Source organism: Methylibium sp. Root1272 (assembly GCF_001425905.1).
Lineage (GTDB): Bacteria > Pseudomonadota > Gammaproteobacteria > Burkholderiales > Burkholderiaceae_C > Methylibium.
Genome location: NZ_LMDY01000014.1, coordinates 1 through 110464 on the forward strand (window position 1 = coordinate 1; position 110464 = coordinate 110464).

The following is a 110464-nucleotide window of genomic DNA, read 5'->3' on the forward strand; positions in this document are numbered from 1 at the left end:
CATCGACATGATCACCATCGGGCAGTACCTGGCGCCCAGCGGGCACCACCTGCCGGTGCGGCGCTACGTGACGCCGGAGGCCTTCAAGCGCTTCGAGGCCGAGGCCTATGCAATGGGCTTCAGCCACGCCGCCGTGGGCGCCATGGTGCGCTCGAGCTACCACGCCGACCAGCAGGCGCACGCCGCGGGTGTGGGCGGCGTCGTGGGCTGATCTCGCCACCGCGGAGTAACACCATGCCGCTCGGTGAGTTCGAGCTGATCGACCGCTACTTCAAGCGGCCGGCCCGGCGCGCCGCGCTCGGCGTCGGCGACGACTGCGCGCTGCTGCGCGTGAAACCCGGCATGTCGCTCGCGATCTCCAGCGACATGCTGGTCGAGGGCCGCCACTTCCTGTCGACGGTGCGGCCCGAGCGACTGGGCCACAAGGCGCTCGCGGTGAATCTGTCCGACCTGGCCGCCTGCGGCGCACGGCCGCTGGCCTTCACGCTGGCGCTCTCGCTGCCCAGCGCCGACCCCGACTTCCTGGCCGATTTCTCGACCGGCCTGTTCCGCCTGGCCGACGAGCACGACTGCGAACTGATCGGCGGCGACACCACCGCCGGCCCGCTGAACATCTGCATCACGGTGTTCGGCGAGGTGCCCGTCGGAGCGGCGCTGTTGCGCTCGGGCGCCCTGCCCGGCGACGATCTCTACGTCAGCGGCCAGCCCGGCCACGCACGCATCGCGCTCGAGGTGTTCCGCGGCACGCTGCAGGCCGACGGCGAGGTGTTCGAGACGGCCCGGATGGCGATGGAGATGCCGACGCCGCGCGTCGAGCTCGGCCTCGCGCTGCGCGGCATCGCGACCAGCGCGGTCGACGTGTCCGACGGCTTGATCGGCGACCTGGGCCACATCCTCGACAGCTCGGCGGTCGGCGCCACGCTGGACGTCGACGCGCTACCCGAGTCGGCGCTGCTGATGCAGCTGCCGCCGACATTGCGCCGACAGTTTTCGCTGGCCGGCGGCGACGATTACGAGCTGCTGTTCACGGCCCGGCGCGGCGATCGGCAGGCGGTGGTCGACGCCGCCTGGGCGGCGCAGACGCCGGTGACGCGCATCGGCACCATCCAGGCCTCGGCGGGATTGCGACTGGTCGACGGACGGGGCTGCCCGGAGCGCGACATCTACGCCCGCTTCGACCACTTCAGAACCTGAACGCAGCGCCTCTCACTGCGACGGTGGCTGCTTCGACAGGAACTGGATGTAGGCCACCAGCTCCCAGATCTGTTCCGGCGTGAAGGCATTGCCCCATGGCGGCATGATGTCCGAGCCGCGGCGCCCTTCGCTGATGGTCTTGTAGGCATCGGCTGCCACGAAATTCTTGTTGCCCTTGAACGGCGGCGTCTTGCCGCCCTCGCCCTCTGCGCCGTGGCAGTAGGCGGAGCAAGTGGAGTTGAAGCGCTTCTTGCCGACCTCGATGCGCGCGGCGTCGCCCAGGTCGAAACTCGGGGCGGCAGCGCTGCTGGCAGACGCTGCCTCGTCGGCAGGCTTGGGCGGCGGCGTGCCGATCGCCGGACCGACGGCACACACCAGTACGGCGGCGAGGGTCACGAGGCGGGGGCTCAGCGGGCTCTTCATCGGAAAGACTTCCTTCTCGTTTCACAAGGTCGAGGGGGAGGACGGCCACTAACCGTCCTCCCCGTCACGGCGCAGCGAGCGCCGTCATCAGAACATCACGCGGCCAGTATCAGTCGACGGTGAACACCAGCAGCGCGGCGCCGCCCGGCAGGTTGCGGATCTGCGGGAAGGCCCCGGTCAGGAAGCCCGGCGCGTGCGAGCCGAGCCCGGTCGGGATCGCGATGTACTGCTTGCCGTTGACCGCATAGCTGATCGGGCCGCCGCGCGCTCCGGAGCCGGCGGCGAACTTCCACAGTTCCTTGCCGTTGTCGGCGTCGAAGGCGTAGAGGTTGCCGTACATGTCGCCGGTGAACACCAGGCCGCCGGCCGTGGCCAGCGCCGAGCTGAGCGGCGGCATGTCGAAGCGCACCTTCCAGGCCTGCTTGCCGGTCAGCGGATCGAAGGCGCCGAGCCAGCCGTCGGCCTTCTTGCCCGGAGGATCGGTCAGCTTGATGTCCGACAGCCCGAGCGACAGCCCGCCGATGCCGGGCACCGGGCCCTGCTTGGCGCTGGTCACGAAGTTGCAGACCTCCATGCCGTGCGAATACCACAGCTTGGTGTTCGGGTTGTAGGCCCCGTGGTTCCAGCTGCGCGCGCCCAGCAGGTTGGGGCAGTGCAGCTTCTGCTTGTCGGTCTCGGGGTAGACCGGATCGATCGGCAGGCCGGTCTTCGGGTCCACGCCCTTGGCCCAGTTCATGTTCTCGGTGTACTGCCAGGCATTGCGCATGGCACCACTGTCCTTGTCCATGACGTAGACGAAGCCGTTCTTGTTCAGGTGAACGAGCACGTTCTTGCCCTTGCCGTCCGGCACGAGCAGCGCCTCGTAGGCCGAGTCGAAGTCCCAGGTGTCCTGCGGCACTTCCTGGCGGTGCCACTTGATCTTGCCGGTCTTGGGCTCGAGCGCGAGCAGCGTCGCGGTGTAGAGGTTGTCGCCCTTGCGGTCGTCGTGGTTGAAGTCGGGCGCGGCGTTGCTGGTACCGATGTAGATCGTGTCGGTCGTCGGGTCGTAGGTGCCCGGCAGCCACGCCGAGCCGCCACCGACCTTGCGGCTGTCGCCGGGCCAGCTCTTCGGATCGTCCTTCGGCACCTCGAAGGTCCAGGTGCGCGCGCCGGTGTCGGCATTGACGGCGAAGATCTTGCCGATGATCGGCTGGTCACCCCCGGTGGTGCCGCCGAACAGCGTGTCGCCGGCGAGTTGCGGCGGCGACGAGAACAGCGCGCCGTAGTCCTTCTTCATGTCGGTGAGCTGGGTCGACCACAGCTCCTTGCCGGTCTTCTGGTCGAGCGCGACGAAGCGGCCGTCCAGCGTGCCGATGAACACCTTGCCGCGGCCCACGGTGACACCGCGGCTGGCAGAGCCGTAGAACACTTCCTTGACGATCGGGTCGAGCTTGGCGGTGTAGCGCCAGAGGATCTTGCCGGTGGCGGCGTCGAGCGCGAACACGTTGTTGTCCGGCGCGATCGAGTACATCACGCCGTCGATCACGATCGGCGTCGCCTGCAAGCCGTGGGTGATGGTGCCCGGCTGGTGCATCCACGCCATGCGCAGCTTCTTGACGTTGCTCTTGTTGATCTGCTCGAGCGGGCTGAAGCGCCACGCGTTGTAGCTGCGGTGGTACTGGGGCCAGTTGTTGGGGTCGTCGAAGCCGGGGCCACTGCCCGCTGCGCCCGCGGGTGCCGCAGCGAACAGGCCGACGGTCAGGGCCGCGGCGAGCGCCGCCAGCTGTTTCTTGTTGCCGCTGGGAAAGTGATTCATCTCATCGTCTCCATGGTGGTTTTTTAGGTGCTTCTCGTGCGCCGACACACGGTATCGCAGGAGCCCCGGGCACCACAAAGGCAGTTTCCATGCCACGCGCCGCGGCGGCATCTCAACCGCACCGGACCGCGGTGCGCTGCAGATGTCGCGACGCGACGATCGGCGCGACAGGTGTCGCAGCGACGGCGGCACCGAGTGTGCGCATCGGCGTCGCAGCGAGCGCGTGAGCAGCGATCGCGAGCTCGCTCCACACGGTGACCTCGCCGATTTCTCGCATTTCTCTAGCGGGGGATTCACGCCGCGAATACGGGAATTCGTCCCGACATATCGCACGCGGGAAGTTATCCCGGGTTATGCCGGGTCGGGAGTTAATCCCTGCAGAAATGGCATGTGTCCTGCAGCCCGGGGCTGCGCAGGCAGTTTGTCGCTATCCCGCAAATTGCCCGCCGGACCGGTCGGCCGCGTGCCTGCCGAATATATGGAGACAAGGGACAGGCGCCGCGCGTCGTCCCATCACGAGGAGCAAGACAATGTCGATCAGAACCACGGCGCTGCTGACGGCGACGGCCGCTGCATGCATCGCTGCGAGTGCCGCCGAGACCGGCAACTGGCGCGAGTACAACGGCGACAAGGCGGGGTCCCGCTTCGAGCCGGGTGTCAACGTCACGCTGCAGAGCGTGAAGTCGATGAAGGTGGCCTGGCGCGTGCCGCTGCCCGGCAATCAGTTGCCCATCGACAACCCGGAGCTGCGCACCTGGGTCAACCAGTCCACGCCGCTGGCCATCAACGGCGTCCTCTACTCCAGTTCGCCGCTGGGCATCGTGACCGCGCTCGACGGCGCCACCGGCAAGACGCTGTGGACCTGGGACGGCGGTGGCTACGTCGACGGCACGCCGCCGAACCTGGGCTTCATCAGCCGCGGTGTGACCTACTGGGAAAAGGGTAACGACCAGCGGCTCTTCGTCGGCACCCCCGACGCCTACCTGGTGGCGCTGAACGCGAAGACCGGCAAGCCGATCGAGAGCTGGGGCGACCAGGGCCGCATCGACCTGACCAAGGGCCTGCGCCGGCCGGTCGATCGCTCGCTGGTGAGCCCGACCACACCGCCGATCATCTGCGGCGGCCAGGTCATTCCCAGCCTCGCCGTCCTCGACTCCTTCGCGATCGGCCGCGATCCGCTGAAGAACCACCCGCCCGGCGACGTGCGCGGCTTCGATCTCATGACCGGCAAGCAGAACTGGGTCTTCCATGCGCCGCCGCAGAAGGGCGAGCCCGGCAACGAGACCTGGGAAGGCGACTCGGCGCTGTCGACCGGCGGCATGAACCTGTGGACGCGCGCGAGCTGCGACGACGAGCTGGGCGTCGTCTACCTGCCGCTGTCGACGCCGGCCAACGACTTCTACGGCGGCCAGCGCAAGGGCGACGGCCTGTTCGGTGAATCGCTGGTGGCGCTGAATGCCAAGACCGGCAAGATCGCCTGGTACTACCAGATCGTGCACCACGGCATCTGGGACTACGACCTGCCCGCCGCGCCCAACCTGATGGACCTCACCGTCGACGGCCGCAAGATCAAGGCCGCGGTGCAGGTGACCAAGCAGGGCTTCGTGTTCGCCTTCGACCGCGTCAACGGCAAGCCGATCTGGCCGATCGAGGAAAAGGCGGTGCCGCAATCCACCGTGCCCGGCGAGAAGTCTTCGCCGACGCAGCCCTTCCCCAGCAAGCCGGCACCTTTCGTGCAGCAGGGCGTGACCGAGGACGACCTGATCGACCTGACACCCAAGCTGAAGGAAGAAGCGAAGAAGATCCTGGCACGCTACAACTACGGCCCGCTGTACTTCCCGCCGACGCTCGACAAGGCCGGCACCCTGGAAGTGCCGGGCGTGCTGGGCGGCGCAAGCTGGGTGGGTGCGGCGCACAACCCGAAGTCCAACGTGCTCTACGTGCCCTCGTTCACGATCCCCTTCGGCATCAAGCTGAAGAAGGGCACGACGGGCGTGTACGACTACACCGGCACCTGGGCCGGTGTCGGCGGTCCGGACGGCCTGCCGCTGTTCAAGCCGCCGTTCAGCACCGTCACCGCGATCGACATGAACACCGGCAAGCACCTGTGGCGCATTCCGGCAGGCCGCGGCCCGGTCGATCATCCGGCGTTGAAGGACCTGAAGCTCGACCGAGTGGGCGTGCCGCGCCAGAGCCATATCGCGCTGACCGAGAACGTGCTGTTCCTGGCACCGGAAGGCACCAACAGCGTCATCGGCCTGTCGGCGCGCGGCAATGCGCTGATCACGCAGGCCACGAAGGAGGAGCCCGAGCCCTTCCTCTACGCGCATGACGCGAAGACCGGTGCGCTGGTCGGCGAGGTCCGTCTGCCCGGGGGCGTGTTCGGCAATCTGATGACCTACACGGCCGGCGGCAAGCAGTTCGTCGTGGCGCCGATCGGCGGTGCCGGCCTCCCGGCCGAACTGGTTGCCGTGCAGGTGAACTGAGGCTGCGTGATGCCGGCGAGCACGCTCGCTGGCATCACGCGAGGCGCGGATCAGCCACCGCGGCCCGCGCCTCGTCGAACCCTGCCCCAAGACCACGACCTCGAAGCTTCCGCATGAGACCTTCCGTTCTGACCCTCACCTTCGTCGCCGGCGTCGCGCTGCTGATCGCACGCGCCCTGGCCGGCGGCTCACCGCCGCCAGATCCTGCGGTCGGCGCCGGCCCAGGCGGTGCACCGACGATCGACTTGAGCGATCCCGCGCGCATCCGTGCCGGCAAGAGCCGCTTCGACTCGACCTGCGCGGCGTTCTGCCACGGCCATGCGCCACCGCTGTTCGTGGGCCGCCAGGATCTGCTGCCCGAATACGCCTTCCGAATGATTTCCGACGGCGGCGGCAGCGCCACGCCGATGCCGCCCTGGGGCGATGTATTCACCACCGAAGAGATCTGGGAACTGGTGGCATATCTGAAATTCCTGGGCACGCAGAAGCCGGAGTGATATTCGCCGGCTGTCGGCCCGGGTTATATCTGCGCGCGGTGACCTGCGCGCCGAACCCGCTTATCAGCCCGCGGGTCGATATATCCGCGGGCAACGTCCGCGGTTCATGACATCGCTCGTCCGTGGCGGGCGGGCGCAGCCTGGCGCGTACCCGAGCGCGGCGCGATGACCACGATACGGCGCGCGACGTCTGTCGCCGACGCCTCGCCGACCGCGACTCGAACACCGACGATGCGCGGAAGACGCGCTCGCTCGATGCATCGCAGCAAAGCACCGCGCGCAGCGACACGTGTCCTGCATCAACTGTCGCTGAGTGACAGGGGCAAACCCTGGGGATGCGTCCGCCGATGCGAGACGCACCGCGCATCTCGCGCGCGCTGCGCACACCGCCATCTCCACCCACGCGAGCTGCCATTCGTGTCGCACGAGCGACATCTGTGATGCGGCAGATGCGCCATCGAAACACCGCGCGCACCCGGCTTTCCCCTTGCGTACGAGGGTACGCCCCCGTGAAGAGGCGCATCGCGACGCATGGCATGGATGCTGCAGAAGAGGCCGCACGGCGACACGGCAGGAAGTCGACCGTTCATGACAGGCGAGCCCCGCAATCAACGAAGCGGGGACTGCCCTTACCTAACAAAACCAGGAGACACAATGGACAAGAAAGCCACCGGCATCTCGGCACAGCAGCGACGCCTCGCCGCCACTGCAGCAGTCCTTTCACTCGCCTCCGGCTGGGCCGCAGCCGCCGACGCCTCGTCGGTCCAGATCTTCGGCATCATCGACGCCGGCATCCTGACCCAATCGAAGTCCGCCGCCGGCGGCCGCCTCACGCGGCTCGAGACCAGCGGCCTGCGCCAGAGCGTGTGGGGCCTCAAGGGCACCGAGGATCTGGGCGGCGGTCTGAAGGCCTTCTTCAACCTCGAGTCGCACTTCGACACCGACACCGGCGGCCTGCACGGCACCGGCGACAACGGCACGCCCGCTGTCGGCACGGTGCTCTTCCGTCGTCAGGCCAACGTGGGCCTGTCCGGCGACTGGGGCACGCTGATCCTGGGCCGCCAGTACGGCCCCGCGCTGCTGGCGCACCTCGGCACCGAGCCGCGCGCCTTCAAGGAGCAGTTCTCGAGCCTCTACACCTGGGCCTACAACCAGCTCGAGCCGATCGCCGGCGCGGGCAGCGCCAACAGCAACAACGACGTCGGGATCTTCTTCAAGAACTCGATCCAGTACCGCAACACCTTCGGTCCGGTCACGGCCGGGGTGCTGTACTCGCTGGGCGAACAGGCGGGCAGCACCTCCAACAACTCCGTCCTCGCGCTGGGCTTGAGCTATAGCGGCCCGGTGACGCTGTCGTTCTCGCACGAGTTCATGAAGGACCAGATCACCGGCGAGAAGGTCGTCAAGCACACCGGCGTGGGCGCGGCCGTGCCGTTCGGCGACTTCACGTTCAAGGCCAACTTCCTGCGCGGCGAGAACAACAACGCCGACGGCACCACCAGCTCCAAGGTCGACGGCTTCGGCGCTGGCGTCGACTGGAAGTGGCACCCGATGAACAACGCCACCGTCGCCTACTACGACAACAAGGACAAGGAAAACAAGTCCAACCACACGAAGAACCTCGTCATCAGCAACGACTACTTCATCTCCAAGCGCACCACGATCTACGCGCAGGCCGCGTTCGTGGACGCCGACGCCGGCGCCACCGGTGCCGCCGCACTGAAGACCAGCATCGTGGCCGACGGCAGCTTCAAGCCGGACGCGAAGACGACGTTCATCAACGTCGGCATCAACCACAACTTCTGATCTTCCGAAGAACACTTTCGTCAGTGTCTTGAGGCCCGCGTTCACACACCGCTCCGGCTGTGTGGGAGCCCGGGCCATTTTTTCGAGACGAACAACACGACGTACCGATCCGCACGCGTACGCGACCAGGAGACCCCACGATGATCCGCTTCAACCTCTCCCGCACGGCAGGGCTGCGCCCGCTCGCCGCCTGCCTGGGCTTGCTCGCCCTCACCTCGATAGGCCAGGCGCAGGACGCCGAACCGCCGCTCGGCGTCAACGTGCTCGAGGCCACCTTCAAGTGGCGCCCCAACTACGTCAGCAACGACATGCTGCTCCATGCCGACAAGGACGCCAACAACTGGCTGCACTACGGCAAGGACTACCAGAACACGCGCTTCAGCACGCTGACGCAGATCACCACCGAGAACGTGAAGAAGCTGGTCCCGAAGTGGAACCTCTCCTTCGGCGTCAACGAGGCGCAGGACAGCCAGACCACCGTGGTCAACGGCCGCGTCTACGTGACCGCCAGCCAGAACAAGGTGTTCTCGCTCGACGGCGTGACCGGCAAGATGCTGTGGAAGTACGAGCGCTCGCTGCCCGGCGACCTGGGCCCCAAGCTGTGCTGCGACGCGGTGAACCGCGGCGTGGCCGTCTACAAGGACATGGTCTTCATGGCCACGCTCGACACCCACGTCGTCGCGCTGAACAACACCACCGGCGCGGTCGTGTGGGAAAAGAAGATGGGCGACTACAAGACCGGCGAGATCTACACCTCGATGCCGCTGGTCGCCAAGGGCATGGTGATCGTCGGCAACTCGGGCGGTGACGTCGGGGCCAACGTCGGCCGCATCACGGCGCTCGACCCGGCCACCGGCAACGTGATCTGGGAGTTCAAGACGCGCCCCACCAGCGCCGACCATCCGCAGGCCAAGACCTGGGCCAACGATTCGTGGAAGACCGGCGGCGGCTCGGCCTGGCTGACCGGCACCTACGACGCGAAGACCAACACGGTGCTGTGGGGCGTGGGCAATCCGGCGCCCGACTTCGATCCGAGCGTGCGCAAGGGCGACAACCTGTACACCAACTCGACGGTGGCGCTCGACGCCGACACCGGCAAGATCAAGTACCACTTCCAGTACACGCCGAACGACGCCTGGGACTACGACGGCAACAACGAGATGATCCTGGTCGATGACGACAAGGGTCGCAAGGTCTGGTTGCACGGCGACCGCAACGGCCACCTGTATTCGATCGACCGCACCAACGGCAAGTGCAACTGGGTGGTGCCGATCGCGCGGGTGAACTGGGTCACCGGCTTCGGCGAGAACTGCCGCCCGATCGTGAACCCCGACAAGGTGCCGGGCTACGACCGCATCGCGACCGACATCGCGCCGATCCTCGATGGCGGCAAGGAATGGCACCCGGCCGCCTACAGCCTGCGGACCAAGCTGCTCTATGTGCCCTTCATCGACAGCTCGATGGACGTGCAGGCGAAGAAGTCCGAGTGGAAGAAGGGCGAGTGGTTCCTGTCGTCGAAGGTGCTGAAGGCCAACCCGTACACCGGCGGCGTGAAGGCCTTCAACGCCACCACCGGCGAACAGGTCTGGACGCGCCCGCAAAGCACCCCGGCCACCAGCGGCCTGCTCGCCACCGCGGGCAAGCTGGTGTTCACCGGCGACGCCGAGGGCTGGTTCAGCGCGCTGAAGGACGACACCGGCGAGGAGCTGTGGCGCTTCAACGTCGGCACCGGCATCCACGGCAACCCGACCACCTTCACGGCCGACGGCAAGCAGTACGTCGCGATCGTCTACGGCCCGGGCGGCGGCAGCCTGTGGCCGCTGGTCTACGACGAGCTGTTCAAGCGCAACAACCGCGGCGGCGGGATGATGGTGTTCGGTCTGACCGACTGATGAGCGTGCGGGGCGCGGCGCGCGCCCTGCACCGCCCGCCCCACGACACCATGAAACGCTTTTCGAGTTTCCTTCTCGCCGCGGCCCTGCTGGCCGCGGCCTTCCCGGGCCGCGCCGCCGACAACGCGCCGCCCGCCTACCTCAAGGTCTGCGTCGACAGCGACGATGCGCCGTTCTCGCTGGAAGCGAACCCGGAGCGCGGCATCGACGTCGAGGTCGCCCAGGCGCTGGCGCAGCAGCTCGGCCGGCCGCTGAAGCTGGTGTGGGTGCAGGTGCCCAGCCGCGGCGGCCTCGGCAAGGCGCTGCGGCAGACCATTGCCGCCGGGCAATGCGATGCCTACCTCGGCATTCCGCAAGGACCCGACATGGGTCGCGAGCTGGCCGAACGCCAGCTCGTGGCGACCGGCCCCTACCTGACGCTCGGCTACGTGCTGGTCGGCAAGCCCGGCAGTGCGCCGCCGACAGCCGCCACGCTGCGGCGTGCGAAGAAGGTCGGCGCCACCTCTGCGACGCCGGCCGACCTCTATCTGCACCGCATGCAACTCGCTCGCGCGCCCTACGCCGGCAGCGCGGCGTTGATCGCGGCACTGAAGGCCGGCGAGATCGAGCTCGCGCTGGTGTGGTCGCCCGCGCTCGCCGATGAAGCGGCCGCGACCCTGGTCCGGGCCACGGAATCGCTGGACGATGCCGACCTCTACACCGGCCTGACCGTCGCGACGCGCAACGCCGACGCGGCGCTGACCAAGGAGATCGCCATGGCGGTCGATGCACTGCGCTCGGAGGGCCGCTTCGATGCGATCGCGCAGCGCTACGGGCTGCCGCGAATCGCCCGCCGATGAACAGCCTTTTCTCCATTCCTTTTCGATCTCAGACGATGCGCTCCCCCACGACCTTCCACCGCACGATCGCCGCCGCACTGTTCGCGGCGGCGCTGCCTGGCCTGACACTGGCCTTCGGCCCGGCACCGACGCCGGGCGCCGCCACGCCCACGACCCACGTCGCCGCAGCACCGGCCAGCGGCCCGGTGTCCGCCGGTGACGATCTCGAGCGCCAGGGCGGCGAACTGTTCGGCCGCAACTGCCAGCTCTGCCACAACTCGCGCGGCAAGGGCGGCAAGGGGCCGCAACTCGTCAAGGGCGCCTGGGGCCCCGGCGGCGCCAACAGCGACGACTACATGTTCGGCATCATCAAGAACGGCCGCCCCAACACGCAGATGGGCGGCTTCGGCGGCGCGCTCGGCGATGCGGAGATCCGCGTGATCATCGCCTTCCTGCGGGCCGAGTCGGTGCGCGTGAAGGCCGCCGAGCGCAAGTCGGCCGACGCCGACAGCGTGCCCTGGTAGCCGCCGGATCGTTCAGGACCGGCCGTCGAGCCGGTACGGATCTGCGAGGTGAGGCCGCATCGCGCCGCCCCAACCCGCATCGATCAGCCGAGCGTCACTTCAACAGGTCCTTGATCGCGTCGAGACCGGCCTTCGCGCACTGCTCGTCCTCCTCGGGCGAACCGCCGCTCGCGCCGATGCCGCCGATGTGCGTGCCGCCGGCCATGATCGGCAGCCCGCCACCGTAGGTCACCACGCCGGGTGTCCAGGCGAAGCCCGGCACCACGCCCGGCCTGCCGTCCTTGCCATGGCTCAGTTCGGCCGCGGTGCTGGTGGGGAAAGGGAAATTGGCCGAGGTCTTGGCCTTGCGCACCGCGATGTCGGAGCTGCCGAGGAAGCTGCGGTCCATGCGCTCGAACAGCACGGTGTTGGCGCCGGCATCGGCGATCGCGATCGCCATGCGCCAGTTCTTCCGCACGGCCAGCCCGCGGCAGGCCGCGGCGGCCTTCTGCGCCACGTCGAGCGAGAGCACCGGCGCCTTCTCGAGCGCCTGGCCCGAGGCACCGCACAGCAGGAGGCCGCTTGTCAGGACGGCCAGGGTGGTGATTCGAATTTTCATTGTGGGAACCGTGATTGAGGTTTGTCTCCTGTGGCGGACCGTCGCACGCCTCGCGCGTTGCGACACCGCCCCACCCTCACAGTGCAATGACCGTGCCGCACGGCATCGACCGACCGCGGCCTCCGAGCCCTGGTGCCGGAAGCCGCACGAACAAAGGCCTGGCGGCCCGCGATGGCCCGACAAGGGCGGCACGGCCATCGCCCGACGCGTGTCGCACCGGGCGCGCCGATGCAACACCTGTGGCGCGGCGCGGCGCAACACCTGCCCCCTTCATCAAAGCTTAAGAAACGCCCCGTAGCCTACGCCGCAGGCGAGCCGCGGTCCCCGCGTTTCGCCGGTGACCGCGCGCGTGCTCCCGCACGCACCCCGCTCTCCCGACAGGCCACGCCGATGAAGACCACGACACTCGATGCCACTGCACCGCCGCCATTGACCCTGCCACTGCGCAGGCCTGCGCGCCTGCGCAGCGTGGTCGAGTGCCTGGTGTCTGCGGCAGTCGCCTGTTTCGGCGTCTACCTGATGCTCGACTAGCCGTCCCAGGGCGGCGCGGGCGTCGCCTGCAGGTCTCTTGTCGCCCTTTCGACGGATCGGCGATGCGCGAGCGCACCCGGGCGTGGTCACGAACGTGTCATCATATTCTTCCAGAATAATGGAAACGTTCGCAATCTCGATCCCCGAAGGAAGCTCTGCACATGAAAGTCGGCATCAATGGCATGGGCCGTATCGGACGTCTGGCGCTGCGAGCGGCCCTGGGGGCTGCCGACCGGCCGACCGATGATCCTCGCGCTCACCATCGCCTCGATGTCGTCTACCTCAACGAGCTGAAGGGCGGCGCGGCGGCAACCGCCCACCTCCTGGCGTTCGACAGCGTGCAGGGTCGCTGGCGTGCCGACATCGAAGCAGAGGGTGAGCGCGCGGTCCATATCGACGGCCGCGAACTGCGCTACTCCGCCCACGCCAGCCCGGCCGACATCCCCTGGGGCGACCACGGCGTGGACGTGGTGCTCGAGTGCACGGGCAAGTTCCTGACGCCCGAGACTCTGCAGGGTCACCTCGACCGCGGCGCCAAGCGGGTGATCGTGGCCGCCCCGGTGAAGGTGGGTGGCGTGCTGAACGTGGTGGTGGGTGTCAACCACCACTTGTACGACCCGGCGCGGCACCGCATCGTCACCGCCGCGTCCTGCACCACCAACTGCCTGGCCCCGGTCGTCAAGGTCGTGCACGAGAGCCTCGGCATCCGCCACGGCCAGATCACCACGATCCACGACCCAACCAACACCAACCTCATGGTCGACGCGCCGCACAAGGATCTGCGCCGCGCGCGCAGCGCCATGCTCAGCCTCGCGCCCACCACCACCGGCAGCGCCACGGCCATCGCGCTGATCTATCCCGAACTCAAGGGCAAGCTCAACGGCCATGCGGTGCGTGCACCGGTGCTCAATGCCTCGCTCACCGACTGCGTGTTCGAGCTGAAGCGCGAGACCACCGCGGAGGAAGTGAACCGCCTGTTCGCCGAGGCGGCGCGTGGCCCGCTCGCCGGCATCCTGGGCTACGAGGAGCGCCCGCTGGTCAGCGCCGATTACGCGCGCGACACCCGCAGTTCGATCGTCGACGCGTTGTCCACGATGGTCACCGACGCCACGATGCTGAAGGTCTACGCCTGGTACGACAACGAGATGGGTTACGCCTGCCGCATGGTGGATCTGGCCTGCCACCTGAACGCCGAGGGGCTGTGACCGGCATGGACACCCGCACCCCGATGCCCGCGAACCCGGCCGTGCCTCCGATGGCCCCGACCAGCGGCGCGCGCCACTACGCCATCGTCACTGCGGCCTACTGGGGCTTCACTCTCACCGACGGCGCATTGCGCATGCTGGTGCTGCTGCATTTCTACCGTCTGGGCTATTCGCCCTTCACGCTGGCCTTCCTGTTCCTGCTGTACGAGGCGATGGGCGTGGTGGCCAACCTCGTGGGCGGCTGGCTGGCCACGCGCTACGGCATCCAGCGCATGCTGATCGTGGGGCTGTGCACGCAGATCCTGGGGTTCCTGCTGCTGTCGCAGCTGTCGCCCGACTGGACGGTGACGATGTCGGTCGCCTGGGTCGTGCTGTCGCAGGGCGTGTGCGGCGTCGCCAAGGACCTGACCAAGACCGCCAGCAAGTCGGCCATCAAGCTGACCGCGAGCACCGCCTCGGGCCAGCTGTTCAAGTGGGTCGCGTGGTTCACCGGAAGCAAGAACGCGATGAAGGGCGTGGGCTTCTTCCTCGGCGGGCTGTTGCTCGACCGGCTCGGCTTCCAGGCCTCGCTGTGGGCGATGGCGGGGCTGCTGTCGCTCGTGTTGGTCGGTGTGGCGGGCTTCGTGCCCCCGCTGATGGGCAAGGCCAAGGCCTCCAAGTCGGCGAAGGAGCTGTTCGCGAAGAACCGCGCCATCAACCTGCTGGCCGCGGCGCGCGTTGCCTTGTTCGGTGCGCGCGACGTGTGGTTCGTCGTCGGTGTGCCGGTGTTCCTCTACGCGTCGGGCTGGACCTTCACGATGGTCGGTGGCTTCCTTGCCGCGTGGACCATCGGCTACGGGCTCGTGCAGGCCCTGGCGCCCGCGCTGGTGAAGCGCAGCGACGACGGGCTGAGCACCGAGGTCCCCGCGGCACGCTGGTGGTCGGCGCTTCTGGCCGTCGTGCCCATGGGCCTGGCCGTCGCGGTGGCGATGGAGCTCCCGAACCTGGAGTGGGTGGTGGTGGGCGGCCTGGGGCTGTTCGGCTTCGCGTTCGCCGTCAACTCGTCGGTGCACTCCTACCTGATCCTGGCCTATGCCGGTTCCGAGAAGGCGGCCGAGGACGTGGGCTTCTACTACGCAGCCAATGCACTGGGTCGCTTCTTCGGCACGCTGCTGTCGGGGCTGCTGTATCAGTGGGGTGGCCTGCTGTTCTCGCTGAGCGGCTCCGCGGCGATGTTGACGGCTTGCTGGCTGATCACGCTCGCCTTGCCCGCCCAACGGGCCGCCGTGTCGCCTTCGCAGGCGCTCCCCGAGCCACCCCTCGCCCGAAGGACTGACTGATGGAAGAGAAGACTGCCGTGACATCGCTCGCCGCGCTGGCCCAGCCGATGCGCCTGCGCATCTTCCGGGCCCTCGTGGGTGCGGGGCCGCAGGGCATGACGCCGGGGGCGCTGTCGGCCACGCTCGACGTGCCGGCCTCCACGCTGTCCTTCCACCTGAAGGGGCTGTTGGTTTCGGGCCTGGTCTCGCAGGAGCGGGATGGCCGCCACCTGATCTACCGGCCCGAACTGGCCCACATGAACGAGTTGCTCACCTACCTGACCGCTCACTGCTGCCAGGGCGAAGCCTGCGTGCTCGTGCCGGCCACCGGCTGCACGACCTGCTGAGACTTGCGTGAACTCCCACCCCCTCGACCAGGACTCGAACATGACCGACAAGATCTACAACGTGCTCTTCGTCTGCACGCACAACTCCGCCCGCTCGATCCTGGCCGAAGGCCTGCTCAACAGCGCCGGAGGTCGACGCTTCAAGGCCTACTCCGCCGGCAGTCACCCCGCGGGCACGGTGAACCCGCTCGCGCTGCACACGCTGGGCAAGATGCGCATCCCCTCGGACGGCTACCGCAGCAAGGACTGGTCGGAGTACGGCCGGCCCGGCGCACCGGAGATGGACTTCGTGTTCACCGTCTGCGACAACGCCGCGGGCGAGGTGTGCCCGGTATGGCCCGGTCAGCCGATGACGGCCCACTGGGGGGTGCCGGACCCTTCGGCGGTGCAAGGAACCGATGAAGAGAAGGAACGTGCCTTCTGGGATACGGCGGTCATCCTCAAGCGGCGCATCGACCTGATGCTGGCCCTGCCGATGGCCTCGCTGGACCGGCTAGCGATCCAGCGCGAGATCAAGGACATCGGTACGCGCTGATCGATGTCCACCGCCACCCTGCCCGCGCCGGCGACGCCGCCCGCGCCGATGAGCGTCTTCGAGCGCTACCTCAGCGTCTGGGTCTTCCTCTGCATCGTGGTCGGCATCGCGCTCGGGCAGTGGCTGCCGGCGCCGTTCCAGGCCATCGGGCGCATGGAAGTGGCGCAGGTCAATCTGCCGGTGGGCCTGCTGATCTGGGTGATGATCATTCCGATGCTGCTGAAGGTGGACTTCGGCGCACTGGCCGAGGTTCGGCGGCATTGGCGCGGCATCGGCGTCACGCTGTTCGTCAACTGGGCTGTCAAGCCGTTCTCGATGGCGTTGCTCGCATGGGTGTTCATCCGCCACGTGTTCGCGCCCTACCTGCCCGCCGATCAGACCGACAGCTACGTGGCCGGCCTGATCCTGCTGGCCGCCGCGCCCTGCACGGCGATGGTGTTCGTATGGAGCCGGCTCACCGGCGGGCACGCGCTCTTCACGTTGTCGCAGGTGGCACTGAACGACGCCATCATGGTGTTCGCCTTCGCGCCGCTGGTGGCGCTGCTGCTGGGTCTGTCGGCCATCAGCGTGCCGTGGGACACGCTGATCACGTCGGTCGTGCTCTACATCGTGATGCCGGTCGTGCTGGCGCAGCTGTGGCGCCGCGCGCTGCTGCGGCGCGGTGCGGGCGCGCTCGACGCCCTGCTGGCCCGCATCGGCCCGTGGTCGATCACCGCGCTGCTCGCGACCCTGGTGCTGTTGTTCGCCTTTCAGGGCCGTGCCATCCTGCAGCAGCCGCTGGTGATCGCGATGCTGGCGGTGCCGATCCTGATCCAGGTGTTCTTCAACGCCGGCCTCGCCTACTGGCTGAACCGGCGGCTCGGTGAATCCCATGCCGTCGCCTGCCCGTCGGCGCTGATCGGTGCCAGCAATTTCTTCGAGCTCGCCGTGGCCGCGGCGATCAGCCTGTTCGGCTTCGAATCGGGCGCGGCGCTGGCCACCGTGGTGGGCGTGCTGATCGAGGTGCCGGTGATGCTGCTGGTGGTGCGCTGGGTCAACGCCAGCAAGGGCTGGTACGAGGACGGACAGAAGCCATGACGACAATCCACACCTTGATGAGAGAGGCTGCCGTGTCACTCCCCGACCTGACCCTGCCCAACGTCGACGCGACGCTGTTCGATACGCCCACCGGCGCCCACCTGAACGGTGCCGGCACGTCGAGCCATGCCCCGCGTTTCCTGCTCCTCTATGGCTCGTTGCGCGAGCGCTCGTACAGCAAGCTGCTGACGCTCGAAGCCGCGCGCCTGCTGATCGCCATGGGCGGCGACGTGCGGGTGTTCGATCCCGCCGGCCTGCCCCTGCCCGATGGCGCACCGGAGAGCCACCCCAAGGTCCAGGAGCTGCGCGAGGCCGCCGCCTGGGCCGAAGGCATGGTCTGGACCTCTCCCGAACGCCACGGCGCCATGACCGCCATCATGAAGGCGCAGATCGACTGGATCCCGCTGAGCGTGGGCGCGGTGCGTCCGACGCAGGGCAAGACCCTCGCGGTGATGCAGGTATCGGGCGGCTCGCAGTCCTTCAATGCGGTGAACCAGCTGCGCGTGCTGGGGCGCTGGATGCGCATGATCACGATCCCGAACCAGTCTTCGGTCGCGAAGGCCTACCTCGAGTTCGACGACGCGGGCCGGATGAAGCCCTCGGCCTACTACGAGCGCGTGGTCGATGTGATGGAAGAGCTGATGAAGTTCACGCTGCTGACGCGCGACGTGGCGCCCTACCTGGCAGACCGCTACAGCGAGCGCAAGGAGAGCGCGGACGCGCTGTCCTTGCGCGTCAGCCAGCGCGCGATCTGAGGCGCGATCCGCGACTTTGCGGGTCGCACTGTAAGTTTGATCCTCCGGAAGCGACAACGCATTCAAGCGTTGCCGAAGGCCCGATGCGGGCGGCCGGCGCGTTGCGTCCCAACCCCTCTTCTCGCCTCAGGAGCTACTTCCATGACCCAGCTGGTTCTCTCCGCCGTGGCCGCGGCCTCCGCCCTGTTGACCTCGAGCGCATTCGCGCAATCGCCCGCAGCGCCGGTCGACCCGAACACCTTCCTGAACCAGTTCGAGTCCACCTTCGGCAAGTTCGAGGGTTTTCGCCGCTCCGGCGCCAAGGGCATCTGCGCGACGGGCGAATTCGTCGGCTCGGCGGATGCACGCGCGCTGTCCACGGCCTCGGCTTTCAGCGGCAGCCCGGTGCCGGTGGTGGCGCGCTTCTCGGTGGGCGGCGCCAACCCGAAGGCACCGGACAACGCAAGGTCACAGCGCAACCTGGCCCTGCAGTTCAACCTGCCCAACGGCGAGCAATGGCAGATGGGCAACATCTCGGCGCCGGTGTTCGGTGCGTCGTCGCCGCAGCAGTTCTTCGGCCGCCTGGCTTCGCTGCAACCCGACCCGGCCACCAAGATGCCGGACGCGGCCAAGGTCAAGGCCTTCGCCGAGGCCAACCCCGAAGTGCTGCTGCAGGGCAAGTACTTCGCGTCGCAGCCGGTGCCGGCCAGCTTCGGCACGGTCAACTACTGGGGCGTGCACGCCTTCGGCTTCGTCAACGCCGGCGGAACCCGGCAGTTCGGGAAATGGATCTTCGAACCCGTCGGTGGGCTCCAGGGCCTGACGGACGACGAAGCCAAGGCCAAGGGGCCTGCCTTCCTGTTCGACGACCTGCGCCAACGCGTGAAGGACGGCAAGGTCGCATTCAACTTCAACCTCGAGCTGGCCCAGGGCGACGACAAGATCGACAGCGCCACCGTGCCGCTGCCGGAAGGCCGCAAGAAGGTGAATCTGGGCTTGCTGAAGATCACCTCCGTGGCGGAAGACGGCGGCGGCGAATGCCTGACGATCACCTACAACCCGATGGTGCTGCCCAAGGGCGTGGAGCCGTCCGGCGACCCGATGCTCGCGGCCCGTGCCGCCCCGTACGCGGTCGGGCTGGGTCGGCGCCTGACGGAGGGGGCGAAGCAGCAGTAGTGCGCATCGAGGCCCCGCCGTCGCAGGCCATACCCCCAAGAAAAAAGCACCTGGCGTCTCTGCCAGGTGCTTGTTCTTCCTACCGGATTTGGTAGGCGCGATTGGACTCGAACCAACGACCCCCACCATGTCAAGGTGGGAAAGCGGGACTTTCCGGGATCTCCGGAGATGCAACTTTTATAGGAGAAAGTGACATCGGAGGTCCCGCGAGGTCTCCTAAAATCCACCCCAGTTTTTGGTACTTTTTTGGTACCTTGCCATCAGGGGTAGGTATGGCCGTCCGCATAGACACAGTCGCGTCGCGCGAGAAGCTGAAGCCTCGGCGAGGTCCTTACTGGCACCGGGTGCTGAAGGGTTGCCACGTTGGCTACCGGAAGATGTCCGCCACCGGACACGGATCCTGGCTCGCTCGGGCACGCGACGAAGAGGCTTCCGTGCAGCACTTGTACAAGCCCCTCGGCGAGTTTCTCGAGCTCGCTGACCACTTGCGCTTCGACGCTGCCGCGAAGGCCGCCCAGGCTTGGTTCGAGCATCTGGGGCGAGGCGGGAACACCAATGGTTCGACAGTGGCGGATGCGTGCTCCCGGTACGTGAAGCACCTTCGCGCCCACAAGACCGACCGCGCGGCCGACGATGTCGACGCGCGCTTCAAAAACTACGTGCTGAACAACCGCAGGTTGGCATCGACTGAGCTGACGAAGTTGACACCATCTCAGCTGGAGGCCTGGCGCAAGGCCCTGAGGGAGTTGCCGACGCGCAGCGGCGGCCGTCGTGGCGAACTGAGGTCGGAGAGCACCCTGAATCGCGACATGACCTGCTTCCGTGCCGCGTTGAACCTAGCATTTCTGGACGGCCTCGTCACCAGCGACTTTGCATGGCGCAGCAAGCTCCGACCGATCAAGAACGCCGACAGGCGGCGTGAGCTGTACCTCGACCGATCCCAGCGGCTCATGTTCATCGAGAAGGCCCCCGCGGACCTCGCCGCTTTCCTGCGCGGCCTATGCCAGTTGCCTCTTCGGCCAGGGGCGCTGGCTAAGCTGACCGCAGGCGACTACGACAAGCGCCTCAAGGTCCTCAAGGTCGGCCAGGACAAGGCGGGCAAGGATCGGCGGATCAAGATGCCCGATGTCACCGCGGCCTTTTTCGAGGATGCCTGCAAGGACAAGCTGCCATCGGCCCCGCTGCTTGCGCGTGCCGATGGCAAGGCCTGGAACAAGGATGCCTGGAAAGGTCCGGTCAAAGAAGCTGTGGTGGCTGCCAAGCTCCCCGAGGGGACAACTGCCTACACCCTGCGTCATAGCGTCATCAGCGATCTGGTGCACGACGGACTCGACCTGCTAACCGTGGCGCAAATCTCGGGGACCAGCGTCGCCATGATCGAACGCCACTACGGGCACCTGCGAAGCGAAGTCGCGGCAAGCGCTTTGGCCAAGCTTGCTTTGTAAGTCGCCCGCTCGCCTCTACGTTGTGGGCGTCATCACAGCAGTTGGTGCGAGCTTACGGGGGCGCAGCGTCCAACGTAGGGTCAAGGCGAGTGCACCGACATTCGGGAAAGAGTAAAGACCCGTGCCGCCGCTGTTCATGCGTCTCGTCACCAAGACGACAACGGCAGAGAGATCACCGGTTCCAGCGCCTGCAGATCAATGTGCGACTGAAGAATCTGGTCGTACAGGTCAGCGTGCCGCGGCGCGCGCAAGGTCAACACCAATGCGTAGCGAATGCGATCGGCGCCAGACGTCGGAGCGCCTGCATCACGTGCGTTGTAGTGGACGTCGAAGACCGACTGCTTCAGGCTCGATGCCAGGAACCGCTTCGAGGCGTGCAAGACCGTTTCCCACTTGTGCAGGTCGGCGCGTTGCTCTTCCTCAGTCCGCCACTGATTCGCCGGAAAAAACGTCGCGCTGGTCGCGTTCTGGCTGTCCGGCTTGCGTTTGTCGACATTCGGTCGGAAAGTGATGCCCAAACCTGCCTTGGTGTACGCACTCGCGTCCTGGGGGTCCACCGCGCTGGCATAGCAGAACGTTGCGGTCAACTCGACCCTGCCCTGCATGGCCGCAATTGGCAACGGCACAGGTGCCCTCAAAAACTTTCCCGGACGCAATTCACCTTGATAAATGATCCGCGCCACGCCCTCACCGCAGGTGATGAGGCTGTCCAAGTCGGCAGGCACCCTGCCCCAGCCCACGTGTGCCGCATCTTCAAGCTCGTGCGTCTCGCAGCCATGAACCAACAACGCCTTGATCGCAAGCGGTGAGACCTCGTTGCCCAAGATCGCGCGGATGCCAACGGCTGATCGCAGGGCGAGCGGCGCGGCGAAGCTCGTTCCTTGAGCGCCCGCCAAGGCCAGCTGGAGACCTGGTGCGGCGATGTGAAACAGTTCGCGTGGTGAGCCCCCGAACGCGAGCAGATCAGGCTTGCGACGGCCAGGGCTGCGTCCGGGGCCGATCGCGCTATACGCTGCCTTGGACCAGCCATCGCTTGAGCGATCGGCTGCCCCGACCGACAGCGCATTCACGCTGTCTGCGGGCACTTGAATCCGGTTCAGTCCTTCAGTCGCATCACCTTGTCCGTTGTTGCCCACGGCCACCGTCATCAAGGTCTCGCCGTCGCTCAAGATGTTGTCAATGACGGCAGTCCAAGCATGGACGTCGCTGTCCTCGACGCATAGCTCGGGACCCAGACTGAGGTTGATGAACTGGTAGGACCGCGACAGCAGCACCGCCTCGACATGGCCCAAGGTCCTGTACAGGTCGTAGGCGCTTTCTCCATCCGACAGCGTGTCGAGCACGCGGTGATGGTCGACGGGCGCATAGGCTCGCTCGGCCCTGCCGCCAGGCTCGATCGCGCCGAAGAGCAGCGCCGAGGTCACGCCGAGACCGTGGGCGGCATAGTCCGCCACGGGCGCGGCATCAGGGTCTGACTCGTGATACCGGCGCAGGTGATCGCCAAGCAGATGGTCTTCGGGCAACCCACCATCGAGCACCGCGACCTTGGGTTCGCGCGACAGAGGCGGCGCATCCGGCATCCGAAAACCTTGCGGCACAGCCACGGCCCGCGTCATCGGCCTTGCAGAACGCAACTTGGGCATGTCTCTCACGACACGCATCATCGAAAACTGTGCCAAACGGCGAAGGTTTGTGCGTTCTCCTTCGACCGGCAGGAAGAGCAGCCGACCGGCTTCGAACTCGAACGATGCGTTGACCTCGAACTCGCACATCGATGCAAACTCATCAAACTGAGCCCGAAGGCGACGTGTGCTCGCGTCCATGGGGACATGCAGACCCACCTCAAACACCGTTGCGCCACGGCTCGCCGCAGGCCGAATGCGATCGCTGGCATCCATGGCGCTGAACGATTCAATCTGCGCGAATTGCATCGCCGGTTTGGACCCTTCTTCCAACTCACGCGCAAGCACGGCAAAGCGAGCCAGAGCCGCGCGCTTGCCCGCAACCAGCAGCTGCGTGGTGTCCGCCTCTGCGGCAGCGCTCGCAACGGCCAGGCCGCGCGGTCGCACGCGCTGGGTCCGACTACCCACCGTCTCGAGCTCCACGGTGCGCAGAAGCTCCCGAGGGAAGTAGCTCTTGGCCAAGTACGCTGGATGCAAGGTGAACTTGGCCACTGCCATGTCTTCGTAGCACGCCGAAGCGGGCAGCGCTTCGAAGTTGCGGCTTGCCGCCTCGATCTGCGGAATCAGCACCGCCTGGTTCGATGCCAAGTCATAGGGATGGGCTTTGGTGCCAGGCTCACGGCGAGGCGCCTCAATCGGATAGGTAAGCCGTTCGCCTTTGCCGATCAAGTACCTGGTCGCCATTTACTTCATCCCTCTGCCGCGCCGCGGCGATGGACCGGCGTGCTTGCGGATGGTGTCCCGCGCGACGCCGGTCAGTCTGCTAATTTCTTGGTGGGTGTGCTTACCCGCTTTGGCCATTTCCACGGCCAGAGTCAAACGCTCAACCTTGGACTTCATGCCAAGGTCTGCCCCGACCATCGCGCTCACCAGCTCCTCGTCGGGCGCGTGCCGCAGCGCATGGCCCCGGCGCAACGTAGTCACCGCGCGCTCCACGTCCGACAGTGAGCGGCCCTTCAGACTGGTGGCAATCGTGTCGATCCACTGCCCGAGCGCTTCCGTGTCCGGGCCTAGAAAGCGGCGCACTGCCTGCACCGTCAGTTCGGTGTCGGGTGCGCTGAAGCGCAGCTCCGCGTCGAACCGACGCCAGAGCGCCGGGTCGATCAACTCCGGATGGTTGGTGGCTGCCAAGAGCAGGCCTGTGTCCGGCCAGTGGTCGACCTCCTGCAGAATCACGGTGACCAGCCGCTTTAGCTCGCCAATGTCTGATTCATCGCTTCGCCGCTTGGCAATCGAGTCGATCTCATCAAGAAGCAAGATTGCGGAGTGCCGCTTGGCATAGTCCAGCGCGGCTCGCAAGTTCGCCCCGGTCTTGCCGAGCATGCTGCTCATCACCGTGGTGAGGTCGAGGACCCACAGGGGCTTGCCTAGCCGGCTAGCGATCCAGCGGGCCGACATCGTTTTTCCGAGGCCCGGGGGGCCCACAAGGATCGCCGATCGCGTAGGCGCCAAGCCCCTCGCCAGCAGGGTCTCCCTCGCCTGCCGCTCTTGAATGATGGACTCGACCTGGCGCAGCAGGCCCGACGGAAGTAGCGGGACGCTCATCCCGCCGCGGTCGTCGAATTCCTTGAGCAACTCCAAGCGGGAGTCACGGTCCAGCGGAACGCCGGCGCCTGGTGCTTGCTCGGACAGCGACTCGCGCCGAAGCGCGCCTGACCCCGAGCGCGTCTGGATGGATTTAAGACTCAGGTTTAGCTGCTCGGCCAGCTCTGGGTGCCGCTGGCGATACTTACGCACCAAGCGCCCAAGCAGCAGGCGCACATCCTCCTCCGACTGCTGAACCGCCAGCTTCGCCAGAGTGGCAAAATCACTCTCGAATTCCTTCAGATCGTCAGACACAGGCTCGTAAGAGAAGAATCACTCTGGTAAGCGCCAGACCGCCAATATGGCGAAGTTTATGACGAAAAATCAAGTCTCGTCAGATTTGTTTTTGACTCGCGGACTTCAGCGTGCCCGCGCTGTCCCGCCCGGCTCCCCAAAAGCAGATGGCCCATGACCCCGGGGCACTAAGTCGCCATCGAGCCAGGCTCCAAGCTGGTGACCGCCTTCGACCACCTGACCGGCGAAAGTCCCAGGATCAACTGAGGGCAGACAACTGGGTTGCCGATCCGCTGCAAGGCCAGACGCCGCTCGCGCAGGCGATCGACGGCGCCAAAGGAGTTGGAAACAACCTCTTCCACGACGGTGGTCGGACTATTACTCCCCGCAAGCCGGCCGGCCCGTCGCTGAGCCCAGCGGCCTACGCTTGGCGGGTCTCACGCCTGCACAGCGCTCAACTTCGCCACCCGGCGAGATTTGCAAGCAAATCAAGCAGCCCAGAGAGTGGCTCGTCCGCCTACAGTGCGTTTACCGACTAGCCGAGGGACACCCATGGAGCGCTCACTGCAAGCGACCGCCGACCTCGACGACAACTCGCCGTCGCTCTTGCTTCGACTGCCTGCAGTCATGAAGTTGACAGGACTCGGCAGGTCCACGATCTACCGCATGGTTTCGGAGCGACGCTTCCCCTGCCCGGTACGCATTACGAAGCGCGCTGTCGCCTGGAGACGTGTGGACCTGGATCAGTGGAGCGACACCCGCCCGGCAGCTACGCACTGAGGAATGCCGCCAGCTTCAATGCGTAGCCGAACGCGAGCGCGAGCAGGATCCAGCGCCCCCAGCGCCAGGTGGTGAAGTGGTAGCGGTGGTTCTCGCCCACGGCTCGAACTGCACGGCGCACCGCGGCGACGCCGCACCACGCCAACGCGCACTGGCCCGCCAGCCCGAGCGGCACCGACAGAACAAGCAGCCAGGCCGCCCACACCGCGGGCCAGGCGACAGCATCGACGAGCGCAAGCGCCCGACGCCCCGGCCAGACGTGGACGTCGGGTGGTGGCGCCCGCGCAAAGATCACCCACATCATCGTCCCCTCTTGCGGGCAGGCGATGGACCTCGCCTGCCCGGGTTCGCCTGCTACGTGCAGGTAACTGCCTTCAGCGGCTCCGGCAACCACCCCTTGCCCGCCAGCTTCGTCGCCGCCAGGGTGGCGAGTTCACCCTTCTTCATGCCGGTCGTGGCCGATGCTTCCGACCCGGCACCGCCCTCCCGCAGCGCCTGCGCGATTTGCACTTTCGACACGTGGTTCAGGAAGGCCTCCGGCGTCGGCTCCCACCATTGCCGCATGTCGAGGCCGGCCAGGCGTTCCAGCCCGCTGGCCGCACTCGCCGGTCCGGTCGGTACCAGCGCAAGGCTGGCCGAACAAAGGCCGAGCAGGTCGAGCAGCTCCGGCTGAGGAAGCGCTGCAAGCCACTCCAGCCATTCGCTCTCGGCCTGCGGAAGCCGGCCAAGCCACACGGCGCGACGGGCCTCCAGGTCGGCCCAAGCCCGACCGGCGGGCAGGTCGTCCGCGGCGCGCAGCAGCTCATGCCGCGGCGGGCGAGCCGTGATCTGCAACGCAGACCGCGCCTCCAGGCCGAAGCGGTCGAACACCTGCAGCGCCAACGCGTGTGTCAGCGCCACCAGGGGCGCATGGGTGCCCCGCGCCAGCACGGCCTGCAGCGCCGCGGTGCGATGCGCGGCAAGTCGGCGCAGCAGCGTCTCGCTGAACGGCGCGCGCGGCTCGGCAGACTCGGTCGTTGCCGGTTCGTGGCTTCCCGACTCGGCGGCCTGCTCCCGGGCGGTCCGGCTTCGCGCCTCCGCCTTCGTCGCCTGCCGGTCCTCCGGGCGGAGCAGCCCACGGATCATCTCGGTAGAGCCATCGCGACCCACGGTGACGATCACACCGGCGCGGGCCTTGTCCTGGTCACGCCAGACCTGGCGCGCCACCTGGATGGCCTTGCGCCGCGCCTCGATGTCCTGCTCTTCCAGGTCGATGCGCTCGCCATCGCTGGGCGTCCAGGTGTCGTTGTCGTCGAGGGCCTGTTGCTCGGCGTCCAGTTCCTTCGAGCGCTGATCGAGTTCGGCCAAGGCCTTCTTCTGCTCGGCGCTCGGCGCGCGCACGCCCGGCTCGCACCGCGAGAACTCACGCAGCGCGGCCGAATCCAGTTCGATGCGGGCCTCCACCCAGGCCCAGCCCTCGCCGCGCACCGCCTGCGCCTCGGCATCCAGCTTCTCGCCAGCCAGGCGCCGCAGCAGCTCCGGATCGCAGATCCAGCACGACTGGTCGCTGTCGAACAGGTCGCGGCGCACGGCCCCGCCTGCTGCCTCGTACGCCTCGATCCCGACGAAGCGTGCCAGCGCGCTCTGGTGGGCCAGCAACTCGCCTTCCGTCAGGCGCTTGCGCAGCGCCGCAGGCGTCCGGTCCCAGGGCTGCGCCTCGAACCAGGCGCGCTCCTGCGCCGCGTGATCGCTGCTCAGGCACAGCGCCATCAGCTGGTCGAGGTTGACGCCGTCCTCGCGGTACAGCGCGAGCAGCTTCGGGGACAGCGCCGCCAGTTTGAGCCGGCGCTGCACGACCACCGGCGACACGCCAAAGCGCGCCGCCACGTCCTCGATGCCCCGTCCCTGCTGGACGAGCGCATGGAACGCGTCGAACTCGTCGGCCGGGTGCATCGCCTCGCGCCCGCTGTTCTCTGCGAGGCTGATCTCGACTGCGTGGTCGGCGCTGACCAGCTCGCACAGCACCACGTGCCCTGCGGCCAGCGCCTTGCGCTCCAGCAGCAGCACCAGCGCGCGTCGCCGCCGCTCGCCGGCCACGACGCCGAACTTGGTCTGCTGGCGCTTGCCGCGGCCGACCACCTGCTCGGTGACGATCAGGTTCTGCAGCAGCCCCTGCGAGGCGATCAGCGCCGCAAGTTCCTCGACCTGGCCGGCCGAGTAGCGACGCACGTTGTACGGCGAGGGCACCAAGTCCTCGACCTTGATCAACAGGATTTCCTTCGTGTGCTTCATAACGGACTCCATGAGTGGTTGAGACGATCCGGGACGGCTCGCCCGCCTCACGGCGGTACGCCCGCATGCCAGCAGCCGCCATGTCTGGCCCGCATGGCAACTTTCCGTAATCGCCCAGGTGCTCGCACTGCGTTCCCCTTCGCTCCGCGTGACGGCGGTGTCAGACCTGCCTTCCAGCCCCCTGCCCTAAGTTCCGAGGGAGCCGATCGTGGCTGTTGGTCCCTCGGAGAAAGCCAGGCTGTCGAGCTGGTGCCTGCCCCGCATTCGTCGGTCGCCGTGCGGCACCGAGAGCGCCGCAAGCAAGCGCGGCTGCAAGGGGACCGGGGCGTTAATGGAGGGGACCCGCGCCAGCGGGGCGCAGGCCGTTCATGCCGCGCACGCCCCTTGTGGCCGTGCGTGCGGCGCTACGGTCCGCAATGAAGGCGAGCGGCGAGGCGGGCCGCCGGCATTCGCAAGCGATCGAGGGACACGGGCAAGCGCAGGCCAAATGGCCGGAGCGAAGACCGCCAGTCCCGCGCGTGCGAACGCGCGCTGATCAGCCTGCATTCACGATTTGTCACGTAACGCCTGTGGACAACTCGACCGCTGCAGCGCATCAATAGCGACTTGCACGAAGCCGCCGCCGAAGCGGTCCAACGAGCACCCGCAGTCCGATGTGTCTCGCTTGGAAAAACCGGCTCTGCGCCTCCTCAGCGACGACGAAGGTCGTTCTGTCCTGACGGTGCAGCACCGGCATCGACGCAGATCGTCTCCAGCGCCCACGGCACCGGGATCACCGTTCCTCCGGCCGCGACCGGGTATCCGTCTCGCGCGCCGCCCGACAGGAGATCGCGCCATGCTGGACCGAGATCAACTGGAGACTTTTGCCACCGTTGCCGAGCAGCAGAGCTTCGAGCGCGCGGCGGCGGTACTCAACGTGACCCGCGGTGCCGTGTCACAGCGGATCAAGGCGCTGGAGGAGTCGCTGGCGACCATCCTGCTGCTGCGAGACAAGCCGGTCACACCGACGCCCGCCGGCGAATCACTGCTACGCCACGTGAAGGCACTGCGGCTGCTCGAGGCTTCGTCGCTCCGCGAACTGTCCACCGGGACGGATCACGATGGTCCCGTTCCCCTGTCCATCGCCGTGAACGCCGATTCGCTGGCCACCTGGTTCCCGCCGCTCCTGCGCGAGCTCTTCGCCAGGCGCCTGGTCGCGCTCGAGGTCGTCACCGATGACCAGGACCACACCTCCAGCCGCCTGCTGCGGGGCGAGGTGGTCGGCTGCATCTCGACCGATGCCAAGGCTGCCGCGGGCTTCCTCGCCAAGCCGCTCGGAGCGATGGAGTACCGCTGCTACGCCACTCCCGGCTTCATCGCGGAGTTTCTGGCCGACGGCCTGATCGTCCGCAACATCCTTCGCGCACCGGCGGTCCTCTTCAACCGCAAGGATGCGCTGCACGACGAGTTCCTGCAACGGCGGTTCGGCATGCGGATCGACCGCTATCCGCGCCACTACCTGCCCTCGCCCTCCGCCCTCCTCGAAGGCATCGCCATGGGCGCGGGTTACGGACTGGTGCCGACGACGCAGGCGCAGGGGCTGCTCCAGGAGGGCGTGCTGCAGGAACTGGCGCCCGACGACCCTGTGCAGGTTGACCTGTATTGGCATCACTGGGAGATGGAGCCGCCCATCGCGCGCGAGATCACCGAGCTGATCGTCAGCCGCGCCGAAAAGTGCCTCATCCAGCCGCGTAAACCCGCCCGGAAGGTGTCGCGTCAGCGGGCGCTGGCCCTGCTACCTTCGCACCGTCCGGTACCCGGGCTCTCCGTGACGTCGATGTAGTACCACCCGCGTCACGGTCGCCGACGCCAAGCCGACGAGGAGCGCGATCAGTTCGACGTTCGGGATGGACCACCCTGCCCACGTCGGGAGGAAGGCGGCGACGGCACCGGCGAATCCCGCCGCAATCGACCAGGTCTCGTCCACTGGGTCGCCGTCCTTGCCGCGCAGCAGGCCGAAGAGGCTGACGCCGACGCTCGCGATGTAGACGACGTTCACCGACACCATCGTGTCGACGATGGGTAGCCCGGTGGCCGTCAGCGCCGCGGCCACGGCCATTGGGATGGCGGCCAGGACGATCGGTGACGTCGACGCGCTGCGCGGCCGGGCCGCCTCAAGCGCTGACACCATCGCGCGGAGCACCGCGGCACCCGAGCCAAGCGCCGCCATGCCTAGGACTGCGAACATCACCGGGCCCGCAACTGCCGCGAACTCCGCCGCAGCCAGCGACAGCGCCTGCGGCACGACCTGCTTGGCATCGGCGACCCCGGGCCACGACGGCTGGGCGACCGCCGACAGCACGACCGCCGGCGGCAGGAACGCCAGCAGCAGCAGGCCAGCGCCGGCCAGCAGGCATCCGCGGATGGCAGCGCCAGGCCCACGGGCCGCGAGCACGAACTGGTGATAGTCCGCGCCCGTGCAGACGAGCAGCCCGACGCCGATGGCGATCGTGAACGCCTGGGTCACGCCGAGCGACGGCAAGGCGTGAGCGAACGCAGGCAGCGAAGCGGCGTAGAGCTCGACGCCTCCGCTGCGCACGAGCGCGTAGAGCAGGACGACCGCGCTCGCCGCGAGGCACCCGGCGAAGGCCAGGGACGCTGCACGCAGCTCGAACCGCGATGCCGCGAAGATGAGGGCGATGGCGACGGCATGGGCCGCCACCGGGCCCGCACCGAGCAGCCTCACCACCGCCACGGCGCCGTGGATCTGCGCGGCCAGCACACCTGCCATCCAGACGATCGACAGCAGCGCAACCAGCCGTCGCACGCGATCGCCGGACCGGTCTCCGAGCAGGTCCCACACGGCGCGACCGGCCAGCCACAGCCTGCCGGCGAAAACCGCCATCGCGATCATCCCCAGCCCGGTGGCGACACCGTAGATCGCACCGGCCATGCCGTAGCGCAGGGCGTACTCCCCCGACCCGAACAGGAACCCGATGCCGTAGCTGGCAGAGACGAGCAGCGCTGCCACCTGCAGCGCCCCGAGCGTCCGGGTGGTCACCGGGCCAGGCTCCGCTGCCACGAACCTACCGCGGGCCCCGGCTCTGCGAAGTATGCCTCGCAGACCTGGGCGCGTTCCTGGTACTCCGGCAGCGTCGAAAAGAGGCGCTGCGCCTCGGGCAGCCGGTAGTAGGGAACGGCCGGCAGCAGATGGTGGGTCAGGTGGTAGGCGTTGTTCCGGGGATGGAACAGCACCGACCAGAGTCCAGCCGCCTTGATGTCGCGCGTGAAGCAGAACACGCCGCCGGGGGACAGCCCGTGGTGGTCGCACATTTCCCGGAACGTCGTGATCACGTGGAATGCCGTGGCACGCGCGGCCAGCCATAGGGCGAGCATCGCAGCGGCTTCGCCAATGCCGGCCGTCAAGCCAAGCACGGCGACAGGGACGGTCCACCACCCGAGGATGTACAACCGTGCTCCCAGCGGAACGGAGCGGTCGACCAGGTGCCCGAAGGTGGACCCGAGGACGGCACGCAGCGACAGCGTGTTCGCGGCCACGGCCGCAATCCAGGACTTCGCCTTCGCTGCCGGGATCGGGATCAGATCGGGATCGGCGTCCTGCGCGCCGAGGTCCAAATGATGGCGGAAGTGCAGTTCGCGATAGTGCGACAGGCTCGCGAAGAGAAGCGGAGCGATCAGCGCCCGGGTCACCAGATCGTTCAGCAGGCGGTTGCGCGTCAGGTTGCGGTGCGCAGCGTCATGCAGGATGTTGCCCAGCGCCCGCTGTCGGTTGCCGAGGACCAGCAGCGCGATCGGTGCGGCCCAGGGCGCCTGGAGGGCCAGCAGGAGCGCCGCAACGATGGCAGTGATATCCACGGTGACGTCCCAGGCGGGACGCCACCCTTGCAGCTTCAGCAGGGGCAGGTGTGGATTGCCGACGCGCCGCAGCGACTGCCTGAGCAGAGCGATGTCGGAAAGCACTTGCGAGCGGGTGGCCATGGCAGACTTCCTTGCACGCGGCTGTCGGGCTGGATGGTCCCGGCCCGTCCTCGACACGATCGTCCCAGCCGCGCTCTCAAGGTACCAAGTGACCGCGACGGATGCTCGCGGTTTAGCAACTTTCGCCGCGCGTCAGCAGCGCTAAACCTGCCGGTTCATGCCCCGACGGCCCGCTCGGATCAGGGTGCCCGCAACGGTCCGGGATGCCCATAATCTTCGGCGAGGTGGAGCAAGGCAGATTGGAGGGGATGGGGATGACCGGCGTTCGTGACCTGCACGACCTGTGCCGACAGATGACACCGAGCATCGCGGACGGGGTCTTCGTCTACTGCACCTTCAGCGACTTCCGCCTACCGCGTGGGCTTGAACCGATCTGCACCTTCCGCGAGTCCGAAGGACTGACGGCCATCGTCGGCAAGTCCCAGGCCGAAGCGGCCGGCGTTCCCTACACCTTCCCCTGTCGCCTCATCACTCTCGCAGTGCATTCGTCGCTCGATGCGGTCGGGTTCCTGGCCTGCATCACCGACCGGCTCGCTCAGGCGGGCATCGCTTGCAATGCCGTGGCGGCCTTCCACCACGACCACCTCTTTGTGCCCGAGGCTCGCGCGGCAGAGACCTTGAACCTACTCCACCGCCTGGCCGCTGAGGCCCGCTTCGTCTGACATCCACAAGGTCGTGCAACGGTCCGAACGAACGTCGTTTAGCGGCGCTGACGCTGCCGCAAATTTGCGCAACTTGGCGCCAATGCGTTGACAGCAGCGGCAGCAGTTTTTTAGGCTGAACTCCCGGTAGCTCTCGGAGCGTCTAACCCGTGATCGGGAAGACGCCCAGGTGGCCGGAGCCAACGGGAGTGTCGCCATGATCACGCCGCAACCGCCACGCCTCGGGCCGCTGACCGATCGCCCTGCCCTCGACCACGATGGGCGCCGCCGCCGAGCTAAATCTTCGGCGCCATCCCGCCGCGCGAGGGTCGCCCCGGTCCTGCCGGCCCGCCCGATGGTCTCGTCGATCACGCGGGATGTCGAACAGCTATGTGCATCCTGGACCTCGGAACACGCTTGCTTCGAGCTTGTTGTGCGCTCTCACTCGACAGGCCTGCAGGTAAAGCTGTGCAGCTGGCTGAACTCAGGGCCCGCCTTGGAGGAGCGCTTCGTCATTCACACACTGGCGGAGTTCGAACAGTGGGTCGCGAAGGCGCCGACGAAGTTCGACCACCCGGTCGCTCACGAAGAGATCAAGAGGTTCGCCCATGGAACCTTTGCTCGATGAGCCCGATTGCCCTGGCGACTCGCCGAGGCCCTCACCTCAAGCTGCAGCCTTCGAGCTCTGCCAACTGGTCAGGTCGCTCGTGGTCGCCGATGAAGCGAGCGCCATAGCCGCGCTGGAACTGGCCGCACGAGCGGGTGGCGCCGACGCAGCCTTGTTCGTGTGGGTGATCCCCGACGACGATCGTTGCTGGTACCGATCGATCGCCGCACTGGATCCCGAATGGAGTGCGAGCGCCCTGCGGCGATTGCACAGCGGCCCCTGCACTTGGCTGGCCCATGCCGCGCGCTCGAGCGAGCCGCTGCTTGTCTGTCCGAGCCTCGACAAGGGCGAAGAGGGAATCGAACGGGACGACGCCTTGGACCCTCCGCGCGCGATCTGGTTGATTCCGGCCCCGCCGCCGCGCGGTTCCGATGTGCTCGGAATCCTGATGCTCGCGGGCAAGGATGAGCAGCAACTCGACGCCACCAGCCGATTGATGCCGGTCTACCGTGCGCTGGCCCTGGGGCTGACCGACTGGTTCCAGCGTCAAGGTCGGAACGAACTCGTGCAGCGCGCCCACCTGACCGACCGGGATCTCGATCTGCTTCGGTACGAGTCCCTCGGGCACGGCTCGAAGCGAATTGCCTCTGCGCTCAACGCCGAGCCGAAAACCATCGACTGCCGATTCCATCGTCTCAACGTGCGCCTCGGCGTCGCGAATCGCCGAGATGCCGTGAGGCTGTGCCAGCGCTATGGACTGCTCTGACACGCGGCCGCAGCGCACATGCAAGAAAGTCGCGCAATTGAAGCAGTCGTGGTCGCCCCTGCCGCTCCTAGAGTGAACTCACTGCAAGGCCCCGGGTATCCCGAGACGTCCTCGCGACATCGGAAGGAGCAGCGACATGACGACCGAACTGGCGAACCGTCTTCCCTCACAGATGTGCGCGAGCCGGCGCCCGCGCCGGGCTGCGATCGCCCTGGCGATCGTTGTAACAATGACCAGCGCTTTGCTCCCCAGGGCGGCACAGGCCGTGGACGGCTGCCTGGTGCTGCTCTGCTTCGCCGCCCCGAGCTGGCGCTCCATCCCGCAGTGCGTGCCGCCGATCAAGCAAGTGCTGCGTGACCTGGCGCGCGGCAAGGCGTTCCCAACCTGCAGCATGGCCGGCGGCGGCAACTCCGCCAACCACGCCTGGGCCAGCGCGCCCAGCTACTGCCCGCCGCAGTACACCCGGGTGTTCGACGGCGAGAGCGGGCCGATCTACTCCTGCGACTACACAGGCGCCGTCTCCGTCTCGATCAACGGTGCGCCCTTCGCCCGCACGTGGTGGACGATGGACGGCGACACAGTCACCGAGTTCAGTCCAGCGGCAAAAGCGCAGCTCGGCACGTGGGACACGCGCTTCGACGACGACTACGCCGCATGGCTTGCGTCGCTGCCGCCTCCGGCTCCGGTCGCCGAGTCCGGCTACTGAGGCAGCGCACCATGGATGCGTCCGTCTTCCTCGCGCTGGTGCTGGCCTGTGCGCCCCAGGTGCACGCCGACACGGCACGGGCCCTGGTCAGTGTCGAGAGCGCCTTCAACCCGTGGGCGATCGGCGTGGTCGGCGGTGTGCTCGTGCGCCAGCCGCGGCACCGGGCCGAGGCCCTGGCCACAGCCCGGGCGCTGCGGGATGCCGGCTGGAATTTCAGCGTCGGCCTCGGGCAGATCAACGTTGGCAACTTCGATCGGCTCGGTCTGACCGTGGAGTCCGCCTTCGAGCCCTGCGCCAACCTGGCCGCCATGCAGACGGTGCTCGCCGAGTGCTTCGACCGTGCGAGCGCATCAACGTCGAGTGCCGCAGATCAGATGGCCCTGCGACAGGCCCTGTCCTGCTACTACAGCGGCAACTTCGCCACAGGCTTCCGCCACGGCTACGTGCGCAAGGTCGTGACCGCTGCGCGCCTCGTTCCCACCGACCAACCGAAGGAGAAGACATGAGACCGATCGCATCGATCCGCCGCGCGGCGCCGGCCCTGGCCGCCATCGTCCCGGCCCTGCTGTCGCAGGCAGCGCTCGCCCAGGGCTTCGACAAGATCAACACCACGGTCACGAACGTCAACACCATCCTGGTGACGATCTCGATCGCGGTGGTCACGATCGCGATCATCTGGGCCGGCTTCAAGATGATCTTCCAGGGTGCCCGCCTGGCCGATGTCGCCAACGTGCTGATCGGTGGCACCCTGGTCGGCGGCGCAGCGGCTTTCGCCAGCTACATCGTCACCTGATCGGCGAGCGCAACCATGCAAGGCGAAGCCATCTACAAGGGCGCCACGCGCCCGGCCATGAAGCTGGGCATCCCGCTCGTGCCCCTGGTGGTGCTGTTCGGCACTGGCATGCTGCTGATCATGTGGGGCGGCACCCTGGTGAGCTGGTGGCTCGCCCTCGGCGTGGTCGTGGCCTTCGTGCCCGCGCTGCTGTGGATGCGCTTCGTGACCTCCAAGGACGACCAGCGCTTCCGCCAGATGTTCGTTGCCCTGAAGCTGCGCCTGCACGACCGCAACCGCCGCTTCTGGCATGCGCGCAGCTACGCGCCCACCCTCTACCGGGGAGCCCGCGATGCTTGGCATGTCTAGGGGCAACGGCGCCGACACACGACCGGGCCGCAACAGCATCAGGCCTCGGCACTGGGCGCAGGCCCAGGCGGAGAACCCGCTGGCGCGTTTCGTCCCGTTCTCTTCGCTGGTCAGCCCGCACGACGTGATCACCCGCGGCGGCGACTACCTGCGCGTCTGGCGGCTCGACGGCGTGGCCTTCGAATGCGCTGACGAGCACCAGATCGGTGAGCGGCACGAGGCGCTTTGCAGCCTGCTGCGCAACCTGGCTGGCGGCCAGTGGGCGGTGTGGACTCACCGCATCCACCGCGTGGTCAGCGACAGCCTGCAGGACCCGGTGCAACCAGGCTTCGCGCGCGACCTGTCCCAGGCCTACCAGGCGAAGCTCAGCGAGCGCCGGATGATGAGCAACGAGCTCTACTTGACGCTCGTCTACCGGCCCAACGTATCCCGCGTGGGCCGTGCCCTGCAATCGACGCAGCGCACCCGTGCCGCCATCGCAGAAGCTCAGGCCGAGGCCCTGCGCGTCATGCAAGAGCGCTCGGCCCTCGTCGGCCGGGTGCTGCGCGGCTTTGGCCCCGAGTTGCTCGGCACGCGCGAGCAGCGCGGCAGGACCTACTCCGAACTGGCAGAGTTCCTCGGCTACCTGATCAACGGCTGCTGGCGGCCGATCCCGATGACCGCCGGCCCGCTGTACCGGACGCTGCCGACCGCGCGCCTGTCCTTCGGCGGCGACAAGCTCGAACTGCGCCACGGCGATCACCGTCGCTACGCAGCGCTGGTCGACATCAAGGAGTACGCCGACGCGGTCGAGCCTGGCATCCTGAACGCGCTGCTCTACGAAGCCAGCGAATTCATCGAAACGCAGAGCTTCTCGATCCTGCCGCGTCGAGAGGCGATGCGGGCCCTCGAACTTCAGCGCGACCAGCTGATCGCCAGCGACGACGTGGTGGCCAGCCAGGTCGCCGAGATGGACGTTGCGTTGAACGAACTCGGCGACGGCCAGTTCTGCATGGGCGAGTACCACTACAGCCTCGTCGTCTTCGGCGAGGACGTGGCCGATGCCGGACGCCGTGCGGCGCAGGCCATCGGCGCCGTCGGCGAGGCCTCCAGCCTGCAGATGTCCCCGGTGGACCTCGTGGCCGATGCGGCGTGGTTTGCGCAGATGCCGGGCAACTGGCAGTGGCGGCCCAGGGATGCCAAGCTCAGCTCGCGCGCCTTCGCGGCGCTGTCGAGCGGCCACAACTTCGCTCGCGGCAAGCGCGACGGCAACCCCTGGGGCGAAGCGCTGGCCCTCCTGCGCACGCCATCGGGCCAGCCCTTCTACCTAAACCTGCACAGCAGCCCCGAAGGTGAAGACTCCGCCGACAAGAAGCTGCCGGGCAACACGCTCATCATCGGATCGACAGGCGTCGGCAAGACAACGCTGGAGATGTTCCTGCTGACGCTCACGCGCAAGTGGGACCCGGCGCCGCGCCTGGTGCTCTTCGACCTGGACCGCGGCTGCGAGATCGCGATCCGTGCGCTCGGTGGCCGGTACTTCACGCTCGAAGCTGGCAAGCCCACGGGCTGCAACCCGCTGCAGCGCGAGCCGACACCGGCACGCATCCAGTTTTGGGAGCAGTTGATCCGCACCTGCATCGCCACGCCGGCCATGCCGCTGCTGCCGGCCGACGAGCGTGCCATCGCCGATGCGGTCAAGGCTGTGGCGATGATGCCGGCGCCACTGCGCCGCTTCTCGACCGTGCGGCAGAACCTACCCAAGGCGGGCGAGAACAGCCTCTTCGAGCGACTCGGCCGCTGGTGCCAGGGCGGCGCGCTCGGCTGGGTCTTCGATCAGGCTGACGACCGCCTGCTCGATCTGCACGCGGCCAACGTCATCGGCTTCGACACTACCGAGTTCCTCGACCTGCCCGAGGTCCGCACGCCGGTCATGATGTACCTGCTGCAAGTGATGGAAGAGCTCGTCAACGGCGAGCGGCTGATCTACGTGATCTCGGAGTTCTGGAAGGCGCTCGACCACGAGATCTTCAGCGACTTTGCCAAGCAGAAGCAGAAAACGATCCGCAAGCAGAATGGGCTCGGCATCTTCGACACTCAGAGCCCGTCCGACGTGCTGCGCCACCCAATCGGCCGCACGATGATCGAGCAGAGCGTGACCAAGATCTTCTTGGCCAACCCGGAGGCGGTGCGCGAGGAGTACGTCGACGGTTTCGGCCTGACGCAGGCCGAGTTCGACATCGTGCGCAGCCTGGGTGTGCAGGGCGGCCGGCGCTTCCTGGTCAAGCAGGGCCACGCCAGCGCGATCTGCGAACTGGACCTCGCCGGACTCGAGGACTTCATCACCGTGCTCTCGGCGACCACCGACAACGTGGCCCTGCTCGACGCCGTGCGCGAACGGCATGGCAACGATCCGTTTCAATGGCTTCCGGTTCTCCTTAGTGAGGTTCACGATCGCAGGTTTCGTACCTCCAGGAGAGCCGCATGAGAGCTGTTCGTCATCTCCTCGCGCTGGGCGCGCTGGCACTCGCAGCCACTACCGCCAGCGCGCAGTTCGTCAAGGGCAACGAAGCCGTCAAGGTGATGCCCGATGGGACCAAGAAGGTCGAGACGCCTCCGCTGCCGACCGCATCACTCGGTGCACCGTGCCCGGCAGCGAAGTCAGGTTGTGCTGGCGGTGGCTGGAAGATGCTGGAGAGTCAGTCCGGTCTGGTCGAGTGCACGGAAGTCTTCGCCCGGCCAGGAACCTGTCGCGAATCGACCTACGGCACCGAGAAGCGCTCGCGGGTATGGATCGTCAAGGTCAAGGGTGAGTGGACGCAGTGCGAGCGACCGGACATCTCCGGCAAGTGCATCAGCCTCAAGGGCTTCCCGATCAGCGCCGTTCAGTAGAAGGGGGAGTAGCGATGTTCGCCTGGGTCGGTTCTCAGTTCGATGCGGTCCTAAACACCTATGTGCTCGGTGTCGTGACCGCACTGATGGCGGGTATCGCTCCCATTGCGCTGACCGCGATGACGCTCTGGGTCACGCTGTACGGCTGGGCCGTCTTGCGCAACGAAGTCTCCGAGACCGTGCCGACCTTCCTCTGGAAGGTGTTCAAGATTGGACTGGTCCTCGCGTTCGCACTGCAATCCGGCTTCTACATCTCCAACGTGTCCGACTCGGCCAACGCACTGGCAACTGGTGTTGCAACCACGTTCCTGCCCGCGGCAGCGGACCCGATGGCGATCACCTCGCCCTACGTGTTGCTAGACAACTTCAACGACGAGGCCAGCAAGCTGGTGCTCGACCTCTTGAAGGACGCCGGAATCATGCGTCTTGATCTGCTGTTTGCGGCGGTGGTCTGCTCCATCGGGAACGTCGTGTTCTTGTGCATTGCGCTGTTCGTCGTGACGCTGGCCAAGCTCTTCCTGACCTTTGTGATCGCCATCGGTCCGCTGTTCGTACTGTGTCTCGCGTGGCGTCCGACAGCCCGGTTCTTCGATAGTTGGCTCTCGATGGTCCTGAACGCTGTCGTGCTGACCTGGTTTGCATTCTTTGCACTTGGCCTGAGCGCGTTCATGGGTGACGCGCTCGTGCAGGCCATCCAAGTCAACGGCGGCTTCCTGGGCCCGACCTTCAACGTCGTCGGCGAGAGCCTGAAGTACTGCGTCGTCATGATCCTCATGGCGATCATCTGCTTCCAGGCCCCCAGCCTTGCCTCTGCACTCACGGGCGGCGCCGCAGTCCAGCAGGGCATCCAGATGATCCAGAACGCCATGATGGTCTCGGGCCTGCGCTCGGCATCCTCCGCACGGGGCGCCGGAGCCGCAGGCGCAGCCGGCGGTGTCGTTCGTGCCGGCGCCGGTCTGCCCTATGCGGCGGGCCAGGCCACGGGCGCCGCGGCTGTTGCGACCGGCCGGGCCGCAGGAACCGTGGCCGCCGGTGCCGGCGCCGTGGTCCGCCAGGGATACGGCGCGGTGCGAACCGCTGCCTACAAGCTCGCCGCGTTGCGCGGTCGGGCATGAACTTCAACCAGCGTCAACCAGCACAGGAGCGAAACCATGCACACACGTCTCAAGGTCGCTGCCGCCGTCCTCATCGCCATCGGCGCCAGTGGCGCCCGCGCACAGGGCATCCCGGTCATCGATGTTGCCAACCTGGTCCAGACGATTCAGCAGGTGCTCGATGGCATCACGCAGATCAACAACCAGGTCCAGCAGATCAACCAGCTGCAGAGCCAGATCAACAGCATCAACGGCATCCGTAATCTGGGCAACGTGTTCAACAACCCGCTGCTGAAGAACTACGTGCCCGCCGAGGCCTACACCTACGTCAACGCGATCAATACCTCGGGCTACTCTGGCCTGAACGCCACGGCCAAGGCGCTGCGCGACGTGGGCATGGTCTACAACTGCATGGACCTCGCCGGTGACGCGCGCACCAGCTGCCAGGCAGCCCTGGCGCAGCCGTACCAGCAGAAGGGCCTGCTGCAGGACGCGATGAAGTCCGCCGCTGGTCGCCTGTCGCAGATCCAGTCGCTGATGGGCCAAATCAACGCCACCACCGACCAGAAGGCGGTGCAGGAAGTCCAGGCCCGCATCGGCGCCGAGAACGCGCTGCTGGCGCATGAGATGTCCCAGGTGCAGATGCTGCAGGGCATGGCCGACAGCGAGGAGCGCATTGCCCGGTCGCGCGAGCGGGAGCGCCAGTACCAAATGCTCACGCGCACCGGGAAGGTGGCCGACTACCTCCCCTGATGCCTGATCACTGAACCGCTGCGTCCGGTGCGGCCCGAAGGCCGCGCGCAGCCCAACCGAGGTCTCCCCATGAGTGCCGTCCTGACGCCAGGAAGAGCCGCTGCATTGCCTGATCGCTCCCGCGACCATCGCCAGGCCGCTGCCGAGACGACGACGATCGACGCCAATCGCGCGTGGGAAGTCGACCGTGCGTTGATGTTGGAACGTTCGGAGCGCCGCGCCTGGTGGGTGGCCATCGCCGGCCTCGTGCTGGGCCTCATCGGCATCGCAGCGGTCTTCGTCCAGGGCCCGCTGCGCCGTGTGGTCGAGATCCCCATCGTCGTCGACCGCGTCACCGGCGAGGCGACCATCCAGCAGCGTCTGGCCGTCGAGACGATCCCGCCGATGGAGGCGCTGGACAAGCACAACCTCGCGACCTTCGTCCGTGCACGCGAGGGCTACAGCTGGATGTTCCTGCAGCGCGACTTCGACCAGGTGGCGCGCATGGCGGTGCCGGCGGTCTTCGCCGACTACAACCGCCAGTTTGAGGGCGACGCAGCCCTGCAGAAGAAGATCGGCGCCGCGGAAGACTGGCGCATCAACGTCATCGGCGTGCGCCTGGCGGCGTCCGGCCGCGCCGGCAACAAGGGCGAGGCCACGGTCACCTACGACAGGGTGGTACGCCTGACGGACCGCAACCTGCCCGAGGTCATCACCCGGCACGTGGCCAGCGTCGTCTACCAGTACCAGCCCAAGGTGCTGGCCAAGGAGCGCGACCGGCTCGAGAACCCGTTCGGCTTCGTCGTCACCGCCTATCGGTCCGATCCCGAGATCAACACCGCCGCACCGGGGGCCAAGCCATGAAGCCGCTGGCCTGGCTGGCCGCCCTGGGCTGCGTCGCGGTATACGGCTCCACGATGGCCGCGGCGGAGCCTACGGACCCGCGGCTCCGCGAGGTGGTCTACGACCCGCGCACCGTCGTCACCGTCCCGGTCAAGCGCGGCGTCGTGACGCTGGTCGTGCTCGATGCCGACGAGGCGATCACCGAGGTAGCCGCCGGTCTGGGTGGCGACTGCACGAAGGCCGATGCCGCATGGTGCGTCGCAGCCCAGCCCGGAGGCCGGAACCTGTTCGTCAAGGCCAAGAGCTCGGCCAGCGCCGCGAACACCTTGGCCGTGGTCACCGACCGCCGCACGCATAGCTTCCGCTTCGTCGTGCTGGCAGACGGCGACCCGAAGCCGCCGGTCTACCGCCTCGTAGTCAAGGCACCGGACCGGATGGCCCCCCCGGCGCGTCTCGCGCTGCGCGACGCGGCGCCACTGATGGCGTTGCCGGTGGTGCCCCCACCCCCGTCACCGCATCAGGTCGTCGCCGAGCGCCTCCAGGCCAAGCCGCAGGTGATGAATACCCAGTACTCGATCGCCGAGGGCGCCGGCTCTCAGGACATCGTTCCGACGCTGGTCTACGACGACGGGCGCTTCACCTACCTGCGCTTCCCCGGCAACCGCGAGGTACCGGCCGTGTTCCATGTCCTGGGTGACGGCAGCGAGACGCTCGTCAACGCCCGCATGGAGGACGACCTGCTCGTGGTGGACCGCGTCAGCCGGCGGCTGATGCTGCGGGCCGGCTCCGCCGTCGTCGGTCTATGGAACGAAGCCTTCGATCTGGACGGCAGGCCCCCGGGCGACGGCACGACGGTGCCCGGCGTGCAGCGCGTGCTGAGGGCCGATGTCAGTGGCAACAACGCGCCCTCCGACGACCGCAAGGGAGCGACACCATGACGCACGACCAGAACGATCCGCGCGACCGCGATCCAAACTTGGGCGCTGACCGCGAACCCGACGGCAACGCCATCTCGCCGCTGCCCGGCGAGCCGGGCATCCCCAACGTCGCCGCCCGACAGCGTGTTTCGATGTCGAAGAAGGGGCTGCTGGCGGTGGCACTGCTCGTCGGCTCCCTGGTCGCGGTGGCGGCCGTCACCATCCAGCGCTTCTCGTCCAGCGGCCAGAAGGCCGAGGACGCGGAGTCGAAGCTAGTGCGCGACAAGCCAGCCGCCGCCACGGCCGAACCACGCAGGCTTGAGATGCCGCCCGCGCCAACCGCGAGTGCCGCGGTGGCGACAGCTCCCCGCATCCCCGCCCTGACACCCACGGCCGACGAACTGGCCGAGCCCATCGGAGTTCGCCGCACCGGATCGGGTGCACCGACATCGGGTGCCCCGAAGGTGGCCCCGCCCGAGGATGCCCCCGTCCTGCTGGTGACCACCCGGCCGGGGGCACTCCCGGCGCCGGGGGCCGCCACCCGAAGGGCGGATGCCTCAGCACCCCCGATCGAGGGAACAGCCGCACCAGAGGCTGCCGATCCGAACGATCCGATTGCGGCGACGTCGCGCAACCTCCAGGGATACCAGCGCCAGTTGCAGGGCCTGCTCGACAACCTCACGAAGACTGCGGCGCTGGCCACGGGCCAGGCCACCGGGCAGATGCCCTCGGGGGCCCTCCTCGGCGGGCCCCCGATGGCGGGCCCCGCACCCATCGGGGCATCCCCTGCAGGGAGTGGCCTGTTCGGGGGCCAGCTCCAGGGCTCCGCCACTCTGAAGGTGGCTGCCTCGATGCTGGGCAATCGCAGCCTGACGCTGCCCAGGGGCACGGCCTTCACCTGTGCACTCAAGACCAAGGTGATCAGCGCCACCTCGGGCCTCGTAGGCTGCCAGGTACAGCGCAACGTCTTCAGCGACGACGGCCGCGTGCTGCTCATCGAACGCGGGTCCCACCTTGACGGCGAATACCGCATTGCCTCGGTGAGGCCCGGCACCGTCCGCATCCCCGTACTCTGGACCCGCATCCGCACGCCGCTGGGCGTCACGGTGGACATCGACTCCCCCGGCACCGGCCAAGTCGGCGAGTCCGGCATCGACGGCTACGTCGACAACCGCTGGGGCGAGCGTATCGGCGCAGCCATGCTGCTGTCGCTGATCGACGACTCGGTGAAGCTGGTCATCCAGAACCAGGCCAGCGACCGGCAGGCCGACACCATCGTGCTGCCATCGACCACGGCCAACACCAGCAAGCTGGCCGAGAAGGTGCTGGACAGCACCATCAACATCCCGCCGCTGATCTACCAGAACCAGGGCGGCATCGTCGGCATCTACGTCGCCCGCGACGTGGACTTCTCGTCGGTGTACGAGTTGAAGCCCACGGCTGCCGCACCGGCTGGCGAGGTCAGGCCATGAACCAGCACACCTGTGAGCGCGAGGGCCTGGTGAACCTGGATGCGGGCTGGTGCGGCGATGCCACGTCGGTCGTCGAGTTCCTGCGACCTCTGCGCGAGCAACTCGATGCGCCCGGCGTGCTGGAGGTCTGCGTGAACCGACCTGGCGAACTGCTCGTTGAGACGGTGCGCGGCTGGCAGACCGTGCCGGCGCCGGAGATGACGCAGGAGCGCTGCCTATCACTGGCCACCGCGGTGGCCACCTTCTGCGACCAGCAGGTCAACCAGGAACGGCCGCTGCTGTCCGCCACGCTGCCCAGCGGCGAGCGCATCCAGTTCGTCATCCCTCCAGCCGTGCCGCGCGGCACCGTGTCGATCACGGTGCGCAAGCCGTCGCACCTGATCAAGCGGCTCGATGACTTCGAGCGCGAAGGCCTATTCGAGCGCACGGCCACCGTGACGCGCACTCCGAACGCGGAACTGCTTCCCTTCGAGCGCGAACTGGTCGAGCTGAAGGACGCCGGCCGCTATGCCGAGTTCCTGCGCCTGGCGGTGCGCAAGCACCAGACCATCGTGGTCAGCGGCAAGACCGGCTCGGGCAAGACCACCTTCATGAAGGGCCTCGTTGAAGAGGTGCCCAAGCACGAGCGCCTGATCACGATCCAGGACACGGCCGAGCTGACGTTGCCGAACCACCCGAACGTCGTGCACCTGTTCTACAGCAAGGATGCACAGGGGACAGCAAAGGTCACGGCCAAATCGCTGCTCGAAGCCTGCCTGCGCATGAAGCCCGACCGCATCTTTCTGGCTGAGGTGCGCGGCGACGAGTGCTTCTACTTCGTGCGCCTGGCGGCCTCGGGTCACCCGGGCAGCATCACGAGCGTGCACGCGGGCAGCTGCGCGCTCGCCTTCGAACAGATGTCGCTGATGATCCGAGAGACCGGCGCCGGCGGCGGCCTGCGCATGGACGAGATCAAGTGGCTGCTGAGCGTGGTGGTCGACGTGATCGTGCAGTTCGATCGCGACGAGCGCGGGCGCTTCATCTCCGAGATCCTCTACGAGCCCCGACGCCAGCGGCTCGGCCGATGGGATCAGCAGGCCGCGGCATGAGCAGCGTCGCAACCCTGCCGTTCTCGGCCTGGCCCACGGGCCGCAAGGTCGCGGCGGGCGCTTTCGCCGTCATCGGCTACGCGGCGTTGGCCTGCGCGGCGGTCTACCTGGCCGGCGTGCTGTTCCTGGTGCTGAACAAGGCGAACCCGAAGCAGGCCCAGTTCGCCAGCATCGTTCACTACTGGAACCTCTACGCGGACGATGCCCAGCTGCGCAAGAAGCTGCATCTCGCGATCGGCGCCTCGGGGATCGGCCTGTTGATCCTGCTGCCAGCAGGTCTGGTTGCCGCTGCCCGACCACGCCGCGCACTGCACGGCGATGCCCGGTTCGCCAGCCCGGCCGAGGTCGATCACGCGGGGCTCACCGGCAGCGACGGGCAGCCGGGCATCCTGATCGGCCGGCACCGGGGCAAGTTCTTGACGCTGCCCGGCCAGCTCTCCGTGATGCTGTCGGCGCCCACCCGCAGCGGCAAGGGCGTCGGGGTCGTCATTCCCAACCTGCTGAACTGGCCCGACTCGGTCGTGGTGCTCGACATCAAGGGCGAGAACTACGACATCACGGCCGGCTACCGCGCCGCACACGGCCAGGCGGTCTACGCCTTCTCGCCCTTCGACGAGGACGCGCGCAGCCACCGCTGGAACCCGCTGACCGCCGTGCGCCCCAGCCCGCTGCACCGCGTAGGCGACCTGCTCACCATCGGCCAGGTCTTCTTCCCCAACGATGGCGGCGGCACCTCGTCGGAAGCCTTCTTCAACGACCAGGCGCGCAACCTGTTCCTCGGCCTGGGCCTCGTCCTCCTCGAAACCCCCTCGCTCCCGCGCACCATCGGCGAGATGCTGCGCCAGTCCTCGGGCAAGGGTCGGTCCCTCAAGGACCACCTGAGCGGACTGATTACACAACGCCGCGAGGAAGGTAACCCTCTGTCGGACGAGTGCGCCGATGCCCTGCAGCGCCTGCTGTCGAACTCGGAGAACACGCTGTCCAGCGTGGTCGCCACCTTCAACGCGCCCCTGACGATCTTCGCGGACGCGGTGGTCGACGCAGCCACCAGCGCCGACGACTTCAAGCTCGACGATGTTCGTCGCCGCCGCATGTCGGTCTACGTGCGCATCCCGCCGAACCGGCTGGCCAACGCCCGGCCACTGCTGAACCTGTTCTTCTCGCAACTCGTCAGCCTGAATACTCAGCACCTCCCTGAGCAGGACCCGACGCTGATAGTTCAGTGCCTGCTGGTCAACGACGAGTTCACGGCGATGGGCCGGGTGGGCGTCATCACCACTGCCGCCGCCTTCCTCGCGGGCTACAACCTGCGGCTGCTGACGGTGGTGCAGGCCATGTCGCAGCTCGATGCGGTCTACGGCGACAAGGAAGCCCGCACCTTCGCCACCAACCACGGCCTGCAGATCCTGTACGCCCCGCGCGAGCAGCGCGATGCCGACGAGTACAGCGCCATGCTTGGCCACTTCACCGAGCGCGCCACCTCCCGCGGGCGCAGCCGGTCATTCGGCGGCCATGGGAGCAGCACCGTCAGCCGTAATGAGAGCGAGCAGCGCCGCGCGCTGCTGCTGCCGCAGGAGTTCAAGGAACTGGGCAGCGAACGGCTGGTGGTGATCTTCGAGAACTGCAAGCCGATCCTCGGCGAGAAGATTCGGTACTACCGCGACCGGGCCTTCACGTCGCGCCTGCTGCCGGCACCTTCGGTGCCGCGCATGAACATGGACCTGCACCTGGCCCGCGTGCAGGAGCGCTGGCGCTACGCCGACGATGAGCTGAGCCCGGGCGATGGCTTGGACTATGAGCAACTGGCCTATGACATGAGCCGGCTGCCCGAACTCGCCGACGCAGAGCCCGGCCAGGTCGCCGAAGGCATCCTCGATTTCATGGTCGGCCCTCGGCCGGGCGGATCCTCGATCGGCGGCGCGATCGAAGCCGTCGCCGACGAGGACGGCGTCCTACTCAGCGAAGACAGCGGAGTGGTCATCGCCGAACTGTCAGCCATCGAACGCGCCGATATCACCTAGACCCGGGAGCAACGCCATGCGAACCCGCATCGCCCTCACACCCTTCGTGCCCTGGCTCTTCGCGCTGGCCTCGTGCAGTTCCCCGCCGAAGCCGCCGACGGTCGACGAGTCGCAGAAGCGGCCAGTGAACTCCCAGGTGGCCGTCGAGCTGCAGGTCTGCAAGAACGACCTGCAGAACACCCGCCTGCTCGCCACCGAGGCCAGCCGCATCGCGGAGACCACCTCGGCCACGTTGGCGAACATGGCGGCGCGCCAGCAACTTCTGGCCGCCATGCAGGCTCCAGCCGCCCAGCAAGTCAAGGCCAACAGTGTCTTCACAGTGCGGTTCGACTTCGGCAGCACGCGCGTGGCCATCCCGCCCGATGTCACCGCGGCCCTTGTCGAAGATGCGAAGGCGTCTCCGATGGTCCTGCTGCGAGGGCGCACCGATGGCACCACCGACGCGCCGGCCGAAAGCCGTATTGCCCGGGAGCGGGCGGCGGCGGTGCGTGACTACCTCGTGGCCGCGGGCGTGGACCCGGCCCGCATCCGCGCTACCTATCAGCCGGCTGGCGACCACGTCGCCGACAACGCCAGCGCCGGAGGCCGCAGCCTGAACCGCCGTGTCGAGATCGAGCTGTACCGGGCGCTGCCGGTAGCGCTGAGCGCGACAGCCGTCGCCCAGCCCTGAGCCCCCACCTCACTCAACACCCCGAGGTCACCATGGACGCAGACAACTCCCCAGCCCGCCAGGGCGTGCCGACCCAGGGCGGTACCGTCGAGCCCGCGAACCGTGCACCGGTGGCCATCGCGAAGTTCCAGACGCCGGAGCCGGAACCTGGCGAACGCTACGAGTTGCGAGACCCCTTCGCCGAGGTGACCTACCGCGCCAACACCTTCCCCGAGATGGTCGCCAAGGCGGACCAGCTGGGCAGCACACGCTTCGTCGCCGTGGCCGAGGACGGTAAGCGCACAACGATGCAGAAGGTCGACGGCGGGTGGCAACGCGGTGAGCAGCGTCCTGCGCGGCCCGAGCGGCCGCTGGACCCGGGTCCGGCGCGCGACGAGGTTCCAGAGGCCGCAAGCTCGGCCGCAGCACCTGGCGCCAGCAAGGCCACGGCGCCGCCGGAACAGGACGTTGCCAAGTCCGTGGCGAAGATCGACACCCAGGCCGAACGCGCGGCGCTCCTCGCGCGCCTCGAAGCCGCGCTGACGGAGCGCTACATCATCAAGCGGGCTCCGGTGACGATGGGCGACGTGACCATCGGCCGCACCGAATACCGCTTTCGCGGCGACACCTCCCGCGTGGCCTTCACCGAGTCGACGTTTCGCCTCGCCACCGACACCAACAGCCCCTCGGTCGCTCGGTCGATGGTCGATGTGGCCGAGGCGCGCAACTGGAAGGCGCTGCGAGTGTCCGGCAACGAGGACTTCAAGCGCATGGTCTGGCTCGAGGCATCCGTGCGCGGCGTGAAGACCCTGGGCTACGAGCCGAACCCCAGTGACCTGGAAGTGCTGAAGCGCGAGCGCGAGGCGCGCCAAGTCAACCGCATCGAACCGGCCCGGGATGCGAGTGGCGGTGCAGCGGCAGCGCCGGCCGAGAAGGCATCCGCCCGCGGCGGCGGTGGTCGCAAGGCAGTGCTCGCCGCCATCGAGGCGGTGCTGGTTGCCAAGAAGGTGCCCGAGAAGCAGCGCGCCGCCGTGATCGCCGCCGCGACCGAAAAACTGGCCCAGCGCATCCGCGACGGCCAAGTGCCCAAGGTGAAGGTCTACGACAAGGCCGCGCCGTCGCAGCGACCCGTCGTCGTCCCCGCGCCTGAGATGCAGCGCTCGCGCGACCGCGCCGCGCCGGCACCGGCGCGGTAAGGCCACGCCCGTGGAGACTTCGGCCCGTGGCATCGCGGCACCTGCCGCGTTGTACGAGATCGCCGGCCGGCGCTTCGAGATCGGGTCGCGAGGGTTCGCAGATGCCGTCGCCGACGCCCACGCGGCCCACCAGCGCCCACGTTGCTTGTGCCAGGTCGAAGGCGTCGAGATGTACGTGGCGCGCTTTGGCGAGGGCTACATCGTCAAGCGCATGCCCGACACGGGCAGCCACCACGCCCCCGACTGCCCGTCCTACGAGCCGCCGACCGAGTTCTCCGGCCTGGGGCAGGTGCTGGGCAGCGCGATCACCGAAGACCCGGCAACCGGGGAGACGACGCTCAGGCTCGACTTCCCGCTGACCAAGATGCCGGGACGATCGCAGATGCCACCCAGCGGTAGCGACAGCGACAGCGTCGTCAGCGACGGCACCAGGCTCTCATTGCGCGGCCTGCTGCACTACCTGTGGGACCAGGCTGAACTGACACGCTGGCATCCAGGCTTCGCTGGAAAGAGGACCTGGGCCACAGTGCGAAGGCACCTTCTCCAGGCGGCCGAACGCAAGCTCGCTCGCGGTAGCCCATTGCGCACCCGTCTCTACGTGCCGGAGCCGTTCGCGCCAGACCAACGCGATGCAATCAACGCCCGGCGCCTGGCGCATTGGCAGCCTGCCGTGGCAGCGCCCGGGAGACTCCAGCAGCTGATGCTTCTGATCGGGGAGGTGAAGGAAATCGTCCCGGCGCGATACGGGTTCAAGGCGGTGGTGAAGCACCTCCCAGACCAGGCCTTCGCGATCGACGAGCATCTGTACCGACGGCTCGGACGCCGCTTCGAGTCTGAACTGGCGCTTTGGGGGGCCGCGGACGACATCCACATGATGATGGTCGCGACCTTCAGCGTTGCCGCGACGGGCGTCCCCACCATCGCGGAACTGTCGTTGATGCCGGCAACGCGGCATTGGCTGCCTGTCGAAGACGGATTCGAGAAGCAGCTCATTGAGCAACTGGTCGCTCAAGGGCGATCCTTCGTGAAGGGACTGCGCTACAACCTGGGCAAGGTCAGCGCGCTGGCGTGCGCAGCGCTCACCGACTGCGAGGGCTCAACACCCTCGCTGTACATCGTTGACGCTGGCAGCCAGGACCGTGAACAGCACCGTCAGGCCCCCTCGCCTTCGGGTTCAGTGTGGCTGTGGAATCCATCTTTCGAGGCGATGCCATCGTTCCCGCCAAGGCACCCAAGTCAGCCGAGAGCAGCTGAGACCGCCGTCGAATGCCGGTAGACATGCGGTTGTCGGCAACCGAACCGGGATGGTATAAATCATCGGACGCTTACTTCGTTCGACCTAGGATTCATAACATGCCCGCCCCGACCGCTTCAACCCAGCGCAGCCAGGCGCTGGCGCTGCTCAAGCGACGGGGGCTGCTCCGGCTGGCAGAGTTTGGCGAGGCGGGCATCACCGCCACGACCGTCAGCCGCATGGAGCGCGCCGGCGAGGTCGTGCGCCTCGCCCGCGGCCTGTACCAACTCGCCGACGCCGCGCTTGATCCGCAGCAGTCGCTGGCTGAGGCGGCGCGGCTCGTACCTAGAGGCGTCATCTGCCTGGCGTCTGCACTGGCGTTCCACGGCCTGACCGACCAGATGCCGCCGAAGGTCTGGATCGCCATCGGGCGCAAGGACTGGCGGCCTCGGGTCACCTATCCACCGATCCGAATCGCCCGGTTCTCTGACGAGCTGCTTCAACGCAGCGTTGAACACAAGAAGATCGCCGGCACGCCCGTGCCTGTCTTCGGCGTAGCCAAGACCGTGGCCGACCTGTTCCGCTACCGCCGAACAGTGGGCGATGCCCTCGCTGTCGAGGGCCTGCGCCAAGCGCTGCGGCAGCGCAAGGCCACGCCAGCAGAAATCGCCCGCGAAGCCAACGCAGCGGGCGTCTGGGCCACGATGGAGCCCTACGTGATGGCGCTGACCAGCGATGCCTGATCACCCGCGCAACATGGGCGCCTCGGTGCGCCAGCGGCTGCTCAACCTGGCGCATGCACGCGGCCAGCGGCATCGTCAATGACGCCAACGACTGGGCAGTCGAAACCGTGGGCAACCCGCGTTACCCGCTCGAACTGCTGCTGCGCGTGATCACGGTGAGCGTCGAGACGATGAAGATCGTGCGTGCGCTGCCGCCGCTGGTGATCTGACGCGGCCCGGCCGATCAGGCCATGGCGAAGAGGTTCACCACCTTGGTGTCGGTTGGATCCTCTTCGTCACCGAGCAGATTGCGCAGCAGCTTCGGCTGCACGCACATCTTGCGGGCGACGGCGGCGAGCGGCACGCCCATCTCGTCGGTCATCATGCGCAGGCCGTCCTTCACCATCTCGGGCTGCTCCACCGGCATGAATTCGTCTTCGCGCTCCTCGATGGCCTCGCCATGGCGCTTGAGCGAGATGTAGCCGGCGCGCACCTGGTCGTCGGAGAACACGCCGAGTTGACGGCCGCGGTACAGCAGCGCTGACTTGGACACGCCCCAGCGTTGCTTCAGCTGGCTCATGTAGTCCCAATTGATCCTCGATCCGCGCAGCGCGCGATGGCTTTCGGCCAGGAACGACGCACGCGGCAGCAAGAACGAGCTCGCGAAGCGGTTGGCCTGGGTCTCGGTCAGACGGTCACCAGTAAGCACGCCGATGTGCAGCGCGAAATGCCCCAGCTCATGGGCGATACCAAAGCGCGCGCGGCACGCCGACCGCCCGGAGCCGTTCAGCGCAATCACAGGACGCCGCGTTGCGAACGACACGGCGTCGACTTCATTGGCCAGGCCGTTCACACGCATGACAACCGCGCCGGCGTTCTCGGCCACGCGAGTGATGTTGCTGATCGGCCCCCAGCCGAGGCCCCAGGCACTTCGGCACTGCTCGGCACCACGCTCGATCGATTCTTCGGAGGTCGGATCCGCCTCGGCGATGCGGTAGCCGGGCATGTCGAGGTGCTCTTCGAGCACGCACACCAGTCGCTTGAGCATCTCGCCGCGCGCACGGGCGTACTGACGCAGGGCCACCTTGGTGGTCAGCTGCTTGCGGAAGTGACACTGCTCTTCGGTGAGCGGCATCGGGTCTACGTGCCGCAGGAACTCGGGATGGATGCCCAGGTGCTCAACGAGCGCCTGCTCCAGAGAAGCAGAGACCGGCTCGGCGCCGGTCTCCACACGACTCAGATACTGCTTGGACTTGTCGAGCCGCTCGCCCAGGTCGGTGAGGGACAAGCCATTGAACAGCCGCGCGAGACGGATATTCGAGTAGATGATCTGGCTCATGGCCCTGCAGATGCGACTGCCTCGTCATCGTCGTCACGGCGGCGCTTCGGCGCGATGACCGGCTTCGGAACCTCGACGGCTGCCGGCAGCGAAGGGGTGGCTTCGCCGATGCGGCGCACACCGCCAGAGATCCAGCGGCAAACCACTTGGTCGGCGTTGGAGAACCCAAGCAGCTCGACGCGAGGGTCACTGGACTCATCGGCCCCGCAGTCGATGACGAAGACAAATCGCGCAGCTTCGCCGGGCTCGGCTTCATCCAACAACGGCATTTGGAACAGGTGGGTTTCCAGGACCGCGCGCTTCTTCGGCGCATCGGCATCGTCGTTGCTGAACCGGCATGGGATGCCGTTGATCGCGAACACGATGTCGAGGCCACCGTTCATGACCTTCAGCCACGGGTGCCGGCCAGACAGGTACTCGAGCATGATGCGTTGCTTCTGTCGGCCGAAGCGCGCAGTGCCGCGGGTGTAGGGTGTGTCAGTGTCCCGGACCAGATCGTCTTCCGTGGCTCGCCACTCCTCGAGCAGCCAAGAGGCGACGAGCTGCAGGCACTCCTCCTTGAGTTCGGAGGGAAGGCGACCGTCAGAGGGTTTCAAGACCAACATGGTTTGTGCAATCCAGGAAGAACGTCAACGCATTATGTGCGTTTTCATCGATCCGTCAACCTCACGCCCTTCCAGGGGCTGCTGCACCTCAGCGATCGGCACGACTCGTTGTCCGTTCACCCATACGTCGCCACCAGCAACCTCGATCAGCATGGCGCCGAACGCGCTCTGCCATAGGTAGCGCAGCACTCCCGCTGTCGCCAGATCGAGCGTCGATTGGTCTGCGGGTTGGACCCCGAGCAAGACCTCGGGCAGCATGGGCGCGTTCATGGCGGTGAGGCGACAACAGAGGCACAGGCAAATACTGTACATCTATCCAGTATCTTTGCCCTCGTCCGATCCCGAAACTGCGCCCGTATCTCCCGTCAGCGTGATCGACCATGGGATCCCAAAGGTCGCGTCAGCGGATCAAGCCCAACATCACCGCGCGTCAGCAGGCCCGTGCGCTCCATGCCGTTCGCATAGCTGTTGATCGCTGCCGCAAGTTGCCGATCGCCCGCATCGCCAGACTTGGCCAGCGCTGTGGCAATCACCTGCCAGGCCCTCTGCGCCTCAGCCAGCGTGGCTTCCGCGCGAGCGCCACTCTTCGCGGCAGGTCTCGTGGTCCGCAGCCGTCCATCCTCGCGCGCCTTCATCCGCCACAAGGGGTCGTAGTTCCGACTCCTACCGCGAGTAGCCTGTCGCGTCGCCTCAGCCTCGATGCCGTATCCACGCAGCTTCTCAACAAAGGTCTCGCGCCACCGGTGCAGGTCGGCCTTGCGCGGGTTCAGGCGCTTGCCGGACTTGGACTCTGCGCGCACGCTGATGTGCACGTGCGGATTGGCCTGGTGATCGTGCAGGACCATCACGTACTTGTGGTCCGCCAGCTCGGCTTGGGCGAACTCGCGCGCCGCGCGATGCACGGTCAGCGGGTCCGTCCCACGGGGCATCGACAGCATGATGTTGTAGGCCTCGCGCCGGTGACCAGGTTCGGCGTCGTCGGGGATCAGTGAGCCACCGAAGCGCCATTCATCGGCCAGGTCGCGCAAGGTGTCCTTGCCGCGTATCGTCTCGCCTCGCTGGTCCTCGATTTCCAGCCGGCCGTTCTTGCTGATGTAGCGGAAGTGCGCGGCGATGGCCCTCATGCCGCGCCCGCCACCCGTCACCTTCACCATCACCTGCGGCGCACGTCGAACCACCGTCGCCTCGATGCGCTTGCGGATGGCTGCAGCGCGAAGGCGTGCCGCGTCCCCGCTCAGCCTGGGTTGCGGTTTCACCCTGACGACCCGGTTGCCGGGGTAGAACAGGCGATCGCCCCAGGTGATCAGGATGCCGTCGATGTTGGGGGCTTGAGCCATGGGGAACTCCTTTCGTCACGAGGCTGATCGAGCCGTGGGCCGAGTGCTGCGGCTCTGTGGCTGCAGGTCGGCCAAGACACGGGCAGCCAGCTCGAGGTGCCGGCGCACGTCACCGGCCAGCGTGTCCAACATCTCCCGATAGGGCCTTGCGGGTTCCACGTTGGCCTGGCGCAGCAGCGCCGTCAGGCGGTGGACGTTGCGGCTGAGGGTCGACAGTTCGGCGCAGGACGCCATCAACGTGGCAATGTGCTCGGTCCGGCCTCCACCAGCGGACAGCACGGGCACATTGGCGATGAGACCGGCCAGGTAAGCGCCGCGCGAGAGGCCTGCGGCACGTGCGCCAGCAGCGAGCTGACGAGCCTCATCGGCGGTCATCCGAATCGACAGCTTGACGCTGGCGGCACTTGCAGGGCCTGCGGTGAGCGCATCCATGCGGCTGGCTTCGCCATCCGCCGCGAGCCCGAGATCGCGCATCACTGCGGTGCGAACCAGCACCGACACGCTCACCCGCTGCGCCTGCGCGCGAGCCACCAGCGCGGCCTTCAAGCCGCGCATCTCGACCGTGACGAAGTCATGGGCAGTGGTGTTCATGAGCCGACGAAAGGAGGGTCGCGAAGCGCTTGTGAAACTGGCGGCAGGCCGCCTATCTCTGCACTCACCTTGAAGACCAGTATTGGCTTGGATCGAGGCAGCTTGCCTGCGAGATTCGGGCCGAAATGCTGCGCGGTCGCGGCCTGTGGCTACTCCTACGATGGACTCTGCGTAGCCGATGCCTAGGCGATGCGTACGCAGTGGTTAGGCGATGAGTAAACGATGCACAAGACTGACCAATTGGTGGTCAGCCGTTGCACAAACAGCGCAGCGCTTGCACAGCTACTGCATAGCGACTGACTCGGAGAGGAGCCGATGAACCTGGTCCCCGTCCGCCCTCCGGGCCCGAACGCGCGCAAGGCTCGATCGTTCTCTTCCGAGATCCTTCAACTCAGGGCGCAGGGCTACACCTTCGAGGCGATCCGCGAAGCGCTGGGGGCCGCCGGCGTGTGCGTGAGCAACAGCACGGTCCAACGGGAGGCGGCCAGGGCTGCAGGGCATCCGCCGGCAGCCGCGTCGGCGGCCGAAGCTGGAGGACATCGACGCGCGTCGCAGCCAGCTCCCGCGCCAGGTGCGTCGGCCCATGCCTCGGAACCTGCCTCTTCATCAGGCCCCGCATCACCCGCCATTAGGCGCGACGCCCGTACCAGCACATCGGCCGACCGCATCAGCGGCAAGGAAAGCGCCGAAGCCTTCTTCAACGCCCACCCGAGCAACCCCCTCTTCGCTGCCAAGGAGTCCCCATGAAACTAGCCGTCATCAACTTCTCGGGCAACGTAGGAAAGACGACAGTAGCCCGTCACCTGCTCGCCCCGCGCATTCCCGGCTGTCAGGTCGTCGCGGTGGAGAGCATCAACGCCGACGACGGTCAGCCGGTCACGATCCGCGGGCGTCAGTTCGCCCAGCTTCAGGAGTTCCTGCAGAGCGTCGACGACGTGGTTGTCGATGTCGGCGCGAGCAACGTCGAGGAGCTGCTCAGGCTGATGCGGCGCTACCAGGACAGCCAGGAGGACTTCGACGGCTTTGTCGTTCCCACCGTGCCGGCGCGCAAGCAGCAGCAGGACACGGCCGCCACGCTGGCGGAACTGTCACGCATCGGCGTGCCGCCGGAGCGCCTTCGGGTAGTCTTCAACCAGGTCGACGACGACAGTCCGATCGAGCGCACCTTCGAAACGCTTCTCGCTTACTGCGCCTCGACCGGCGTAGCCCAGACCTGCGCGGCAGCGTGCATCTCGTTCAACGAGGTGTACGCGCTCGTCCGCGGCAGCGGCCAGTCGCTCGCCGAGCTTGCGGCCGACGGCACCGATTACAAGGCCGCGATTGCCAATGCCGCTGCACAGCCGGACAAGCTGGCGCTGGCGCAGCGTCTGGCAACCCGCCGCCTGGCCCGGGGCGTCATCCCCGAACTCGACGCGTGCTTCGCAGCGCTGGAGCTGCATCGCCTCCCGTCGTGCCAGCAGGCGACACCGACGGCATGACGCATCCCAGCACGACGCGGGAGGCGCTCATTGCCGAGGCCCTCGATGACGCGGCCAAGCTGCTGCGACAGGTCGAGGCACTGGCACCGGCGCTGGATCAGTCGCGCCAGGCGCTCGCCGATGCGCACAGCGGACTCGCGGGGCAGCTGGCCGCGTTTGAAGCCCAGGTGACGGCGCTCACCGAACGGGCCAAGGTCCAGGCAGTCAAGCACGTCCTCGTACGCACTGACGAGGCGGCGAGGCGCTCGGTCGAGCTGCAGGCGCGGGCGATGGCCGACGCCGCGCGCGTGGCGCTCGGTGCGGAGCTCGGCGCCACGCTGCAGCGGCTCCAGTCGGCTGCGCAGCCACGGGCGGAGTCGCCGCGACGGCGCTGGGAGCCATGGCTGACGCATGCGGCGGCTGCGGCGACCGCTTCCGCCGTCACCTGGACGGTGGCCGTCATGATGTGGGCGCGTTGAGCGCGCTTGACCCGCCAGGCGGGACACATCGGACAAAGGGAACCGGCCCCATGGCGAACCGCCGCACCGCTGTTGGCGTCAGTGGTAATCGTCCTCGAGCTGGTGACGCACGGCCAGGACAGTCACCGTCGCTGCATCCTCGATCTCGAAGAGCGTCACGTAGCCGCTGCTTCCAAAGGGGATGAGCAGTTCGCGCAGGAAAGGGTCTTCGTCGGCCTTGCGGTAGATGAACGGCGAGCGCCTCAGGCTCTCGACCGCGCCGGTGATCGCCCCTAGGGCCCGCTCGGCGAGATCGAGGTCCTCGACCGACGTGGCGCGATCGAGCAGGTACTCGTAGAGCCGCGTCAGGTCATGCCGGGCCGACGCGCTGTACCGGACGACAAAGCTCACGCACGGGCCTTCTTCTGCAGCCTCGTTCGGGCCTGGGCCAGCTTCTTGGCAAGCTCGGCGTGAACCACGTCGGCGTCGATGTACACACCCGTGCGCTTGGCCTCCTCGCGCGAGGCCAGGCCACGCGCGATGAACTCGGCACGGACGCGGCGTCGCTGGATCGTCTCCCTCACCGATGCCTCGATGAATCCCGACAGCGTCTCGCCTTCCTGGAGCACGCTCTCGGCGGCTTCGCGCAGTTCGGGCTCCACGCGCAGCGACGGCAGGGTGGCGGATTTCATGGTGGGCAGTCAGTGCGTTGCAGTTGCGATGCATTCTACGCGGACCGTCTGCCCACCGCCAGATGGGGGCAGCAGCGTCGACGCAGCGCAGGCTCCCGGTTGCCTGGCGTGCACCCCTCGACGGGGTGCCGCCGGGCCACGCGAGCCGGCCGACACGCAGTGGAGGCCGGCGAGCGGCCGTACAGCTCGTCTCGCGGCGAAGCGCGCGTGGCGGTCGATGCTGGGGCGATAGGCCGCCGCGCAATCAAGATCCTTCCGGCCAGCGCAGGCCCCAGCCCTCGATGACGGCGCGCACGCGGGCGTCCCCATCGGGAATGAGCGTGTGCAGGTCGGCCCGGCCCCAGCGCAGCGCGTCGAGGCAGCACAGCATGTCGTCGCTGATGGCGATGTCGACGGCGCGCAGCTCGAACAGGTCGAACTTGAAGGCCCGGCCGTTGTAGGTCGCGGCCAGGAAGCGCGCGACGCGCGGAATCTGGCCGGAGTCGCGCTCCTCGGCCAGCTTGAGCAGGCGCGCGAACGCCTGCGCTCCTGCCTGGGTCGCCTGGCGCGACCGGGTGTCGAATTCCGTGAGCGCGGCTTCGATCGCATCGGGACTCATCGGCGCCTCCTCGGACCGTGTGGGAAGACCAGCCCGATGGTCGGGCCGGTGCGGCACGGACAGCGCGCCAGATTCGAGGCCGAATCTGGCGCGCTCGGCCTGCGTTCAGCCCTTCAGCTTGCGCATCTCCTCGGCCAGCATCCACAGCGCACGGTTCAGGCTCACGCCCCGGTCGATGCTGCCGACCGGCCGGGTCTGCAGCCGGCGCCCCTGAGCGCTGCGGCCAGGCTGCCCGCCGCGGATCACGTTCTCCTGCACGCGCTGGAAGGTGGTCCACAGGCTGTGGCCGATGTCCTCGGGCCGGCGCGCCTCGATCAGCTGCTCGGCCGTGACGGGCGCGGGCTTGTGGCCGCCCGTCTCCTCCACGCCGCGCTCGCCGAAGCGGAGCGCCAGGGCGGCCGTCGCGAAGGCGATCTCCTCGGGCGGCTGGAGCTGCAGCGCCTTCATCGCCTCGGTGTGCTCGTTCACCGCCTCGAACTCGTCGAGCACCCGGAACGCGCCTTCGATCACTTCGCCCTGGATGTTGCCCTTGTGCGGGATGCGGATGTCCTCCACCACTTCGCCCACCACCAGGCCGTTGCAGCAGACAAAGCGGAACATGCCTGCCAGCATCTGGTACGAGCTGGCGCCGTCGTGGCTGTTGATCAGGATGATCTCGTTCGCTTCGGGCCGGGTCTGCACCTGCCTGGCGTGGCGCATGCGGATCATGTGCTTGGTGAACTCCGCCTTGCCTTCGACGCGGCTGGCGCCCTGGGCGACCATGAAGGGCTCGAAGCCCTCCTTGCGCAGGCCGCGCAGGACATCGATGGTGGGGATGTAGGTGTAGCGCTCGGAGCGGCTCGCGTGCTTGCCCTCTGCGAAGATGGACGGCGCCGCGGCGCGCATCTGGTCTTCGCTCAGGGGCTGGTCGCCGCGCATCACGCGGGTGTTGCGGGCAAAGCGGGTCGCCAGGGTCGGGGTCGAGTACATGATGGTTTCCTTCGATCGTTGAATGAGGGTCGAAGGGCGGGCGCGGCTCGTCTGCCTCACGCCCACCCGATGAGGGTTCAGGCGTCGGCGTGCGCCGGCTGGCGCGCGTTGCGGGGCTTGCGGGTGCTGGCGGCCGGCGCCGGTCGCTCGGCGCTGCTCGTGCCGCTCTCGGCACCGAGACCACCGTTGCGGCGGGCTTCGGATTCGGCGCGGCTGTCGAGGTAGTCGATCTCCTCGGCCGTGAACGCCATCCCGTAGACGGTCTCGCCGTCCTTCTCGTAGTTGTTGTTGCGGAGGCGCCCGACGATGTTGACGTGCGAGCCCTTGCCCAGGTACTCGGCGGCGTTCTCGGCCTGCTTGCCCCAGAGAGTCCACTGAATCGCGGTGGACTCCTCCTCGCGGGCGTCACCCGAACCGCGCCGGGTGTTGCTGATTGCGGTCAACACGCCCTTGGCGATCTTGCCCTCGCGGCCGTTGACGAATTCGAGCTTGACGGCCCCGGCCAGGTGCGCGTGACGCTGGATGACAGAAACGTTTGCCATGACGATCTCCAAACGAGAGCAACCAGCCGGGCCCCGGTCAGGGTTCCCTGAAAACTGATCCTCTCGCTCGGACTTCCTCGCTCCCGCCCACGGGCGGGCGGGGGGTGGGCATGGCCCCTTCCCTCACGGGAAGGGGTTGGGGATGGGTGGGGTTCCTCGCAGCCGAAGCAGTGAGCCAGTTACCCGGCCCACCGCTTGAAGATCCCCCCACAAGTCCCCCTCGCAATTCGACGGGGCGCGTGGGGGGAGCGCGGTGGGACGACTGGCGCACGGGCTGCCACCTCCCCACGGGCGGCGCAGCGTCGCGGCCGATGTGCCAGCTCGCCTGGCGCAGCGGTTGCAGCGAAGCCGACCGAACATTCACGAGCAGCGGCGGCTCTGCGGCCGACGTGACACCGAGCGCAGCGAATGGCGCGGTGGTCGAGCCGCTGATCGCTGGCTTTGCAGCGGCGCAGCCGCTGCGTGCACTTCATTGCACCCGGCTTTCAGCGGCCCGGCTCCGGGCTTGGCGGGTGACCGGGGTGGCGTTCGGGACGGCAGAGCACCGAGCGGAGCGCAGCGACCTGCGAGCCGGCCCGATCGCCAAGCGGGCGTCGTTCACGCGCAGCGTGAAGGAATCAGGGCCCGCGATCCCCGGGCACGGGAAAGGGCCGCCACGTGTCCCAGCCGGCGGCGCCGGCCTGACCGTGTTGCGTGAGGGACGGCAGCCCGTCAAGGGGCGAGACGCTGGTACCCCGGTGGCTCGACGCGCAGCGCAACGGCCCGGCCCCGCGCAGCGGGGACACGCCCGGGCCCACAGAGACCTGGATGCAGACCCGACATCGGGATCATCTGCCCTCCCCTGGTACGCCCTGACGCCGATGAAGATCAGAACGCCGCCCGGAAGGCCGCCAGGGATCATGTCGTCCCGCCGCGCTGAACGTACCGACCGGGTGTATCCATGTGCCGTAGGCATCCAGAGATTCAGGCAGCCCGTCAAGCGCTCAGCTCGCGCAGCACGAAGAACCATCGGCCTGGATGGGCGGGCACTTGTTCGTGCCGTACGAGCAGAACACACAGCAGTCGCCCGCCTTGGGACGCAGCACCGCCTTGCAGTTCTCGCACTCGTAGAACCATTGGCAGGCGTCGGTCGGCATCGTCTCTTCCTTGGCATGCCCGCACTGCGGACACGTGAGGACCGATTGAAGAACGATCGCAGTCACGTCACTGATCCGGCTTCACCGACGACGGGAACCCAGCGTCGGCCGTCGCCCGGGTCAAAGCCTCGGGCGAGGTCTTCGCGGGGTCGAAGGCGACGATCGCGCGCCTGGTCTTGAAGTCCACTTTGGCGGTGTCCACGCCGGGCACCTTCTCGAGGGCCTTTCGCACGGTGATCGGGCACACCGCGCAGTCCATCTTGGTCACGTCCAACGTGACGGTGCGGGAACCGGCGGCCAAGACGCCTGCGGAAACGATCAGGCCAGCAAACAGGACAGGAATGAACTTCATGGAGTGATCTCAGTAAAAGAGCGTCGCGTACAGCGGAAACGCCATCAGGGCCCCTGCCGCAGCGGCGACCACCCAAAAAATGACGCGCTGCCGCCAGCGCACCACGGGGATGGCGCAGACTTCGCCGGGCGCACAGTCCTCGGGCCTGCGGTACAGCTTGAAGAACGCGTAGCCGAAGAACGCCAAGGCAGCCGCGACGAAGTAAGGCTGGTAGACCTCCAGGGCCACCAGCCGCGAACCCCACGCGCCACCGACGCCGAGTACCACCAGCAGCAAAGGACCGGCGCAGCAGGCCGACGCGCCGATGGCAGCGGCGACGCCGCCCAGCAGCGAGCCTGAAGTCGTCCAGGGACGTGACATGCCTGTTTCTGTAGGGATCGATTGCGGCTAGTCTAGATACGTACCTGAGTACGGAGTCAAGCCCATGACGGAACAGATGACGATCGGCCAGCTGGCCGCCGCGGCCGGAGTCAACGTCGAGACGGTTCGCTACTACCAGCGCCGCGAACTGCTGGCCATCCCCGACCGCCCGGCGGGCGGGATCGGCAAGTACACGCCATCGGCTCTGACGCGCCTCCGCTTCATCAAGCGGGCGCAGTCGCTGGGCTTCACGCTCGACGACGTGCACGCGCTGCTGTCGCTCGACGATGGCCGAGACTGTTCGGCAGCACGACAGATCGGCGAGCACAAGCTCGCGGACGTGCGGCAACGACTGCAGGCTCTGCGGGTCCTCGAAGCGGCCCTGCAAGACCTGGTGAGCCGCTGCTCGACGACGAAGCGCAAGGTGAACTGCCCATTGATCGAAGCCCTGATGCAGTCCGAGGAGCGGGTAGCCTGAGCGGCCGTGGGCAGCGCCTCAGGCGAGCGTCAGCGACGCCCGCCGAAGTTGCCGCGGCACCCGCGGCGGCGGTGCGGGACCGTCACCGCGCAGGCCCCGCACAGCGGGTCGTTCAGAGCAGCCCGCGCTCCGCAAAGCTGGTCACGTCGGCACACGCCACGACCAGATGATCGAGCACCCGCACGTCGACCAGCGCCAGCGCCGTCTTCAGCGTCTGCGTCAAGAACTCATCGGCACGACTCGGTTCGGCAGCGCCCGAGGGATGGTTGTGGGCCAGGATCACCGCCGCAGCGTTCACCCCGAGCGCCTCCTTGACCACCTCACGCGGATACACCGAGGTCTGCGTCACTGTGCCGCGGAACATCTGCTTCAGCTCGATGATCCGGTGCTGCGCATCGAGGAACAGCACGCAGAACACCTCGTGCTCCAGCACCCCGATCTCGAGGCGCAGGTGATCCTTCACCGCCTGCGGCGACGACATCGTGGCACCGCGCCGCACACGATGCGACAACACGCGCCGCGCCTGCGACAGCACCTCCTCGGCAAGCGCAGGACGGTACTGGCCATCGACATCGCGCACCAGCAGCGCATCGACAGCGACAACGGAAGAAGTGGAAGACAACGACATGGCGAACTCCGGTCTGTGTCGGGCGGGACTGCCCGAGACCGGAGCACCACGCCGCAGCGCAGCTGTCAGGGTTCGAAGACGGCCGCAGGCCGCAAGCGCTCGCCTGAGCGAGCGCGCAGACCTTGACGGCGAGAACGACGTGGTAGCGTGGGTCGACACGGCAAGCCCACCCTCCGAAAGCCACTGCATCTGCCTTGCCGCCTGGCAGGCCACGCACACGCGAGCGGGCCCTCAGAACAATCGTCCGACATTGAAGAGCGTCAGGACACCGAGGAAGGCGAAGATCGCCGCAGCGATGCCGTGGACCAATGGCATGGAGACCTTCTTCGCGATCCTGTCTCCCAGGAACACCGCGGGCACGTTCGCCAGCATCATGCCGAGGGTCGTGCCCAGTACCACCTGAATGATGTCGGGGTAGCGCGCCGCCAGCGCCACGGTGGCGATCTGCGTCTTGTCGCCCATCTCCGCGAGAAAGAAGGCAACGACAGTCGTGCCGAAGACGCCGAAGCGCCGCGTGCCGCCAGCTGCCTCGCCATCGATCTTGTCCGGGATCAGGATCCAGCCCGCCATGGCCAGGAACGACACACCGATGACCTAGCGCAGGATGTCGGGGCCCAGCGCCTGGGCCACCCAGCCGCCGACGGCGCCCGCCGCCGCATGGTTGGCCAGGGTGGCCACCAGGATGCCGAGGACGATGGGGATGGGCTTGCGGAAGGCCGCCGCCAGCACGATCGCCAGCAACTGTGTCTTGTCGCCCATTTCACCCAGGGCGACCACGCCCGTCGAGACAAGGAAAGCTACCACACGAACTCCAAGGGCCAGCGAAGACGAAGACTGCACGGCATCCCCGGCCCATCCGGAGGCAGTGCAGTCAAAGGTCTTGCCAGGCTTGAAGCTGCTTGCGCCATGACCGTGAGGGCCAAGTGTGTTGACGCAAGCCCCTGCGGGCGCAGGGCGGCTACTCCCCAATGACGGGTACAACGCCAATTGTAGAGGTCGACGGACGGCAGGGCGGCGGGGCGGGCACTACTCAGTGCGTACCGCGCACGTGGCGCCTGGACGCAGCCGCAGGCTTGGCGCCCGCGTGATCGATGCCCTGGAGAATGCCGCAGTCGGCAGCCGCATGTGGCACCGGGCAGGCGGCTCGCAGCGCGCGCAGTTCCTTCTCCAGGGCGCGCAGGGCCTTGATCCGCTCGGCCACGTGACCGATGTGCTCGTCGAGCAGGCGGTTCACTTCGCCGCAGTCGGCCAGCGGCTGATCCTTGAATCGGAGCAGCACCCGCACTTCGTCGAGCGCCATGTCCAGGCTGCGGCACTGGCGGATGAACGCCAACCGCTCGGCATGCTGGGGTGTGTAGATGCGGTAGTTGCCCTCCGTGCGCCCGGCCGCAGGCAACAGGCCCTCGCGCTCGTAGTAGCGGATGGTCTCGACCTGGGTCTGCGTCGCCAGGGCCAGTTCGCCGAACTTCATAACTGTGTCCCTTCTTCAGCCTGCAGCCCTGGGCTGCAGGGCGATGACCGCCATGCCGGCCAGGCAGATGGCGCCACCTACTAGGTCCCATCGCGTCGGTACGACGCCATCGACGCGCCACAGCCAGAGCAGCGCGACGACGACATAGACGCCGCCGTAGGCCGCATAGGTGCGGCCCGCGGCGCTGGGATGCAAGGTCAACAGCCACGCGAACGCCGCCAGCGACGCTGCCGCCGGCAGCAGCCACCAGACCGGACGGCCCTGCGTCAGCACCAGCCAGGGCAGGTAGCAGCCGACGATCTCAGCGACCGCGGTGATGAAGAACAGTCCTGTGACGCGAAGGAAGTCGAACATGGGTCGTGTCTCTCAAGGTGCCGGGAATGACGGTCAAAGAATCGCAGCATAGCCGCTTGACTCTGGAGCGGCTACAGGGTTTCAAATGCGGACATCGATACCCGAAAGCCCCCAATGAGTGACTCATGCTGCAGCCACGGCTGCGCCGCCCCACCCGCCAGCCAGAGCCCGCGCTACCGCCGCGTGCTGTGGGCGGCCCTGTTCATCAACGCAGCGATGTTCGGCATCGAACTCGCTGGCGGCCTGCAGGCCGGCTCGGTCTCGCTGCTGGCAGACGCGGTCGACTTCTTCGGCGACGCGGCCAACTACGGCATCTCCTTGCTGGTCTTCGGCATGGCGCTGACCTGGCGCGCACGCGTCGCGCTCTTCAAGGGCCTGACCATGGGCGCCTTCGGTGTGTTCGTACTCGGCCGGGCCGCTTGGTCGGCCGCCGCTGGCACCGTGCCCGAGCCGGTGACGATGGGCGCGATCGGCGCCCTGGCGCTGGTGGCCAACGTGTCGGTGGCCGCGATGCTCTACGCCTGGCGCGAGGGCGACGCCAACATGCGCTCGGTGTGGCTGTGCAGCCGCAACGACGCCATCGGCAACCTGGCGGTGATGGCCGCCGCGCTGGGCGTTTTCGGCACCGGCAGCGGCTGGCCCGACCTGGCCGTCGCCGCGGTCATGGGAGTTCTGGCGCTGACCGCCGCGCGCTCCGTCATCCAGCAGGCCCGGGCAGAACTGCGCCCCGTGCCGGCGAACGCTTGAGAGGAAGAAGACCATGTCCGACGCCATGCACCCCTTGTTGGCAGCAACGCCGCTGCTGGATGTTCACCACCCGGACATCGAGGCCCTGGTCGCCCGCCGCGGCTGGCGAACCCTCAGCCCCTACGACCGCATCGGCGCCGTATACGACTTCGTTCGCAACGAGATCGCCTTCGGCTACAACAAAGGCGACGAACTGCCGGCATCCACGGTGCTGGCCGACAGCATCGGCCAGTGCAACACCAAGAGCACGCTGCTGATGGCCTTGCTGCGCGCGGTGGGCATCCCCTGCCGCTTCCACGGCTTCACCATCGACAAGCCGCTGCAGAAGGGAGCGATCACCGGCCTGGCCTACTGGCTGGCCCCTCAACGCATCATCCACAGCTGGGTCGAGGTCAGCCTGGAGGGCCGCTGGATTGCGCTGGAAGGCTTCATCCTCGATGCGCCCTATCTGGCCAGCCTGCAGCGCCGGTTCCCGCAGGCGCGTCGCTTCTGCGGCTACGGCGCCGCCACGCCCGACCTGTCGGCGCCCGGCGTCGAGTGGCGGGGCCAGGACACCTACATCCAGAAGGAAGGCATCGCCGACGACTTCGGTGTCTTCGACAGCCCCGACGCCTTCTACGCGCGCCACGGCTCCAACCTGTCGGGCATCAAACGCTGGCTGTACGAGCGCGTCATCCGCCATGCGATGAACCGCAACGTCGCGCGTGTCCGCGCCTCGCAGTGGTGAACCCCACAGCCCGGTCGCCTTGGAGGCGACGAGGCCAACCCTGTAGCCGCTAGACTCTTGCCCGTGCGTCGAATCCTCGCCATTGTTCTGCTTGCCCTTCTGCCTTTTCAGTTCACTTGGGCGGCCATAGCTTCGTATTGCGGACACGAGACCCAGGCCGCAGTCGAGCACTTCGGGCACCACGAGCACGAGCACCATGCGGACGTGGGCGGCGACGCCGAGCCGGATGCGGACCTGGCTGCAAACGCCGATGTCCAGGGCGACAAGGCGCCCGGCGCCATGGACCTGGACTGCGGCCACTGTCACGGCACTTGCAGCGCGATGCTGACGCTGCCGTCGGCTCTGCCCGGCTTGCTCTCGGCGGCGCACCCCAGCGCCATCCTCGAAGAAGCCGAAGGCGCATACGCGCCGACCCGACCCGAACGCCCTCAGTGGCTGCCCCTCGCCTGATCGGCGAGGCGGGTCTCTTCCTTCTCTGAAGCCCGTTCGCGCCTGAGTGCTTGCCGCAGTCTGCGGCGCCACCGGGCACGACGCGACCCCTGTGTCGCCGCTTGCCGATCTCCCGTGAGTTGTTATCAACACTGGAGCATCGAATGACAGCAACGTATCGAACGAGGGACTGGCGGCCAAGCTGCTGCTGGCCCAAACCGGTAGCCGCAGGCAACGCAACCAAAGAGACTCAGGCCGCTGGGACGGCGGCGACGCCTCTGGCCGGGCGAAGCGCCCTCAGCGCGGCAAGTCTGCGCGTCGGATCGCACCAATGGCACTGTGCAGAAGCAGAACGACATCCACCAGCAGCGCCGTTGTCCTCGGAGGCATGTGGGCGCCGCAAAACGCAAGCGGCGAGGTGGCCCGACAACAGGCCAGGTTCGCCGCGCCCCGAGATCCTCGACCGATCAGCCAGCAGTCGATTCCAGGCGTGCCCGCCGCGCTTCAGGGGATTCGTTGCGCATCTCGTTGATGACTTCCTGACGCGTCTTGCCCGGACCGGTGCTCTTGACGGGCAGGGGTGCGTTGCGCTGCATCAGCGCGAGCGTGCCGTCCTTTCGGGCGGCATCGAGTTCAGTCAGCACCTCGGCGCGCGTCTTGCCGTTCTTGGCGTGATCCGGGTGGTACGTGAATCCGGCTTCGCCGCCGGCAGCGTGGTACAGCGACGTGGCCTGCGACAGGCCTGGCAGAGCGATGGCGGTGATGACGGCAACGGTGGCGAACGCAAACTTGAACGAGCTCATGGTGTCCATTCCTTGGTTGGGAAGTTCCCGCAAGCAACCTGCAGCGGGATGCCTGACGGCATGAGCAGTAATCTAAAAATCGCGCTCCAACAGAGACAGGTCCGGCAGATGACAGTTCGGACAGGTTGTTGGCCGGGTCTCACGGAGGGCAGCGCGCAATGAAGCTGCTGGTGATCGAAGACGAGGTCAAGCTGGCCGATTACCTGCGCAAGGGACTGACGGAAGAGGGATTCGTGGTGGACGTTGCGCACAACGGTGTCGATGGCCTTCACCTCGCCATGGAGTCCGACTACGAGCTGCTGGTGCTGGACGGCATGTTGCCCGGCATTGATGGCCTGAGCCTGCTTACCGCCCTGCGGCAGAGCAAGCAGACGCCGGTGCTGATGTTGACCGCCCGCGTGCGCGTCGAGGATCGGGTACGTGGCCTGCAGAGCGGTGCTGACGACTACCTCATCAAACCCTTCGCCTTCTCTGAACTGCTGGCGCGCATCCAGGGTTTGCTGCGGCGCGCCGGCCCAGCACGCGCCCCGGGGGGCGCGACTGTTCTCGGGCTGGCGGACCTGGAGATCGACCTCGTACGCCGCAAAGCGATGCGTGCCGGACGAAGGCTTGACCTGACAGCGCAGGAATTCAGCTTGCTCGCGCTATTCGTGCGCCGACAGGGCGAAGTCCTGTCGCGCACCGAGATCGCCGAGCAGGTGTGGGACATGAATTTCGACAGCGCCACCAACGTCGTCGACGTCGCCATCCGCCGCCTGCGGAGCAAGCTCGACGCGCCCTTCGAGGGCACCCTGCTCCACACCGTGCGGGGCATGGGTTATGTGCTGGAGGTGCGAGACATATGAGCCGCAGCCGCATAGGGTCGTTGGGGCGCCGGCTGTCGTACTGGCTGGCCCTGCAGAGCCTCGTGGGTCTGGTCGTGGTCTGTGCCGCGGTGTATGGCGCGACGCACCTGGGCTTCCAGTCCCGTCAGGCGGAGGAAATGGTGCAAAAGCAGGTGCAGCTCCGACACCTGCTCGCGGAGGCGGCGCGCGATGGTGACGTTGCGACCCTGAAGCACAAGCTCGACGACTTCTTCATCGGGCACCCAGACATGGAACTTGCACTGACCCGGGCGTCTGACGGTTCAGAGTTCTATCGGCGGTCTGCGCCAAGCCCAGCGATCGACCAGCGCGTCGCGCGTTTCACAGTACCCGCGCCAGCGCCAGCGCAAGGGACACTCGACGCCGTACTGATGCTGGACATTCGGGACGACGCTGCACTGCTGCGTCGTATCGGGTTCACGCTCGCCTTCGCTGCCCTGGCCGGCACGCTTCTCGTGTCGGCAGGCGGGTTCCTTCTTGTGCGCTTGGGCTTGCGCCCGGTGCGCGACCTGGTGGATCAGACCCGCCAACTTGCTGCCGACACGCTGCACAGGCGTCTGGACGGCTCCGCACAGCCTGAGGAACTTGAGCCGCTGATTGCCCAGTTCAACGAGTTGCTCGGCCGGCTGGAGCTGGCTTACGTGCAAATGGAAGGCTTCAACGCCGATGTGGCCCATGAGCTGTGCACCCCGCTGGCCACACTGATCAGCAGCACCGAGCTCGCGCTGCGCAAGGCCCGGGATGCCACTGAACTGCGCGAGGTGCTTGGCTCGAATCTGGAGGAGCTTCAACGCGTTGCCAGCATCGTCCACGACATGCTGTTCCTGTCGCAGGCGGACCGCGGCGTCATCGCACGACGCGTTCCGACCACCAGCCTGGCCGCGTTGGCGCTGCAGGTGTGCAACTACCATGAAGCTGCGCTCGAGGATGCGGGCCTGGCTCTGGAGATCGTCGGCGACGCCTCAGGCAGCTTCGACACCCCGTTGCTGCAACGGGCACTGTCGAATCTGGTCGGCAACGCCACACGCTATGCGCAGCGCGGCTCCACGGTGCGTGTTGAGATCATCCAGTCAGCACCCGGCGAAGTGCAGTTCCAGGTGGTCAATCGCGGCACCGCGATCGAGCCCAGTCACCTTCCGCGCTTGTTCGACCGCTTCTATCGCGGCGATCCCTCGCGCAGCCACGCGGATCGCAATCACGGGCTCGGGCTGGCCATCGTGGCGGCCATCGCGCGCATGCACGGAGGGCGGCCCATGGCCGCATCATCCGAGGGCATCTCGTCGATTGGCATGAGCTTGAAAGACCGGCCGGCCGAAGCTACTTTGCCTCAGGCTGGCACGTCGATCCCAGAACACCAGCTGTCATGAGTTTCTGCTGGACGATCAGCTGCAACGGCGGATCAGCCAATCCACGCAAAGGCGTGCCGTTGACGAAGAACACCGGTGCTTGTCCCGTGCCCAGGCCGGTGTGACCGATGAGGTTCTGCCGCATCGCGGTTTGAGGTCCATCAGGTCTCCACTGGGGAAGCGGAGCCGTAGCCGGCGACAGTGCCTCAAGGTAGTTGCCCTGCGGCCGCTGGCCCTAAGGCCTGAAGCGTGCGAAGGCAGACAATCTCGGGGCCATCGAAACCAACCCACCCCTTGCTCCTGCAAGAGAACTTCGCCCATGCAGTCCAAACCGAATGCGTTCGAGCGCTTCCTTGAGTCGGCCATCTTCGCCAGTCGTTGGCTACTCGCTCCCTTCTTTCTCGGCCTGATCATCGCCATGGCGGTACTGCTCCTGAAGTTCGGCAAGGAACTTTGGTCGTTGCTGTTGGGCGTCTTCGGCTACGTTCAAAACGATGCGGTGATCTCCATACTGACGCTCGTCGACACTGCACTGATCGCCGTCCTGCTGTTGATCATCGTTTTCAGCGGCTACGAAAACTTTGTCTCCAAGCTCAGCATCGGTGACCACGAAGACCGGCCCGCCTGGATGGGAAAGATCAGCTTCTCGGATCTGAAGATGAAGCTCATTGGCGCCATCGTCGCGATCTCTGCAGTTGAACTGCTGAAGGCCTTCTTGATCAGTGTGCAGCTCACGGGCGAGCAGATAGGTTGGAAGATCGCCATCCACCTCACCTTCGTGATCTCGGGCCTTCTGTTCGCCGCCTCGGACTGGATCAGCGACAGCCGAAAGTCCCCCTGAGGAACACGACGCGACGCCGCCCGCATGCCGCTCAGGGATGACTGATTCCTGGTTGAAGTGCGCAGCCCTGAAAGGGCCGTGTCCTCCGTGGAACTGCAGCCTCGCGGAGTGTCACTACCGGAAGCTGCGCCCGGCAAGCAAGCGCCACCGCCGCTGGCGGTGGCGGTAGAAAACCTGGGCGAACAGCCAAACCGGCAACGTGAACAGGCCTGCATCGATGGTGACTGTGTCCCGATAGCGGGTGCGCCCACTGGCCGTGGAGATCGAGATGGTGTGGTCCCAGACCTTGACCAGGGCGCTATGGCCGTTATCGCGCAGAAGGAAGCCAGCTGCCGAGTCGGGGTATGAGATCACGATGGCCTGTTTGCCGAAAGGCACGAAACCGAAAATGCGCACGCCGACCCAGTACGTGCCCTCGGCCCAGGTCTGGGGCCAGATGTACGGTTCGAGCGGTGTGAACTGAACCAGCGGGTAGGCGACAAAGTTCAGCAGACGCGTTGTCACAGCATGGGTGATCGCGTCATCCATCGAACATTCAAGGTCTGTGGAGATGTCTACTTGCATCTTGCATTGCTCGGCTTCATAGGGCGCGCTGCGCTCGGCCTCCAACGCGTGGGGCTGGCCGCCATGGCCGCGCCAATCAATCTCGATGACGGAGACCAGCCGGCGCCGGTGTCATCGGTCGCGTTCCTCGATCAGCCGTTTGAGTTCAGGCGGGATGGCCATCGGCTTGAAGGCGCTGACATTCGCGCCGCCGGTATTGCCCATCGGCAGGCGTCCGACCAGATGTCCGATCGGGACCAGTGCGATGCGCAGAACCTGACCGATCACCTCGCGCCAGTCGCCCGCTGACCAGCCCACCCGGAGCATCTGCCAGTGAACCCGCAGATGCGGCACGAAATCGAGCTGGCCGAGCACATGCGCCCGTTCCAGGGCCGCGAACGCGCTCCTGGCGTCGCCCACGGCCCCGTGCTGCCCGGCTTCTGCCATGGCCGCCTCGAAGGCTTCGATGCGAGACAGCCCCGTGTTCAACATCACTTGACCTCCCCTTTCTTCAGCAGCCGAAGACCGTTAGCCACCACCAGCAGGCTGGCGCCCATGTCGGCGAAGATGGCCATCCACATGGTGGCGCTGCCGAACACCGCCAGCACCAGGAACACGGCCTTGATACCCAGCGCCAGTGTGATGTTCTGCCACAGCACGGCATGTGTGGACCGGGACAGCCGGACGGTCTCTGCAATCCGGCGCAGATCGTCGTTCATGACCACCACATCCGCGGCCTCCATGGCGGTGTCGGTGCCGGCGGCACCCATCGCCACGCCGATGTCGGCCTGCGCCAGTGCTGGCGCGTCGTTGATGCCGTCGCCGGTCATCGCGGTCAGGCCATGTTGGGCCTGCAACGTCTTGATGGCCTCCAGTTTGTCTTCAGGCAGCAGGTTCCCGCGCGCTTCATCGATGCCGGCTTCGTGCGCGATGGCCGTCGCTGTCGCCTGGTTGTCGCCGGTCAGCATCACGGGCGTGATGCCCAGGGCTTTGAGCGATGCAACCGCCTCGCGGGACGAGGCCTTGATCGTGTCGGCCACCGCGAACAAGGCGATGGGGCCTGCGCTCGATGCCAGCAGGCTGACCGTGCGACCCGCTTCCTCGTGGGTGCGCAAGGTCGCCTCCAGAGCCGGCGAACACTGACCGCGTTCCTCGATCAAGCGGTGGTTGCCCAGCACGTAGACGGCTCCGCCGACGTCGGCCTGCACGCCGCGGCCGGCGATGGCCTTGAAGTCCTTGGCCTCGACGTTGTTGGGGGTCAGGCCGGCGGCGATGGCGCGTGAGACCGGATGGTCCGAGTGCCCCGCCAGGACGGCGGCGATGTGCTCGGCGGTGGCTGCGTCGACCTCGGTGCCAATCACTTCCCACGCCACGAGCTTGGGCTTGCCTTCGGTGATGGTGCCCGTCTTGTCCAGCGCGATCGCCTTGATCTTGCGGGCTTCCTCCAGGTAGATGCCACCCTTGATCAGGATGCCGCGGCGCGCTGCGGCGGCCAGGCCGCTGACGATCGTCACCGGTGTCGAGATCACCAGGGCGCAGGGGCAGGCGATCACCAGCAGGACCAGCGCCTTGTAGACCGCCTCCAGCCAGGTCCAGTCGAGCAACCAGGGACCGAGCAGTGCCACGGCCAGCGCGATGACGAAGACCGCCGGCGTGTAGACGGCGGCAAAGCGGTCGACGAAGCCCTGGGTGGGCGCCCTCGTCCCCTGGGCTTGCTCGACCGCGTGGATGATGCGAGCGAGCGTCGAGTTCGAGGCCAGCGCGTTGACCTCGAATTCGAAGGTACCGGTCTCGTTGATCGTCCCCGCGAAGACCGGATCGCCGACCGCCTTGTCGACCGGAATGCTCTCGCCCGTGACCGGCGCCTGGTTGATGCTGGAACTTCCGGCCGACAGCACGCCGTCCATCGGCACGCGCTCACCCGGACGTACTTGCACGACGGCGCCCAGCATCACGGAGGCCACCGGCAAGGTCGCCCAGCTGCCGTCGGCCTGGCGCACCAGGGCTTCCTCGGGCGCCATTTCTAACAGGCCCTTGATGGCGTTGCGGGCGCGATCGACGGCCCGCGCCTCGATCGCCTCGGCGATGGCATACAGCGCCATCACCATGGCCGCCTCCGGCCATTGGCCGATCAGGAAGGCGCCGGTCACGGCCACCGTCATCAGCGCATTGATGTTCAGCCGCCCATGGCGCAGTGCCGTCAGACCTTTCTTGTAGACGTCGAAGCCAGCCAGCCAGATGGCGGCAGCCGCCAGAGCCAGGCCTGCGGCCTTCCAGACCTGCGTGTCCGGAGCGAAGAAACCAAGCACCTCCGCGCCGATGGCGAGCAGCAAGGCGCCACCCAGCCGCCATGCGCCGCCCGAGCCGGCGCCATGGTCATGGCCGTCGGCTCCGGCCTCAGAACCCGTCGCCGCGTCGTTTCCCTTGTCCTGGATGGGTTGCGGATCGAAGCCGGCTTTGCGGATCGCAACCAGGGCTTGTTCGACGGAAATCGCCGGTGCGTCGATGGCCATCGTGCGCTGACCCAGCTGGAAGGTCATCGCGCGGATACCGGTGATGTGCTCGACTGCGCGCCGGATTTCCGACTCCTCGCTGGCACAGTCCATCGTCGGTACGCGAAAGCGGGCCCCACCGGCGGTCAAATCCGCGCCGGGGAGCGTGCCCGCAGCGGGCGCATCGCCGTGGCAAGCGCCGCAGGCATCGGCAGGCTTGGCTGCTGCAGCGGCAGGAGTTGGAGAGTGGGGGGTGCTCACAGTGGCTTTCCTTGATGGGTTGCAGGCATTGGAAACCCTGAAGTCGGTTTAGAGTCAAGCACTTTGATCCCAGATGGAGAAGACCATGCGCATCGGTGATTTGGCCGAGTCGACCGGGACGGCGATCGAGACGATCCGTTTTTACGAACGCGAGGGTCTGATCCCCGCAGCGCAGCGCGCGGAAAACAACTACCGCATGTACACACCCGCACACGCGGAGCGGCTGGCGTTCATCCGCCATTGCCGCAACCTGGACATGACCCTCGATGAGATCCGGACGCTGCTGCGGCTGCGCGATGCGCCCCTGCAGGACTGCGGCGAGGTGAACGCATTGCTCGACGAGCACATCGGGCATGTCAACCACCGTATCCGCGAGCTGCGGACGCTGCAGAAGGATCTGAAGGCATTGCGCGCGCGGTGCGGCACGCCCAACGCCATCGAGCAGTGCGGCATCCTCAACGAGCTCGACACCGCGGCAGCCCAGTCCACGCCAGCGCCGCCGCACCGTCACATCCGCGGAACGCACTGAATCCCGGCACAGCGGGCACGACTGCCGATGACGAACATGACGAGACGGTCATGTTCCTGTTCTGCGGCTGTTGGTATGCAGTTTCTACAGTCACCTTCGATGTCGGCAAGGCGCGCGGTTCTGCGCAGCTGCCGGCACTTACCCCCATCGAAAGGACTGAACATGCAATCGACCCGTCGACTCCGTACCGCTGCCCTCGTCGCCCTGAGCGTCGTCCCTTTCCTCAGTTTTGCCGCCAGCGGACCTGAGTTCAGGAACGGCCAATCCATCTATGGGCAGCCGGCGACCCAGGGCGCTCCCGTTCGCGTCGTGGACCTCGCTGCCACGGATCGGCTCAACGTCGGCTACGGCGAAAGCGTGGTCTTCCGCAGCGGCGCACAGCAGTTCTCGTGGACTTTCAACGGGCTCGACCGGAGGTCCGTCGATGTCAGTCAAATCGCGCCGGCAGGCTTTGCCAGCAAGCCCTTCGCCGTGCACGTCGGCCGCAGCCCGTCGAATCGACACTGAGATCGTTGCGGTGCAGTCCTTGGCTTCTGCGCGCTGGCAGGAATTCGCAGGTTGCCAGTGCGCTGCCCCGGCCGGCGCGTCCCCAGTTGTTTTACAAGGCGGGGAGGCCGTGTCTAGGCCGCCAAGTGCGGAGAGATGGAGATGCCTCGCCGCATTGAGGCCAACCAGTCGTGCGCACAGGGTGCGAGAGTGACAAGCGCCTCGATGTGCCGGGCAACTGCTCTTGGCTGTAGCACGCGTGGAGAGAGGACTCGCCCGAGCGGTCAGCTCACGGAGCTGAAGCGATCCAGAGTCCGCCTGCCGCTCTATCCGGCGCTGGTTGGCGGTGATTGGCGGTGATTGGCGTTGGAAGCCTGCTCCGTGATAGCTTACTGTTCGTCCTATCTTGCCTCTGGCTCCAGCGACTTCTATGCAGGTCAAGTACCTCGACTCAGCGCTTGCTCAGACACTGACCTGGATTTGGTTGGTCGTGCTTGCTGCCGGTGGGGTGGCCTGGTTGATTCACCGCTACTGGCGCGCGCGGCATCCCATCCCGCGACCGGAACCCGTGCTCAGATACAGCCAGCGACTGCAACAGCGTCTCGCGAAGAGTCAGGTGGTCAAAAAGCGCAAGCATCCGAAGCGCCCGTCCACGAGCCACCGACAACGGGACTGATGATGACCATCCTGCAAAGGCCTGCTCTGTTCGCATCGAAGCTCTCGACCGCGTGCGACAAAGGCACGTCGCGCCGGCCGGGGTGGGCGTCGCAGGTGGTCCCATGGCTTTGGATCTGCCAGAAGGTAGAGAATCAGTCAGCTGGGTTGGGCCCAGGAAAACCCTGTGTCCGTTAGACTTGTTGCAATGTCCCGCTTCCTTGCCATCTTCTTTCTTGTTCTGCTGCCGTTCCAGTTCAGCTGGGCGGCAGTGGCACCGTACTGCGGGCATGAGCGTGAAGTTGTGTCCGGGCACTTCGGTCATCATGAGCACCACCATCACTCTGCGGCTGAGGGCGATGGCGATGGCAGGACGTTTGCGGATTCGAGAGCCACCACCGAACTTCAGGCCGACAAAGCGCCAGGCGCCATCGATCTGGACTGTGGTCAGTGCCATGGCAACTGCAGTGTGATGCTGTCCTTGCCGTCATACCTTCCCGCCGGGGTTTCGGTTGAGCGGCCAGGCGCCACCATCGACGTGGCCAGCGGCGCACACGCGCCCACCCGACCCGAACGCCCTCAGTGGCGGCCCCTCGCCTGATCGGCGAGGCGGGTCTCTTCCCTTTCTGATGCCCGTTCGCGCCTGAGTGTGCGCCGCAGCCTGCGGCGCCGTCGGGCACGACGCGACCTGTTGGTCGCCGCTTGCCGATCTCCCGTGAGTTGTTTTCAACACTGGAGCATCGGATGACACCAAGAACTCGAACGAGGGCCCTGCTGCTGCGCGCCAGCGTAGTTGCCGCCGCGACCTTCTGCGGCACGACTGTGCAGGCACAGGCCACTACGGCGGCCGCTGCGACTGCCACGGCTGCAGGAGCGCCAGGCACGGAAGCCGCCGCAAGCACACTGAGCCTGCGCCAGGTCTATGAAGCTGCATGGGCCCGCCAGCCCGAAGCTCTGGCGCTGCAGGCGCGGCGCGACGCTGTACGCGCTCAGCAAAGCGCAGCGAAGGCGTGGACGCCAGAGCCGGCAGCGCTGGAACTCTCGAACAAGACCGACCGCCTGGGCAACAACCAGGGCGCGCGTGAGGTCGAGGTCGGCATCGCCGTGCCGCTGTGGCTGCCCGGTGAACGTGGCCGCAGCGCAGCGCTGGCCGACGCCGAGGGCGCTGCCATCGAAAGCCGGGCCACTGCGGCACAACTGCGCGTCGCCGCCACCGTCCGCGATGCCTGGTGGCAGTGGCAGCGTGCGCGCATCGAGGTCGGAACCGCCCGCGATCAACTCGAAAACACCCGCCTCATTGCCGCTGACGTGGCCCGGCGTGCGAAGGCAGGCGATCTGGCCCGCGCCGACCAGCACCAGGCTGACGGCGCGGTGGCCAGCTCGGAAGCTGCTGTGGCGCAGGCCGAGGCCGGCCTCGCGGCGGCACGACAGCATCTGCGTGCGCTGGCCGGCGCCGCACCCGCATTGTCTGGCGCAGGCGACACCCTGGCCGAGCCGGATCCCGGCGCCGCAGCCACTGAGCTCGAAGCGCACGCCGCTTTGCAGGAGCTCAAGGACCGCGCCACCGTGGCAGATCGAACCGTCGCGCTGACCGCCACCCAGTCGCGCGCCAACCCCGAGCTGATGCTGGCAACCACGCGAGACCGCGGTGCCCGCGGCGAGGCGTCCCAGCAAACCATCACGCTGGCCATCCGCATCCCCTTCGGCGCTGGGCCGCGCTTCGATGCCCGCAGCGCCAACGCGCGCGCCGAGGCGACCGAAGTCCAGGCCCAGTTGGCACTGGAACGTGAACGTCTCACTGCAGAACGGGAAGCGGCGCGCGTGCGTGTCGAAGCCTCGCGCACGCAGTTAGCAGCCGCCGAAAGACGTGCGCAACTCGCCCGCGAGTCGCGCGGCTTCTTCGACAAGTCCTTCCGACTCGGCGAAACCGATCTGCCGACACGCCTGCGCATCGAGGCCGAAGCCGCCGAGGCCGACCGACAGGCGGCACGCACCCGCATCGAACTCTCGGCAGCGATTTCCGCATGGCGCCAGGCCCTCGGCCTTCTGCCCCAGTGATGGCTGCCGGCGCCGTGTCCGTGATTCCTACCCCCGAATCCTCCAGGAACCCTTCCATGAACTTCCCGAAACTCCCGGCCGCGCTGCTCGCTGCGGCCATCATCCTTGCTGTGCCCGCCTGGGCGGGTGAAGGCCATGACCACGGTGACGCTGCACCTGCGGCCGTCGGCCAAGCACTCCCGCGGTTCTCTGCGGTGTCAGAGACCTTCGAGCTCGTCGGCGTGCTCAGCGGCAAGCAGATCACCCTGTACCTCGACCGCTTTGCCGACAACAGCCCGGTGCGCGGCGCGCAGATCGAGCTCGAGATCGGCGGCGCGAAGTTCAAGGCCGAGAAACAAGGTGAGGACGAATACGAAGTCGTGTTGCCCGATGAGCCCAAGCCCGGCGTTCTGCCGGTCGCCGCAACCGTGATCGCAGGCAATGAGACCGACTTGCTGGCCGGTGAACTCGACATCCACGAGGAGGCGCACACCGAGGAGGCGGTCGCATCCATTGCCTGGATGAAGTACGCAGGCTGGGCTGCGGGCGGCGTGGCGGTCCTGGCCCTTCTCCTGTGGGGTGGGCGTCGTTTGATGGGCGCTCGCAGCGCTCGCGCCGGGGGTGCAGCATGAAGCGCACGCTGATCGCCACCAGCTTGGCGCTGTGGTTCGCCCTGGCAGCACTGTCTCCAGCCCATGCCGGCGAAGGCCACGACCACGGCGATGCGCCGGCAGCGCCCAGTGCCAACGGCCCGCAGCGCCAGCCCGACGGCAGCGTCTTTCTGCCCAAGCCTGCACAGCGCCAGCTGGGCGTACGCACCGTCGTCACCGAAGCCGCCGAGCTGCCCCGCACCGTGGAACTGGGTGCCAAGGTGCTCATGGACCCGAATGCCGGTGGCAAGGTACAGCCGCTGAACGCCGGCCGTATCGAACCGGGGCCGCGTGGCCTGCCCAACCCTGGGCAGACGGTGCGGAAGGGTGAGGTGCTGGCCTACGTCGTTCCGTCGGCGGCGCCCATCGAACGATCGAACCAGGCTGCACAACTGGCCGAGCTGCGCGCCGCCAAGGCGCTGGCCGACAAGCGCATCGCGCGCCTGCAGGAGCTGGCCGACACGGTGCCGCGCAAGGAGATCGAAGCCGCCGAGAGCGAAGCCGCCAGCCTGGCGGCACGCATCTCTGCCGTCGGTGGTGGCTTGGCCACCCGCGAGGCGTTGGTGGCGCCGGTGTCGGGCGTGATCGCCTCGGCCAACGTGGTGGCCGGCCAGGTGGTGGATGCCCGCGAACTGATCTTCGAGATCGTCGACCCCTCGCGCCTGCGCATCGAAGCGCTGGCCTTCGATGCCGCCATCGCCGCGAACATTGGCGCCGCGACCATTGCCCTGGGCGACAAACGTGTGCCCCTGACCTTCATCGGTGCGTCGCGTAGCTTGCGCGAGCAGGCGCTGCCGCTGGCCTTCCGGGCCCAGGGTGATGCGCTCAACCTGCTGGCTGTCGGCCAGCCGGTGCGTGTGTTCGTGCAGACCAAGGACAAGGTCAAGGGCATCTCGGTGCCTGTGGCCTCGCTGATGAAGAACCCGGCCAATCAGACTGTCGTCTGGGTCAAGACGGCGCCCGAGCGCTTCGAGCCTCGCACCGTCACCACCGAGCCGCTGGACGGCGTCAATGCCGCGGTGACTTCGGGGCTGGAACCGGGCGACCGGGTCGCGACGCAAGGCGCCACCTTGATCAACCAGGTGCGCTGACATGTTCAAGTGGCTACTCGACAACAGCCTCACGAACCGGCTGCTGGTGATCATCGCCAGCGTCGTTCTGATGGCCTACGGCGCGTTCACGCTCTCCACCACCCCGGTGGACGTGTTCCCGGACCTCAACAAGCCCACCGTCACGATCATGACCGAGGCCGGTGGCATGGCCGCCGAAGAGGTGGAGCAGCTCATCACCTTCCCGCTGGAGACGACCATGAACGGTCTGCCCGGCGTGGAGTCGGTGCGCTCGACCTCGTCGGCCGGCCTGTCCTTCCTCTATGTCACCTTCGACTGGAGCACCGACATCTTCCGTGCCCGGCAGCTGGTTTCGGAGCGGCTGTCGTCCATGGAAGAAGGCATCGCCGAAGGCGTGGTGCCGCGCATGGGTCCGATCAGCTCGATCATGGGCGAGATCATGCAGATCGCCATTCCGGTCGATCCGAGCAAGATCAGCGCGATGGCCGTTCGCGAGTACGCCGACTGGGTGCTGCGCCCGCGGCTGCTGTCGGTGCCCGGCGTCGCGCAGGTCATCCCGATCGGTGGTGAAGTGCGCCAGTTCCAGGTGCAGCCGAACACGACGCGCATGGCCGAACTGGGCATCACCCACGACCAGCTCGAAGGCGCATTGAAGGGCTACTCCTCCAACACCTCCGGCGGCTTCCTGGAGTTGAACGGGCGCGAGTACCTGATTCGCAACCTAGGCCGGACTTCACGCCTCGAAGACCTGAACAACCTGGCGCTGACATCCAAAGATGGGCAACCGATCCTGATGCGCCAGATCGCCGAGGTGACCTTCGCCGCGGCGCTCAAGCGCGGCGACGCAGGCTACGAAGGCAAACCGGCCGTGATCCTGGGCATTCAGAAGCAGCCGACTGCCGACACGATTGCCCTGACTCAGTCCATCGAAGAGGCCCTGGTGGGGCTGAAGGCCTCGCTGCCGGCCGGCATGGAGGCACCGCGCGTGACCTTCCGCCAGGCCAGCTTCATCGAGGCCTCGATCACCACGCTGCAGGGCAAGCTGATCGGCGCGTCGATCTTCGTGGCGGTCATCCTGTTCTTCTTCCTCGGGACCTTGCGGCCGACCATCATCGCGCTGACAGCCATCCCGGTGTCGATCTTCATCACCGCGTTGGTCTTCAAGTATTTCGGGCTGTCGATCAACACCATGACGCTCGGCGGACTGGCCATTGCCATCGGCGGCCTGGTCGACGACGCGGTGGTGGGCGTCGAGAACGTGCTGCGACGGCTGAAGGCGGACCGCGCCAATCATCCGCACAGCCGCCTGAATCCGATCGAGATCGTTGCGCACGCGACGATGGAGGTGCGGTCAGCGATCCTGTATGCCACGGTCATCATCGTCCTGGTCTTCATCCCGCTGTTCGCGCTGCCGGGACTGGAGGGCAAGCTGTTCGTGCCGCTGGGCATCGCCTTCATCGTGTCCACGCTGGCCTCGCTGATCGTCTCGGTGACGGTGACACCCGTCCTGAGTTACTACCTGCTGCCGCGGATGAAGAACCTGGACCATGGCGACACCAAGGTCCTGGCCTGGCTGAAGGCGCGTTACCGCAGCAGCCTGCAGGGCGTGCTCGATCGGCCCAAGGCCGCCATGGCCGCTGCAGGTGCAGCGGTGCTCGTTGCTGCGGTGGCCGTGCCGTTCTTTCCGACGACCTTCCTGCCGCCCTTCAATGAAGGCACGCTGCTGATCGGCCTGCGCCTGAACCCCGGTGTCACGCTGACGGAATCGTCAGCGCTGGCGCGCCAGGCCGAAGTGCTGGTCAAGCAGGTGCCTGAGGTGACACACGTCGGGCGGCGCAGCGGCCGCGCGGAACTGGACGAGCATGCCGAGGGGGTGCACGTCAGTGAGCTCGACGTGGGCTTGAAGCCCACGGCGGAACTGACGCGCAGCATGGACGAGATCAAGGCCGACATCCGAGCGCGCCTGGTCAACCTGCCGGCCGCATTAGAGATCGGCCAGCCCATCTCGCACCGCATCGACCACATGCTGTCGGGCGTGCGGTCTCAGATCGCGATCAAGATCTTCGGCGAAGACCTCGATGCACTGCGCGGCCAGGCCGACGTGCTGCGCGCAAAGCTGGCCACCATCCCCGGCATTGCCGACCTGCAGATCGAGAAGCAGGTGCTCGCGCCGCAGATCAAGGTGCGCATCGACTACGCCGCGGCCGCGCAGTACGGCGTGCCAGCGCCTCAGGTACTGTCTGCATTGCAGGCGCTGGTCGAAGGCGAGAAGGTCACCCAGATCGTCGAGGGCAGCCGACGCTTCGCGCTGGTGGTCAAGCTGCCGGAATCGGCACGGTCTGTGGAAGGCCTGGGCCAGATCCTGATCGAGACGCCCAACGGCCGCATTCCGCTGTCGAAGATCGCCACCATCGAAGACGGTGACGGCCCGAACCAGATCAGCCGCGACGACGGCAAGCGGCGCATCGTGCTGTCGGCGAATGCGTCAGGCCGTGCGTTGTCGGAGATCGTGGCGGACATTCGCAAGGTGGTCGCCGAAACGAAGCTGCCCGAGGGCTACTTCATCACCCTGGGTGGCCAGTTCCAGGCCCAAGAGGAGGCTTCGCGCCTGGTCGGCCTGCTGTCGATCGTGTCGCTGACGCTGATGTTCGTGGTTCTTTACAGCCGCTACAAGTCGGCGGCGCTGTCGGCACTGATCATGGTGAACATTCCGCTCGCCCTGGTCGGCGCCGTGCTCGGCCTGTGGCTATCCGGCCAGCCGTTGTCAGTTGCAGCACTCGTTGGCTTCATCACCCTGGCCGGCATCTCGGTTCGCAACGGCATCCTGAAGGTCAGCCACTACATCAACCTGATGCGCTTCGAGGGCGAGAACTTCGACCAGAAGATGATCATGCGCGGCTCGCTGGAGCGGCTGAGCCCGGTGCTGATGACGGCGCTGGTCACCGCCTTCGCGCTGGCGCCGCTGCTGTTCGAGGCCGAGCAACCCGGCACTGAAGTGCTGCACCCGGTGGCGGTGGTGATCTTCTCCGGCCTCATCAGCTCGACCCTGCTCGACACCTTCCTCACGCCCGCGATGTTCTGGCTCTTCGGGCGCAAGCCGGCCGAAGCGCTGATGGACGACAAGGACGCCGAGGCGCTTTGATTTCTTCCCCTGTTCACACCCACCACCCCGAAAGGACTTCCATGAAGACCCAAGCCCTGTTTGCTTCAATCACCTTGGCCCTGGCCGGCTCGGCCTTCGCCGCCGGCGACAAGCACGACCACAAACCGCTGCACGGCGGCGTGGTCGTGGAGGTGAAGGACATGGACTACGAACTGGTGGCCAAGCCGACCGTGATCCAGCTCCATCTGCGCGACCACGGCAAGGCGGCCGACCTGAGCAAGGCGACCGCCAAGCTCACGCTGCTCACCGGCACCGAGAAGCAGGAGGTCGAACTGAAGCCCGCCGGCGACAAGCTCGAAGCGACCGGCAGCTTCAAGGTCGGCCCGGGCACCAAGGCCGTGGCCATCGTGACGGTCGCCGGCAAGCCATCGACGGCACGCTTCACCCTGAAGTAAGGTGGCCCGCGCCATGAACAGCGCGCGCGGCGAACAGGACAGCCCAGTACCCACCCGGCCACGCACCGGTTGGGTGTGGCTGTCGGCTGCCTGGGCTGTCGCCCTGGTGTCGACCTTCGCTGCACTGTTCATCGGCGAGGTGATGGGCATGACGCCCTGCCAGCTCTGCTGGTACCAGCGCATCCTCATGTTTCCGCTGGCCGTGATCCTCGGCATGGCGGCCTTCGGCAACGACCGGCGCGGGGCCGTCTATGCGTTGCCACTGGCGCTGGGCGGCGCTGCGGTGGCCGGTTATCACACCGTACTCGTTGCAGGTTGGGTGCCACAGTGGTGGATTCCTTGCGGTGCGGGCCCGTCCTGCAGCGATCAGAAACTGGTGATCCTCGGCGACATCCAGATCCCGTGGCTGTCGCTGCTGGCGTTCACCGCCATCGTCGCCTTCCTGCTCGTGTACCTGCGAAAGACCCGATCATGAACACCAAGAAGGTCGCCATTGGCGGCATCCTGATCCTTGTGGTCGCCGCCTTCGCCCTGGGCGTCAGCCTGTATCGCAAGCAGACACAGAGCGCCCAGGACGAGACGGTGCGCGCCGAACAGACGCGGCTGGTGCGCATGCACTCGCCGGTGCTCGGGCCGCAGGGCGCGCCGGTCACGATCGTCGAGTTCTTCGACCCGGCCTGCGAGACCTGCCGCGCGTTCTATCCGATCGTCAAGAGCCTGATGGCGAAGTACCCCGACGACGTCCGGCTCGTCATCCGCTACGCGCCGCTCCACCAGGGCTCCGACCAGGTGGTGAAGCTGCTCGAAGCGGCCAAGCGCCAGGGCAAGTACCAGCCGGTGCTGGAAGCGGTGCTGCAGGCGCAGGCAACCTGGGCCGACCACGGGCGGCCCAACCCCGCGCTCACCTTCGAGATCGCGAAAGCGGCCGGCCTGGACATCGAGCGGGCCCGGGAGGACATGGCCCGGCCCGAGATGCAGGCGCTGCTAGCCCAGGATGTCGAAGACCTCACCGCCCTGCAGTTGAGCCGGACGCCTACCTTCTTCGTCAACGGCCGCAGCCTGCCCAGCTTTGGGCCGGACCAGCTCGCCGCCCTCGTGGCAGAGGAAGTTGCGAAGGCGAAGCGATAGGCCGACGGAGGCTGCGGTTCTGGCAGCCCGCCTCAGGCCGCTGACGTCGCCGGTCCGGCATCGAGGCATCGCCGCGATAGGCGGGTGTTGGTGGCCTGCATGCTCAAGCTGCTGACTACGCTCAATGCCGTGGTCAGAACCAACAAACCTTGGGATAACTCGCTCCAGGGCACTTGACTCGGAAGACGGTTACTCAGTCGCGTCCGGTTGCGAAGGCCGAGCGTTACCGACTCCTGAGGTCCTACGCGCGGATTGACGTTCTGCGCGCTCCGGGGCTCCGGCTTCAGTCCCCACACATGTTCGGTGGACCGCGAACCGATGTGCTGCAGATGCTCAGCGTCGCAGGCGATCAAGCCTTGGTGCGCGGCTACAGCTGGCGCAAATGCGCCCACGCAGACCCTGACGGTGGAAACAGCGTTTTGTGGGTCGACACGTCATCCGGCTCCACGCTCCAATCGTGAGCCCCGCCACCACCCATCACTTCTGCTTGGCGAGCCACTTGTCGAACTGCGCGATCTCTTTCTTCTGGGCCACGATGATCTGCTTGGCCATGGCCTTCATCTCGGCGGACTTGCCGTGCGCAAGTTCCATGTCGGCCATGTTCAAGGCTTGCTGATGGTGCATCTTCATCATCATCGCGAAGTCCTTGTCGGTGTCGCCTGACATCGGCATCTTCTGCATGCCGTCCATGCCCTTCATCATGGACGCCTTCATGTCATGCGGCCCGGCCGTGCCCTTGTGCATGTCACCCATGGGCATGCTGGCCGATGGGGCCATCGTCGGGGTCGTCTGCGCCTGAGCCGGCGCCGATGCGAGCGCAAGGGCCGCCATGGGTACGAGGACCAGGGCCTGGACGGGGTTGCGCTTCTTGATGTTCATGGGGGTTTCCTTGAGGTGAATTTCGGTGATCAGTGCGCCATGAAGTGGCATCGAGCCAACGGTTCAGGCGCCGCGTTGTGCAGGCACGCTGTAGCGCAACGCAGCCACGCGACGCTTGCACGACTCCTGGAGGTTTCATCGATCCGCGCGAGCATGAGACTTCCTGAACCGCCACGCGCTTTGCAGGGGCTCAGCGTGGCTGGTTGCGACGGCGCTGGCTGTGCGGCAGCGAACACTGGAGTCAGCCGCGTCTGCCTCGGCGCTGAAAGGCGCCTGTCACGACGCCGTCTCGGCCTAGTTCGCAGCTTGCGCGCAGTGAGCAAGCTGCCGTCTCACGAACCACACGGTCAGCAGCGGCAGCACGATCCACTGCAGCAGCGGCACCAGGCCGATGTCGGTGCCTGGCACCAGGGGCATCGTCGGCAGGTAGTTCCAGCTGGCCATCCAGTACCCGCGCGTCGCAAGCCACTCGATGACAGCGGTGATCGAAACGCCGATCGCAACGAACAAGGACAACTGCCAGCCCTTCGACGCCAGGATCCAGCTGCGGCTGCGCACGACAACAGCCACGACGCCATAAGCGAGCAGCATGATCACCGCGTCGCCGACCGTGGCCTGCAGGCAGGCCTTCGTCACCTGGGCGTGAGGCATCTCGGCCATTCCGACGAACAAGGGCGCCTGCAGGATCTCCCATGCGAAGTTGAGCAGCAACGCGAAGGCTGCGACGTTCAACTCTGGGGTGTCGGTCAGAGCACCGACAGCTCGGCCGAGGCTCGTGCCAGGGCGCTCAGGTCGCAACATGTCAGCAACTCCAGGAGACCGGGCGGGGTGAGATCGTCACACAGCTCCACCGGGCAGCAAGCCGTTCATCACCCCTTGGGCCACGACATCCCCGGCCGGGAACATCGCGACCGCTTCCACCGCCCTTATCGGCAGCCGCAGCACGAGCCGCGCTTCTGCGGCGCTGCTTCACCGGCAACCGCCTCGACCGGAACCGGCGTGTAGCCGGCGTCCTTGATGGCTTCCGCCAGTTCCTCGGCATCGGCCGAGACCGGCTCTACCTGCACCCGGTGCGTGGCCAGATCAATCTGAACCTTGGCGTCCTTGTCGGTGGCCTTCAGCGCCTTCGTGATGGTGCTGACGCAGTGGCCGCAAGTCATGTCGTTGACTTCGAAAGCAATCATGGCGGGGTCCCGTGGGTTGTTGATGGCTTGACTTTCCACCCTCCTACTGTTGGAAGGTCAAGCGCTCATTTCGGAAGTCCACAATTGCAGCATGCAGAATCGCCAGCTGCTGTTGACCTTGCCATCGTTAGAACCTTGACGATGCACAGGATCGAACAACTTCCCGAGGCATCCATGAACACCGCCGCACTCTCCGACATCCGGCTTCAGGTCACGGGCATGACCTGTGCCTCCTGCGTCATGCGCGTCGAGAAGTCGCTCAAGGCTGTCACCGGCGTGACGCAAGCCAGCGTCAACCTGGCGACTGAACAAGCCTCAGTGAGCGCCGATCCCTCGGTCACCGCAGACAGGCTGGCCGCTGCCGTGCGCAAGGCCGGCTACGACGTGGCGACGACCGAAACCACGCTGCTGGTCGAAGGCATGAGCTGCGCCTCGTGCGTGTCTCGCGTCGAGAAGGCACTGCGAAAGGTCCCCGGCGTCTCCGGCGCCACCGTCAATCTCGCGACCGAGAAGGCCAGCATCCAGGCGCTGTCGACCGTTCCAGTCGCAGCGCTGAAGGCGGCCATCGAGAAGGCCGGCTACGGCGCGAAGGACGTTCAGGAAGCGAAGTCGCAGACTGCGCCTCGCTTGCCGGCTTGGTGGCCCGTCGCCGTGAGCGGTGTCTTGACGCTGCCGCTGGTCCTGCCGATGCTGCTGCAGCTCTTCGGCATCGACTGGATGCTGGACGGCTGGCTCCAGCTGGCGCTGGCGACCCCGGTGCAGTTCTGGCTCGGCTGGCGCTTCTACCGCGCCGGCTGGAAGGCCGTGCTCGCAAAGACCGGCAACATGGACCTGCTGGTGGCGCTGGGCACCTCGGCGGCCTATGGACTGTCGGTCTACCTGCTCTTCAAGCATGCCGCACATGGCATGCCGCACCTGTACTTCGAGGCCTCGGCGGCCGTCATCACGCTGGTGCTGCTGGGCAAGTGGCTGGAACAGCGCGCGAAGCGACAGACGGCCGACGCGATCCGCGCGCTGAACGCGCTGCGCCCGACCACCGCGCGCGTGCGCCGCGGTGATGTCGAGCTTGACGTGCCCGTGGAGCAAGTCGTGGTCGGCGACCTCGTCATCGTGCGCCCCGGTGACCGCGTGGCCGTGGACGGTGACATCGTCGAAGGCCGCAGCCACATCGACGAATCGCTCATCACCGGCGAGAGCCTGCCGGTGGCCAAGGGTGTCGGCGACAAGGTGACCGGCGGCGCCATCAATGCCGAAGGCGCGCTGACGGTCCGCACCACGGCGATCGGCGCCGAGACGACGCTGGCCCGCATCATCCGCATGGTCGAGTCGGCCCAGGCCGCGAAGGCGCCGATCCAGCGCATCGTCGACCGCGTGAGCGCGGTGTTCGTGCCGGTGGTGCTGGTGATCGCGCTGCTGACCTTCCTGGGCTGGGTGGGCTTCACGGGCGACTGGGAGCAGGCGCTCATCAACGCCGTGGCCGTGCTGGTCATCGCCTGCCCGTGTGCGCTCGGGCTGGCCACGCCGACGGCGATCATGGCCGGCACGGGTGTCGCGGCGCGCCACGGCATCCTCATCAAGGACGCGGAAGCGCTGGAAGTGGCGCACGCCGTCACCGTGGTCGCGTTCGACAAAACCGGCACGCTCACCGAAGGCAAGCCATCCCTCGCCGCCGTGGTGGCAGCAGTGGGTTCGACCAGGGATGATGTGCTGCGCCTGGCCGCCGCGCTGCAGAAGTCGAGCAGCCATCCGCTCGCCGTGGCCGTGATGGACCAGGTTCGCCATGAGCGCCTGCCTGTGCCCGAGGCGCACGAGGCCCAGGCGTTGCCGGGGCGCGGCGTGCAGGGGGTCGTGCGCGGCCAGACGCTGGCCCTGGGGAGCACGCGCCTACTGCGCGAGCTGGGCCTCGAAGAAGGCGGCTTGCATGCTGAAGCGCAACGGCTGGAGCAGCAGGGCAGGACCGTGTCGTGGCTGGTTCAGTCCGATGCTGGTTATCGGCGTTCACTCGGCCTACTTGCCTTCGGCGACACCGTCAAGCCAGCCGCAGCGGAAGCGGTATCTCGGCTGCATCAACTCGGCATCCGCACCGTGATGCTGACCGGCGACAACCGGGGCGCGGCCGAAGCCGTCGCGAAGGAGCTGGGCATCGCCGATGTGCGTGCCGAGGTGCTGCCCGGCGACAAGGCGGCGATCGTCAAGGAACTTCGCGACGCCGGCGAGGTGGTGGCCTTCGTCGGCGACGGTCTGAACGACGGACCGGCGCTCGCCGCCGCATCGGTGTCGTACGCGATGGCGGGTGGCGCCGACGTGGCAACCGAGACCGCCGGCATCACGCTGATGCGCGGCGACCCGCGGCTGGTGGCCGACTCTCTGGACATCTCGCGCCGCACCTACTCGAAGATCAAGCAGGGCCTGTTCTGGGCCTTCGGCTACAACGTGCTCGGCATTCCGTTGGCGGCTCTGGGTTTGCTGAACCCGGTCATCGCCGGTGCCGCGATGGCCTTCAGCAGCGTCAGCGTCGTTCTGAACGCGCTGACCCTGAGCCGCTGGCGTGGTGTCGCCGACGGTCGTGCGGCACGGCCGACGCACCAGCAAATCCGAACCGTGACCGCCTTGGGAGAGCAGCGATGAGCATGAACATCGGCGAAGCCGCGAAAGCTTCTGGCGTGTCGGCGAAGATGATCCGCCACTACGAGAGCGTCGGGCTCTTCCCCGAGGCGGCGCGCACCGATTCCGGCTACCGGCAGTACACCGCCAAGGAAGTCAGCACGCTGCGCTTCGTGCGCCATTCTCGCGACCTCGGTTTCTCCATCGACCAGATCCGCGAACTGCTCGGCCTGTGGCAAGACCGCAAGCGGCCGAGCCGGCAGGTGCGCGCGCTGGCGCAGGCGCATATCGAAGAGCTTGATGAGAAGCTGCAGGAGCTGCAGTCGATGAAGGCGACGCTCGAGCACTTGGTGCACTGCTGCCACGGTGACGACAGGCCCGACTGCCCGATCATCGACTCGCTCTCCCACGAAACAGCCGCTCCGGCAGCTACCGCGCATCACGCAGCCGGCAGAAACGTCGGACTGCAACCGGGGCGGGCGCGTCGCCGGGCGACCTGATCGACGCTGCCGGCTGCAGCAAAGCGGATTCAGCGCGCCAGGTCGATCGTCAGGCTCACCGGGGCACTGCCCTTGTTGGTCCACATCCAGCAGTAGTCCTGCCCGACCGTGACGTTCAACGTGTCGCGGCCACTGCTGACCTGTGCCTGCTTGGCCGGGAACACGGCTTCCTTGCCGACGTGATAGTGGATGTTGAAGTCCACCGGCGCTGCGGTTGCGAAGTTCCAGCGCACACCCTCGCCCACCGTCAGCTTGCCGCACACCTCGACGAACTTGCCCGCCGCAATCTGCGTCTTGTGAGCGAAGCGACCGTCGGGGGACCAGGCGATGTCGACGATGTGGCTGGAGGCGAAAGCCACGCCGGGGAGTGCAAGCATGGCCAGCACGCCGCAGGCTCGGAATTGCGTCATGTTCTTGCTTTCTGCTCGATGGCTTCCTGGATTCTCAAACGTCGTGGGAAAGACCGGATCGGCCCACCGCGAGCGGGCCCGACGCCGCCTACTGTGCCATCTGCATCTCGGTGACCGTGAACTTGCCTGCGTCGTTGATGGCCTTGAACTTGATCTTGTCGCCGGCCTTCAGCTTGTCGAGCATCGCCTTGTCCTTGACGACAAACACCATCGTCATCGCCGGCATGTCCAGGCTCTTGATGTCTGCATGCTTGAGGGTCAGCTTGCCGCCCTCCTTGTCGACCTTGCGCACCTCGCCGTCGGTCATGTCGCCCGCAGCGGCTTGTGCCATCGGCTTGGCATGATCACCATGCGCACCGTGGCCACCCTGGTGGCTGGCAGCCCAGGCCGGCGATGCGGCTGCGGCGGAAATCAGCAAAGCGATGCCAGTGGCGCGGAAGAAGGTCTTTGAGCGGTTCATGAGCGTTCCTTTTGCTTGAAGTAGCTATTGAAAATCTGAGTGCTGCCATCGTGGGCGATGAGCAGCACGTCGTAGGGGTCCTGCAGGTTGTCGAAAGCAGGACCGTCCATACCCGGGGAGCCCACCGGCATGCCCGGCACGGCCAGGCCAATCGCGTCGGGGCGTTCTTTCAGCAGCCGGCGGATGTCGGCTGCGGGGACGTGGCCCTCGATGGCATAACGGCCCACGAGAGCCGTGTGGCACGAGCCGAGCTTCATGGGCACCTTCAGCCGGGCGCGGGCACCGGTGTTGCCGACGTCGTTGACCTTGACCCTAAAGCCGTTGGCCTCGAGGTGGGTGATCCAGTCCTTGCAGCAGCCGCAGGTCGGGCTCTTCCAGACCTCGACGAGCACCGCCTGGCCCTGCGCCTGCAGCACCGCGGGGATGGCAAGCAGTCCGCCAGCGCTGAGCAGGGAACCCAGTGCCTGACGGCGCTTCATGCCTTGCCCGCCGGGGCGACCATGATCGTGCCCACCATGCCGCCCTGGTAGTGGCCGGCGATCAGGCAGGCGAACTCGAACTCGCCGGCGCGGTTGAAGGTCCAGACGATCTCGCCGGTCTTGCCGGGCGGGACATGCGCCATGTAGGGCTCGTCGTGTTCCATGTTCGGGAACTTCACCATCATCTCGGCGTGCTTGCCGTTCTCGGATTTCGTGCCGATGACGAACTCGTGCATGACCTTGCCGGTGTTGCGAACCACGAACTTCACCGTCTCGCCCTGTCGCACATCGATGCGCGCAGGCGTGAAGCGCATGTTGTCGGCCATGCCGACCTCGATGCTGCGCTTGGCGCTCTTGGCATCGCCGGCGATGCCCCAGTCCTTCTGCTCCTTGACCACCGGGCCCTTTTTCGGCGCGTGCGGCTTGTCGGTGTGAGCCCGCGCGGGCGTGGCCAGCAGGAGCATCGCCGCCGCAGCGGCGGAAAGCGCCATGCGCGTCACAGCGGTGCGGCGGGCGTGCGAGATCGTCTTCGGTTCGTTCATGCGGTACTCCTTGAGTGGTGAGAGTGAGTCTTGTTGCGGTCAGTGGCCCGAGTGGCCGCCCGCGGGCTTGCGCACTTTGACCTCGACGTCCTGCGTCGGCTTGGCCACTGGCGGCATGGAGCCCGGCCCAGGGCTGGCGTCGGCCTTGAAGCGCGCCGGGTCGGGCAAGGCGCCCGTGAACTCGTAGGCCACCGTGCCCGGCGGGTGCTGGTACCAACCCGGGTCGCTGTAGTCGCCCCGCTTCTGGTCCTTGCGCACCTTCACAACGCTGAACATGCCGCCCATGCCGACAGCGCCGAACGGCCCGGTGCCCGTCATCATGGCAGCGGTGTTGTCGGGCAGCGGCATCTCCATCTCGGTCATGTCCTTCATGCCGCGTTCGCCCATCACCATGTAGTCGGGGATGAGCTTGGTGATTTGCCGCGCCACGCCGCGGTGGTCCACACCGATCATGGTCGGCACGTCGTGGCCCATCGCGTTCATCGTGTGGTGGCTCTTGTGGCAGTGGAAGGCCCAGTCGCCCTCCTCGTCGGCGAGGAAGTCCATCTGCCGCATCTGCCCCACCGCGATGTCGGCCGTCACCTCGTACTGGCGGGTGCTCTTCGGCGTCGGCCCGCCGTCGGTGCCGGTGATCAGGAACTCGTGCCCGTGCAGGTGAATCGGGTGGTTGGTCATCGTCAGGTTGCCCACCCGGATGCGCACCTTGTCCATGTGCCTCACCACCAGCGGGTCGATGCCCGGGAAGATGCGGCTGTTCCAGCTCCACAGGTTGAAGTCCAGCATCGTCATGATCTTCGGCGTGGCAGCGCCGGGGTCAATGTCGTAGGCGTTGAGCAGGAAGCAAAAGTCCCGGTCGACCTCGTCGATCAGCGGGTGCTTGCCCTTCGGGTGCGTGATCCAGAAGCCCATCATCCCCATCGCCATCTGCACCATCTCGTCGGCATGCGGGTGGTACATGAAGGTGCCGGGCCGGCGCGCCACGAACTCGTAGACGTAGGTCTTGCCCGGCGGGATGCCCGGCTGGTTCAGGCCGGTCACGCCGTCCATGCCGTTGGGCAGGCGCTGGCCGTGCCAGTGGATGCTGGTGAGCTCGCCCAGCTTGTTGGTGACGAAGAGGCGCACGCGGTCGCCCTCCACCACCTCGATGGTCGGCCCCGGGCTCTGGCCGTTGTAGCCCCACAGGTGGGCCTTGAAGCCGGGGCTCATCTCGCGGACCACGGGTTCGGCGACGAGGTGGAACTCCTTGACGCCGTTGTTCATGCGCCAGGGCAGCGTCCAGCCGTTGAGCGTGACGACGGGGTTGTAGGGGCGCCCGGTGTTGGGCACCAGCGGCGGCATGGTGTCGGGCTTGGTCTGTATGACCGGCTCGGGCAGCGCGGCCATCGCCACCTTGCTGACCGAGGCGGCGGCGGCCGCTGCGGTGATGGCACCTGCGCCACCGAGCATCTTGCGTCGGGAAAGCATATGAGAGTCCTTCATGTTCAGTGGCCTGCGCCAGCGGCTTCGGCCGCCATCGCGGGGCCGGCGGCCGCGGCAAGGCTGGGTTTGCCGATCAGCGCCATGTCGAGGTCGGCCTGTGCGATCCAGAAGTCGCGCAGCGCCTCGATGGAGGCGTTCACGCTGGCGATCTGCGTGCGAGCGTCTGCGAGCAGTTCGAACACGCCGATCAGCATGCCGTTGTAGCGAAGCACGTTCTCCTCGGCGATGCGCTGATTCAGCGGCACGACTTCGTCGCGGTGGTGCCTTGCGATGTCGTAGGCCGAGCGGTAGCCGGTGTAGGCCTCGCGCACCTCGGAGCGCGCGTTGATCGCGGTCTCGGCGGCGCGATGCAGCGTCTGCATGTACACCGCCTCGGCACGTGCCACACGCGCACCGCCCCAGTCGAACAGCGGCAACTCGAATGCGATCTCCCAGCCGCGTTGGGTCGGCTCTTCGTTCGAGCTGTTGCGCATCACGCCCAGTTCCAGCACGTTGACGAAGCGCGTGGTTTTCGTCAAACCCAGGTTGCTCGCCGTCTGTTCTGCCGCCTGCTTGGCACCTTGCACGTCCAGCCGCTGCGTCAGAGCCACCTGCTCGACGTCGGGCAGGTCCAGTGGAGATGGCGGCAGGTCCGGCAGCCGTTCGGGCAAGGCGAAGGCAGTCTGGGTCCCCCAGACGCCGAGCAGACGCACCAGGCGCTCGCGCGTCGAGCGCTGGGCCTGTTCCGCCCGGGCGAGCTGAAGCGCAGCGTTGGCGTAGAACGATTGTTCCCGGGCACGTTGCAGTTTGTTGAAGTTGCCGACCTGCTCCATGCGCCGGGCCAGCTCGGCGCTGGCGTCAGCCGCCTGCTTCACCTGCCGCATGTAGCGAACGGTCTCTTCCGCCGCCAGCGCAGTGAAATAGGCTTTGCGCGTGTCGGCGGCCAGCGACAGCACGTTCATCGCCACGCGCCCCTTCACTTGCTCGAAGCGGCGCGCCTCCATGCGGCCGATCAACGGCATGGCCACCAGGCGCGCCAGGTTGAAGTGCACGCCGCGCTCGATCTCTCGCTCGTCGCCGCGGCTCGAGCGGCCGAAGCTGAAGCCTGGGTTCGGCAGGCGCCCGGCCTGCACCACCTCGGCCTCGGTGATGCCGATCTCCTGGAAATCGGCCTGCAGCCCCCGGTTGTTGAGCAGTGCGACCTGAACCGCATCGTCCACCGTCAGTGGCTTGGCCAGCAGCTCAGCCACACGCTTGGCGATGGTGTCGAGGTCGGCGTCGCCGCGCGCCCAGTGCAGATCCTTGCCGATCCGTTCCTTGGTGGTCCGTTCGACAGCACTGAACCCACCGTCGGCGCCGAAGCTCGCGCAGCCCCCCAACACCACCGCGCTGGCGACAAGCGCCAGCACGCGGAGGCCGCGAACGCCGCGCCCTGCGGGCGCTAGACCTTGAATGTCATGGCTCATCGTGCGGCCTCTCAGTGCTTGTGGCCGGAATGGCCCGCGGGCATCGGCGGGGCGGCTAGCGCCGGCGTTGACGCGGGAGCCTGTGAGGGTGCCGCCGGCTTCTCCGCCGCGGTGGGATCGGGTTGCTGCGCCTCGCGCGCGTAGACCCGCCAGCCGCCGATGCGGGCCACGGCATCGTTGGCCTCGCGCCAGGCCACGGGCTTGTCGTCGCCGATGCGACGGAACTGTGCGAACGATGACTCGTAACGCACCGAAGGCACGTGGGCTCTCGGGTCCAGCGGATCGGGGCGTGTGGGGGCGGGCGACTGCGCGTGGACCTGCGCGGCCAGCAATAACGTGAGCAGAAGGCTCGGCAAGGCGCACGGGCTGCGCCGGCGCATGGGGATTGGGACCATGGAATCCTCGTGTGAACGTCTGGAGACGTCCCTGTCGCAGGCGCGGCGGGGACGGAACAGGACCTGGCTCGAGGCCGCGCGTCAATGCACGCGCGTCAACCCGAGCCGGTTACACGAGGACGTTTCGAGGGGGGCGGTCCGGCCCGTCGGCGGCGAAGGCGTCGACGGTGGGCACGACGGTGGTGAACACCGTCGGCGCTGCTTCGGTGGCCGGAACGACCGGCACCGTGGTCAGGATGGCACCCAGCGAGCAGCAGGAAGCGCAGACGCTGCACTTCTGCTTGGCAGCTTGGCTGGCCTTCAGCATGGATGAAGCGTCGTCGGAGAAAGCGGCTTCGGCCGCCATGCCCGCCTCGAGGCTGTTTGCGGCTACGGCGACGCTGTGATGAGAGTGCTCCGAGCCCGAGGCGGTAACCGCAGTACGGGCTTGCCCGCCGCCGTGGTGCGCGGGACCGCAGAACGCCATGGTCGCGGCAGACGCCCCTTGCACCGGAAGCGCAAGGACGATCAGCCAGACCAACAGCGTTCGGACGAACACACTCATGCCCGAAGTCTACTGTGCCCGCCCGGTCGGGGTGTTCCCGATCGGACCAAGCCCTGCACGACAAACCGGCATCCCTGGTGAGGCGCCATGCGCGGATGCGTGAGCCTGCTCATGCATTACCCCTCCCCCTGGGCAGTAGCCACCACTGCTGTGCGCCCCTCCGGCAGAAGGCGCGCTCCAAGCGCGCGCTGCAGCCCCACTACCTGCTGCTGCTGACCTGTCAAAGCCACAGACATTCCGATCTCGGCGCGCTGCGCCGAACGCTGCGCATCCAACAGTTCCAGCAGGTCGGTGCCGCCGGCCTCGAAGCGCTTGCGCGCGAGCTGCTCGGCCACGACGGCCTGGCGTGCCTGTTCCTGCAGGGATGCCAGGCGCAGCTGCCCCTGCCGCATCTGGGCCAGCGCGCTCTCCACCTCTTCCGTGGCCAGCAGCACGCGCTGCCGGTAGGCCAGCAGGGCCTCGCGCTCGCCGGCGCGGAAGGCCTGCAGACGGGCATCGACGCGCGCGTGGTCGAACACCGGGACGGAAACGCTCGGCACCACTAACCACGACGCCGGTGCCGGTTCAGGCCACCACCGTGGTGGCAGAGCCCGTCAAGACGGGCAACTGCTGCGGGTGCCGCGGCTGAAGAGGCCGTGCAGAAGACCTTGAGGCAGGTCAAGTCCGCAGGGCCGGTGCAGTGCGCATACTGGTCAACGAAATCCTAGGAGGTCATCATGAAAGTCGCCCTGGCAGTACTTGGCACCTCGTTCGTGCTGGCCGGTTGTGCCGCCGGCCCCAAGGAACCGGACCACGCAGCCCATCACCCGCCAGGCGCCGCAACGGCCGGTCCCGCGTCAACGACGCCCGGACAAATGGACTCGATGATGAAGTCGATGCAGGAGATGCACGACCGGATGATGGCCGCCAAGACCCCGGATGAGCGAACGAGGCTGATGCAGGAGCACATGAAGCTCATGCAGGACCACATGGCCATGATGGGCCGAATGCGCGGCGGCAAGGGTGGGATGGGGATGGGTGGCGGCATGCCGATGAGCCCCGAGATGATGGGCAAGCGCATGGACATGATGGAAATGATGATGAAGATGATGATGGACCGCGAGGCGATGAAGGCGCCAGCGGCCAGGTAGGTCGAGGCGGGTCATGCATCCCCAGGACCCCACTCCACCGTCGCGCTGGCGTTCGCCGTTGGGCATCTTCATGCTCGTCGCGGGCGCGGTCGGCATCTACTACCTGCTCACCGAGCATCTGACGCACGTGACGCAGGCCATCCCTTACCTGGTCCTGCTGGCATGCCCGCTGATGCACTTCTTCCATGGGCACGGGCACCATGGCCACCGCGACCACGGGCAGCCCAAGGACCGCACACCGCCGCCATGACATGAAGCTCGGGCCTCGCGGTCACGTGAAGGCCGCCGAGCTGCTCTAGGGGATGGGAGCCATCGTTCTGGGCGCTGGCGCAGCGTTGATGCTGCCGGAGTGGCTCCACGCCTATGCCCTGCCGCTGCTGGCTGGTGGGGCATTCGTCCACGGCCTCGGCATGACCCTGAAGGTCCGCCTCGAACTTCGGGACGGCCCACCCCTCTGGTGGGAGCGGGCATTGTTCTGGCTATGCTGGCTTGGCCTGGCCGCGCTCGGCCTGTGGATTGCAGTCGTCTTCGCCGCTCGATGGCGCGCCCTTGACCTTCCCACCGGGACAAGGTCGAGACTGCCAGCAACAACAGGAGAGCGCCATGCCCGACCGCAGCAGCACGACCCACGATCACGCGCATCACGCCCATCACGCGCATGAGGCCGAGGGCACCCACGTGATGCCCGACGGCACGGTGATGAAGGGCGGACACCCCGACCACGCGGCGCACGGCCACCACGACCACGGGCATCACGTCCACACACGGTCGCAGCCGAAGCCCGTCCCTGGAGGCGACCCAGGCCAGGTCGAGTACACCTGCCCGATGCATCCGCAGGTGCGCCAGATGGGACCGGGGAGCTGCCCCATCTGCGGCATGGCGCTCGAGCCCGTGCTGGCGACGGCCGATCAAGGCGAGAGCCCCGAGCTGCGCGACATGACGAAGCGCTTCTGGATCGGCACCGCGCTGACCGTGCCGGTCTTTGCGCTGGAGATGGGCGGCCACCTGACGAACCTGAGTCACGTGCTCGGCCAGCAGATGTCGAACTTGATCCAGCTGCTGCTGGGCACGCCGGTGGTGCTGTGGGCGGGCTGGCCCTTCTTCGTGCGCGCCGTCGCGTCGGTGAAGAACCGCAGCCTCAACATGTTCTCGCTCATCGCGCTGGGCACGGGTGCGGCCTGGCTCTACAGCATCGTCGGGACGGTGGCGCCGCAGCTGTTCCCCGCGAACCTGCGCATGGCCGATGGCGCCGTCGCGATCTACTTCGAGGCGGCGGCGGTGATCACCGTGCTCGTGCTGCTCGGCCAGGTGCTGGAGCTACGCGCACGGGAGAAGACCTCGGGCGCCATCAAGGCCCTGCTGGGCTTAGCGCCGAAGACGGCGGTGAAGGTGAAGGCCGACGGCAGCGACGAGACCGTCCAGGTCGACGCCATCCAGGTCAGCGACCTGCTGCGCGTGCGCCCCGGCGAAAAGGTGGCGGTCGACGGCGAACTCACCGAGGGCAAGGGCAACGTCGACGAGTCGATGGTGACCGGCGAGCCGATTCCGGTAGCCAAGACTGTCGGCTCCAAGGTCACCGCCGGCACGCTGAACCAGACCGGCGGCTTCGTGATGCGTGCCGAGAAGGTCGGCGCCGACACCCTGCTGTCGCAGATCGTGCACATGGTCGCGGCCGCCCAGCGCAGCCGGGCCCCCATCCAGCGCATGGCCGACGAGGTGGCCGGCTGGTTCGTCCCCGTCGTGATCGGCGTGGCCGCACTGACCTTCGTCGCGTGGCTGGTCTGGGGGCCGTCGCCCGCGTTCAGCTACGCGCTGATCACCGCGGTGGCCGTGCTGATCATCGCCTGCCCCTGTGCGTTGGGGCTGGCCACGCCGATGTCGATCATGGTCGGTGTCGGCCGCGGCGCGCAGCACGGCGTACTCATCCGCGACGCTGAGGCACTCGAACGCATGGAGAAGGTCGACACGCTGGTCGTCGACAAGACCGGGACGCTGACCGAGGGCCGGCCCAAGGTCGTCCACATCGAACCCACGCCGGGCTTCACCGCCGACGCCGTGCTGCAGAAGCTCGCGAGCGTCGAGCGTGCCAGCGAGCATCCGCTGGCGATGGCCATCGTGATGGACGCGCAGGAGCGCAAGCTGCCGCTGTCGCCCGTCACGGACTTCGACTCGCCCGTCGGCAAGGGTGTCATCGGCACTGTCGAGGGTCAGGTCATCGTTTCGGGCAGCGCGAAGTTCCTGGCCGAGCACGGCGTCGACACGGCGAACCAGGTTGCCGCCGCGGAGGCGCAGCGCCAGAAGGCAGCGACGGTCATCTTCGTCGGCGTGGGCGGCGCGCTGGCGGGCTTCGTGGCGATTGCCGACCCGATCAAGGCGACGACGGGCCAGGCCCTGCGGGCGCTCAAGGCCGCGGGCGTGCGCATCGTCATGCTGACCGGCGACGGCAAGACCACGGCCGAGGCAGTCGGCCGCGAACTCGGCATCGACGAGGTGGTGGCCGAGGTCTTCCCCGAGGACAAGGCCTCGGTCGTGCAGCGGCTGAAGGCCGAGGGCCGCGTGGTCGCGATGGCCGGCGATGGCGTGAACGATGCGCCCGCGCTGGCCGCAGCCGACGTCGGCATCGCGATGGGCACCGGCACCGACGTGGCGATGGAGAGTTCGGGCATCACCCTGCTCCAGGGCGACCTGATGGGCATCGTGCGGGCGCGCACGCTGTCGCACGCGACGATGAAGAACATTCGGCAGAACCTGTTCCTGAGCTTCGCCTACAACGTGGCCGGCATTCCGCTCGCCGCCGGCGTGCTGTACCCCTTCTTCGGGCTGCTGCTGTCCCCGGTGGTCGCCGCGGCGGCGATGGCGCTGTCGTCGGTCAGCGTGATCGGCAACGCCCTGCGCCTGCGGACGGCGAAGGTGGACTGACGGCAGCGGGGCTACAGCCGGCCAGGGCTCCGACCAGGTGGTGACGCTGCTCGAAGCGGCCAAACGCCAGGGCCAGTATTAGCCGCTGCTGGAAGCGGTGCTGCAGGCGCAGCCGACCTGGGCCGACCACGGGCGCCCGAACCCCGACCTCACATTCGAGATCGCGAAGTCCGCCGGCCTGGATATCGAGCGGGCGCGGGAGGACATGGCCCGGCCCGAGAAGCAGGCGCTGCTGGCTCACGATGTCGAGGACCTCACCGCCCTGCAGGTGAGCCGGACGCCTACCTTCTTCGTCAACGGCTGCAGCCTGCCCAGCTTTGGGCCGGACCAGCTCGCCGCCCTCGTGGCAGAGGAAGTTGCGAAGGCGAAGCGATAGGCCGACGGCGGCTGGTGATCCGGCAGCCCACCGCCGGTCGTACTCACGCCGCTGACGTCACCGGGTCCGGCATCGAGGCATCGCCGCGATCGGCAGGCGCTTCGCCTGCAGCAGCACGCTTGCGACTTCGCATCAGCCGGTAGATGGCGGGAACGACGAACATCGACAGCAGCGGCGCTGTGACCATGCCGCCGACCATGGGCGCGGCGATGCGTTGCATCACTTCGGAGCCGGTGCCACCGCCGAACATGATCGGCACTAGGCCGGCGATGATGACGGCCACCGTCATGGCCTTGGGCCGCACGCGCAGCACGGCGCCTTCGCGGATGGCATCGAGCAGGTCGGCGTCACCGCCCTGCCCTCGCGCCAGCCGCGCTTCCCAGGCCTGCTTCAGGTACAGCAGCATGATCACGCCGAACTCGGCGGCCACGCCGGCCAGCGCGATGAACCCGATCGCACCGGCCACGCTCAGGTTGTAGCCCAGAAGGTAGAGCAGCCAGAAGCCGCCGATCAGCGCGAAGGGCAGTGTCGCCAGGATCAGCAGCGCCTCGTCGAAGCGCCGGAAGGTCAGGTAGAGCAGCACGAAGATGATGCCCAGCGTGAAGGGCACCACCACCTTCAGCTTGGCCGTCGCACGCTCCAGGAACTCGAACTGCCCCGACCACGAGACCGAGTAGCCGGGCGTCAGCTTCACTTGCTCTGCCACCGCCTTCTGCATGTCGATCACCGCCGACTTCAGGTCGCGCCCGCGGATGTCGACGTAGACGAAGCCCGCCAGGCGCGCGTTCTCGCTGCGCAGCATCGGCGGACCGTCGGTGATGCGCAGCTCGGCCACGTCGGACAGCACGATGCGTGCGCCGCGCGGTGTGAGGACGGGCAGCTGGCGCAGCTTCTGAAGCGAATCGCGGACCTCGCGCGGGTAGCGCACGTTGATCGGGAAGCGCTGCAGGCCTTCCACCGTCTCGCCGACGTTGTCGCCGCCGACCGCGGCGCTGATCACCGACTGCACGTCACTGATGTTCATGCCATAGCGTGCCGCGGCGTCGCGGTTGATGTTCACGTCGACATAGCGCCCGCCAGTCAGCCGCTCGGCCAGTGCACTGCTGACGCCGGGAACGCCCTTCACCGCCTTCTCGATCTCGCCTGCCAGGCGGTCGATCTCGGCCAGGTCGGTGCCGGCCACCTTCACCCCGACCGGGCTCTTGATGCCGGTCGCCAGCATGTCGATGCGGTTGCGGATCGGCGGCACCCAGATGTTGGACAGCCCGGGCACCTTGACGATGCGGTCCAGTTCCTCGACCAGCCGGTCGCTCGTCATACCGTCGCGCCACTGATCCTTCGGCTTGAACTGGATCGTGGTCTCGAACATCTCCATCGGCGCCGGGTCGGTGGCGGTCTCGGCACGACCGGCCTTTCCGTAGACCGACTGGACTTCCGGCAGTGTCTTGATCAGCCGGTCGGTCTGCTGCAGCAGTTCGGCCGCCTTGCCCGCCGACAGGCCCGGCAGCGCGGTCGGCATGTAGAGCAGGTCACCTTCGTCCAGCGGCGGCATGAACTCGCCGCCGATTTTCAGGATCGGCCAGGCGGTGCTGGCGAGCAGCAGCAGCGCGACGGCGATCGTCGTCTTCGGCCAGGCCAGCACACCATCGAGCAGCGGCCGGTAGATCGCGATCAGCGCACGGTTCAACGGGTTGCGCCGCTCGTCCGGAATGCGCCCGCGGATCAGGTAGCCCATCAGCACCGGCACCAGCGTCACCGCGAGGCCAGCCGAGGCCGCCATCGCGTAGGTCTTGGTGTATGCGAGCGGCGAGAACAGCCGACCCTCCTGCGCCTCCAGCGTGAACACCGGGATGAAGCTCAGCGTGATGATCAGCAGCGAGAAGAACAGCGCTGGGCCGACCTCGACCGCCGCGTCGCCCACCACGCGCCACTGCGCTTCTCCCTTCAGGTCCTCGCCCGGGTGGTCGTGCCGCCAGGCCTCGATGTGCTTGTGCGCGTTCTCGATCATCACCACCGCCGCATCGACCATCGCGCCGATGGCAATCGCGATACCGCCGAGCGACATCACGTTCGCATTGACACCCTGGTAGTGCATGACGATGAAGCTGGCCAGGATGCCCAGCGGCAGCGTCACGATGGCCACAAACGCCGAGCGCAGGTGGAACAGGAACACCCCGCAGACCAGCGCCACGACGATGAACTCTTCGATCAGCTTGTGGCTCAGGTTCTCCACGGCGCGCTCGATCAGGCTGGATCGGTCGTAGGTCGGCACGATCTCCACGCCCTTCGGCAGGCTGGCCTGCAGCGACGCGATCTTGGCCTTCACGGCCGCGATGGTCTCCAGCGCGTTCTTGCCCGAGCGCATCACGATCACGCCGCCGGTGGCCTCGCCCTCGCCGTCGAGTTCGCCGATACCGCGGCGCATCTCGGGCCCCACCTGGACGCGCGCGACGTCACCCAGGCGCACGCTGACGCCGGCGTCGGTGGCGCTGAGCGGGATCTTGCGGAAATCGTCCAGCGTTGCCAGCAGGCCCGAGGCGCGCACGACGTACTCGGCCTCGCCGAGTTCCAGCACGGAGCCGCCGGCCTCCTGATTGGCGTTGCGGATCGCATCGATCACCGCGCCGTGCGACACGTTGTAGGCCGCCAGCTTGTCCGGGTCGAGCAGCACCTGGTACTGGCGCACCATGCCGCCGACCGAGGCGACCTCGGCGACGTTGGGCACGGTCTTCAGCTCGTACTTCAGGAACCAGTCCTGCAGCGCGCGCAGCTGTCCGGCGTCCATCGTGCCGCTGCGATCCACCAGCGCGTACTGGTAGATCCAGCCCACGCCGGTCGCATCCGGTCCAAGCGCCGGCTTCGCGGCGGCGGGGAGCCGCCCTTGCACCTGGTTCAGGTACTCCAGCACCCGCGAGCGCGCCCAGTACGGGTCGGTGCCGTCCTCGAACAGCACGTAGACGAAGCTGTCGCCGAAGAACGAGTAGCCGCGAACCACCTTCGCACCTGGCACCGACAGCATCGTCGTCGTCAGCGGATAGGTGACCTGGTTCTCGACGATGCGCGGCGCCTGCCCCGGGTAGGGCGTGCGGATGATGACCTGCACGTCCGACAGGTCGGGCAGCGCATCCAGCGGCGTGCGCTGCACGGCCCACAGGCCCCAGGCGGTGACGATGACGGTCGCCAGCAGCACCAGGAAGCGGTTGACGATGGACCAGCGGATCAGCGCGGCAATCATCGCGACGCTCCCGGGGCGGCGGCGGCAGGCGCAGACGGGGACAGCAACGTCAGCGTGGTCACGGTCGGCCCATCGGTCGGATCGACGTAGAACTCGAAGTCGACGCGGTCACCCACCGCCAGTCCACGCGGCAGCTTGTTAGGCGGCGGCAGCCTGAACTCCATCGTCATCGCGCCCATGCCGACGCTCGGGATCGGGCCGTGACTCAGCGTGACGCTTTCGCGGTCCAGCGACTCGATCAGGCCCTGGGCGCTGTGGCGCTGGGCGGTGTTGGCGGCTGTGGGCGCCGGCTGGTTGTTGAGCCGCGCCTCGACGCCCTTCAGGCTGGCTTCCGAGTCGATCAGGAACTGCGACGAGACGACGACACGCTGGCCCGCCTTCAGGCCGCGCTTGATCTCGGTCTGGCCGCCGGTCTCCAGGCCTGTCTCCACATCGACCGGGGCAAACCGCCCGCCCTCCTCGGCCACCATCACCACCGCGCGCCTGCCGGTCTGGATCACCGCTTCCGTCGGCACCAGCAGTGCCTTGCCCGCGCGGGTGTCCGTGAACTGCATCGTGACGAACAGGCCGGGCACCAACTGACCGCCAGGGTTGGCGAACTGCACGCGCGCCTTAAGCGTGCGCGTGGTCGCGTTCACTTCGGGCAGCAGCGCCTGCACGCTGCCGCGGAACACCGCCCCTGGGACGCCTGGGCTGCGTGCCTCGACCTGGCTGCCGGGGCGCACCAGCGGGGCCTGGCTCTCGGGCAGCTCGGCGAGTGCCCAGACGCTGGCCAGACCGTTGATGCGGGCCAGCATCATCCCCGGGCTCACCGTCATGCCCTCACGAGCCACGAGTTCAGCCACTACGCCGCTCGACGGTGCGACGAGCGTGATGCGTGGCTGCACGGTACCCGCCGCATCGACACGCGCGACCTGCGCTTCGCTCATGCCGGCCAGCAGCAGGCGCTGGCGGGCTGCAGCTGCCAGCCCCGCATCATCCTTCGCGAAGCGCTTGACTGAGAGGTACTCCTCCTGCGCCGCCACCCACTCGGGCACGTAGAGTTCGGCAAAGGGCTGGCCTGCGCGCACGCGATCGAGCGTGGCTCGCACATGCAGCTTCTCGATGTAGCCCGTCGCCCGGGCCTGCAACACCGACTGGTCGCGCTCGTTCCAGGCGATGCTGCCGACGGCGCTGACCATCGGCTGCAGCGTGCCCTCCACGACCTCGGCTGTCCGCACCCCCAGGTTCTGCTGGATGCGCGGGCTCACGGTGACGGTGCCCTGGTCGTCGCCGCCGGCGCCGCCGTAGACCGGCACCAGCATCATGTCCATGAAGGGCGACTTGGCCGGCGCGTCGAAGCGCTTACCGGGCACCATCGGGTCGTGGTAGTAGAGGATGGGCTTGCCGGTGGCAGGATCGATCTCGCCGGCCTTGATGCCGTCCTTGATGTGGCGTCGCGTCGCTGCCTCGCCGGCGGCGATGCTGCTGGTCGGGTCTTCTGCGGCCGGCGAGCCGGATGCAGTAGCTGCTCCGGCGCCCGCCTGGCCCATGCCGCGGTGCATGCCGATCTGGTAGAGCGCAAAGCCGCCCGCGGCCAGCGCGACGGCAACGACGGCCGTCAACAAGGTGTTTCGGGTGTTCATCGTGCCGCCTCCGGCTTGGCTTGGACGCCGCCGTGGGACGGCAGCAGATAGTTCAGTTGAGCCCAGACCCGGGCCCGCTCCATCTCGATGCGCAGGCGTTCCATACGCATCTCCACCTCGCTGCGGCGTGCGTCGAGCACGGCCGGCAACGGACCGGTGCCGCTGCGGTAGGCCACCAGCGCTGCTTCACTGCGCTGGGTCGCCAGCGGCAACAGGGACGCGTCATAGCGACGCAGGCGATCCTCGTGGCTGCGCCACTCCTGGAGCATGGCGCGCACCTCGGCTTCGTGGGCGCGCTGCAGTTCCTCGCGACGGGCTCGCGCCTCGTCGATGCCGGCCAGCCGCGCCGCGAGTTCGCGGTCCTGCCGGTTCTTCTGGTCCCACTGCAGCGGCACCGACAGATTGATCGACACCATGTTGGAGTAGGCCGGGCCACGCTGGCTGTACATCAGCTCGACGCTCCAGTCCGACGATCGCGCGGCACGCGCCACGGCGGCGTCGCTGTCGGCGATGGCCTCTTGCTGCGCTGCAGCGGCGATCTGGGGGTGCTGGGTCAGGTGCTCCGCGAGCGCGCCTTCGGTCCATGCAGGCAGCGTGAGCACAGGACGTGCAGCCAACGGCAGCCGCGTGCCTTCACCCACCCACCGCCCCAGCTGGGTGGTCGCGACCGCGATCTGGCGCTCTGCCTGTGCCAGCTCGTCGCGCAGCTGCTCGACCGATCCGCGCGCCGCGAAAACCTCGGCCTGCGAGCCCTTGCCGCTGCGGTACAGCGTCTCGGCAGCCTGGACCTGGAGTTCTGTCTGGGCAATCTGCGCCTGCAGCAACTCGCGCATCGATTCCAGGTACGAGCGTTCGAGCCAGGCCATCGCGGCGTCCCGCTGCAGGTCTGCGATGGTGGCTTGGCGCGTGACCTTGGCCAGCTCGACATCGCGTTCGGCACGGCGCGTGCGGGCGCTGCGCTTGTCGGCCCGGGTCAGTTCCTGCATGAGGCCGACCGAGCGCATCGTCATGAAGTCGCGGGTGACGCTGTAGCGGTCCGGGCCATCGATCGGCAGGTTGTTGAGGCCGAGCTTGAGCACCGGGTCGGGCAGCTGGCCGGCAGCCGCCGCCATCTCGCGCGCAGCCTGGGCCTGCGACTCGATGGCGCTCACGAGCCGCGAGCGCACGGCAGCTTCGGCGACGGCGCTCTCCAAGGAGAGCGAGGTCTGAGCAAAGGCAGGCGCAGCGCCCAAGGCCAGCCATAGCACGAGCGATGAAGCCAGACGGAGGCCATCTCGCCTCCGGGGCAGGGTCGAAATCATGGGAACTCCTGAAGTCCGGAACCGGGCCGCGGCAGCGCCGCAACCGATCAATCGAGCGACTTCAGGAGATCAAATGCGATAGCAGCAGTGCGCGATGCTGTGGGCGAGCGGCGGAGGTCGGTCACGCAGGCGCTCGCTCTCGGCCCAGGAACTCAGGCCGAGGTCCATCCGTCCATCGACCGAGACGGTGAACAGCGCGGGGAATGCCGTCACCGGCGCGAACACCGCGGGCACGTGATCGACGACCTGCGTGGTCGAGCCGAACTGGCAGTGCTGCATGCACAGCGTCGGCTGTTCGGGATCGAGCGGCACGGCGGCAGCCATCATCTCGGCGCAAGGCATCCCCGCCATCGCTGCAGCGTCGGCGGAGCCGGCCCGCTCGCCAATGGCCGGGCAGGCGTAGGCGGCCACCGCGATCTGCGAGAACAGCAAAGCCATCGACATGATGCCGATGACACGGGCTCGAAGGCGCTGGCTGAAAGTCACGCGGGGACGATAGCTGAAACCACTGGCGCGCGCTCGTTACCGACGAGGACATGCCTCAAGCCGCGGTGCAGCGCCGACGGCGTCTGGCCTGTGCCGATCGGACTCCACGGTCAGCCCGCCGCGAAGGCGCACCGGTAAAGGCGCTCCAGCGCGATCACCGGAGACCCGCAGAGTGCGGACACCCGACACCCGCTTTTTGGTACCTATTTGGTACCGCCAAGAAAAAAGGACTTAGCGTCTCCGCTAAGTCCTTGATTTCCCTACCGAATTTGGTAGGCGCGATTGGACTCGAACCAACGACCCCCACCATGTCAAGGTGGTGCTCTAACCAGCTGAGCTACGCGCCTGAAGGGCAAGAGTCTAGCATGGCCGAAACGGCCTGACGCCCGGCAGTCAGCGGCGGCGCGCGCTGCGCACGCCGCTCACCTGGCACACCGAACCCAGCACGGCCTGCAGCCGCGCGGAATCGGAGATCTCCACCGTGAAGGTCATCCACGCCGTGCCCCTGAGCGACTGCGTGTGCACGCCCACCACGTTCATCTTCTCCTTCGCGAACAGTTCGGAGATGTCGCGCAGCAGGCCTTGCCGGTCCGCCGCCTCCACGGCCACGTCGACCGGGTACACCGCCGGGGCATCACCGCGCGGCCGGCCCCAGGCCACGCCGATCACGCGCTCCGGCGCGCGGCCGGCCATCTGTCGGAAATTGGAGCAGCCGGTGCGGTGGATCGCCACGCCCTTGCCGCGCGTCACGTAGCCGCCGATCGCGTCGGGCGGTGCGGGCCGGCAGCAGCGCGCCAGCGTGGTGAGCAGCGACTCCACGCCGACCACCAGCACGCCGCCCTTGGGCGTGGTGTCGCGGCTCGGTCCGCGGCGCAGGCGCTGGGCCAGCGCCTCGTCGGGGTCGGGCAGCGGCTCGGGCGGACGCAGCAGCGTCTCGATGTTGCGCAGCGAGAACTCGTCCTTGCCCACCACCTCGAACAGCGCCTCGGCGTTGCGGAAGCCCAGCTGCGAAGCCAGTTCGTCGAGCTTGATCGCGGTGCGCCCTTCGCGCTGCAGCAGCTTCTCCACCGCCTCGCGGCCGCGCGCGATGGTGTGCTGCTGGGTCAGCGCGTTGAACCAGGCGCGCACCTTGGTCTTGGCGCGCGAGCTGCGCAGGTAGCCCAGTTCGCCGTTGAGCCAGTCGAGCGACGGCCCGCCCTCCTTCACCGCCACGATCTCCACCGTCTGGCCGCTCGCCAGCGGGGTGTTCAGCGTGACCATCGCGCCGTCGACGCGCGCGCCGCGGCAGCGGTGGCCGAGGTCGGTGTGCAACGTGTAGGCGAAGTCGATCGCCGTCGCGCCGGCCGGCAGCTCGATGATCGCGGCCTGCGGCGTGAAGACGTAGATGCGGTCGTCGAACAGGCCCTGCCCGGGCGCGCTGTCACCGCCCGGCTCCACCAGCTCGCGCTCCCAGGCCAGCAACTGGCGCAGCACGGCCTTGCGGGCCTGCGCCACCTGCTCCTCGAAGTCGCCGCCGGCGCTGACGCCGGCGTAACCGCGCGCGCCGGCTTCCTTGTAGGCCCAGTGGGCGGCGATGCCGCTCTCGGCGTGCTCGTGCATCGCGGTCGTGCGAATCTGGATCTCGATCGGCCGGTCCTGCTCGTCGAGCACCACCGTGTGCAGCGACTGGTAGCCGTTGGCCTTGGGGCGAGCGATGTAGTCGTCGAACTCCTCGGGCAAGGAGCGCCAGAGTTCGTGCACCCGGCCGAGCGTGGCGTAGCAGGCCGGCACGTCGTCGACGATCACGCGCAGCGCCCGCACGTCGAGCACGCGCTCGAAGTCGAGCTGCTTGCCGCGCATCTTCTTCCAGATGCTGTACAGATGCTTCGGCCGCCCCTGCACCTCGGCGTGCACGCCGACCTCGGCCAGCACCGCACCGAGACGGGTGCGGGCGGCCTCGACCACCTGCTCGCGCTCGACGCGCTTTTCGTCGAGCAGGCTGGCGATGCGCCGGTACTCGTCTGGCTGCTGGAAGCGGAAGGCCAGGTCCTCGATCTCCCACTTGATCTGCCAGATACCCAGCCGGTTGGCCAGCGGCGCGAACACCTGCATCGACTCGCGCGCCAGCGCCTGCGGGCAGGCCTGCTTGCTGGCCGCGTAGTAGCGCAGCGTCTGCAGCCGCGAGGCCAGGCGCAGCAGCACCACGCGCAGGTCGCGCGAGAACGCCAGCAGCATCTTGCGCACGCGCTCCACCTGGGCGGCCTGCTGCGCGGCATCGAGCACCGCATCGCCGAGCGCCTCGCGCGCGCTGCGCTGCACCTGCACCAGCTTGCGGGTGTGCGCGACCAGGCTCGCGTAGCTCTCGCCGTAGGCCTTGGCGATCACCTCCTCAGGCTTGGCGAGGTAGTCGCCGGCATAGACGAGGTAGGCCGCGGCCCGCATCGTCGGTGCCGCGCCGATGGCCTGCAGGATCGCCGCCACGCCGTCGGCGTGGGCCAGCGCGTCCTCGCCGGTGTCGAAGCGCTCACCGGCGAGCAAGGGCTCGGCAAAGGCGCGCGCGCGCACCAGTACCGCGTCCTGCGACGCGGCATCGCCGGCCGGCTGCCCGGGGGCGAGCGCCTCCTCGCCGGCCACGTCGCCGGCCAACAACACGATGGGCGCGGTCTCGACGGCCGCGTCCGCGAGACCGGTCTTCATGGCGAGGCGAGGAACTCCTGCACCAGAGCCACCTGGTCGGCGGCGATCAGCGTGGGCGCGTGGCCGACGCCGGCGAGCTCGACCAACCGGGCCTTGGGCCCCCGCTGCGTCATCGCCAACGCGGTCTCGCGCGACAGCAGGTCGGACTCGGCGCCGCGCAGCACGAGCGTGGGGCAGCGCAGGCTGTCGTAGCGCTGCCACAGCATCGCTTCGCCGGCCGCCGCCAGCGCCGGCGTCACCGCCTTGAAGGGCAGGCCGATGCGTGGGTCGTAGTGCGAGACGAAGCCGTCGCCCTGTTCGTCCTGCACCGGCTTGAGCTGCGGTCGCGTCAGCGCCAGCCACTGTTCGCGGCTGTGCGGGCCGAAGCCCTTGGAGATGCTCCACAGGTAGTCGGCCGCCTCGTCGAGGCTGGCGTAGCGCTTGGGCAGCCCGACATAGGTGCCGATGCGCTGGATCGCGTCGGCGCCCAGCGCCGGGCCCACGTCGTTGAGCAGCAGGCGGCGCACCAGCGATGCGCCCGCGCCGTCGCGCAGCGAGGCCACGCCCAGGCCGATCAGGCCGCCCATCGAGGTGCCGACCCAGTCGACCTGCGGTGCGCCGAGGCGCGCCAGCAGCGCCACCATGTCGGACACGTAGGCGGGCACCTGGTAGCCCATCGGGTCGGCCAGCCAGTCGGAGCGACCGCGGCCCGCCACGTCGGGGCAGATGACGCGGTAGTCGGCCGCCAGCGCCCGGGCCAGCGTGTCGAAGTCGCGCCCCTGGCGGGTCAGCCCGTGCACGCAGACGACGACACGCGGGTTGTCGCGTTCGCCCCACTCCCAATAGGCCATGCGGTGCAGGCCCTGGGTGTCCAGGCACGGAACAAAGTCGAGTCGGGGGTCGGTCATAGGGTTTCCTCTCGATAATGATCCTACCCAACGCAAGGAGCACCCGGATCATGTTGAACAGCAAGACCGCACTCGTCACCGGTTCGACCAGCGGAATCGGCCTCGGCATCGCGATCGTCCTGGCGCGCCACGGCGCCAATGTCATCCTCAACGGCTTCGGCGACAGCGCGGGGCCGAAGGCCGAGGTGCTGGCCGCCGGCAAGGCCCACGGCATCAAGGTGGGCTACCACGGCGCCGACATGAGCAAGGCGGCCGAGATCGAGGCCCTGATGGCCTACGCGGCAGCCGATTTCGGCGGCGTCGACATCCTGGTCAACAACGCCGGCATCCAGCACGTGGCCAACGTCGAGGACTTCCCCGTCGCCAAGTGGGACGCGATCATCGCGATCAACCTGAGCTCGGCCTTCCACACCACCCGGCTGGCGATCCCGCAGATGCGCAAGAAGAACTGGGGCCGCGTCCTCAACATCGCCTCGGCCCACGGCCTGGTGGCCTCGGCCGGCAAGAGCGCCTACGTGGCGGCCAAGCACGGCCTCGTCGGCTTCACCAAGTCGATCGCGCTGGAGACCGCGACCACCGGCATCACCGTCAACGCGATCTGCCCGGGCTGGGTGCTGACGCCGCTGGTGCAGAAGCAGATCGACGACCGCTCGGCCCGCGAAGGCATCGCGGTGTCGCAGGCCGAGAAGGAGCTGCTGGGCGAGAAGCAACCGTCGCTTCAGTTCACGACGCCCGAGCAGCTGGGCGAGATGGCCGTCTTCCTGTGCTCGGACGCCGCATCCAACGTCAAGGGCCAGGCCTGGGCGATGGATGGGGGGTGGACCGCCCAGTAGCGGCCCCTCACCCCGACCCTCTCCCTGCGAGCGGGGAGAGGGAGTTCACGCCGCTCAGCGCGTGAGCTGCACGCTGCCGCTCACCGTCGCGCTGATCGTGCCCTTGCCGGGCTCCACCGGCACCGGCGCGTCCGAAGCCATCGACATCTCGTTCTTCGCGCGGTAGAGCACCGGGCGCGGCCCGCCGCCGCTGTCGGCCGTCTGCACGTTCACCTCGCGCAGCGCGTAGCCGGCGTAGCCGAACTGCTTGGCCAGCTCGGTGGCCTTGGCGCGGTACTTCTGGATCGCCTGGCCGGTGACGTCGCTCTCGTGCTTCTCGGCCAGTTCACGCGAGATGCTGTAGCCCACGCTGCTGACGTTCATGCCGGCCAGGCGCCCGGCGGTCTGCGCCACGCGCTCGCTGTCCTTGCCTTCGAGCACCAGTTCGGCCTGGCCCTGCCAGCCGCTGATGCGGCCGTCCTTGCCGTAGCGCGGATAGAGCGAGAAGTTGCCGGTGCGCACGTCCAGTGCGCCGGGTTGGGCGGCCTTCTTGGCTTCCGTCAGCGCCGCGTCGAGCAGCTTCTTCAGCTGCGCCTGCACGGCCGCGGCGTCGTTGCCGTCGCGCACCGCCTGCAGCGTGATGCCGAGCAGGTCCTTGGTGACCTCGATGCTCGCGGTGGTGGTGAAGCTGACGAGGTTCTCGCGCGGTGCTGCATCGGCCGCATGCGCGGCAGGCAGCGAGACCGCCAGTGCGGCGGCCGCCAGGGAAGCGGCGACAACAGGCCGGCGCATCAATCGATCGATCACGGGAAGTCCTTTCAAGTGCGGGAGAGTCCGGCGCGCCGCGGTGCTTGAGCGGGCGCGTCGACACCACTGTGGCACAGCGCCGCCGGCATGCTCGCAACACCGCTTGCGCTCTCGAATCCGCAAGGCGCAAGATATGTAACAGCGGGAAAGGCGGTCCGTTTCACTCGGTTTCGTTGCGCACAATGCCGCTGTTACAAATGCAGGAGAGCCTATGAATGCAACCGCCAACAGCCAACGCCCGGACCGCATCGTCGTCGTCGACGACGATGCCCGCATCCGCGACCTGCTGCGCCGCTATCTGACGCAGGAAGGCTTCGAGGTGCTGCTGGCCGAGGATGCCAAGGCGCTCAACCGCGTGATGACGCGCGACACCATCGACCTGATCGTGCTCGACCTGATGCTGCCCGGCGAGGACGGCCTGTCCATCTGCCGCCGGCTGCGCGCCAACAACGACACCACGCCCATCATCATGCTGACCGCGAAGGTCGAGGACGTGGACCGCATCGTCGGCCTCGAGGTCGGTGCCGACGACTACCTGCCCAAGCCCTTCAACCCGCGCGAGCTGCTGGCCCGCATCAATGCCGTGCTGCGCCGCCGCCCCACGCTGGAGGCCCCCGGCGCGCCGGCCAAGGAAGCGCAGACCGTCAGCTTCGGCCCCTTCGAGTTCGACCTGGCGCTGCGCCGCCTGACCAAGGACGGCGAGCAGATCGCGCTGACCACCGGCGAGTTCTCGATGTTGAAGGCGCTGGTGCGCCACCCGCGTCAGCCGCTGTCGCGCGACAAGCTGGCCCAGCTGGCCCGCGGCCGCGAGTTCGAGCCCTTCGACCGCAGCCTCGATGTTCAGATCTCGCGCCTGCGCAAGATGATCGAGCCCGATCCGGCCCAGCCGCGCTACATCCAGACCGTCTGGGGCGTGGGCTACGTGTTCGTGCCGGACGGCGCGGCTTGAAGCATTCGACACCCCTCGTTGCCCGGCCCTCGATGAGAACCGCCCATGGTTGACCCGCTCGTCTCGAACGAACGGGTGCGGCGGGCCTCGCGCGGCACCGCGCGGACTCCCCAGCAGCATCGCGCCCGCCTCTCGGCAGAGCGGGCCGCGGCCGAGGCGGAGGCCGACGACTGGCATCTGCTACCGCGCTTCGCGATGA

Annotated in this window: 116 protein-coding genes, 1 tRNA gene, 2 pseudogenes and 1 riboswitch (1 of these 120 cut by a window edge); of the genes and pseudogenes, 68 read left to right on the top strand and 51 right to left on the bottom strand. The window is 67.4% G+C overall.

The features are described from left to right. Together ASC67_RS12455 and thiL are read left to right on the top strand one after the other, a co-directional pair. Window positions 1–211, top strand: a pseudogene (locus ASC67_RS12455) (lipoyl synthase); the annotation flags it as partial. Between the two features lie 23 nt (window positions 212–234). After that, window positions 235–1194, top strand: coding sequence for a thiamine-phosphate kinase (gene thiL / locus ASC67_RS12460; RefSeq protein ID WP_056320974.1), 960 nt, complete (start codon window positions 235–237; stop codon window positions 1192–1194). 12 nt (window positions 1195–1206) lie between these two features. Here the strand turns inward: thiL and ASC67_RS12465 are convergent, their stop codons facing one another. Together ASC67_RS12465 and ASC67_RS12470 are read right to left on the bottom strand one after the other, a co-directional pair. Next, on the bottom strand, window positions 1207–1617 hold the full coding sequence (locus ASC67_RS12465; RefSeq protein WP_056320978.1) for a cytochrome c: 411 nt from the start codon (window positions 1615–1617) through the stop codon (window positions 1207–1209). 109 nt (window positions 1618–1726) lie between these two features. Then, window positions 1727–3412, bottom strand: a complete 1686-nt coding sequence (locus ASC67_RS12470) for a PQQ-binding-like beta-propeller repeat protein (protein WP_056320981.1) — start codon at window positions 3410–3412, stop codon at window positions 1727–1729. 530 nt (window positions 3413–3942) lie between these two features. On the opposite strand from ASC67_RS12470, the gene ASC67_RS12475 reads away from it, so the two are divergent. From ASC67_RS12475 to ASC67_RS12500, 6 genes are all read left to right on the top strand, one after another. Beyond that, window positions 3943–5898 (top strand): pyrroloquinoline quinone-dependent dehydrogenase, encoded by a 1956-nt coding sequence (locus ASC67_RS12475; protein ID WP_056320984.1) that lies wholly within the window; start codon window positions 3943–3945, stop codon window positions 5896–5898. A 113-nt stretch (window positions 5899–6011) separates the two neighbouring features. Next, the gene (locus ASC67_RS12480) at window positions 6012–6395 is read left to right on the top strand and encodes a cytochrome c (protein ID WP_056320987.1); all 384 of its coding nucleotides are present in this window, start codon (window positions 6012–6014) and stop codon (window positions 6393–6395) included. Window positions 6396–7049: 654 nt separating this feature from the next. Next, window positions 7050–8201 (top strand): porin, encoded by a 1152-nt coding sequence (locus tag ASC67_RS12485; RefSeq protein ID WP_056320990.1) that lies wholly within the window; start codon window positions 7050–7052, stop codon window positions 8199–8201. 140 nt (window positions 8202–8341) lie between these two features. Next, window positions 8342–10093, top strand: a complete 1752-nt coding sequence (locus ASC67_RS12490) for a methanol/ethanol family PQQ-dependent dehydrogenase (protein WP_156466760.1) — start codon at window positions 8342–8344, stop codon at window positions 10091–10093. A gap of 50 nt (window positions 10094–10143) precedes the next feature. Further along, window positions 10144–10932, top strand: a complete 789-nt coding sequence (locus tag ASC67_RS12495; RefSeq protein WP_162245632.1) for an ABC transporter substrate-binding protein — start codon at window positions 10144–10146, stop codon at window positions 10930–10932. A gap of 35 nt (window positions 10933–10967) precedes the next feature. After that, the gene (locus ASC67_RS12500; RefSeq protein ID WP_082535995.1) at window positions 10968–11435 is read left to right on the top strand and encodes a cytochrome c; all 468 of its coding nucleotides are present in this window, start codon (window positions 10968–10970) and stop codon (window positions 11433–11435) included. 94 nt (window positions 11436–11529) lie between these two features. On the opposite strand, the gene ASC67_RS12505 is transcribed toward ASC67_RS12500, so the two are convergent. After that, window positions 11530–12033 (bottom strand): heme-binding protein, encoded by a 504-nt coding sequence (locus tag ASC67_RS12505; RefSeq protein ID WP_056320996.1) that lies wholly within the window; start codon window positions 12031–12033, stop codon window positions 11530–11532. A 390-nt stretch (window positions 12034–12423) separates the two neighbouring features. Between ASC67_RS12505 and ASC67_RS20615 the strand changes: the two genes are divergently transcribed. The 9 genes from ASC67_RS20615 to ASC67_RS12545 all read left to right on the top strand — a co-directional run bounded on the left by ASC67_RS20615 (window position 12424) and on the right by ASC67_RS12545 (window position 20381). After that, window positions 12424–12564, top strand: a complete 141-nt coding sequence (locus ASC67_RS20615) for a hypothetical protein (protein WP_156466761.1) — start codon at window positions 12424–12426, stop codon at window positions 12562–12564. Between the two features lie 161 nt (window positions 12565–12725). Continuing rightward, window positions 12726–13769 carry an ArsJ-associated glyceraldehyde-3-phosphate dehydrogenase gene (locus tag ASC67_RS12510; RefSeq protein WP_056320998.1) on the top strand — a complete coding sequence of 348 codons (1044 nt, stop codon included), beginning with the start codon at window positions 12726–12728 and terminating at the stop codon, window positions 13767–13769. Between the two features lie 50 nt (window positions 13770–13819). After that, on the top strand, window positions 13820–15088 hold the full coding sequence (arsJ, locus tag ASC67_RS12515) for an organoarsenical effux MFS transporter ArsJ (protein ID WP_156466775.1): 1269 nt from the start codon (window positions 13820–13822) through the stop codon (window positions 15086–15088). After that, the gene (locus ASC67_RS12520; RefSeq protein WP_056321001.1) at window positions 15088–15414 is read left to right on the top strand and encodes a helix-turn-helix transcriptional regulator; all 327 of its coding nucleotides are present in this window, start codon (window positions 15088–15090) and stop codon (window positions 15412–15414) included. Before arsJ ends, ASC67_RS12520 begins: the two co-directional genes overlap by 1 nt. Window positions 15415–15454: 40 nt before the next feature. Continuing rightward, window positions 15455–15949: an arsenate reductase ArsC gene (locus tag ASC67_RS12525; RefSeq protein ID WP_056321004.1), complete on the top strand. Its 495-nt coding sequence runs from the start codon at window positions 15455–15457 to the stop codon at window positions 15947–15949. A gap of 3 nt (window positions 15950–15952) precedes the next feature. Continuing rightward, complete coding sequence (gene arsB, locus ASC67_RS12530; protein ID WP_056321007.1) at window positions 15953–17026, top strand: ACR3 family arsenite efflux transporter; 1074 nt, start codon at window positions 15953–15955, stop codon at window positions 17024–17026. Between the two features lie 17 nt (window positions 17027–17043). Next, window positions 17044–17781, top strand: coding sequence for an arsenical resistance protein ArsH (arsH, locus tag ASC67_RS12535; protein WP_056322078.1), 738 nt, complete (start codon window positions 17044–17046; stop codon window positions 17779–17781). Window positions 17782–17922: 141 nt separating this feature from the next. Continuing rightward, complete coding sequence (locus ASC67_RS12540) at window positions 17923–18936, top strand: catalase family peroxidase (RefSeq protein WP_056321010.1); 1014 nt, start codon at window positions 17923–17925, stop codon at window positions 18934–18936. Between the two features lie 377 nt (window positions 18937–19313). Next, on the top strand, window positions 19314–20381 hold the full coding sequence (locus ASC67_RS12545) for a site-specific integrase (protein WP_235566309.1): 1068 nt from the start codon (window positions 19314–19316) through the stop codon (window positions 20379–20381). A gap of 146 nt (window positions 20382–20527) precedes the next feature. Here the strand turns inward: ASC67_RS12545 and ASC67_RS12550 are convergent, their stop codons facing one another. Further along, entirely contained in the window at window positions 20528–22747 is a 2220-nt protein-coding gene (locus tag ASC67_RS12550; protein WP_056321015.1) for a S8 family peptidase, read from the bottom strand. Continuing rightward, complete coding sequence (locus ASC67_RS12555) at window positions 22748–23902, bottom strand: AAA family ATPase (protein ID WP_056321018.1); 1155 nt, start codon at window positions 23900–23902, stop codon at window positions 22748–22750. Window positions 23903–24433: 531 nt separating this feature from the next. Between ASC67_RS12555 and ASC67_RS21125 the strand changes: the two genes are divergently transcribed. Next, window positions 24434–24661, top strand: coding sequence for an AlpA family transcriptional regulator (locus ASC67_RS21125; RefSeq protein ID WP_082535997.1), 228 nt, complete (start codon window positions 24434–24436; stop codon window positions 24659–24661). Here ASC67_RS21125 and ASC67_RS12560 read toward each other — a convergent pair. Both ASC67_RS12560 and ASC67_RS12565 read right to left on the bottom strand, forming a co-directional pair. After that, window positions 24651–24965, bottom strand: coding sequence for a hypothetical protein (locus ASC67_RS12560; RefSeq protein ID WP_235566310.1), 315 nt, complete (start codon window positions 24963–24965; stop codon window positions 24651–24653). The genes ASC67_RS21125 and ASC67_RS12560 overlap by 11 nt on opposite strands. Window positions 24966–25015: 50 nt before the next feature. Further along, window positions 25016–26932, bottom strand: coding sequence for a ParB N-terminal domain-containing protein (locus tag ASC67_RS12565; RefSeq protein WP_056321025.1), 1917 nt, complete (start codon window positions 26930–26932; stop codon window positions 25016–25018). 835 nt (window positions 26933–27767) lie between these two features. On the opposite strand from ASC67_RS12565, the gene ASC67_RS12570 reads away from it, so the two are divergent. Then, window positions 27768–28754 carry an HTH-type transcriptional regulator ArgP gene (locus ASC67_RS12570; protein WP_082535999.1) on the top strand — a complete coding sequence of 329 codons (987 nt, stop codon included), beginning with the start codon at window positions 27768–27770 and terminating at the stop codon, window positions 28752–28754. On the opposite strand, the gene ASC67_RS12575 is transcribed toward ASC67_RS12570, so the two are convergent. Then, on the bottom strand, window positions 28707–29972 hold the full coding sequence (locus ASC67_RS12575) for a hypothetical protein (protein WP_056321028.1): 1266 nt from the start codon (window positions 29970–29972) through the stop codon (window positions 28707–28709). The two genes, ASC67_RS12570 and ASC67_RS12575, sit on opposite strands and share 48 nt — an antisense overlap. After that, entirely contained in the window at window positions 29969–30910 is a 942-nt protein-coding gene (locus ASC67_RS12580; protein ID WP_056321029.1) for a fatty acid desaturase, read from the bottom strand. The genes ASC67_RS12575 and ASC67_RS12580 overlap by 4 nt, the downstream gene beginning before the upstream one ends. Before the next feature lie 248 nt (window positions 30911–31158). Here ASC67_RS12580 and ASC67_RS12585 point away from each other — a divergent pair, with 248 nt between their 5' ends. From ASC67_RS12585 to ASC67_RS20300, 21 genes are all read left to right on the top strand, one after another. Further along, window positions 31159–31572 (top strand): ACT domain-containing protein, encoded by a 414-nt coding sequence (locus tag ASC67_RS12585; RefSeq protein ID WP_310731983.1) that lies wholly within the window; start codon window positions 31159–31161, stop codon window positions 31570–31572. 196 nt (window positions 31573–31768) lie between these two features. Further along, window positions 31769–32179, top strand: a complete 411-nt coding sequence (locus ASC67_RS20620) for a hypothetical protein (protein WP_156466762.1) — start codon at window positions 31769–31771, stop codon at window positions 32177–32179. Continuing rightward, window positions 32160–32924: a LuxR C-terminal-related transcriptional regulator gene (locus ASC67_RS12595; protein WP_082536000.1), complete on the top strand. Its 765-nt coding sequence runs from the start codon at window positions 32160–32162 to the stop codon at window positions 32922–32924. The genes ASC67_RS20620 and ASC67_RS12595 overlap by 20 nt, the downstream gene beginning before the upstream one ends. A gap of 136 nt (window positions 32925–33060) precedes the next feature. Continuing rightward, the gene (locus tag ASC67_RS12600; RefSeq protein ID WP_235566311.1) at window positions 33061–33630 is read left to right on the top strand and encodes a hypothetical protein; all 570 of its coding nucleotides are present in this window, start codon (window positions 33061–33063) and stop codon (window positions 33628–33630) included. Between the two features lie 11 nt (window positions 33631–33641). Next, window positions 33642–34136 (top strand): lytic transglycosylase domain-containing protein, encoded by a 495-nt coding sequence (locus ASC67_RS12605; protein WP_056321040.1) that lies wholly within the window; start codon window positions 33642–33644, stop codon window positions 34134–34136. After that, complete coding sequence (locus ASC67_RS12610; protein ID WP_056321043.1) at window positions 34133–34423, top strand: TrbC/VirB2 family protein; 291 nt, start codon at window positions 34133–34135, stop codon at window positions 34421–34423. Before ASC67_RS12605 ends, ASC67_RS12610 begins: the two co-directional genes overlap by 4 nt. A gap of 15 nt (window positions 34424–34438) precedes the next feature. After that, the gene (locus ASC67_RS12615; protein ID WP_056321047.1) at window positions 34439–34771 is read left to right on the top strand and encodes a type IV secretion system protein VirB3; all 333 of its coding nucleotides are present in this window, start codon (window positions 34439–34441) and stop codon (window positions 34769–34771) included. Beyond that, window positions 34755–37238 carry a VirB4 family type IV secretion/conjugal transfer ATPase gene (locus tag ASC67_RS12620; protein WP_056321050.1) on the top strand — a complete coding sequence of 828 codons (2484 nt, stop codon included), beginning with the start codon at window positions 34755–34757 and terminating at the stop codon, window positions 37236–37238. Before ASC67_RS12615 ends, ASC67_RS12620 begins: the two co-directional genes overlap by 17 nt. After that, window positions 37235–37642, top strand: a complete 408-nt coding sequence (locus ASC67_RS12625) for a hypothetical protein (protein ID WP_056321054.1) — start codon at window positions 37235–37237, stop codon at window positions 37640–37642. Before ASC67_RS12620 ends, ASC67_RS12625 begins: the two co-directional genes overlap by 4 nt. 14 nt (window positions 37643–37656) lie before the next feature. After that, on the top strand, window positions 37657–38757 hold the full coding sequence (locus tag ASC67_RS12630; RefSeq protein WP_056321057.1) for a type IV secretion system protein: 1101 nt from the start codon (window positions 37657–37659) through the stop codon (window positions 38755–38757). Between the two features lie 36 nt (window positions 38758–38793). Next, entirely contained in the window at window positions 38794–39489 is a 696-nt protein-coding gene (locus ASC67_RS12635; protein ID WP_056321060.1) for a type IV secretion system protein, read from the top strand. Window positions 39490–39558: 69 nt separating this feature from the next. Next, a complete protein-coding gene (locus tag ASC67_RS12640; RefSeq protein ID WP_056321064.1) occupies window positions 39559–40332 on the top strand; it encodes a virB8 family protein in 774 nt (257 codons plus the stop codon). Then, entirely contained in the window at window positions 40329–41249 is a 921-nt protein-coding gene (locus ASC67_RS12645; protein ID WP_056321067.1) for a TrbG/VirB9 family P-type conjugative transfer protein, read from the top strand. Before ASC67_RS12640 ends, ASC67_RS12645 begins: the two co-directional genes overlap by 4 nt. After that, entirely contained in the window at window positions 41246–42700 is a 1455-nt protein-coding gene (virB10, locus tag ASC67_RS12650; protein WP_056321070.1) for a type IV secretion system protein VirB10, read from the top strand. Before ASC67_RS12645 ends, virB10 begins: the two co-directional genes overlap by 4 nt. After that, window positions 42697–43788 (top strand): P-type DNA transfer ATPase VirB11, encoded by a 1092-nt coding sequence (gene virB11, locus ASC67_RS12655; RefSeq protein ID WP_082536001.1) that lies wholly within the window; start codon window positions 42697–42699, stop codon window positions 43786–43788. Before virB10 ends, virB11 begins: the two co-directional genes overlap by 4 nt. Continuing rightward, entirely contained in the window at window positions 43785–45809 is a 2025-nt protein-coding gene (locus tag ASC67_RS12660) for a type IV secretory system conjugative DNA transfer family protein (protein WP_056321072.1), read from the top strand. The genes virB11 and ASC67_RS12660 overlap by 4 nt, the downstream gene beginning before the upstream one ends. A gap of 124 nt (window positions 45810–45933) precedes the next feature. Next, window positions 45934–46479: an OmpA family protein gene (locus ASC67_RS12665; RefSeq protein ID WP_235566312.1), complete on the top strand. Its 546-nt coding sequence runs from the start codon at window positions 45934–45936 to the stop codon at window positions 46477–46479. A gap of 32 nt (window positions 46480–46511) precedes the next feature. Then, entirely contained in the window at window positions 46512–47654 is a 1143-nt protein-coding gene (locus tag ASC67_RS12670) for an LPD7 domain-containing protein (protein ID WP_056321079.1), read from the top strand. 10 nt (window positions 47655–47664) lie between these two features. Continuing rightward, window positions 47665–48930: a DUF1173 domain-containing protein gene (locus ASC67_RS12675; protein WP_056321084.1), complete on the top strand. Its 1266-nt coding sequence runs from the start codon at window positions 47665–47667 to the stop codon at window positions 48928–48930. A gap of 77 nt (window positions 48931–49007) precedes the next feature. Then, window positions 49008–49631, top strand: coding sequence for a type IV toxin-antitoxin system AbiEi family antitoxin domain-containing protein (locus tag ASC67_RS12680; protein WP_056321088.1), 624 nt, complete (start codon window positions 49008–49010; stop codon window positions 49629–49631). Between the two features lie 53 nt (window positions 49632–49684). Next, window positions 49685–49840, top strand: coding sequence for a hypothetical protein (locus tag ASC67_RS20300; protein ID WP_200946933.1), 156 nt, complete (start codon window positions 49685–49687; stop codon window positions 49838–49840). A 14-nt stretch (window positions 49841–49854) separates the two neighbouring features. Here the strand turns inward: ASC67_RS20300 and ASC67_RS12685 are convergent, their stop codons facing one another. The 5 genes from ASC67_RS12685 to ASC67_RS12705 all read right to left on the bottom strand — a co-directional run bounded on the left by ASC67_RS12685 (window position 49855) and on the right by ASC67_RS12705 (window position 53482). After that, complete coding sequence (locus ASC67_RS12685) at window positions 49855–50949, bottom strand: ImmA/IrrE family metallo-endopeptidase (protein ID WP_056321091.1); 1095 nt, start codon at window positions 50947–50949, stop codon at window positions 49855–49857. Then, window positions 50946–51545: a hypothetical protein gene (locus ASC67_RS12690; RefSeq protein ID WP_235566313.1), complete on the bottom strand. Its 600-nt coding sequence runs from the start codon at window positions 51543–51545 to the stop codon at window positions 50946–50948. The genes ASC67_RS12685 and ASC67_RS12690 overlap by 4 nt, the downstream gene beginning before the upstream one ends. 33 nt (window positions 51546–51578) lie before the next feature. Further along, the gene (locus ASC67_RS12695) at window positions 51579–51824 is read right to left on the bottom strand and encodes a hypothetical protein (protein ID WP_162245633.1); all 246 of its coding nucleotides are present in this window, start codon (window positions 51822–51824) and stop codon (window positions 51579–51581) included. A 95-nt stretch (window positions 51825–51919) separates the two neighbouring features. Further along, a complete protein-coding gene (locus ASC67_RS12700; RefSeq protein ID WP_082536002.1) occupies window positions 51920–52891 on the bottom strand; it encodes a relaxase/mobilization nuclease domain-containing protein in 972 nt (323 codons plus the stop codon). A gap of 15 nt (window positions 52892–52906) precedes the next feature. Next, the gene (locus tag ASC67_RS12705) at window positions 52907–53482 is read right to left on the bottom strand and encodes a hypothetical protein (protein WP_056321103.1); all 576 of its coding nucleotides are present in this window, start codon (window positions 53480–53482) and stop codon (window positions 52907–52909) included. A gap of 315 nt (window positions 53483–53797) precedes the next feature. On the opposite strand from ASC67_RS12705, the gene ASC67_RS20625 reads away from it, so the two are divergent. Genes ASC67_RS20625 through ASC67_RS12715 form a run of 3 tightly spaced genes read left to right on the top strand, consistent with a single transcriptional unit; the run spans window position 53798 to window position 55418 of the window. Then, the gene (locus ASC67_RS20625; RefSeq protein WP_156466764.1) at window positions 53798–54229 is read left to right on the top strand and encodes a hypothetical protein; all 432 of its coding nucleotides are present in this window, start codon (window positions 53798–53800) and stop codon (window positions 54227–54229) included. Beyond that, window positions 54226–54960, top strand: a complete 735-nt coding sequence (stbB, locus tag ASC67_RS12710) for a StbB family protein (RefSeq protein ID WP_056321107.1) — start codon at window positions 54226–54228, stop codon at window positions 54958–54960. Before ASC67_RS20625 ends, stbB begins: the two co-directional genes overlap by 4 nt. Then, complete coding sequence (locus ASC67_RS12715; RefSeq protein WP_056322094.1) at window positions 54957–55418, top strand: hypothetical protein; 462 nt, start codon at window positions 54957–54959, stop codon at window positions 55416–55418. Before stbB ends, ASC67_RS12715 begins: the two co-directional genes overlap by 4 nt. Window positions 55419–55496: 78 nt before the next feature. Here the strand turns inward: ASC67_RS12715 and ASC67_RS12720 are convergent, their stop codons facing one another. From ASC67_RS12720 to ASC67_RS12755, 8 genes are all read right to left on the bottom strand, one after another. Next, window positions 55497–55808, bottom strand: a complete 312-nt coding sequence (locus tag ASC67_RS12720) for a type II toxin-antitoxin system RelE/ParE family toxin (RefSeq protein WP_056321111.1) — start codon at window positions 55806–55808, stop codon at window positions 55497–55499. Further along, window positions 55805–56089: a YlcI/YnfO family protein gene (locus ASC67_RS12725; RefSeq protein ID WP_011829266.1), complete on the bottom strand. Its 285-nt coding sequence runs from the start codon at window positions 56087–56089 to the stop codon at window positions 55805–55807. The genes ASC67_RS12720 and ASC67_RS12725 overlap by 4 nt, the downstream gene beginning before the upstream one ends. A gap of 244 nt (window positions 56090–56333) precedes the next feature. Continuing rightward, on the bottom strand, window positions 56334–56687 hold the full coding sequence (locus tag ASC67_RS12730) for a hypothetical protein (RefSeq protein ID WP_056321114.1): 354 nt from the start codon (window positions 56685–56687) through the stop codon (window positions 56334–56336). A gap of 105 nt (window positions 56688–56792) precedes the next feature. Continuing rightward, window positions 56793–57656: a DUF932 domain-containing protein gene (locus ASC67_RS12735; RefSeq protein ID WP_056321117.1), complete on the bottom strand. Its 864-nt coding sequence runs from the start codon at window positions 57654–57656 to the stop codon at window positions 56793–56795. A gap of 77 nt (window positions 57657–57733) precedes the next feature. Then, window positions 57734–58198, bottom strand: coding sequence for a single-stranded DNA-binding protein (locus tag ASC67_RS12740; protein WP_056321121.1), 465 nt, complete (start codon window positions 58196–58198; stop codon window positions 57734–57736). 983 nt (window positions 58199–59181) lie between these two features. Beyond that, a complete protein-coding gene (locus tag ASC67_RS12745; protein ID WP_082536003.1) occupies window positions 59182–59400 on the bottom strand; it encodes a GDCCVxC domain-containing (seleno)protein in 219 nt (72 codons plus the stop codon). Between the two features lies 1 nt (window position 59401). Then, a complete protein-coding gene (gene merP / locus ASC67_RS12750; protein WP_056321124.1) occupies window positions 59402–59686 on the bottom strand; it encodes a mercury resistance system periplasmic binding protein MerP in 285 nt (94 codons plus the stop codon). A 9-nt stretch (window positions 59687–59695) separates the two neighbouring features. Continuing rightward, the gene (locus tag ASC67_RS12755; RefSeq protein WP_056321129.1) at window positions 59696–60046 is read right to left on the bottom strand and encodes a mercuric transporter MerT family protein; all 351 of its coding nucleotides are present in this window, start codon (window positions 60044–60046) and stop codon (window positions 59696–59698) included. Between the two features lie 64 nt (window positions 60047–60110). Here ASC67_RS12755 and ASC67_RS12760 point away from each other — a divergent pair, with 64 nt between their 5' ends. Beyond that, window positions 60111–60524 carry a MerR family transcriptional regulator gene (locus ASC67_RS12760; RefSeq protein ID WP_056321135.1) on the top strand — a complete coding sequence of 138 codons (414 nt, stop codon included), beginning with the start codon at window positions 60111–60113 and terminating at the stop codon, window positions 60522–60524. Between the two features lie 112 nt (window positions 60525–60636). On the opposite strand, the gene radC is transcribed toward ASC67_RS12760, so the two are convergent. The 4 genes and pseudogenes from radC to ASC67_RS12780 form a co-directional block, all read right to left on the bottom strand. Then, window positions 60637–61152: a DNA repair protein RadC gene (gene radC / locus ASC67_RS12765; protein ID WP_056321140.1), complete on the bottom strand. Its 516-nt coding sequence runs from the start codon at window positions 61150–61152 to the stop codon at window positions 60637–60639. 231 nt (window positions 61153–61383) lie between these two features. Further along, a pseudogene (locus tag ASC67_RS12770) lies at window positions 61384–61956 on the bottom strand (TMEM165/GDT1 family protein). 3 nt (window positions 61957–61959) lie between these two features. Further along, a riboswitch (yybP-ykoY riboswitch) is annotated at window positions 61960–62131 on the bottom strand. Between the two features lie 51 nt (window positions 62132–62182). Then, entirely contained in the window at window positions 62183–62623 is a 441-nt protein-coding gene (cadR, locus tag ASC67_RS12775) for a Cd(II)/Pb(II)-responsive transcriptional regulator (protein ID WP_056321144.1), read from the bottom strand. Between the two features lie 15 nt (window positions 62624–62638). Then, a complete protein-coding gene (locus tag ASC67_RS12780; RefSeq protein WP_056321150.1) occupies window positions 62639–62977 on the bottom strand; it encodes a YnfA family protein in 339 nt (112 codons plus the stop codon). 114 nt (window positions 62978–63091) lie between these two features. Here ASC67_RS12780 and ASC67_RS12785 point away from each other — a divergent pair, with 114 nt between their 5' ends. The 3 genes from ASC67_RS12785 to ASC67_RS12795 all read left to right on the top strand — a co-directional run bounded on the left by ASC67_RS12785 (window position 63092) and on the right by ASC67_RS12795 (window position 64901). After that, window positions 63092–63724, top strand: coding sequence for a cation transporter (locus tag ASC67_RS12785; RefSeq protein WP_056321155.1), 633 nt, complete (start codon window positions 63092–63094; stop codon window positions 63722–63724). 13 nt (window positions 63725–63737) lie between these two features. Further along, window positions 63738–64451, top strand: a complete 714-nt coding sequence (locus ASC67_RS12790) for a transglutaminase family protein (protein WP_056321159.1) — start codon at window positions 63738–63740, stop codon at window positions 64449–64451. A gap of 63 nt (window positions 64452–64514) precedes the next feature. Continuing rightward, window positions 64515–64901, top strand: a complete 387-nt coding sequence (locus ASC67_RS12795; RefSeq protein ID WP_056321162.1) for a hypothetical protein — start codon at window positions 64515–64517, stop codon at window positions 64899–64901. A 446-nt stretch (window positions 64902–65347) separates the two neighbouring features. Here the strand turns inward: ASC67_RS12795 and ASC67_RS12800 are convergent, their stop codons facing one another. Further along, window positions 65348–65683, bottom strand: a complete 336-nt coding sequence (locus ASC67_RS12800) for a DUF4148 domain-containing protein (protein ID WP_056321165.1) — start codon at window positions 65681–65683, stop codon at window positions 65348–65350. Window positions 65684–65841: 158 nt separating this feature from the next. Between ASC67_RS12800 and ASC67_RS12805 the strand changes: the two genes are divergently transcribed. From ASC67_RS12805 to ASC67_RS12815, 3 genes are all read left to right on the top strand, one after another. Beyond that, complete coding sequence (locus ASC67_RS12805; RefSeq protein ID WP_056321170.1) at window positions 65842–66528, top strand: heavy metal response regulator transcription factor; 687 nt, start codon at window positions 65842–65844, stop codon at window positions 66526–66528. Then, the gene (locus ASC67_RS12810) at window positions 66525–67913 is read left to right on the top strand and encodes a heavy metal sensor histidine kinase (RefSeq protein WP_056321173.1); all 1389 of its coding nucleotides are present in this window, start codon (window positions 66525–66527) and stop codon (window positions 67911–67913) included. The genes ASC67_RS12805 and ASC67_RS12810 overlap by 4 nt, the downstream gene beginning before the upstream one ends. 298 nt (window positions 67914–68211) lie before the next feature. Continuing rightward, window positions 68212–68733: a TIGR00645 family protein gene (locus tag ASC67_RS12815; RefSeq protein WP_056321176.1), complete on the top strand. Its 522-nt coding sequence runs from the start codon at window positions 68212–68214 to the stop codon at window positions 68731–68733. Between the two features lie 114 nt (window positions 68734–68847). Here ASC67_RS12815 and ASC67_RS12820 read toward each other — a convergent pair whose 3' ends face one another. The 3 genes from ASC67_RS12820 to ASC67_RS12830 all read right to left on the bottom strand — a co-directional run bounded on the left by ASC67_RS12820 (window position 68848) and on the right by ASC67_RS12830 (window position 71882). After that, complete coding sequence (locus ASC67_RS12820) at window positions 68848–69261, bottom strand: hypothetical protein (protein ID WP_200946935.1); 414 nt, start codon at window positions 69259–69261, stop codon at window positions 68848–68850. 147 nt (window positions 69262–69408) lie between these two features. Then, the gene (locus ASC67_RS12825) at window positions 69409–69768 is read right to left on the bottom strand and encodes a DUF3703 domain-containing protein (RefSeq protein WP_056321183.1); all 360 of its coding nucleotides are present in this window, start codon (window positions 69766–69768) and stop codon (window positions 69409–69411) included. Beyond that, the gene (locus tag ASC67_RS12830; protein WP_404932876.1) at window positions 69768–71882 is read right to left on the bottom strand and encodes a heavy metal translocating P-type ATPase; all 2115 of its coding nucleotides are present in this window, start codon (window positions 71880–71882) and stop codon (window positions 69768–69770) included. The genes ASC67_RS12825 and ASC67_RS12830 overlap by 1 nt, the downstream gene beginning before the upstream one ends. 232 nt (window positions 71883–72114) lie before the next feature. Between ASC67_RS12830 and cadR (ASC67_RS12835) the strand changes: the two genes are divergently transcribed. Together cadR (ASC67_RS12835) and ASC67_RS12840 are read left to right on the top strand one after the other, a co-directional pair. After that, window positions 72115–72558 (top strand): Cd(II)/Pb(II)-responsive transcriptional regulator, encoded by a 444-nt coding sequence (gene cadR, locus ASC67_RS12835; protein ID WP_056322108.1) that lies wholly within the window; start codon window positions 72115–72117, stop codon window positions 72556–72558. A 162-nt stretch (window positions 72559–72720) separates the two neighbouring features. Then, on the top strand, window positions 72721–73065 hold the full coding sequence (locus ASC67_RS12840; RefSeq protein ID WP_056321195.1) for a CzcE family metal-binding protein: 345 nt from the start codon (window positions 72721–72723) through the stop codon (window positions 73063–73065). A gap of 430 nt (window positions 73066–73495) precedes the next feature. Here ASC67_RS12840 and ASC67_RS20630 read toward each other — a convergent pair whose 3' ends face one another. Further along, the gene (locus ASC67_RS20630) at window positions 73496–74155 is read right to left on the bottom strand and encodes a hypothetical protein (protein ID WP_156466765.1); all 660 of its coding nucleotides are present in this window, start codon (window positions 74153–74155) and stop codon (window positions 73496–73498) included. A gap of 287 nt (window positions 74156–74442) precedes the next feature. Here ASC67_RS20630 and ASC67_RS12845 point away from each other — a divergent pair, with 287 nt between their 5' ends. From ASC67_RS12845 to ASC67_RS12875, 7 genes are read left to right on the top strand one after another with little or no spacing between them, the layout of a single operon-like run. Continuing rightward, the gene (locus ASC67_RS12845) at window positions 74443–75756 is read left to right on the top strand and encodes a TolC family protein (protein ID WP_056321199.1); all 1314 of its coding nucleotides are present in this window, start codon (window positions 74443–74445) and stop codon (window positions 75754–75756) included. Between the two features lie 56 nt (window positions 75757–75812). Further along, a complete protein-coding gene (locus ASC67_RS12850) occupies window positions 75813–76367 on the top strand; it encodes a hypothetical protein (protein WP_056321202.1) in 555 nt (184 codons plus the stop codon). Then, window positions 76364–77476, top strand: coding sequence for an efflux RND transporter periplasmic adaptor subunit (locus tag ASC67_RS12855; RefSeq protein ID WP_056321206.1), 1113 nt, complete (start codon window positions 76364–76366; stop codon window positions 77474–77476). The genes ASC67_RS12850 and ASC67_RS12855 overlap by 4 nt, the downstream gene beginning before the upstream one ends. 1 nt (window position 77477) lies before the next feature. Then, on the top strand, window positions 77478–80597 hold the full coding sequence (locus tag ASC67_RS12860) for an efflux RND transporter permease subunit (protein ID WP_056321212.1): 3120 nt from the start codon (window positions 77478–77480) through the stop codon (window positions 80595–80597). Window positions 80598–80638: 41 nt separating this feature from the next. Continuing rightward, complete coding sequence (locus tag ASC67_RS12865) at window positions 80639–81013, top strand: hypothetical protein (RefSeq protein ID WP_056321215.1); 375 nt, start codon at window positions 80639–80641, stop codon at window positions 81011–81013. Window positions 81014–81026: 13 nt separating this feature from the next. Next, the gene (locus ASC67_RS12870) at window positions 81027–81488 is read left to right on the top strand and encodes a disulfide bond formation protein B (RefSeq protein ID WP_056321220.1); all 462 of its coding nucleotides are present in this window, start codon (window positions 81027–81029) and stop codon (window positions 81486–81488) included. Next, the gene (locus ASC67_RS12875; protein WP_056321225.1) at window positions 81485–82141 is read left to right on the top strand and encodes a thioredoxin domain-containing protein; all 657 of its coding nucleotides are present in this window, start codon (window positions 81485–81487) and stop codon (window positions 82139–82141) included. The genes ASC67_RS12870 and ASC67_RS12875 overlap by 4 nt, the downstream gene beginning before the upstream one ends. A 477-nt stretch (window positions 82142–82618) precedes the next feature. Here the strand turns inward: ASC67_RS12875 and ASC67_RS12880 are convergent, their stop codons facing one another. From ASC67_RS12880 to ASC67_RS12890, 3 genes are all read right to left on the bottom strand, one after another. Then, window positions 82619–83020 carry a DUF305 domain-containing protein gene (locus ASC67_RS12880; RefSeq protein ID WP_056321229.1) on the bottom strand — a complete coding sequence of 134 codons (402 nt, stop codon included), beginning with the start codon at window positions 83018–83020 and terminating at the stop codon, window positions 82619–82621. A 294-nt stretch (window positions 83021–83314) separates the two neighbouring features. Next, window positions 83315–83752, bottom strand: a complete 438-nt coding sequence (locus ASC67_RS12885; protein WP_200946937.1) for a hypothetical protein — start codon at window positions 83750–83752, stop codon at window positions 83315–83317. 194 nt (window positions 83753–83946) lie between these two features. Beyond that, window positions 83947–84243 carry a heavy-metal-associated domain-containing protein gene (locus tag ASC67_RS12890; RefSeq protein WP_310731984.1) on the bottom strand — a complete coding sequence of 99 codons (297 nt, stop codon included), beginning with the start codon at window positions 84241–84243 and terminating at the stop codon, window positions 83947–83949. A gap of 135 nt (window positions 84244–84378) precedes the next feature. Between ASC67_RS12890 and ASC67_RS12895 the strand changes: the two genes are divergently transcribed. Next, window positions 84379–86832 (top strand): heavy metal translocating P-type ATPase, encoded by a 2454-nt coding sequence (locus ASC67_RS12895; RefSeq protein ID WP_056321239.1) that lies wholly within the window; start codon window positions 84379–84381, stop codon window positions 86830–86832. Between the two features lie 2 nt (window positions 86833–86834). Continuing rightward, a complete protein-coding gene (gene cueR, locus ASC67_RS12900; protein WP_056321242.1) occupies window positions 86835–87308 on the top strand; it encodes a Cu(I)-responsive transcriptional regulator in 474 nt (157 codons plus the stop codon). 29 nt (window positions 87309–87337) lie between these two features. On the opposite strand, the gene ASC67_RS12905 is transcribed toward cueR, so the two are convergent. The 9 genes from ASC67_RS12905 to ASC67_RS12945 form a co-directional block, all read right to left on the bottom strand. Further along, window positions 87338–87718 (bottom strand): hypothetical protein, encoded by a 381-nt coding sequence (locus ASC67_RS12905; RefSeq protein WP_056321246.1) that lies wholly within the window; start codon window positions 87716–87718, stop codon window positions 87338–87340. Between the two features lie 88 nt (window positions 87719–87806). Further along, window positions 87807–88178, bottom strand: coding sequence for a copper-binding protein (locus ASC67_RS12910; protein WP_056321251.1), 372 nt, complete (start codon window positions 88176–88178; stop codon window positions 87807–87809). Next, a complete protein-coding gene (locus tag ASC67_RS12915; protein WP_056321254.1) occupies window positions 88175–88657 on the bottom strand; it encodes a DUF411 domain-containing protein in 483 nt (160 codons plus the stop codon). The genes ASC67_RS12910 and ASC67_RS12915 overlap by 4 nt, the downstream gene beginning before the upstream one ends. Then, window positions 88654–89148, bottom strand: coding sequence for a cupredoxin domain-containing protein (locus tag ASC67_RS12920; protein ID WP_056322117.1), 495 nt, complete (start codon window positions 89146–89148; stop codon window positions 88654–88656). The genes ASC67_RS12915 and ASC67_RS12920 overlap by 4 nt, the downstream gene beginning before the upstream one ends. 90 nt (window positions 89149–89238) lie before the next feature. After that, window positions 89239–90663 carry a multicopper oxidase family protein gene (locus ASC67_RS12925; RefSeq protein WP_056321258.1) on the bottom strand — a complete coding sequence of 475 codons (1425 nt, stop codon included), beginning with the start codon at window positions 90661–90663 and terminating at the stop codon, window positions 89239–89241. Between the two features lie 17 nt (window positions 90664–90680). Next, window positions 90681–92066: a TolC family protein gene (locus ASC67_RS12930; protein WP_404932877.1), complete on the bottom strand. Its 1386-nt coding sequence runs from the start codon at window positions 92064–92066 to the stop codon at window positions 90681–90683. Between the two features lie 68 nt (window positions 92067–92134). After that, window positions 92135–92518 carry a hypothetical protein gene (locus ASC67_RS20635; RefSeq protein WP_156466766.1) on the bottom strand — a complete coding sequence of 128 codons (384 nt, stop codon included), beginning with the start codon at window positions 92516–92518 and terminating at the stop codon, window positions 92135–92137. Between the two features lie 109 nt (window positions 92519–92627). Then, window positions 92628–93062: a hypothetical protein gene (locus ASC67_RS20640; RefSeq protein WP_156466767.1), complete on the bottom strand. Its 435-nt coding sequence runs from the start codon at window positions 93060–93062 to the stop codon at window positions 92628–92630. A gap of 116 nt (window positions 93063–93178) precedes the next feature. Further along, entirely contained in the window at window positions 93179–93601 is a 423-nt protein-coding gene (locus ASC67_RS12945) for a TolC family protein (protein WP_235566315.1), read from the bottom strand. A 177-nt stretch (window positions 93602–93778) separates the two neighbouring features. Here ASC67_RS12945 and ASC67_RS12950 point away from each other — a divergent pair, with 177 nt between their 5' ends. The 4 genes from ASC67_RS12950 (at window position 93779) to ASC67_RS12965 (ending at window position 97487) form a co-directional block, all read left to right on the top strand. After that, window positions 93779–94192, top strand: coding sequence for a hypothetical protein (locus tag ASC67_RS12950; protein WP_056321278.1), 414 nt, complete (start codon window positions 93779–93781; stop codon window positions 94190–94192). Between the two features lie 13 nt (window positions 94193–94205). Then, window positions 94206–94442, top strand: a complete 237-nt coding sequence (locus ASC67_RS12955) for a DUF2933 domain-containing protein (RefSeq protein WP_056321283.1) — start codon at window positions 94206–94208, stop codon at window positions 94440–94442. A gap of 353 nt (window positions 94443–94795) precedes the next feature. After that, window positions 94796–97111, top strand: a complete 2316-nt coding sequence (locus ASC67_RS12960; RefSeq protein ID WP_404932878.1) for a copper-transporting P-type ATPase — start codon at window positions 94796–94798, stop codon at window positions 97109–97111. 97 nt (window positions 97112–97208) lie between these two features. Next, window positions 97209–97487, top strand: a complete 279-nt coding sequence (locus ASC67_RS12965; RefSeq protein ID WP_235566316.1) for a thioredoxin domain-containing protein — start codon at window positions 97209–97211, stop codon at window positions 97485–97487. Window positions 97488–97530: 43 nt separating this feature from the next. Here ASC67_RS12965 and ASC67_RS12970 read toward each other — a convergent pair whose 3' ends face one another. From ASC67_RS12970 to ASC67_RS13000, 7 genes are all read right to left on the bottom strand, one after another. Beyond that, window positions 97531–100722, bottom strand: a complete 3192-nt coding sequence (locus ASC67_RS12970; protein ID WP_056321284.1) for an efflux RND transporter permease subunit — start codon at window positions 100720–100722, stop codon at window positions 97531–97533. Beyond that, entirely contained in the window at window positions 100719–102347 is a 1629-nt protein-coding gene (locus ASC67_RS12975; protein ID WP_056321288.1) for an efflux RND transporter periplasmic adaptor subunit, read from the bottom strand. The genes ASC67_RS12970 and ASC67_RS12975 overlap by 4 nt, the downstream gene beginning before the upstream one ends. Next, window positions 102344–103540 (bottom strand): TolC family protein, encoded by a 1197-nt coding sequence (locus ASC67_RS12980; RefSeq protein WP_235566317.1) that lies wholly within the window; start codon window positions 103538–103540, stop codon window positions 102344–102346. Before ASC67_RS12980 ends, ASC67_RS12975 begins: the two co-directional genes overlap by 4 nt. A 177-nt stretch (window positions 103541–103717) precedes the next feature. Continuing rightward, the gene (locus ASC67_RS12985; protein ID WP_156466768.1) at window positions 103718–104092 is read right to left on the bottom strand and encodes a hypothetical protein; all 375 of its coding nucleotides are present in this window, start codon (window positions 104090–104092) and stop codon (window positions 103718–103720) included. Between the two features lie 312 nt (window positions 104093–104404). Next, window positions 104405–104481, bottom strand: a tRNA-Val gene (locus ASC67_RS12990). Between the two features lie 46 nt (window positions 104482–104527). Then, entirely contained in the window at window positions 104528–106810 is a 2283-nt protein-coding gene (locus ASC67_RS12995) for a bifunctional (p)ppGpp synthetase/guanosine-3',5'-bis(diphosphate) 3'-pyrophosphohydrolase (RefSeq protein ID WP_056321299.1), read from the bottom strand. Further along, window positions 106807–107697 carry an alpha/beta fold hydrolase gene (locus ASC67_RS13000; RefSeq protein WP_056321300.1) on the bottom strand — a complete coding sequence of 297 codons (891 nt, stop codon included), beginning with the start codon at window positions 107695–107697 and terminating at the stop codon, window positions 106807–106809. Before ASC67_RS13000 ends, ASC67_RS12995 begins: the two co-directional genes overlap by 4 nt. A gap of 50 nt (window positions 107698–107747) precedes the next feature. On the opposite strand from ASC67_RS13000, the gene ASC67_RS13005 reads away from it, so the two are divergent. Then, window positions 107748–108530: a 3-hydroxybutyrate dehydrogenase gene (locus ASC67_RS13005; RefSeq protein WP_056321303.1), complete on the top strand. Its 783-nt coding sequence runs from the start codon at window positions 107748–107750 to the stop codon at window positions 108528–108530. A gap of 54 nt (window positions 108531–108584) precedes the next feature. Here ASC67_RS13005 and ASC67_RS13010 read toward each other — a convergent pair whose 3' ends face one another. Next, complete coding sequence (locus ASC67_RS13010) at window positions 108585–109316, bottom strand: SIMPL domain-containing protein (protein WP_310731985.1); 732 nt, start codon at window positions 109314–109316, stop codon at window positions 108585–108587. 211 nt (window positions 109317–109527) lie between these two features. On the opposite strand from ASC67_RS13010, the gene ompR reads away from it, so the two are divergent. Both ompR and ASC67_RS13020 read left to right on the top strand, forming a co-directional pair. Then, window positions 109528–110265: a two-component system response regulator OmpR gene (ompR, locus tag ASC67_RS13015; protein WP_036235230.1), complete on the top strand. Its 738-nt coding sequence runs from the start codon at window positions 109528–109530 to the stop codon at window positions 110263–110265. Window positions 110266–110460: 195 nt separating this feature from the next. Further along, window positions 110461–110464 carry the 5' end (the start) of a sensor histidine kinase gene (locus ASC67_RS13020; protein WP_056322125.1) on the top strand. It continues 1301 nt past the right edge of the window, so only the first 4 of its 1305 coding nucleotides appear in the window; its start codon is at window positions 110461–110463; the stop codon falls past the right edge of the window.

Bases quoted from the DNA above. Each gene is read 5' to 3' on its own strand.
- ASC67_RS12820 (WP_200946935.1), bottom strand. From the start codon at position 69,261: ATGGATGACGCGATCACCCATGCTGTGACAACGCGTCTGCTGAACTTT.
- ASC67_RS13005 (WP_056321303.1), top strand. From the start codon at position 107,748: ATGTTGAACAGCAAGACCGCACTCGTCACCGGTTCGACCAGCGGAATC.
- ASC67_RS12500 (WP_082535995.1), top strand. From the start codon at position 10,968: ATGCGCTCCCCCACGACCTTCCACCGCACGATCGCCGCCGCACTGTTC.
- ASC67_RS12760 (WP_056321135.1), top strand. From the start codon at position 60,111: ATGACGGAACAGATGACGATCGGCCAGCTGGCCGCCGCGGCCGGAGTC.
- ASC67_RS12645 (WP_056321067.1), top strand. From the start codon at position 40,329: ATGAAGCCGCTGGCCTGGCTGGCCGCCCTGGGCTGCGTCGCGGTATAC.
- arsB (WP_056321007.1), top strand. From the start codon at position 15,953: ATGTCCACCGCCACCCTGCCCGCGCCGGCGACGCCGCCCGCGCCGATG.
- ASC67_RS12695 (WP_162245633.1), bottom strand. From the start codon at position 51,824: ATGAACGCGCCCATGCTGCCCGAGGTCTTGCTCGGGGTCCAACCCGCA.
- ASC67_RS20300 (WP_200946933.1), top strand. From the start codon at position 49,685: ATGCACGCGGCCAGCGGCATCGTCAATGACGCCAACGACTGGGCAGTC.
- ASC67_RS12470 (WP_056320981.1), bottom strand. From the start codon at position 3,412: ATGAATCACTTTCCCAGCGGCAACAAGAAACAGCTGGCGGCGCTCGCC.
- ASC67_RS12520 (WP_056321001.1), top strand. From the start codon at position 15,088: ATGGAAGAGAAGACTGCCGTGACATCGCTCGCCGCGCTGGCCCAGCCG.
- ASC67_RS12580 (WP_056321029.1), bottom strand. From the start codon at position 30,910: ATGGCCACCCGCTCGCAAGTGCTTTCCGACATCGCTCTGCTCAGGCAG.
- ASC67_RS13000 (WP_056321300.1), bottom strand. From the start codon at position 107,697: ATGACCGACCCCCGACTCGACTTTGTTCCGTGCCTGGACACCCAGGGC.
- ASC67_RS12925 (WP_056321258.1), bottom strand. From the start codon at position 90,663: ATGCTTTCCCGACGCAAGATGCTCGGTGGCGCAGGTGCCATCACCGCA.
- ASC67_RS12865 (WP_056321215.1), top strand. From the start codon at position 80,639: ATGAAGACCCAAGCCCTGTTTGCTTCAATCACCTTGGCCCTGGCCGGC.
- ASC67_RS12545 (WP_235566309.1), top strand. From the start codon at position 19,314: ATGTCCGCCACCGGACACGGATCCTGGCTCGCTCGGGCACGCGACGAA.
- ompR (WP_036235230.1), top strand. From the start codon at position 109,528: ATGAATGCAACCGCCAACAGCCAACGCCCGGACCGCATCGTCGTCGTC.
- ASC67_RS12550 (WP_056321015.1), bottom strand. From the start codon at position 22,747: ATGGCGACCAGGTACTTGATCGGCAAAGGCGAACGGCTTACCTATCCG.
- thiL (WP_056320974.1), top strand. From the start codon at position 235: ATGCCGCTCGGTGAGTTCGAGCTGATCGACCGCTACTTCAAGCGGCCG.
- ASC67_RS12870 (WP_056321220.1), top strand. From the start codon at position 81,027: ATGAACAGCGCGCGCGGCGAACAGGACAGCCCAGTACCCACCCGGCCA.
- ASC67_RS12785 (WP_056321155.1), top strand. From the start codon at position 63,092: ATGAGTGACTCATGCTGCAGCCACGGCTGCGCCGCCCCACCCGCCAGC.
- ASC67_RS12860 (WP_056321212.1), top strand. From the start codon at position 77,478: ATGTTCAAGTGGCTACTCGACAACAGCCTCACGAACCGGCTGCTGGTG.
- ASC67_RS12780 (WP_056321150.1), bottom strand. From the start codon at position 62,977: ATGTTCGACTTCCTTCGCGTCACAGGACTGTTCTTCATCACCGCGGTC.
- ASC67_RS12910 (WP_056321251.1), bottom strand. From the start codon at position 88,178: ATGAACCGCTCAAAGACCTTCTTCCGCGCCACTGGCATCGCTTTGCTG.
- ASC67_RS12475 (WP_056320984.1), top strand. From the start codon at position 3,943: ATGTCGATCAGAACCACGGCGCTGCTGACGGCGACGGCCGCTGCATGC.
- ASC67_RS12620 (WP_056321050.1), top strand. From the start codon at position 34,755: ATGCTTGGCATGTCTAGGGGCAACGGCGCCGACACACGACCGGGCCGC.
- ASC67_RS12735 (WP_056321117.1), bottom strand. From the start codon at position 57,656: ATGTACTCGACCCCGACCCTGGCGACCCGCTTTGCCCGCAACACCCGC.
- ASC67_RS12605 (WP_056321040.1), top strand. From the start codon at position 33,642: ATGGATGCGTCCGTCTTCCTCGCGCTGGTGCTGGCCTGTGCGCCCCAG.
- ASC67_RS12565 (WP_056321025.1), bottom strand. From the start codon at position 26,932: ATGAAGCACACGAAGGAAATCCTGTTGATCAAGGTCGAGGACTTGGTG.
- arsH (WP_056322078.1), top strand. From the start codon at position 17,044: ATGAGAGAGGCTGCCGTGTCACTCCCCGACCTGACCCTGCCCAACGTC.
- ASC67_RS12985 (WP_156466768.1), bottom strand. From the start codon at position 104,092: ATGTCGATGGCTTTGCTGTTCTCGCAGATCGCGGTGGCCGCCTACGCC.
- ASC67_RS12625 (WP_056321054.1), top strand. From the start codon at position 37,235: ATGAGAGCTGTTCGTCATCTCCTCGCGCTGGGCGCGCTGGCACTCGCA.
- ASC67_RS20615 (WP_156466761.1), top strand. From the start codon at position 12,424: ATGAAGACCACGACACTCGATGCCACTGCACCGCCGCCATTGACCCTG.
- arsJ (WP_156466775.1), top strand. From the start codon at position 13,820: ATGGCCCCGACCAGCGGCGCGCGCCACTACGCCATCGTCACTGCGGCC.
- ASC67_RS20620 (WP_156466762.1), top strand. From the start codon at position 31,769: ATGATCACGCCGCAACCGCCACGCCTCGGGCCGCTGACCGATCGCCCT.
- ASC67_RS12600 (WP_235566311.1), top strand. From the start codon at position 33,061: ATGACGACCGAACTGGCGAACCGTCTTCCCTCACAGATGTGCGCGAGC.
- merP (WP_056321124.1), bottom strand. From the start codon at position 59,686: ATGAAGTTCATTCCTGTCCTGTTTGCTGGCCTGATCGTTTCCGCAGGC.
- cadR (WP_056322108.1), top strand. From the start codon at position 72,115: ATGCGCATCGGTGATTTGGCCGAGTCGACCGGGACGGCGATCGAGACG.
- ASC67_RS12790 (WP_056321159.1), top strand. From the start codon at position 63,738: ATGTCCGACGCCATGCACCCCTTGTTGGCAGCAACGCCGCTGCTGGAT.
- ASC67_RS12495 (WP_162245632.1), top strand. From the start codon at position 10,144: ATGAAACGCTTTTCGAGTTTCCTTCTCGCCGCGGCCCTGCTGGCCGCG.
- ASC67_RS12615 (WP_056321047.1), top strand. From the start codon at position 34,439: ATGCAAGGCGAAGCCATCTACAAGGGCGCCACGCGCCCGGCCATGAAG.
- virB11 (WP_082536001.1), top strand. From the start codon at position 42,697: ATGAACCAGCACACCTGTGAGCGCGAGGGCCTGGTGAACCTGGATGCG.
- ASC67_RS12955 (WP_056321283.1), top strand. From the start codon at position 94,206: ATGCATCCCCAGGACCCCACTCCACCGTCGCGCTGGCGTTCGCCGTTG.
- ASC67_RS12465 (WP_056320978.1), bottom strand. From the start codon at position 1,617: ATGAAGAGCCCGCTGAGCCCCCGCCTCGTGACCCTCGCCGCCGTACTG.
- cueR (WP_056321242.1), top strand. From the start codon at position 86,835: ATGAACATCGGCGAAGCCGCGAAAGCTTCTGGCGTGTCGGCGAAGATG.
- ASC67_RS12995 (WP_056321299.1), bottom strand. From the start codon at position 106,810: ATGAAGACCGGTCTCGCGGACGCGGCCGTCGAGACCGCGCCCATCGTG.
- ASC67_RS12540 (WP_056321010.1), top strand. From the start codon at position 17,923: ATGACCCAGCTGGTTCTCTCCGCCGTGGCCGCGGCCTCCGCCCTGTTG.
- ASC67_RS12610 (WP_056321043.1), top strand. From the start codon at position 34,133: ATGAGACCGATCGCATCGATCCGCCGCGCGGCGCCGGCCCTGGCCGCC.
- ASC67_RS20630 (WP_156466765.1), bottom strand. From the start codon at position 74,155: ATGGCACTGACCACAGTCCAGATCGATGGCGCCTGGCGCTTTGTCGGC.
- ASC67_RS12830 (WP_404932876.1), bottom strand. From the start codon at position 71,882: ATGGACTGTGCCAGCGAGGAGTCGGAAATCCGGCGCGCAGTCGAGCAC.
- ASC67_RS12480 (WP_056320987.1), top strand. From the start codon at position 6,012: ATGAGACCTTCCGTTCTGACCCTCACCTTCGTCGCCGGCGTCGCGCTG.
- ASC67_RS12920 (WP_056322117.1), bottom strand. From the start codon at position 89,148: ATGGCGCTTTCCGCCGCTGCGGCGGCGATGCTCCTGCTGGCCACGCCC.
- ASC67_RS12810 (WP_056321173.1), top strand. From the start codon at position 66,525: ATGAGCCGCAGCCGCATAGGGTCGTTGGGGCGCCGGCTGTCGTACTGG.
- ASC67_RS12845 (WP_056321199.1), top strand. From the start codon at position 74,443: ATGACACCAAGAACTCGAACGAGGGCCCTGCTGCTGCGCGCCAGCGTA.
- ASC67_RS12595 (WP_082536000.1), top strand. From the start codon at position 32,160: ATGGAACCTTTGCTCGATGAGCCCGATTGCCCTGGCGACTCGCCGAGG.
- ASC67_RS12815 (WP_056321176.1), top strand. From the start codon at position 68,212: ATGCAGTCCAAACCGAATGCGTTCGAGCGCTTCCTTGAGTCGGCCATC.
- ASC67_RS12525 (WP_056321004.1), top strand. From the start codon at position 15,455: ATGACCGACAAGATCTACAACGTGCTCTTCGTCTGCACGCACAACTCC.
- ASC67_RS12905 (WP_056321246.1), bottom strand. From the start codon at position 87,718: ATGACGCAATTCCGAGCCTGCGGCGTGCTGGCCATGCTTGCACTCCCC.
- radC (WP_056321140.1), bottom strand. From the start codon at position 61,152: ATGTCGTTGTCTTCCACTTCTTCCGTTGTCGCTGTCGATGCGCTGCTG.
- ASC67_RS12895 (WP_056321239.1), top strand. From the start codon at position 84,379: ATGAACACCGCCGCACTCTCCGACATCCGGCTTCAGGTCACGGGCATG.
- ASC67_RS12705 (WP_056321103.1), bottom strand. From the start codon at position 53,482: ATGAACACCACTGCCCATGACTTCGTCACGGTCGAGATGCGCGGCTTG.
- ASC67_RS12685 (WP_056321091.1), bottom strand. From the start codon at position 50,949: ATGAGCCAGATCATCTACTCGAATATCCGTCTCGCGCGGCTGTTCAAT.
- ASC67_RS12635 (WP_056321060.1), top strand. From the start codon at position 38,794: ATGCACACACGTCTCAAGGTCGCTGCCGCCGTCCTCATCGCCATCGGC.
- virB10 (WP_056321070.1), top strand. From the start codon at position 41,246: ATGACGCACGACCAGAACGATCCGCGCGACCGCGATCCAAACTTGGGC.
- ASC67_RS12880 (WP_056321229.1), bottom strand. From the start codon at position 83,020: ATGAACATCAAGAAGCGCAACCCCGTCCAGGCCCTGGTCCTCGTACCC.
- cadR (WP_056321144.1), bottom strand. From the start codon at position 62,623: ATGAAGTTCGGCGAACTGGCCCTGGCGACGCAGACCCAGGTCGAGACC.
- ASC67_RS21125 (WP_082535997.1), top strand. From the start codon at position 24,434: ATGGAGCGCTCACTGCAAGCGACCGCCGACCTCGACGACAACTCGCCG.
- ASC67_RS12490 (WP_156466760.1), top strand. From the start codon at position 8,342: ATGATCCGCTTCAACCTCTCCCGCACGGCAGGGCTGCGCCCGCTCGCC.
- ASC67_RS12805 (WP_056321170.1), top strand. From the start codon at position 65,842: ATGAAGCTGCTGGTGATCGAAGACGAGGTCAAGCTGGCCGATTACCTG.
- ASC67_RS12960 (WP_404932878.1), top strand. From the start codon at position 94,796: ATGCCCGACCGCAGCAGCACGACCCACGATCACGCGCATCACGCCCAT.
- ASC67_RS12730 (WP_056321114.1), bottom strand. From the start codon at position 56,687: ATGAGTCCCGATGCGATCGAAGCCGCGCTCACGGAATTCGACACCCGG.
- ASC67_RS12825 (WP_056321183.1), bottom strand. From the start codon at position 69,768: ATGTTGAACACGGGGCTGTCTCGCATCGAAGCCTTCGAGGCGGCCATG.
- ASC67_RS12840 (WP_056321195.1), top strand. From the start codon at position 72,721: ATGCAATCGACCCGTCGACTCCGTACCGCTGCCCTCGTCGCCCTGAGC.
- ASC67_RS12585 (WP_310731983.1), top strand. From the start codon at position 31,159: ATGGGGATGACCGGCGTTCGTGACCTGCACGACCTGTGCCGACAGATG.
- ASC67_RS12510 (WP_056320998.1), top strand. From the start codon at position 12,726: ATGAAAGTCGGCATCAATGGCATGGGCCGTATCGGACGTCTGGCGCTG.
- ASC67_RS12850 (WP_056321202.1), top strand. From the start codon at position 75,813: ATGAACTTCCCGAAACTCCCGGCCGCGCTGCTCGCTGCGGCCATCATC.
- ASC67_RS12660 (WP_056321072.1), top strand. From the start codon at position 43,785: ATGAGCAGCGTCGCAACCCTGCCGTTCTCGGCCTGGCCCACGGGCCGC.
- ASC67_RS12670 (WP_056321079.1), top strand. From the start codon at position 46,512: ATGGACGCAGACAACTCCCCAGCCCGCCAGGGCGTGCCGACCCAGGGC.
- ASC67_RS12715 (WP_056322094.1), top strand. From the start codon at position 54,957: ATGACGCATCCCAGCACGACGCGGGAGGCGCTCATTGCCGAGGCCCTC.
- ASC67_RS12855 (WP_056321206.1), top strand. From the start codon at position 76,364: ATGAAGCGCACGCTGATCGCCACCAGCTTGGCGCTGTGGTTCGCCCTG.
- ASC67_RS12680 (WP_056321088.1), top strand. From the start codon at position 49,008: ATGCCCGCCCCGACCGCTTCAACCCAGCGCAGCCAGGCGCTGGCGCTG.
- ASC67_RS12570 (WP_082535999.1), top strand. From the start codon at position 27,768: ATGCTGGACCGAGATCAACTGGAGACTTTTGCCACCGTTGCCGAGCAG.
- ASC67_RS20635 (WP_156466766.1), bottom strand. From the start codon at position 92,518: ATGGTCCCAATCCCCATGCGCCGGCGCAGCCCGTGCGCCTTGCCGAGC.
- ASC67_RS12640 (WP_056321064.1), top strand. From the start codon at position 39,559: ATGAGTGCCGTCCTGACGCCAGGAAGAGCCGCTGCATTGCCTGATCGC.
- ASC67_RS12755 (WP_056321129.1), bottom strand. From the start codon at position 60,046: ATGTCACGTCCCTGGACGACTTCAGGCTCGCTGCTGGGCGGCGTCGCC.
- ASC67_RS12485 (WP_056320990.1), top strand. From the start codon at position 7,050: ATGGACAAGAAAGCCACCGGCATCTCGGCACAGCAGCGACGCCTCGCC.
- ASC67_RS12630 (WP_056321057.1), top strand. From the start codon at position 37,657: ATGTTCGCCTGGGTCGGTTCTCAGTTCGATGCGGTCCTAAACACCTAT.
- ASC67_RS12950 (WP_056321278.1), top strand. From the start codon at position 93,779: ATGAAAGTCGCCCTGGCAGTACTTGGCACCTCGTTCGTGCTGGCCGGT.
- ASC67_RS20625 (WP_156466764.1), top strand. From the start codon at position 53,798: ATGAACCTGGTCCCCGTCCGCCCTCCGGGCCCGAACGCGCGCAAGGCT.
- ASC67_RS20640 (WP_156466767.1), bottom strand. From the start codon at position 93,062: ATGAGTGTGTTCGTCCGAACGCTGTTGGTCTGGCTGATCGTCCTTGCG.
- ASC67_RS12800 (WP_056321165.1), bottom strand. From the start codon at position 65,683: ATGAGCTCGTTCAAGTTTGCGTTCGCCACCGTTGCCGTCATCACCGCC.
- ASC67_RS12740 (WP_056321121.1), bottom strand. From the start codon at position 58,198: ATGGCAAACGTTTCTGTCATCCAGCGTCACGCGCACCTGGCCGGGGCC.
- stbB (WP_056321107.1), top strand. From the start codon at position 54,226: ATGAAACTAGCCGTCATCAACTTCTCGGGCAACGTAGGAAAGACGACA.
- ASC67_RS12915 (WP_056321254.1), bottom strand. From the start codon at position 88,657: ATGAAGCGCCGTCAGGCACTGGGTTCCCTGCTCAGCGCTGGCGGACTG.
- ASC67_RS12560 (WP_235566310.1), bottom strand. From the start codon at position 24,965: ATGATGTGGGTGATCTTTGCGCGGGCGCCACCACCCGACGTCCACGTC.
- ASC67_RS12975 (WP_056321288.1), bottom strand. From the start codon at position 102,347: ATGAACACCCGAAACACCTTGTTGACGGCCGTCGTTGCCGTCGCGCTG.
- ASC67_RS12875 (WP_056321225.1), top strand. From the start codon at position 81,485: ATGAACACCAAGAAGGTCGCCATTGGCGGCATCCTGATCCTTGTGGTC.
- ASC67_RS12700 (WP_082536002.1), bottom strand. From the start codon at position 52,891: ATGGCTCAAGCCCCCAACATCGACGGCATCCTGATCACCTGGGGCGAT.
- ASC67_RS12970 (WP_056321284.1), bottom strand. From the start codon at position 100,722: ATGATTGCCGCGCTGATCCGCTGGTCCATCGTCAACCGCTTCCTGGTG.
- ASC67_RS12505 (WP_056320996.1), bottom strand. From the start codon at position 12,033: ATGAAAATTCGAATCACCACCCTGGCCGTCCTGACAAGCGGCCTCCTG.
- ASC67_RS12725 (WP_011829266.1), bottom strand. From the start codon at position 56,089: ATGAAATCCGCCACCCTGCCGTCGCTGCGCGTGGAGCCCGAACTGCGC.